This window comes from Rhizobium sp. BK650, assembly GCF_014195325.1.
Classification (GTDB): Bacteria; Pseudomonadota; Alphaproteobacteria; order Rhizobiales; family Rhizobiaceae; genus Rhizobium.
Genome location: NZ_JACIBK010000007.1, coordinates 54,115 through 167,641 on the forward strand (window position 1 = coordinate 54,115; position 113,527 = coordinate 167,641).

Genomic DNA, 113,527 nt, shown 5'->3' on the forward strand with positions numbered 1-113,527 from the left:
GAGGTCGGCTCGATCACCATCGCCGAGACGTTCAGCATCTTCCGCGAGGTTCCACCACTTGCGGCAATCGCATGGATGGCCTTGCATCGTTTCGTCTCCATCGATCTGGACGAGGGCCTTATCGGTCCGAATACTGTGATCCGTCGCGCGGAGGCGTCGAGATGAGACTCCGTAAGCAGCCGAGCCTGGCCAACAGGACATACGGACAGGTACTGAAATCGGCCATCCGCCGCAGTGGCCTCTTTCTCAAGCGATCTAAGCTCCAACAACTCCTCATCGTCCTCAAGCTGCCGTTCGCCGCAGACGAGAAGGCGTATTTGGAAGCCGCGCGGGTTCTCGTTAAAGATGTTGCTGAACTCGCGTCCTTTCACGTTCACGCGCCCGCCAGCCGTCGCCTGTCAGTCGTCGGTGTCGATGCGATCGAGGCAGATATCGAAGCTGGCAATCCCATCATCGTGTTGTGGCCGTACGACATCCAAGTGGCCGCAACGCTGTTTGCAGCAGCCGATCGGATCGTCGACGTCGGGCCGGTCCGGCCGGCTCATCTTGCCGCATCGTTTCGTCAGGTGCGTGGAGAATCGATGACTACCGCCGAAGCAGCATGCCTGCTTCAATATCCGCTGAAGCACGTGTTCGTTTCACTACGGGCAGGTCGGCCAATCCCCGTAGCCATCGAGGGTCTCCGGCTGGCGGCCGGCGAACCCGTTAGGCAGGCGCCGAAACCTGGACTTCTGGATCTGGAGGGTTTCGGAACAGCTAGAAAATGGGGCCTCGCCCTCGCCAGCGACATTGCAGAATGGAGGCGGGGCAAGATCGGATGGTCGGACGTCGACAAGGGAATTCTGATCAGCGGGCCACCGGGCTGTGGGAAGACGCTATTTGCATCTGCGCTCGCGCGCACGTGCGAGATCGAGATTGTGGCGACGTCGGTGGGGCAGTGGCTTTCCGCGGGTCATCTGGACAAGGTTCTCGCCGCGATGCGAAAGAGCTTCCAGCAAGCGGTGTCCCGTAAGCCCTGCGTCCTTTTCCTGGACGAGCTAGACGGGATCGGGGACAGGTCGACCCTTACCGGCGACCATGTCGAGTACTGGATGCAGGTCGTGAACTCCCTGCTTGAATTGATCGACGGGTTCGAAAGGCTCGAAGGCGTGGTGCTCGTCGGCGCGACGAACTTTCCGGAAAAGATCGACGCGGCGCTTCGGCGCGCTGGTCGGCTGGATCGTCATGTTGCGATCCCGCTTCCGGATGCACAAACGCGACGATCGTTGTGCCGACGCTATATTCGAAGCGATTTCACCGATGCAGAGTTCGACGGCATCGTGGCGTCGACGAAAGGACTGACAGGAGCCGATTTCGAGCAGATGGGCCGCGACGTCCGTAGGTGTGCGAGGCGAGAAGGCACCAGCATCTCCGCGGACATGGTCATGAGGTTGCTTCCACCGTCGCTGAAGATCACCGGCGAAAGACGTCGTACGGTAGCGGTGCACGAAGCGGGACATGCGGTTGTGGGAATCCACCTGGACGTCGGCGAGTTAAAGGAGATCGTGGTCCTCGACGAAGTACGGCAAAGCGGCACCGCAGCCGGCTTCACTCACTTCGCCCTTGAGGATATGGAACGAGATCGTCAGGCGCTACTGTCACAGATCGCCATGCTGATGGGCGGGCGTCTCGCGGAGGAAGTCATCCTGGGTTCTGCCTTCGAAGGGGCGGGTGGGGAAGGGTCCGATCTGCAGAAGGCCACCGACCTCGCGACATTGATGGAAGTGCGGTTCGGCATGGGCGAGGTACTGGGGTACTTCTCGGCCCGCTCGTCGTCCGAGCTGGAAGGGATCCGGAGACAAGTACCAAGCGTTCGAGAGCGGGTCGAAAAGACCTTGTTGAAGGAATGGAAACGAGCACGAGCGATCGTCGAAAAGCATGAAGACATCATCGGGCTGTTGGCATCGAGACTCGAGGCGGTCGGACGTGTGGACGGCCGAGAAGTGGAATCGATGCTTCGGGGGGAGGGCCAAAAATGAGCCCGTCGCTCGATCCTTCCTGGAAGCTGGTGATTAAGGGATTGAAAAACAAAGTGACGACAGATCGAAAGGTTTCGATCGCCGCCATCCTGAAAGACGTCGCCGGGGATGCCGTTCCCCTCCGGACCGCGAGGAGGTTTCTCCTGACGATGTCGATGGACGCGTTGTCAGGCACACCGAGGCTCATCGACGTTCACGGAGAGGGCGCAGTTTTTATGCTGTCGCTTGAGGATCTGTTGGAGATCCTCGCGGATCCGCCGCCGACGTTGGGGGAAGTGATGGAGCGCGCGCGCCGGTAGCGTCACGCGCCTCCGGACAAGCCGGCACGCTCCTGTAGCTTGATCATCCATTGTCTATGGACAGATGTCGGGCCTGTAGCTCAATTGGTTAGAGCCGACCGCTCATAACGGTCTGGTTGCAGGTTCAAGTCCTGCCGGGCCCACCACCGGACCTCGTGGAGCGCGAGTTTTAACCACATTTCACCGAAGATGCCTGAAATTCATCCGTTCAAAAGACTGCGATCATGGACGATCCGTGCCGCGGGAGATCAGGGACAGATAATCCGGTTAACGTGCAACCTTTGCAGGATCACGCACAACTACCTTTCGGACGACCTTGAGAAGCTGAGCGGCAATATCTCGCTCGATCGTCTCCTCATGAAGTTCAGGTGCGCCGGTTGCGGGAAGAGGGACTATCTGCAGATGAAGCTTACACTTCCCCTGTGGAACGGAGTACGGAAACCTGAAGATCCGGCGTCCGGAGCGCATCCGCACCGTTACCATTCCGGTCTAGTCAGACGACGTTCTTCGCTAGTCGGTAGACGGATCGGAGCTGTTTGAGCCCGCGTGAGCGGCGACGAGGAGGCCCCAGCGACGGCGATAGGCGAGGCGCGGCTCCTCCAGTCTAAGAATTGGTTCCAGAAGCTGAAGTTCTGAAGCGTACTCACGCAGATGGGACTGGGAACTCATCTCGCAGAGTTCTTGAGATTACTGGATAGGCGGTGGCGCGAAGCTGGTTGTAGTCACGCGCGGCCGACGGGGCGACAGCCCACTCTTCGCACCACAAGGTCGCCGTTCCCAGCGAAAAGGTGGCAGTTGTGGATACCATGGGCGCAGGGGAAAATCCTCCCCAGGTGGATCGCAGCAGTGGCGTCCTAGGTGAATTCCGCAAGCCACCAAAGTTCCTCAAAGCTCCCCACAGTAGTCCGCCTCATGGTTTAAAATCGTCGTCGTCCTGATCGTTATGGGCTTGGCTATGGAAGGCGAAGCTCTCGGCTGCAATCGCACTGCGCGGCTCGCGGCGCCACGTGATCGCCTTGAAGACTTCTCTGACGTTCTCCAGCGGCAGGTTCAAAAGCATTTCTCGCTCGTCCGCTGAAAGGATCGGTTGACCCTTTTCCGCAAGATATTCCTCAATCATCTGAATATGATCGCCGATAATTGCAAAGGCCGTTGCGCGGGCCGTCAGTGGCGTTTCCGCGAGGGCTTCGTAAAGTCCCATGTCGCTTAAAGCTTGCTGGATCATGTCGGATTTATCCCTTAGCTGCGAAATCTGGAGGAGGTAGAACAACCCCTCCATTTTCTCTGCCTCGTTATGCATGTTACAAATGACGTCGAGAACAGACTTCCAATTTTGATCGGGTTGCTCCGAGAGAAGCAGCGCGATAATCCGGTCACCGAAAAATGGCGAGTTCGCCAACTTGGCCGACATCTTCATCTTGTGCAGGTTCAAGACTTTGAAGGAATATGGATCACCAAATTTGGGATGATCACTCTTCATCGGGCTTTCTTCGCTGCCGATGTAGATCAGGTATTGATGCACATCAAAGTCGTCTGCCGACCACTGATGGAGGCGGTGGTGTAGAAGCGAGAAATAGTTGGCCATACGCCATTTCATCGTCCTATCTACGCGAGTCTGCACTTCAATGTGGACGAACTGCTTCTCGCCAACCTTTGCGAAATAATCTACTGCACGACCGGTGTACCAACCCGCGTGGGTAGGCAAGGATCGCAATCGCCGCATTTTTGTAAGCATCGGGACAAAGACGCTGCGCGAGTCGTTCATCAAATGTTTGAATATCGCGTCGTAGTGGCTCATGCGGGGTCTCGAAGCAGCTTGGCCTCGTCAGCGACAATGCCAGTTAGAATCGGTGTTGCACGGTTGTCCTGCAGGAGAGGCGGCTCGCTATGAAGGCGTTCGCGATTCTCTGTCTTCATCCTCAACGTGAATGAATAGTCGAAGTTGTTGCCGGTCAATGCAGACCTGACCGCTAGTCCGATCGCTTTTCCGATCACGGGAGGAACGGCATTGCCGACCTGACGAGCTTTCGAGTCCTTCCCACCCGCGAAATCCCACCAGTCCGGAAATCCTTGCAGCCTAGCGCGCATACGAAGAGTAAGTCGGGGAAGGAATCCGGGGCCCGCCTTATCTGCCTGCGCCTGTGTCGGTGCGGCGTCGGCGACCGTGGCAATGTCGACACCTTTCTTCGCCCAGCGCGCCGCCTCCTTTTCGCGCGATCCGCCCTTGCGGCCGACCACCGTGGAGGCGAGTGCCCCTCGCTTCTCGACGCCGTTGCGAACAACGACGAAACTGCGCCGGGCGTCCGCCCATTCCTTCGCACCGGCCCATCCGTTTGCAGCCATCAAGTCCTCAAGGACGTCGCCCATGTTTGTCCGCCATTCGGGAAAAGCCGGCGGCGCGCGGAACGAGGCCATGTGTTTCTGCCGCATTCCAACGAAGAGAATGCGGGTTCTTTCCTGCGCTATGCCGAGATCCTCCGCTTCCATTCGAACCATATGAACAAGATAACCGCACTTCTTCAACTGCCTTAGAAAGTTGCCGAGGTGATCTGCATGCCGCGCGTTCAACAAACCCGTGACGTTCTCGAAGATGAACGCGCTTGGTCTGATTTCGCGGACGGCACGGGCGCCCTCCAGGAGCAGATCCCTCGGGTCATCCTTACCCAGACCTTTTCCGTCGATGGAATAGGGCTGGCACGGCAGGCCTCCCACAAGCAGATCGACGCTCATCGAAGCATGTTTCTTGAAGTCTACCTGTCGAACATCGCCCTCCACCACGTTCCAGAAGGGTCTGTTCAACCGGAGCGTCGCGGCGGCATGTCTGTCGAACTCGTACAGGGCGAGGGGAACAAAGCCGGCCTCTTCGAGCCCGAGCGACATCCCACCTGCTCCTGCGCACAATTCCACGACGGTCAGCTTCTGTGTGGGAAGCTTGATGAGGGGCGGCTTTTCTTGCACTACCGTGTCGAAGTTGATCGGCGCGATCGTTGAGGTCACTGGTTGGAGGCACTCCTGGAAGTGGGTGACCCATTGGGTCTCCAAGCTAGCGTTGTCCAGAGCGAACCGATATTCCCCACCGAACCGGCCCGCGGCGAGCGCTTCAATGGCGGCGTAGGCGAGTGCGAGATTGCGTTCGCTCGCATGCGACGGCATCGCCAGGACGCGCTCGAGCGGAATTTCGTGCTTGCCGTATGTCGCCACAAAGACCGGAAGAAGAGACGTCGCAGCGCTCTGAATCGCAGCGTGCGTTTCCAGTTGGCTGTGTTCCGTCGTTGTATCCGGCCGATATGAATTCAACAACGACAGGAGCGCGGCTACGCGGGAATCGATCTCCCTGACTGCTTCGGCAGCTCTGCGACGTGCCGACCGAAGGGAGCTATTGAAGCCGTCTCTGGTGATCTGTTCGGCGTAAGTCTCGGTCTTGCGACGTAGGCTCGTTCGCACTGCGGCGACGTCCCGGATTCCGACGGTCGCGCCCTCGGCGATCCTTGCCAGAACTTCCTGCCGTGTTTCCGGAGCTGAAGCGGCAAGGGCTTTTAGAACGGGGAACTGGACGCGAGCATCGCGAAGGACCTCGTTCGAGTCCTTCAAAGTCCCTGCGATCTTTACGTAGGCGCGGGCGTCTGCAAGGTCCATCTCGCAGCCGGCGTGAAGGAAATGGATAACTTCCTTAGGCGAAAGATGTTGCGACAACTGGTCGACCTTTTCGGTGATCTTGAACAGGCGATCGGAGATTTGCTCCTGGAGATCCCTAATGGCCTTCTTTGTTTTACCAAGCGCGTCGTTCTTCAAGTCCGTCATGACCAACATCTCTTATCGTGAAGTCGGACGTTTCATATCGGGACAATCCTTGCGGGACCGGGAAGGCAAACGCTAAAATTGTTTGCAACCTGAAATTTACGAAACGACATGTCGATTTTGCAAGCTGACTGTATTGCTTGTGCTTTTTTCGGCGCCTACAAAGTTGCGCGAAATGGGGGATGCGGAACGTGTACAACCTTTTGATGGCGGGGAGTGACGGTGACTGGGACATCGCTGCGGGATCCGATCACGAAGCTACATTCCCGCTCTCCCGATATCTCGAGTACACGGAAGACGAACTGGAGCAGAGGCTGAAGCCGATCAATTCTGCCGTAGTCGCTTTTCTGTCGGGGCTTCCGACGTTGTTCATGAGCGAGCTTCAGACCACCAAGCAGAAGCGGCAGTTCGTTACCGTCCGCGTTGGCGCCGTCTGGGACATCCGGATCGAGGGAAGGGACATCGTCTACAAGTTCCGCGTCGATCGCGACTTAGGAGAGATCGATGTCGTAGACCGCGTAATGTTCGAAAAGGTATTCGATCTTGGCAAGTGGGAGCTCTCGCGCACGCACTGGGCCGTCAAGACGGCCGATCTTGGCCTATCGCTTCGCAGTCTGGGGTTACAGCAGGAGCCTTTAGAGGACGGTGAGCCGCTGCAGCCACCTCCGCCGCCGGCAACGCCCGACCTACCGCAGGACGAGCCTGCGCTTCCGATCATCACTAGCCTGATCGAGTTCATGGAACACGTACTCGGACTTCATGGAGAAGCCGACGAAGAGGTATTCTACCGAGGTCATTCGGACCGACGATACAAGCTGATCCCGTCTCTTTTCAGGAAGAACGACGCTGGCGACTGGCGCTACCTCCGGAAGGAGGAGACAATTGTCCGCGAACTCCTTACCGCCCAAGCGCCCGCCTTCGCGAGCGACGAGTACATGCTCGACAAGCTCGTCAGGATGCAGCACTACGGGCTTCCGACGCGGTTGCTCGACGTGACGTCGAATCCATTGGTCGCCCTCTATTTCTGCTGCTCCGACACACGGCTTGATGCTAACGGGAACGAGATCGACGGAGAGGTCATTGTTCTTTCAACGAAGTCTTCGGAGGTCCACTTCTTCGACTCGGACACGGTGAGTTGCGTTGCGAATCTTGCCCTGATGACGGATACGGAAAAGGACGCCCTCGATACAGGTACGACATTGAAGGCATTCAACAAGACCGACGAATGCAAGAAGCTGCTCCACTTCATTCGTCGAGAGAAGCCGTATTTCGAGGCTCGTATCGATCCGCTGGACCTCGAGCAGATCATGTTCGTGCGCGGGCGCAGCACCAACGAGCGCATCACGTCTCAGTCCGGCGCCTTCTTGCTCTTCGGCAAGGATTCGGTTCTACCGGAGACCGGCTACAGCTCGCTGAACATTCACCGCATGACCATCAGAAACAAGGCCACGATCCTGCAGGATCTGGCGAAGCTCAACATCAAGTCGAGCACGATCTATCCCGGCATCGAAAAAGCCACCGTGGAAATCGCAAAGAAGCACGAGCTGTCAGTTCACTGATCACTGGATTTCGCCCTTCCACGGCGGCGAGCTGACTTTTCGTCGTGGGCTCCAGGAAGGGAACCGCGTAGGACTCAGAGGTCTCGCAGTCCCTCACGGAGGAACTCGAGAAACCGCTGACTCTTTGCTGGGATGAGATGTGTTCCTCCTCGGCCAGATCGTCATTGGCTTCTTCCTTTCGAATTTCTTGAGCGCAAACAACGAGCCGGGGCATCTGTTCATATCGGACGTTGTTCGGCGACCGGCCTTACGCCTGCTGAAGGGAGGCCGCGAGGTTGCCGAGCACGCCGAGCTGTCCAAGGAGATGGTCGCCGCCGTGTAGCAGTGGAACGACGTCACCTTGCCGTCCTTCAGATGAAAGACGTCGCAGCACGGTGCATGCATCTCATTCCCTGTCGGCACTATCGTTCCGGCTGGCATGGCAAGCGGTCCTGCCTGCGTGCCATTGAGGGTGAGCTCCACGATCACTACGTCGCCCGAGACGTAGAAGTTGTCCTGCTCGCGGTGCATGTCATGGAAAGCCATGACCATTGACAGCGCGTGCTGCTACCCGCAGCCTTCAAATAGCGATTTTTGTTAGGAAAGCCTATGACCGATAGTCACGCCGCTGCCGAAGCCGTACCCTGCTGTTCCTCCAATACGGCGCACCTCGATATGCTTGAGGCTATCAGTCGTCGCCGTGGCGAACTGGCCGATGAGATGGACGGTACCGGCGATGTTGCGAAGCTGTCGCTAAAGTCGTCACTCGACGCTCTTCTCATCCTGACGTTCGACGAAGCGTGCACAGGTCGCTTCGCTACAAGCTCGTTTTGGGGTTGTAAGGACGAGTTAAGCAGAAAAATGCTTTTGGCGGTTATTGAGCGTCTCCAGAAGGAGTTCCTTGTAAATCAAGGCATTGTGAGGGCGATGGGCAGGGGGACCATGGCGGCCCATGGTCAACTGGACGTCAACAAGCTTTGGTGCTGACCGAAGATGTCTCTAACACCGCCTGGCTCCGCAGGGTGAGCATGTAACCGATCGCAACGAGAGTTCCGCCGTGACCGAGACGACCGCATGGTATCCCGTAAGGCATTCGAAAAGCGAACCGTTGGCAAAACACATGTTGTTCCTAGACGACGAGCCCGCTCCCGGAAGCCACTTTCGTACCTAGGGTTTCAGTCGCCGATGGATGCTCGGGAGGGGCCGTCGCAACCGCATCAATCGATCCTGTCCCAGCGCGGCCGGTCCCGATCCACCGGCTCGCCGGCTGAGATCGTGATGGTCAAGGTCGCGGCGGGCAGCAACACGCCGTCCCAGGTTCGCTCCGACAGCTTTTCGGAAATGATCCCGACGACTTCCTCGTCACCTCGCACGATCCTTGAAACGAGATCGTCAGTTTCCCTCTGCAGGTGGCGATCGGGAAAGCTTCCCCGCGGGTGAGGCCTGGCGCCGGGGATGTGCTGAACGATGAACCAGGAGAACGGCGTGGCGGATGTCAAAAGACCTTCGTGTACCGCTCCCAATGTCTTTGGACATCCTTCCACGTCCGCGAAGAATATGCCTGCGGCGAGCGTGGGAAAGCCGTTGAGGACATCGTCCCTGACCTGGAGTCCGCTGGCGAAATCGAAGATGTCCGACCCTACTGCCCTGGAGCGGAAATAGGACAGTTCCGTTTTAGTCCGTTGGTCGAGTGCTTCGGGCCGCGGGCAATAGAGAAGGTAGCGGAAGAAGTCGTCGTCGATGAACCGGACAAGCTCCCGGATGCGGGCGTCCTGTTCTGAGTCGAAGGCGCCGAACGTCGCTCTCGGCTCGTAGCGTCGGCTCGGATCGTACTTTGTCTCGTAGACGCGCTTCGCCTGCAGAAGCCACGATCTCTGGCCCGACAGCTCGGGCTCGTAGTGATTTTCGTATTTGACTACCAGCCCAAGATCGGCTTGCGAAACCCGGTTCTCGAAATCTTTACGGTATCTGTGAGTTTCGAGGGTGAATGCGACCGACGTCGGATCCGAAACAGCGGCAAGGTCGTCGCGTAGGTTCCGGATATCGTAGGCGATTCCTTCCTGGACCTGAACGTCTTCGTCAAGCAGGTCGACGAGCATCGCGGTCATCGATTCCTCGTCCCGAGGCCGGGGGTACGTCATATACCGGGTCACGTGCCGGTCAATGGCGTCGAAATACTTCAGGAGCTTGTCGATAGCATATGGCGATAGCATGAATTCTTCCCTCCGGCCGTGGATGGATTAAGTCGCGTATCGGTGGTTGTCCAGCCCAGCTCAGGCGTCGCCGTCCACGCGCGTGATCTCGCAACCAGTATCGAGCCCAGTCTTCGGTGCAAAAATCGGCATCATGCGGGTGGCTTCCTCACGGCCGACATTCGCTGTCGAAACTCCCTGATCAGGCTGAAGGGCAATATTCTCGGATTGCTGCAGATAACTGGATACCGGCTGACGACCACGTGCTGTATTTCGCCGGAGACACTGCGCCCGGCCAGCACGTGCTCTCGACGTCTATCCTTCTCCAAGGCGCGTTCGTAGGAGCGTACGAGGCGATGGTTGTACCGAGCAAATCGCGCTGGACTTGCCTCGACGTAAGCAAGATCAAGGAAGTTGTTCTTGCACTGCACGTTCCAGACGACGCCGTCGCCTACCGCGATGACATCGAATTCGTGCCGATCGATGCGCTTAATGTCTTTTATTTCGAATCCTTGATCACGTAGTTCATTCGCCACGGCTTTCTCGAAGATGAAGCCTGACCTGATCTGAAAACGCTTGATCTTGTCCAAGGTCTTCGCGCGCCAGTAATAGGCGAAACGGCTGAGAAGCGTGACGGTAGAGTAGAAGACGCCGTCGACATGGATGAGCGGCGCGTAGGTGTCGATGCTTTCCGAATAGCTGGTACCGCGGAACACCAACGCCTCCTGAAGGTCCGGACTGATTTCCATTCGCCTGACGAGTTTGTTCAGGTCCATAGCGGGGATCTTCACCCAGAAGTCTCGATCGACAAAGTTGCGGGAGATATTGCGTATGATTGCCGCGGCTCGTCCGAACTTCGTCCTGGAAAGATCGAATTCCGAGTACGCAGCCTCGAGGAGAAGCATATCGTTACGGAGCTCGGCTGCGGAAAAGAGGCAATCCGGCCTTAGTTTCTCAGCCTGTGCAAGCATCGAAAGACCCTTCTGGTCCAGGTCCATTTCCGTGATTCTTGATCGTTCAGGTTCCAGGAACAGATCGTCAAGGCTCGCGTATTCGACGGTGTTTCGATCTTCGATTGCGAGCCGGTCGGTCGCCGTTCTGATCAGCAGCGCGTTGCGTGCGGCTGTCAAGGGGTTGGCGTGGAACTCGATGACCGGGAAGAACACGACGACCGGGTCCAGGGTGCCTACTGCGACGTCGCCGATGCAGGCGTCCGGAAGACGGTGAAGGAGAGCTACGCAGGCGCGACGTCTGGATTGAAGGTAGCCGATCAGGGTCCCCAACGTAGTGAACGACGAGGCCAATTGCGGCTGTCCCTGTTGCTGGAGGGATGTCCCTAGCGCGCTGAACTGCAGCATCAGGCTGACGAAGCGGGCGACGAATTTGTCGTCGAATCTTTTCGCTAGACCGGCCCTAATCCTTTGCAGATGTGCTGCCGATGACACTAGCTGAAGAATTGGAAACGCGAAAAGCGTCGCGGCGAACTCTTCTTCCCAATCAACGGTGATCAGGTTCACCGTTTCCTCGATCGCCCGGATCGTTTCGAGCCACGCGAATGTCGCCGATCTTCTGTCGAATTTGGACAGCATGCCGGTAATGATCTGTTCTTGGAGAGCAATACGCTCGTGCAGCGCGTACGGCGGTGAATCAGGGCCCAGAATGTTCAAGCAGCGCCTCTCTCGGTCTCGCCAATCAATCGCATAACGCATTCAGGTGGGATGGGATTTATACTGAAACTACATCCAATCCGGACCCGCAAGAAGATCTTGCCGCAATGGGGGAGGAAACACCGACAAACCTCTAAGATTTATGTGAAATAGTATTTTTCGTTCTTGATTTGTTCCGCAAGTGATTTCAAATCGAGATTACGAATCTACGGAGCCACCGAATGAGCAATTTGGAGTTACGCGAGTTTCATTCTTTTCTCGAAGCGCTGATCGAAGAATCATCGCGGGATCAACGTTTCTCGATAGAGCAGGTCGTAGGAAACATCCTCTCCAGACACCCGCAACGCCTGGAACGGATCAAGGACGAGGTGATGGCCCTCGGTCTTCGAGCGCTCATCAGAAACAACTGCCGTGCAAAAGTGAGTTCGACCAACAATGGGCCCGACATGTTCGGGCACTACCATGTCGGAAAGCGCGTCTCGGTGCCGTACAAGGATGAGAAGGGCAAGCTACGCTGGGATAAGAAGCGCCGTACGGAGCTTTCCTTCGAGGATCTTGACGAGATCATCGCCCGGTGGGACGACCGACCATCGGAGCAGTCACGCGACCGGAAGGACTTCGACGACATTTCTCGTCGGACGGCGCCCTATCGCGACGTCGCCCGAACGGTCGGCGAGGCTCTCGAAATGGCGGAACGGGACGGGCGATAGAAGACGGCGATCGGCCGATCCTGGCTTCAAAACCCATTTGCTAAGGCTGCCGACGACGGATTTCCCAAGCCGGCGGCATCCTTACGCGACGAAATGGTTTTAGCAGCCAATTTAGAACGAGCATGCCGACGACTTCGGTCCGTGTAGTTTCATCAGATGGATTGCCGAAGGCTCTTCGAGTAGTTCGTTGGAACGAAGGTCCTCTGGTACCACATCACCGATTTCGATCGCTTCCGATAGTGATACCGAAGTGCGGATGAAGGATTGAACCGTGTCATCCTCGATGACAACTGCCGTCAGATGCCCCGTTTCCTCGGCCCCCGTGTCGAGAGCGATGCGGTAGTTGTGAATTTCTGGTCGCCGAGAGCTTGTCACGGTGTGGCCATGCACGACAGGAAGACCGAAGTCGTAGTTCGATTCCAGGAAGTCCGAGCGTATCGTCATCATGTCGTGCAGTGACTGCCGCTTTAGACTCACCTCCGGACGGAGCCCAGCATGTACGAAAACGTGGCCCTGATCCACGATAAGATGGTCCGCATTGCGCATGGCCGCGACGTGAGACGGGTACGCCTCAAGCGCCGCCAGCATCTCCGGAATCATTTGCTTCAGTCCGTGCCAATCTGTCGCCGGCGTCACGCCGTAGGAGAGGGCGGTTGCGACACCGCCGTTGCACATCCAGTTCATCAGGTCGTAGTCCCGATTGAACGGGTTGTCGATGAACTGCAGTACGAAGTCTTCATGGTTGCCACGAAGGAGCTTACTGCCAGGAACGTCGCGGAGAGTTTTGATCACCAAGTCCATGGCTTCGAGGCTTCGAAGGCCCCGGTCGATGATGTCCCCGAGGAAGATGACCCGATACGGCTTCGACGTCGAAGACGAACCATTCCGGAAATGTGCAAGAAGAGCGTCGAGGAGATCGGCGCGGCCGTGTACGTCGCCAATGGCATAGATTTTCATCGATCCGTTTTCCTACCCACGGTCCAATCCTTATCTAAGCTGCAGAGCTTTCCCGGCGATCAAAGGATTCGATAGAAGTTGACACAAGGGCTTGTAAGAATACCGACGAGGATGTCAGGGCATGGCGGATAGAAACCAGACAGAGCGCCTGGGTGTGAACGCCGTAGAAGCGATCTTCTTACAGATGGGATGGATATTTCGCGAACAGACGGTTAGCGACTACGGTATCGATGCCCACGCCGAGCCGAGGGAAGAAGGAGCGCCGACCGGCCAGTTGATTGCGCTGCAAATCAAGACAGGGGAATCCTACTTCCGAAAGCGCGGTAACAATTTCGTCTTCTACGGCGAGCGGAAGCATCTCGACTATTGGCGACGTCATGTCTTGCCGGTCTTCATCATTCTCCACAACCCAGCTACGGGACAGACCGTCTGGCAACGAGTGGAGCCCGACCTTGTCAAGGAACGTGGCGAAGGCAGATGGTCCATCGAGATTCCGACCGATCAGGTCTTGAACGACGCGGCCGGCGACTATCTACGGCGAGGTATTTCCTCAGATCCTAGATCCGTTCGGCGAGTGCGCATGCTTCTGGACCTTCCGCTGATGCGAGAGATTATGGAGAAGCAGGAGGAAGACTCCGTTTTCCTCACGGTTGACGAGTGGGTCAACAAGACCCTCAACTTTCGGAAAAGCGCGCTGTTCTATGGCGATCCGCACGGGGAAGCCGTTTATGAGTTCGACAGATGGGTGCCGTTCAGCAATCTCGGTCACTTCATGAACGAGAGCTTTCCGTGGCTGGACTTCGAGTATGCTGAACCGATCGACGAGGGTTCAATCGAAGTCGAAGGTCACATCCTTGAGGTCAAGGTGAACTCGCTAGGACGAGCGTTCCTTGAAGTTGAAGAATATATGGAGAACGGGAGCGTGCCGCTTGACGTGGAGCGATGGTATGACCGCTCCTCCGACAGCTATGCGGAGGATGACCGAGACTGAGGCGGCAGTTGCTATCTAATTCGGAAAGTTGGAGCTTGAGCTACTCTCATTGAATTCCATCCTCAGCGCCTGGGGAGAAGCTGCTGGTCCCGCCTCAGTTTCCTTGAGAGGTAGGAATCTTCCGTCCGCAAATTGCGAGAGTGTGAGGTTCGTTACCTCGAACCCGTGCTGTGCCAGCAGATCGAATCTTGGCAATTCGATCTTTAGCAGGTCAGTCGGGTAGTACAGACAAGCCGCGCATTGCTCGTCGCTCAGTCCGGGGAGTTCTCCCGCGGTCGGCGTAAATTGCCGAGCTGATGTCCCGATCCGGATGAGGAACCCATCGACCTGCTTGTCGCGGATGGACTTCAAGAGCATTCGCGACCGAAGCGATCTGATCTGATCGCTGGTGATGTCGAAGAGCCGAGGCGCAGCCAGACTACCTTCCCGGAGTGCCCGGAAAAGGCTCTTCGGCTTTGCTAAGGGGCCGGATGCATCGCTACAGATGAGCACGTCACATCCGTCGAGCCCGCTCATCGGCTTGTACAATTGCTCCAACGCCATGTTCTCGTAGGCGCCGCCATCCCATAGACGGACAACTGAGAACGGTAAGCTTTTCTTTCGCAATGGCCTCTTGGTTTCCGGATCCGTCTCCCACCAACCGTCAGTCGGCAACTCGAGCCGAAGTGCTCCGATTGCATACGGTACCGCCGCCGACGCCGCGATCGCATCAGCGACAGTGATGTTAGGGCTGTAGTGTCGGCCAAACTGCCAGTCACCCATCGAGTCGCGTGTGAAGCGCCAGTTCTTCCCTGTCTCGTAGCATGTGGTGTTGATGTGCCAGATGGGGGAGGCGGGGAGATCCGAAAGCTTCAGGCGAATTCCCCATCTCGTCCACAGAAGCTCCGAAAGGATGTTTGCGCGACGACAGAGGATCCGCACATTCTTCCTCAGCAGGCCTGCGAAGCCGAGCGCCTTGAAGCTGAAGAGATCGCCCTTGGTGAGGAGCGTCCGTAGGCGCGGATAGATCTCTGCCAGGAAACGCTCCGAGGAGGGCCATTGACCATCAGCTTCAGAAAAGATCGCGCCGGTCACAAGACTGCCTCCGGAAACCGTCGAAATCTGGACGACTTGTTCCAGCATTCCTGCTTCGGCCAGGCGGCGGAGTACACCGAGATGGAACACGGCCGCGCGGATCCCGCCGCCCGAGAGCGCAAGCCCGATGCGAAGGCCCTGCAAGTTAGTGTCCATCATTGGACGCTCCCGACCAATATGCCGATCTCTTTTTCTGAAACGATAAGCGATATCGCCGGAAGCCCGTCGATATCGGAAATCAAGGAAAGGTCATAAATCTGATCGACGTCGACCGAACTCGGCGCGGACGATGTGCCGCGGGGATGCGAATGCCATTCGCCCATATAGCGAACTTGCCCTCCGGATCGCCGTTCCGCGGTCTGGATTATCTTGCGGAGACCGATCGTTCCTCGAACGAAACTGGCTGGCTTCCCGACACTGTCCGAGGGCGGCGTCGGGGCATGAACGACGCTGATTATCTTCGCTTCAAAGTCGATCAAGCCGAGGAGGGGGCCTCCAGTTTCGTTCGGCAAAGCTGCTGCTCTGCGGCTCACAAGCTCAAACCTCAGCTCTTCCGGAATGAGGACTTTCCATTCTCCCATGCTGCGCGTCGAGACCGCCGGAACCAAACGAATGGCCTCAACGGCGTCGTCTTCGTCCGCCGACCAGATCCGCAATGACGGCTGAGGGGAGCCTATCCCCTTCGAGATCCCCGAAGCGATGAGGGCGGTGAGAACCCCGATGCGCGATGTCGGGATCTTGCTCGTTAGAGCTCGGCATGCGCCGGTGTAGCGCATCTGCTGGCCGGCGGCGAAATGTGCGTCCAATGACGGCCTAGTCAGCACCTCCCGGAGATAGACCGCTTCGATATCGCGCAACGTCGTGGTTCGGTCGACCGCTTCCATCATCAGAACGGCCGAACCTCCGTCAGGGGTGAAGAACGCGCAGACGCGCCGAGCGCTACCGTCCCGGTCCGACAAGAACCTGGAGACGGGGACGGATGCAGACGCGTCCAGGATGAGCTCGGCACTATCGATGGCATTCGCCAGCTCGTCAGAAATCGTTTCCCGAAGTACGTTCTCCACGATTGCCTTCGGTGCGACGTCTGACCGAATCGAAAGCAGGCGCTCGGCAACACTAGGAGCCTTGAGCCTGCCGAAATGGCGACGTTCAAGAATATGTCGTGAGAGATTGTGCGGCAGCAAAGCGTCGTCGTCGACGATCGTCCATTCGAAAAAGCCCTCGCGCACGAGCAGCTCCGCCATCGTGGAACCGAGAGACCCGGCGCCGATTAGCACGGCACGCCTTTTGTCCGCAGCGTTGTGGCCGGTAATGCGTGCGGCTGCGTCGGCGTCCAATTCCATATGAACCGGTGCCACCTGGACGTTGTATTGCGAAAGGCGGTCGATGTCGACTGTTGGAAATAGGCTTCTCAGATACCTGACGTCGGTGCTATGGGGGGTATTGTTGCGGTCGAGCACTCCAATCGCTACGCCGATTTGACCAGGGCTGACCTCCGCCAGGAACGCCATCGGCTTGGTCGCGCCGACGACCCCGGTGCGAGGATGAATTTGAGGAAAGCGAGCAAGTACGCAGAAAATCCACTTCGCGTCGTCGTCGCGTTTGCCACCCTCGAACCAATCCTCGACTGACTTCTTCAACCTATCGATAAATGTCGGGTCGCGATCCATGAGCAGAGCCACGAGGCCGGGCAAGGTGCGGGGCGCGCGGCGGATCCTCTTCATCTGCTGTGGTTTGACATCGACCTGGACGACGTGAATATTCGTGACCTGTCGATGGAAGCCGTTGGCCTCCGACGAAGTCACCAACAGAAACCTGCCGGTCTCGTCCGTCGTCCACACATTTAGCTTCTTGCCGGCATCCATCGCCGCCATGCCGTCCGCAGACAGGATGACCTGATGGGGGCTGTTGTACCCAAAGAATGGATCGAACGGCTGGTCGTCACCGTGAAGCTCTCCTTGCCCCGCCTTCGCGAACCACTGTGAAATGCGGGTCACCAGTTCTGAAGCGGTATAGCCGCTCCGGACGTCTTGCCAAGGGCGATCATCGATGCAAAGCATCGAGGGGAAGCCTTCTGGGACGATGTTCTGATGCGGAGTATCTGGAAAGTCTTCGCGCGTAACGACTACGCCGGGTGCGCTCTCACGTCCTGCTACAAAGCAGACCGACACTGTTTCCCTAGCACGGACATCGTAGACCGGACGCTGCGGGACTTCGACCCGCAGTTCGAAGGTGATGATCTCCATCTTGCCATCCTGAAAACGGCGGCACTCCAGGATCTCGGCGAAGTCCTGGCACGAGTCTCTCAAGTACCGAACAGTCGCTGCCGCCAATGGAATGGCGGCAGCGGACGGATCGATCGCCTCGCTTCCATCCGGCTGCCACATGGTTCAGCCGGCGCGCGTCGTTGTCGAAGATGCTGCAGCGGCGACAGTCGGGATTGCCGCCGCCAGCATGACTGCAACGCCCGTCCACGAGATCTTGAGCTTGATCGGCTTCGGGGCCGATTGACGTGGCGTCTCCATGGTCACCAGGAATTCCCCTTCGGAATCCTTGATGATCTCCTTGTAGTAGTTCGCTGCTTGACGGTGAGGGGGCTGAGCATCCTTGTCCTCAACAGATCCTTTCAGCGGGATCGGCCAGCTCGGCGAGATGATCTTTTCCTTCTTGTGAGCGAGTTCCTCGAAGAGCCACTTCACTTCCTCGACTGGCTCGGTCTTGTCCTCGCCCTTGTCGGGAGAAAGGCTCTTATAGGAGCAGTGATGGAAGAGCTTCAGGATGTCCCACTCCAGGCGGTGGGTGTTGTTATGCTTCTTCGTTGTCTTGATCATCAACGACAGGGTCTCGTAATTGATGTCCGAGCCAAGCAGGGCATAGCTCTCGATGCCGTTCTCTAGGAAGGTCACCTGCACGACGATCGAGCCCTCGTTGCGGTCCTCAAGGCCCTCGTCGGTCCGCCATGCAAATGGCGAGTGGACGAAGAATTCGACGCCATCGGCAGCCTTGTCGAAGCTGGGAACGAGCTCACCAGCGTCAACGATGCAATCCCGGCGGTCTTCCACGGACAGTCCCCATTCCTCGAGGTATTTCGCAAGCTTCGCCGGACGGGAAAAGACCTTGATGCCGTAGCCTTCCTTCAGACGATGCCGCGCTTCCGCGCGGATCGTCCAGGCGTCGCCCTCGAGATTGGTTTCGGTGATCGCGTCGGCAGGTACCCACATCTCGCCGATCTTTGGCCGGCCTTCGCTTTGGAGAAGGGTCGCATGATCGAACCAGAAGAAGTCGCGAGCGCCGCAGATGTGGTCGTTGTCAAGATGGGTGAAGGCGACGACGCGGAACGAATCTCGGTCGGCTTCCTCCATGTCGTCCTTAACGGCTTTGGGTAGATCGATCCGCTTGTCATATGGATCGTTAGCGTCTCGCATGTTTGCGAAGTCGAAGAGAACGAGATCGTCGTTGGCCAGTCGGATCAGTGTCGTATCGGCATTGCCGATAGGGTAGAACGTCATGAAGGCAGGCATTCGGATAATCCTTTATAAGCAAATCGCAAAGCGGATCTTGGACTTGGTTTGTTCTCATCAATACATTTCGAGCATTAAATGCTCGCACGAAGTCAACCCCTGATTCCATAATCGCCAAATGAGTAACGATCCTCGGCGACTGCTGTGCTTGCCCTCCTCAAGTTATCCTTTTCCTGTGCTTAACCTTCCTTTCGACCTAATCGATCTTTTGCGTTGACCAAAGGGGCGGGTGGATCCGCCCCTCTATGTATTTTTTACTAGGTCAGATCAGCGTTTTGAGCCTAATTGCTTGATTCCTAGAAGCGTATACTGCGACAGATTAGTGGCCGTGCGACAAAATCACTGGCCGCCTACAGCCAAGATTTCAGAGGAATTCAGCTGCACCCACTGGTCGCACCGCACGTGTCGCACTTCTCGCAGGTGCCGTTGCGCACCATGGTGAAGTTCTGGCACTCGCTGCACATATTGCCCGTGTAGCCTTGCATGATCGAGCGGGCGCGGCGTTCGGCTTCCATCTTCTTGGCTTCCGTCTTGGCCGAGGCAGCGTCGGCTGCGGCCTTGTCGGAGAAGAGGGCGGTTGCGTCGCTGCCGGCTTCTTCGAGCACTTCTTCGGCGATCTCTTCCGCCAATTCCTTGGCGCGCTCTTCGTAATCGCGCTTGAAGGCGACGATTTCGGACGTGGAGATGGCCATTACCGGCTCCAGCTTGCGGACTGCTGCACCTGCAAACGAGGTCACCGAGCCGGTCGAGGAGGCACGGGCTGGGGCGGCGGTTGCGGCACCCTTCGGTTCGCCGAGTTGACGGTCGCTGCCGGTGTTCGAGACCAGCGTCGGCTTGTAGCCGCGGGTCCAGCCGGTGGAGACGAGGTTGGTCTTGCCTTCCTGGATGCCCTTGCCGAGCGCCGTGTTGGAGAAGTCGGACGTATCGACATGCGCGAGATCGTGACGGCCGAGGTAGGAAACGGCGAGTTCGCGGAACACGTAGTCGAGGATCGACGTGGCGTTCTTGATCGCGTCGTTGCCGATGACGATGCCGGCCGGCTCGAACTTGGTGAAGGTGAAAGCCTCCACATATTCTTCCAGCGGCACGCCGTATTGCAGGCCAAGCGAAATCGCGATGGCGAAATTATTCATCATCGCACGGAAGGCAGCACCTTCCTTGTGCATGTCGATGAAGATTTCGCCCAGACGACCGTCACCGAATTCGCCTGTGCGGAGGTAAACCTTGTGACCACCGACTGCAGCCTTCTGGGTATAGCCCTGGCGGCGGTTCGGCAGCTTCTCGCGTTCGCGGGAAACGCGTTCGATCACTTTCTCGATGATCTTTTCGGTAACCGTCACGGCCTGGGCGGCTGTCGGCTGCTGGATCAGATCTTCCAGCGCATCTTCGTCACTGTCGTCTTCGATCAGCGAGGCGTTGAGCGGCTGCGACAGCTTGGAACCGTCGCGGTAAAGCGCGTTCGCCTTCAGGCCGAGCTTCCAGGAAAGCATATAAGCGTTCTTGCAATCCTCGACGGTCGCCTCGTTCGGCATGTTGATCGTCTTGGAGATCGCACCCGAGATGAAGGGCTGGGCAGCCGCCATCATGCGGATATGGCTTTCAACCGAGAGGTAGCGCTTGCCGATCTTGCCGCACGGATTGGCGCAATCGAAAACCGGCAGGTGTTCCTTCTTCAGGAAGGGCGCGCCTTCCAGCGTCATCGCGCCGCAGACGTGGATGTTGGCGGCTTCAATGTCCTTCTTCGAGAAGCCGATATGCTCGAGCAGGCTGAAGCTCATGTCGCTGAGTTGTTCGTCGGAGACCTTCAGGGTGGTCTTCAGGAAGTCGGCGCCGAGCGTCCACTGGTTGAAGACGAACTTGATGTCGAAGGCGCTCTTCAGAGCCGCATTGACGGCTTCCACCTTCTCGTCGGTGAAGCCCTTGGCCTTCAGCGTCGATGGATTGATGGCCGGCGCCTGGTTCAGGTTGCCGTGGCCGACGGCGTAAGCTTCGATCTCGGCGATCTGGCTCTCGGAATAGCCGAGCGTGCGTAGCGCATCCGGAACGGCACGGTTGATGATCTTGAAATAGCCGCCGCCGGCGAGCTTCTTGAACTTCACCAGCGCGAAGTCAGGTTCGATGCCGGTCGTCTCGCAATCCATGACGAGGCCGATCGTGCCGGTCGGGGCGATGACCGAGACCTGTGCGTTGCGGTAGCCGTGCTTCTCGCCGAGTTCGAGCGCCTTATCCCAGGCCGACATTGCGTGGGCTGCAAGATCCTGGTCCGGGTTTTCCTGGTGGATCAGCGCGACCGGGTTGACCGAGAGAGCTTCGTAACCGGCATTCTCGCCACGGGCGGCACGGCGATGGTTGCGGATGACGCGCAGCATATGCTCGCGATTCGGCTCGTAGTTCGGGAATGGGCCGAGTTCGGCGGCCATTTCGGCCGAGGTTGCATAGCAGATACCGGTCATGATCGCCGTCAGCGAGCCGGCAATGGCGCGCCCTTCGGCGCTGTCATAGGGGATACCTGATGACATCAAGAGGCCGCCGATATTGGCGTAGCCGAGGCCGAGCGTGCGGTATTCGTAGGAGAGTTCGGCAATGCGCTTCGATGGAAACTGCGCCATCATGACCGAGATTTCGAGCACGACGGTCCACAGGCGAACGGCATGTTCGTAATCGCCGATATTGATGCGCTTCGTTGCCTTATCCTTGAACTGCAGAAGGTTCAGCGAAGCAAGGTTGCAGGCCGTGTCGTCGAGGAACATGTATTCCGAACACGGGTTCGAGCCGCGGATCGGGCCGCCGGCCGGCGAGGTGTGCCAGTCGTTCATCGTCGTATTGAAGTGGATGCCCGGATCGGCCGATGCCCAGGCGGCGTAGGAAATGGTTTCCCAGAGGTCGCGAGCCTTCAGCGTCTTCATCACCCTTCCGTCCTTGCGGGCGGTCAGGTTCCAGTCGCCATCTTCCTCGACGGCGCGCAGGAAATCGTCCTTGATGGAAACCGAGTTATTGGAGTTCTGGCCGGAAACGGTGAGATAGGCTTCCGAATCCCAGTCGGTGTCGTAGGTCTTGAACTCCATGTCCTTATAGCCCTGGCGGGCGAACTGGATGACGCGCTGGACATAGTTTTCCGGAACCTGGTCCTTCTTGGCGGCGCGGATTTCGCGCTTCAGCGCCGGATTCTTGGCCGGGTCGAAGCAATCGCCATTATCGGCCTCGCAATTGACGCAGGCCTTCATGATCGCCTTCAGGTGCTTGGCGACGACCTTCGAGCCGGTCACGAGAGCGGCAACCTTCTGCTCTTCCTTGACCTTCCAGTTGATATATTCCTCGATATCGGGATGGTCGATATCGACGACGACCATCTTGGCCGCACGGCGGGTCGTACCGCCAGACTTGATGGCACCGGCAGCGCGGTCGCCGATCTTCAGGAAGCTCATCAGGCCGGAGGAGCGGCCGCCGCCGGAAAGCTTTTCGCCTTCGCCGCGCAGCATCGAGAAGTTGGAGCCGGTGCCGGAACCGTACTTGAAGAGGCGGGCTTCACGAACCCAGAGGTCCATGATGCCGCCTTCGTTGACAAGGTCGTCTTCAACGGACTGGATGAAGCAGGCATGCGGCTGCGGATGTTCGTAGGCCGACTTGGACTTGGTAATCTTGCCGGTAAAAGGATCGACATAGAAATGGCCCTGGCCGGGGCCGTCGATGCCATAGGCCCAGTGCAGGCCGGTGTTGAACCACTGCGGGGAGTTCGGCGCGACGCGCTGCGTGGCGAGCATGTAGGCGAGCTCGTCCTTGAAGGCTGCGGCATCTTCTTCCGAAGAAAAGTATCCGCCCTTCCAGCCCCAGTAAGTCCAGGTGCCGGCGAGACGATCGAAGACCTGGCGGGCGTCGGTTTCCGAGCCGGTCTGTTCGTCCTTCGGTAAGCCCTTCAGCGCCGCGTCGTCGGCTACGGAGCGCCACAGGAAAGAGGGGACATCGTTCTCTTCGACCTTCTTTAGGCGTACAGGGACGCCGGCCTTGCGGAAATACTTCTGCGCCAGAACGTCGGTAGCAACCTGCGAGAACTGCGCGGGCACGTCGATGTTTTCGAGGCGAAAGACGATAGAGCCGTCAGGGTTCTTGATCTCACTCGTCGCCTTGCGGAATTCGATATCCGCATAGGCGCCTTGACCAGCCTTCGTAAACCGACGTTCGATGCGCATGTTCTTAACCTCGTGTTGGCACCCGAAAGGGCGCAAAATTCCATTCCGGCTACACGTTGTCCCTTCGTGCAGCCGGTGCTCGTTCCGTCTTGTGACAGGATGTCATCCAGAGATAACATTCCTGTATCTTGTGGTGAGGCTGGCCGCAAACGCTAAATATAGTGTTAACAGCTAATTTTTTCCAGTCCCCGCTGCTGCTTTTTGAGGCGAAAAAGGACACAGAAAATCCCCCGGGCGCCACCGCTTCTGACGGTCCAACGCCCTGATTCCGCGTTCAATTTTCCTTGGGAGAACCGGGCTCGTTACCTCCGGTTCAGTCGCCGCCGCAACATCTGAAACATTAAGTTTGAAACAGCTGATTCCGTCAAGGGGTGGAATGTAACCGAATGCTAACCACAACATCTTGTGGATGCGCCTGTGAAGACTGGGGAAAGTCCCGGTAAGTCAGAAAATACAAGGACTTGCGGCGGCGATTTGCCAAGCCGCAGAGCGGAATGTAAAAAAAATCGGCTGCGGCAAAAGTTGGGATGGCTTTTGCGACGAAAATGCGCATGCCGATTCGTTGAAGGAAATCAGCGTCTTCTAGAGGGCATCGATGGCGATCGTGACGGTCGCCATGCCGATCGGCTCGTCCTTTTCGTCGGTAACGACGAAGCTTGCCTGAGCCTCCAGAAGTTGGGTCGACTCGTCACGCTCCGCCCGGCCGACATAGATATCCTGCGAACCGAGAGCGAAGGTTTTCAGGAACTTGTCTTCGTCGCCTTGCCAGTAGTCCGTCGTAACGATGCTCTGGCCGACGTTCAGCCCGTGGCGGTCGGTAACGAAGAACTCGACGATCGTCCCCTGCGAATCATCCTGCCTCGATTTGAGATAATGCGAGATGGATTTTGCCATCAGTGCCCCGACCATCTGGAAGTCGCCCTGTGCGATCTCCGCCCGATAGGTTTCGTCCAGCACCCGCATGTCCATCTCGCTGACATTGCCGAACTTGGCGTTCTGCTCCTTGATCGCCGTTACGACAACAGGCGTCTCGACCATCGGCCGAACCAGCTTTTCGACATATTCGCGCACAACCCTGACATAGGCCGGCTCAGCTCCGGCAGGCGCGCAAGGAAACAAACAGCCGATCAGCCCGAAGGCCGCTGCCGCTCGAATCTTACCCCAACGTGCCATTGCGCGTCCCCAACCGCATTCAACCACAATTCATGTTCGATCTCTACGACCGGTGGTTGCCTGACGCTATGCTAATAAAATAAAGCGGACGTTACCGGAATGGGGCTGGAATCCGCTATCCGCGGCACAAAAATTGGGACAATTTTCAGTCGTAAATTGAGGTAGCTCGCGCCGGAGGATGCTAACCGCGAGCGCCCTTAGCTATCGGCTCCTGGTAGGTGAAGCCCATATCCCAGGGGAAGTAGATCCAGGTGTCCTGGCTGACTTCTGTGATGAAGGTATCGATGGTCGGCACGCCCTTTGGCTTGGCGTAAACGCAGGCGAAATGCGCCTTCGGCAGCATGGCGCGCACCTGAGCCGCGGTCTTGCCGGTATCCGTGAGATCGTCGACGACGAGCACGCCTTCGCCGCCGTTGTCGGCGAGTTCCACCGCAATGCCTTTCAGAAGCACCATGTCGCCCTGATTGACGTAATCATGATAGGAGGCGATGCAGACTGTCTCGATAAGGCGGATGTTCAATTCGCGCGAAATGATCGCCGCCGGAACAAGGCCGCCGCGGGTGATGCAGACGATCGCCTTGAATTCCTGGTTGAGGCCGGCAAGCCGCCAAGCGAGCGCGCGCGCATCGCGGTGGAACTGATCCCAGGAAACGGGGAAGGCTTTATCGGGAAGGGACATCTGGCTGCTCCGCGGCATGAAAAAAGACACGCCGTTTGCCGGCGACCGTATGAACGTCGACAGGCAGAACGCAAATCGCGCAGACAGAACTGCGCGATGGATGCCGAAGCCAATGTCATCGGTCGCCGCAATTAGCGGAATTTCGAGGCAAAACGCAAGAGCAGCGTTAGCGGGACAGCAAAGTGAGCGCCGTCATCGATTGCAGCAAGGTCTTCGTGGTGCCGCCGAAGATCGTCTGCCAGAGCCAGGAATGCGTATAGGCACCCATGACCAGAAGGTCGATACTGTTGTCCGAGAGCCGGTTTTCGATCACGTGAGAGGCGTTCCTGTCGCCGCTTTCGGCGGTCGCAAGCGTCACGTTGATGCCGTGGCGGGTGAGTGTGGCGGCAAGATCGGCGCCGGCAGTCGTTGCCGAATGCGTTGCCGTCTCGGTTGGATCGACGGAAAAGATTTCCACGGCTTCGGCAGCCTGCAGGATCGGCAGGGCGTCGAAGGTGGCGCGTGCGGCCTCCTTCGAGCCGTTCCAGGCAATCAGCACGCGCCTGATCGGTTTCGGCTCGCGGATAATATAGGGGATCATGAGCACGGGCCTGCCGCTTTCGAAAAGGAAGTCGTCGACATCCACATGGCTGTCGGACGGTCTTGCCGGATCGGCCTGCGAGGCGATCAGCAGGTCGGCACTGCGGGCGGTTTCAATCAGCGGCGCAGAGCCGTAGCCGGTCGACGTGGCAAAGGCGCGCCACTCGAAGGAAGCGCCGGAGGCGCTGGCCCGAGCGCGGAAAATCCGCTCGACCTCGACGGTTTCGGAATGGGCCATATCTTGAAGCGCCTGCACGGCGACCGGATCGGGGATTTCCATCGGTGCTACCAGTGGCACGGCGGAGATGGTTTCAGCATGCAGGCCGATGACGTGGGCGCCGCTTTCTGCGGCAATGGCAAAGGCGAAGTCGGAGACTGCGGCACTATTGTCTGCTGTATCCAGAATGGCGAGAATGGTTTTGTAAGACATATCAGTTCTCCTTTGCAGCTGACGTGATGGTCTCCGCGAGGAAAGGAATGCGCCGGGAGACGCTGGAATTCCTTGACCGCGATCAAGACCGCTCAGGCTTCCGCCTGATCGTTCTCGGCAATATCCTTCCTGCGTCTAATGTCCTCGATCATGGCCCGCACATCCGCACCGGCCGCTTCGACCACGTTCTGCGAGCGACCGCGCACCACGATCTCGGTCGAAAATCTCTGCCCGACATAGCGTGGATAGGAGCCGATGCTGGTTTCCGGATGCGCCTTCTGGATAGCCGTCAGTGGGGTGCCGATCTCGCCTTCGCCATAGGGACAGGCGATGGCAAGGGAGACGACGGGCGTACCGGTCCTCAATGTCGGCAGCACATTATCGACCATCGCCTGGAAGACCTGCGGGACGCCGGCCATCACATAGACATTGCCGATGATAAAGCCGGGCGCCGTCGACACCGGGTTAGCGATATGTGAGGCGCCGCGCGGCATGCGGGCCATACGCTGGCGGGCCTCGGTGAATTCCATTTCCCGGCGCTTGTACATTTCGGCCAGCAGCGCCATCGCCGCCGCATCATGCTCGCAAGGCACGCCGAAAGCCTTCGAGACAGCATCTGCGGTAATATCGTCATGCGTCGGTCCAATACCGCCGGAGGTAAAGACATAGTCATATTTGCCGCGGAGCGCGTTCAGCGCCTCGACGATCGCATCCTCCTCGTCGGCGACGATGCGCACCTCTTTGAGATCGATACCCGAGATGGTCAGCATGTCGGCGAGGTGGCCGATATTCTTGTCCTTGGTGCGGCCGGAAAGAAGCTCGTCGCCGATGGCAAGCATGGCGGCGGTGACGATAGTCTCATTGCTCATGAAGATATTTCCGTGGTGAAACTTGAAAATAGGTAGCGCCGTTTCACCGCTTTGCAAACGGCAAAGCGGCAGGCGCCGCGGGCGAAAATGACGCGCTAAAGTGAATTTTCGTCTACAGCCTGTGAACAGTGAGTTCTCCGGCGCAGGGCTATGTTGAGCCGGATGCGCTGGTAGAACGTTCGTAGTCAGGAATTCAATCATCCGTTGATGGAGATAACAATGGCGAAGATCCTCGTCCTTTACTATTCGGCTTATGGCCACATCGAAACCATGGCTTATGCCGTAGCCGAAGGCGCGAAGTCCGCCGGCGCTGAAGTTGTCGTCAAGCGCGTTCCGGAACTGGTTTCCGAAGAAGTCGCCAAGGCTTCCTACTACAAGCTCGATCAGGCAGCCCCGATCGCCACTGTCGACGAACTGCCGGATTACGATGCGATCATCGTCGGCGCCGGCACGCGTTTCGGCACGGTTGCATCGCAGATGCGCAACTTCTGGGACCAGACGGGCGGCCTGTGGTTCACCGGCAAGCTCGTCGGCAAGGTCGGCTCGATGTTCACGTCCTCTGCAACCCAGCACGGCGGCCAGGAATCGACGATCCTCGGTTTCGTCCCGACCTTCCTGCATCATGGCATGGCCTATGTCGGCCTTCCCTATGCATTCCAGGGTCAGATGGGCACGGAAGAAGTCAAGGGCAGCTCGCCTTATGGCGCGTCCACCATCACCAACGGTGACGGTTCCCGCCAGCCGTCGGCAATCGAACTCGAAGCGGCGAAGTATCAGGGCGCACACGTCGCCAAGATTGCAGCAAAGCTCGGCTGAGCTTAGCAAAAATCACTTTCTGAGCGGCGGTCCTTTGGGCCGCCGTTTTAGTTTGGGACGATGCCGTCTAGGCCGTTCGGCAAAATGCAGGGGATTGTTCTGCAAAACAAAACTTGTAGGAACTGGCGGATGAGCACCGGCTTGCCGAAGACTACTTCTTCCGGATGAAGGCCAAGGAGAAGGGCGGGGGCCTGAAAGCCGAAAAGAATAAAGGGAGCCCGCAACTGGCTCCTGGAAGAGCAAGACGTGATCACCGGAGGTACATGCGATCGGTGCCGTATCGTCGGCATTCGCCGCACCGCCTATAGCTTGCGCCGCACCTCCATCTGCCCACCGCTGATGGAGGGTGCGGATATCTGCCGGATTGCGAAGAATTGCCGGACCAGCGTGGGATGATCGAAAAATATCACGCTTCGCACATTTCAAAGACCATCGGTACGCGGCGGTGAACGTGAAGCCGAACGCCAGAGCAGATTATTGAGCATGCCGAGCGGAACGCGCGTCGGCCAGATCATACGGAGGAGTCATAGGTGAGCATCACGCACTTGGTACTGGACGGCATCGGTAGACTCAACCGCGGGCTAGCACGATGCCGCCAGGGTTATAAACATTCAGCCATCATAATGACCCGAAAATGCTGCATCCGCAGACTTAACGACCACGGCGATATTCACGCCCTTCGTTAAGACTGTCCCGGTCGTGCGAAGATCGGTGACAACTTTCAGGTCGCCCGATGTGGGCGGCGGAAGCGGCACGACGGTTTTGGCGTCCAAATCTACAACCCAGAGCCCGTCCTGACCTTCAACACTAATAACAACAACTGTAGCCATGCTTTTCCCTCCAACGATTGATGTTTAAAATCCAGCTTTCTTTAGGCCTTCCCGATAAAGATCTTTATGCCATTGCTCTTTACTTGGTACCGCAGACAACCATTTGTCCACGTCGAAGTCGGGGTTGCCTTCGCGAAACCTCCGTACGAAGACCTTCGCCTTGTCCTGACGGCCCAACATGGCCCAGTTCGCTGCCGACAATCTGTCCGCTAAATGGGGATCAGCCATCTGCCCGATGTAGTCCAGCGAAGCTTCGAATTCACCGAGGGCGTAGTTTGCTCCCGCGGCAGTCCAAAAGTAAGTATCGGGACCGAGCGGGTTCAACTCGATGGCCCGCTCGATCTTTCGCAAGGCCATGGCGGGAAGCGAGCAATGAACCAAAGTATCGGCGTAGTCGGCGATCACGTCGGCGTAGTGCGGAGCAAGGCTCTCTGCCACCTCCATCGCCTCGGCGCTTTCGTCGAACGCCCCCTGCAACAGTTTGGCGACGCCGCACTCGCGATACCCGTCCGCAAAGTCCGGACGCGTCTCTGTGGCCTTTTTTGCCAAAGTCTCCGCCGATTGCAAAAGCTCGATATCACCTCGAGCAGTCAACAACCATTCCTTCGAATAGGTCCGCGCCATCGAGCTCAGTGCCGGCGCGAAATCGGGGCTTACGGCGAGCGCGGCTTTCATTTCCTTGCGCGCGCGCCGCAGGTTCGGAAGCGTTAATCGCACTAGGTGCCGCCTGCCGACAAGATATCGATGGTAAGCAATCGGGTTTAGATCTTCGCGCAAAGCCTCATGACGCTCGATTTCGCTGGACACGGAAAGAGCGATTTGCCTGGCGACAGCTCGTCTGTCCTTGACCAGATCCAGGTGATCGAGGCTGAATCTTTCCGCCCAAACGATCTGGTTTTGGTCGAAAAAGATCAGTTGGGCGAACAGGGTGACTTCATCGCCCGTATTGCTGATCCGGGTATCGAGGATGTAATTAACGCGATGTCGTTCGAAGAAGGCCTTCTGCGTCTCCAGGTGGTGGCCGATTTGAACCGCTGAATACGGGGCAATGACCTCCAGGCTGTTAAAGGCGCAAAATCCGATAGTGATATCTTCCACCAAGGATGCGGCCAGAAAACCGGCTTGAGGTTTGACAGACTGGTTCTTGGGCGGGAGCAGTACCAGGCGGGGTATAGCAATCCGCACGTCCTGAGGATCGAGGGGAAGAGCGGTCTCAAGTTTCGGCTTTGAAGGCGCGGATATCGGACCGAGCGATATTGGGTTGCCGTCATCGGATCTGGTGCGCGCGGCGATCCCTCGTAAAATCGAATTCCGCCTCTGTTCAAAATGGTTCCGAAAGGACGTGACCTCCTCTTCCGCCTCAAATATCCGTATGAGCAATTGCAGCGTTTCCGGATCCTTTGGCTCCGTCCTGAAGAGGATGACCGCAGCCTTCCTCAGGAGTTCGGTTTCCTTCTGCGACCGCGCCTCTCGGGATGCCGTTCTCAATGCAGTGCCAAGAAGCTCGATATGGCAAACTTCCCGCTCCGCGAGCCACTGTTGAAACTGACGGCTGTGACTATGGATCGGCCCCAGGAACGGCTGGTTCATGAGCTTCACGAGGTGTTGAAGCCTGGAGAGCGGTTCGACGTTTTCCTCCGCCCCGGAAAGCAGGAGGTCCGAAGACAGAGACTCCCGATCAAAGGTCACTAGGTTGCCTTCGGATGAAATGATGGTTGCCCCAAGCTCTGTTTGTCGGGCCTTCATTCTCGAAATCAACTTGCGCAAAGTCGCAAGCGTACCGTCCCTATTGGCGTCACCCCACAGAAAGCTCGCCAACGCCGTTCGATCCGCGGAACCTTCATCTGTCGTGAGCAAATACGCGAGAAGCAGGAGGCCTTTCTCGGGAAACGTGACTGCGATGCCGTCCTCATCGACGAGCTGCAACCTACCGAAGGTCTTTAGAACAAAAGCCATTTTGCCCTTCAAGCCACGCCACGGCCTGGTGTTTCCATAAAAATGGGTGCCCGTCGCACCGACAAAGTCGTAAATTCAATCCTAGTGCCGGCACTTTGTCCCAATGTGCTAGGAAATTCAACGGGCTTGTACGTGGTAAACGTTATGCTATGTTTTCTAGGCAAACTAACAGAAATGAATTTCGCAATCGAATTATCCCAATTAACTTTAGAGGAGAATTCCATGTCCAAGATGATGATTATGGGCGTGAAGGGCGAAGAAGGACTGTGGCTCGTTGACTTCGACGCCGGCACCGTCACCGCGATGGCGGGAAAACGCGAAGACTACGTGATTTCTGCTACCGGGCCGGCACTCACGGACAACGAAGCGCTCGATTTTGCGGAGTACTTCGAGACTAAGGACCAGGCCTTCTCAGGCCACGTCTGGAGAACCCCGGCGGTTGATCTCGCCGTTGGCTTTGAGCCTAAGGAAGCTGCTTTCTCTGGTCATGTCTACCGAACTCCGCCGATTGACGCTCCCTCTACCAAGACGAACTAAGCGACATTTCCGGCGGGATATCTCTGCGTAGCCTTCAAAGAGGGGTGCGCTTGGATTCCGCCGCATTCGGTTTCGGTGGCGGTATGACTTCTGTTGCACGGTTGACGTCTTATTCCGACCGCAGTTGCTCACCGTATGAGACCCTGGCGCGAATAACACCCTCGCTTTCAAGATATGGCATTACCCGCCTCGCCCGACTGACGGATCTCGATAGGATCGGCATTCCGGTCTGGAATGCCATTACGCCCAACTCCCGTTCGATCGTCATAAATCAAGGCAAAGGCATCGACGATATCGACGCCAGGGTCTCGGCAGCGATGGAAGCACTGGAGCGTGCAGTCGGCGGAAATCCGCAAATCGATGTCCGCCTCACAAGCATCAGACAGCTGGAATCAGAGGGCTGCTTTGCTGAGCCGCTCGACTGTCTGATCTTGGCAGGTCAAGACGATCTGCGCCCCGAGGAAATGCTCCGTTGGGTCCAGGGCTACGATATCATAGCGGATAGACACGTTTGGGTGCCTTATGAGGCGGTCCTGCTCGACGACACAAAATCGAACAGATTCTGGCAGTCGTCGGATGGCCTTGCCTCAGGTAATATTCGCATCGAGGCGACTTTCCACGGGTTGCTGGAACGCATCGAACGTGACGCCGAAGTTCTCTGGCAGTTCGCGTCCGCCGCGGAGAAGAGCAGAAACTGCATCAATATCCACTCTTTTCGCGACCCGGTTCTGAGCGGCCTTGCGCAACTGGTATGCGATGCAGGCTTCAGGCTCCAAATGTTCAATCGGACTACGGATATCGGTGTGCCGTGTTTTGAAGCCTTCATTGCGCCCGACGCGCCATCCGCGGGTGATTTGCGCTATATCGAGGTGACCTATGGCGCGGGCGCGCATCCCAATCCCGGCCGTGCCGCGATCAGAGCCGTCACCGAGGCAGCGCAATCGAGGCTCACCTTCATCAGCGGCGCCAGAGATGACATTCATCCTGAAACCTTTTCGCGTCCGCTTCCCGCGCACCTGCGAGAGGTGCTTTTCATCGAACCGACCCACGAAGCGCACGCCCTTGATACCACGCTCGGAGGCACAATCCAGGACATGCTGCGCAGCGTTATCGGGCGCCTCGTGGCGGTTGGGGTCACGTCGGCGATCGCCGTAGAGATGAACGCAGGGGAGGAAGACTTCAGCGTCGTGAAAATGCTTATTCCCCAGCTCGAAAACCTGGACGGAAGGCGGAAACGACGGTTTGGTCCTCGCGCGCTCAAAAGGATATTGAGATCCAGATGAAAGTGATCTTTGCGGGACCGACACTTCATGGCGCGAACTTGCCGCCAAACGCCGACTACGAGCTTCGCCCCCCTGCGAGGCAGGGCGATTTCTTCCGAGCTATTCAGGATGGCGCCAACGTTATCGGGCTGATTGACGGCCTTTACGAGTATGTTCCCGCCATCTGGCATAAGGAGATTCTCTTCGGACTTTCCCAGGGCGTACATGTCTTCGGCGCCGCGAGCATGGGCGCGTTGAGAGCCGCGGAGTGTTCCGCTTTCGGCATGGTGGGTTTGGGGGAAATCTATGGAGGCTTTGCAAGTGGTGTGCTGGAAAACGATGCGGATGTCGCTCAATCACACGGCCCGGCCGAGATGGGCTTCATTCCTCTGAGCGAACCTCTTGTCAACGTTCGCGCCACGATTTCACAATGTTTGGAGTGCTCGCAGATTACGAGCGTTGAGCATGATCAACTGAGGGACGCCGCAGAAAGAATATTCTTCAAGGATCGGACATACCGCCGCCTTGTCCAGTCGGCGATTCAAGATGCCGATCGCGCAGACGCGGTGCTGGCAGTCCTGCGAGCCAACAATGTCAATTTGAAACTACGCGACGCCCAACTGCTTGTCGAAACAGTGATTAGCACACCCGATCGCCGCTTTGCCCCCGACTTTAGCTGGACGTTCGAAACGACTAGTGTCTGGAACGCCATGTTTGCTGTTGGTTAGGCGGGAGCTGGTTTGGCCGCTCATATTGGCCTTCGGTGAACCGATTTTGGTCCTCCCGGACGGACGGTCTGGACTATCCCTATATGGTTGCCGTGCGGCGACATTGGGTGGTTTGATAAACCACGAAGCGTGGCCGTTCGTGAGTGTTGGGACTTATTCAAAGGATGGTGCGGACGGCGGGGGTCGAACCCGCATGGCCAAGGCCGAGGGATTTTCTTACCAGCTACGGCTTTCGCCGCCGCCGCAAGGGCGTTTGTGGTCTGGACTATACCTTCACCCTAGCTTCCGCCTTAGGTGCTGCCCGTCTAGTCTCTACACCTTCCTCTAGCGAGGCTTGGCTCGGGATTGCCATCTGACAGGTTTCCCCGATTTTGAGCAGTTCTACAGCCAGCGTTTCCACTGGTGCACTCAATTTTGCTTTAAGTCCCTTGTGTCTACCGATTCCACCACGTCCGCTTAAGCCATCCCTGCTAGCAAAGCGAAGCGGTCTTCTCAACCGATATTCACGTGGCTGGGGCGCAATTCCGTTTCTAAGTTGTGACCTGCCATATCCTCCAGAGATCAACCGTCTGACGACAGACCTCGATGAAGTCGGCAACCTGATCGATCCTCAGTAACTCGCGAGACGGCATTGGTATCGCCGCCTCGATCCGTTCAACTGGCTCGACGACTTCCTACATTCATGAAGCCTCCCATTGGTGCCGAATCCCAACGTTGTAGCTCAACCTGCCTTCGAACCGGTCGCTCGCAGCATCTTTATTAACCCGTTCGAATGTGCTTGTATAAAGTGAATAAACCATAGGCAGCGCTTGTCTGTGGCCTGAACGGTCCAAAAAATCTAGGCACTGCGGTGGAGTAAGTATTGTCTTAGTGGGAGTAAGGCGATGGTTTACGACTGGGATGGAGCAAGGACACGGCGCATCAGACTTTTTAAAATGAGCGCCCTCTTGCTATTGGGAACGGTGGCCGCAGCGGTGCCGCTCTTCGTCTGGGCCTTGCAACTGCGCGGGCTTTAGTTTTCCGATCCACTGTTAGCGTCCGGCAAGTCCCGTTGCGGCCGTTGCCGCTTTCACTTCACGCCATTTGTTGAAGACCCATCCGATGACCAGGCCGACTGCTGCACCTGCTGCCTTGACGCCTGCATCGTGAAGGCGCGCGTGCCGCGTCGGCGACAGGTACTGCAGATATTCGATCGCGAACGCGCCAACGATCAGCAGCACGGCAACCGATTTCCATTGTCTCGGATAGGCAAGAGCAAAAGCCAGTCCCGCCGCCAAGTAAGCCGCGGCACGGTCGAAGTCCGGTGTTTCGATCGTGTGGGGCCGCAATTCGATCGGCGAAACGGTGATGAACAGGATGAAGGCGAGAAGAAACCACGCCAGCAGCTTTGTGATCTTGGGTGTCATCTTGCCGTCATATTAGCAATTGTTGCTTGATATCAAGTTAAAAGCCGTCCACGTGATCAGGATCTTGAGCGCGATCGGAAGACGCGCTTAAGAAACGCTTTCATCGAGCGAACCGCAAATGGTCCAAACGGGCTTCTTTCCGCCGACAGCCTGTGTCATAGCGGCGTCTCGATTTTTGAAAATGGACGAACGCCCGTGACAAGACACGATGTCGAAGGCGCCGAAGAGGCAATGCGCAGCCTTTTCCCCGCCACGCCGCTGCAGCTCAATGATCACCTTTCCGCCCGCTATGGCGCCGATATCTGGCTGAAGCGCGAGGATCTTTCGCCGGTACGATCCTATAAGATCCGCGGAGCGTTCAATTTCTTCCGCAAGGCGATCGCCGAGGGAGCAGGCGGCAAAACCTTCGTCTGCGCATCGGCTGGCAATCACGCGCAGGGCTTTGCCTTCATCTGCCGCCATTTCGGCGTGCCGGGCGTCGTTTTCATGCCGGTCACCACGCCGCAGCAGAAGATCGACAAGACCCGCATGTTCGGCGCCGGTTTCATCACCATCGAACTTATCGGCGATTTCTTCGATCAGTGCTATCAGGCCGCCCGCGATCATGTGGATGCGATCGGCGGTGTCATGGTGCCACCCTTCGACCATGCCGATATCATCGAGGGGCAGGCAACGGTTGCCGCCGAAATCATGCAGCAGCTTCCCGAGGGCACGGTGCCGGACATGGTCGTTCTGCCAGTTGGCGGCGGCGGCCTTGCTGCCGGCATCACCGGTTTCCTCGACAGTATTGTTCCGAAGTCCGGTTTCGTCTTTGCCGAACCTGCAGGCGCACCGAGCCTGCGTCGCAGCCTTGAAGCGGGGCAGGTGGTGACATTGTCAAAAGTCGACAATTTTGTCGACGGCGCAGCGGTCGCCCGCATTGGTGACCTGAATTTCGCGGCGTTGAAGGATTTTTCGGTCGAACAGGTCAGGCTGATGCCGGAAAATGCGATCTGCGTCACCATTCAGGAGATGCTGAATGTTGAAGGTGTCGTGCTGGAACCGGCCGGCGCGCTGTCGCTGACGGCGATCGCCGCCATGGATCGCGAAGCCATCAAGGGCAAGACGATCGTTGCCGTCGTCTCCGGCGGCAATTTCGATTTCGAGCGCCTGCCCGATGTCAAGGAACGCGCCATGCGCTACGCCGGTTTAAAAAAATACTTCATCCTGCGTCTTGCCCAGCGCCCCGGCGCGCTGCGCGATTTCCTCAATCTTCTCGGCCCGCATGACGACATTGCCCGCTTCGAATATCTCAAGAAATCGGCGCGCAATTTCGGTTCGATCCTGATCGGCATCGAGACGACGGCTCCGGAGAATTTCGCGACGCTGGTCGCCAATTTCGAGAATGCGGGTATGGGCTTCGAGGACATCACCGAAAATGAGATCCTCGCAAATCTGATCATTTGACTTTGCGTAAACGGCACTGCGTGCTAAAGGCGGATCATGGCTTCGTTCCTCTCAAATATTCTTTCGGTCTTCTCCGGGGGAAGCAAATCTTCCGGTGAGGCGGCCGCAGGTCCTTCCGGCGAGCCTCAGCTTTACGGTGATTGCACCATTTATGCCGAGCCGCAGAAGGAAGGCGGCCAGTATCGTTTGGCTGGCCGCATCGAAAAGAAAGTTGGAGAGGATGTCTTGGTGCGCAAGTTCATTCGTGCCGACCTCTTCTCTTCGTCCGATGACGCGATCGAATGCACGGTACGCAAAGCACAGCAGATCATCGATCAGCACGGCCCCGGACTTTTCAGTGATGGCGAGAAGCTTCGGCAGGTCTGAGCGCCTGTTAGCCGAGCAAGCTCTGGTGAAGCTTATATTTCTCGTTGTTTTTCAAAACTATGACGGCATATCCGTGGCGGAAACTGCTCAGTTGCTCACATAATCTTAAAAGATTGTGGTGAAGGTGGCGCCTGTAGCTTTTGCAGGGCATCGCTTGTGTTTGAGCTTTCCGGACGATTGACCAGAAGATCCACCGAGGAGGCTATAGCCTTTCCGCGCGGTCCTGCTGTTGGCCGAGGGCGGTGATGGAGTTCTTCAACACGGGGCTCTTCATTGTCGAGGCTGTCGGCTATTTCCTGCTGATGGTCAGCCTCCTGCATTTTCGCCAGCGTCTTGGATTGGGCGTTTTCCTGACTGCGCTCGGCGTTATGCATTTTATGGAGACCTACTTGGCAGCGGTCTTCTATGTTTCCCTGCCTTTCGGTAATGTCTCGCCGGGGTCTTCGATTTTCTTTTCCGGCAAGCTGATGATGATCCTCATGCTCTATCTGCAGGAGGATGCGGCGACCGTTCGCCAGCCGATTTACGGTCTGTTTCTTGGCAATCTTCTGACCGTTGCCATCGCCTGGGTGCTGCAGTTTCACCAGCCGCTGGAATTGACGTCCGGCCGCCCCCCCGATGTCAATTTCCTAAAGGACATCGGCTGGCTGATGGTCTGGGGAACGGCAATCCTCTATCTCGACTCGCTTGGCATCATCCTGCTTTACGAGAAGCTCGGAGATTTCATGCGCCGGCGTGTGGTGCTGCGCTTCATGATTTCAGGCCTTGTACTTCTGACGTTCGATCAGATCTGCTTCTTCGGCGGCCTGCATTATTTTCTGGGCGTTCCAATAGACGTCTTCTGGGCGGGCTGGAAAGCGAAGATGCTGGCGGCCTGCCTCTATTCTTTGATGTTTGCAATCTACGAATACCATGTCCGTCGGCACGGCCTTGCCGCCTCAGCCCGCTCGATCGGCGATCTCTTCGGCGATCTGACATTCCGGGAGCGCTACAACGATCTTTTGGAGCGAACCGGCCGCGATATGCTGACCGGCGTCTATGATCGCAGCCGAATGGAACTCGAGGCGCCGGTAATGGTGCAAGAGGCGCTTCGGCAGGGTCAATATGCGACGATCCTCATCATCGATGTCGACCATTTCAAAGACGTCAATGACGGCTTCGGCCATCTTCAAGGAGACGAAATTCTGAGGGTCATTGCCAGCAGGCTTGAAACGACACTCCGCTCCAGTGATCGTATCTTCCGCTTCGGCGGCGAGGAATTCGTCGCTGTTTGTCCCGGCACAAGCCATGAGGAAGCACTGTTGCTTGCCGAACGTCTGCGCTGGACGATCGCAACTAGCGTGACGACCCCAGACGATACGCCGGTCTCTGTGAGCATAGGTGTCGCCACCGCCGACGAAGATGGCACGAGCCTAACAACCGTGCTGACGGTCGCAGATGGCCGCCTCTACGAGGCAAAGAAGAACGGCCGCAACTGTGTCGTCGGCCGCTCCGAAGTGGTCAGGATCAGCTAGCAATTCCAGGAAAAGTGAGACCGATTTTCTGCCGCGAATTACGAAAACAATAAGATAGAGCGCTTCCGCCGATACCGCTCAGGCGGAAGCGCTCTAGCCCAATCAGCTCAGGCGGCGCGGAAGATCTTGGCGCCGGAGGGCGCGCTTGTCATGCCGCCATCGACAGTGATCTCGATCCCGGTGACATTGCTGGAATCGTCGGAGGCGAGATAAAGCGCAGCCTTTGCAATCTCGTCCGCTTCACTCATGCGGCCGAGCGCACTCATGTTCCCGAGCCTTTCTTCGAGCGCTGCCAGCGCGTCTTCCGTCTGCGCATAGGGCGACCAGATCGGCGTGCGCGTGCCGCCGGGTGTCACCTGATTGACGCGGATGCCGCGCGGCGCAAGCTCGGAGGCGAGGTTACGGGTCATCGAACGCACGGCGCCCTTTGTCGCGGCATAGGCCGACCAGCCCGGCGCACCGAGAACGGCGTGGACGGAGCCATTCAGGATGATGGAAGCTCCGTCGTTCAGATGTGGCAGCGCGGATTGGACCGTGAAGAAGACGGAGGTCAGGTTGGTGCTGATGATCTTCTCGAACTGTTCCAGCGAGGTCTGGCCAAGCGGCGTGGCACCGCCGATGCCGGCATTGGCAAAGACGATATCGAATTTACCGACTGTCGAAGCTGCCTCGGCGAAGACCTTCTCCGCAGCCGCAACGTCGGTGAGGTCGATCTTCAGCGCCAGCACATCCCCGCCAAGCGCTTTCTTGGCCGCTGCGAGCGTTTCTGGGTTGCGGCCGGTGATGATGACTTTGGCGCCTTCGGCAACGAAGACCTTGGCGGTGGCAAGCCCGATGCCGCTGTTGCCGCCGGTAATGAGTGCGACTTTGTTCTTGAGACGCATGGGAATGGCTCCTATTGGAAAATACCTCGATCTGGATTATGGTCGATATCTAGAAGGATTATGACCATAATCCATATAAGTCAAGTCCGCATGTCGGGAGATTCCAATGGGCCATTCGCAACTGGAAAAACAGAAGACGCACGACAGGATCGTCGAGATCGCGTCCAGGCGCCTGCGGGAGAGGGGGCTTGAGGGTATCGGCGTTGCTGATCTGATGAAGGAGGCCGGGCTGACAGTCGGCGGCTTCTACAAGCATTTTGCGTCACGTGATGAGATGGTGGCAGAAGCCATGAAGCTGGCTTTCGGATCCTGGGAAGCAGCGGTGCGTTCGCGGGGCAAGGAGCCGGCAGACATTTCGATCGCGGAATATTCCGCCAGCTATCTGAGCGATGTTCATCGTGATGACGTAAGCGGCGGCTGCCCTTTTGCTGCGCTGACGGCCGATCTCGCTCGCAGCGACGAGAAATGCCGGTCGCTTGCGACCGATCAGCTAAAGACGAATCTGGAAAACATGACAGACCGTATGAGCACGGCCGACGAGGCTGAGGCGCGCCGCAAGGCAATCATCGTCTCGTGCCTGATGACTGGCGCGCTCGGCCTTGCGCGTATCGCGGACGATGAAAAACTCTCCGACGAAATTCTAGAAACGGCCCGCTCTTTCGTCAATGATTTCTCGGCAAAATGAAAGGGCCGGCTTGCGCCGGCCCTCGAGTGGAACTTTGAATTTGCAGGTCAGGCAGCGAGAGCAAGCTCGTCGACGCGCGACTTTGCGGCGCCGATAGCCTTTTCTGCAGCTTCCGGGCCGAAAGCGAGGCCTTCGACATAGATGGTCTCAATGTCGGTAATGCCGAGGAAGCCGAGAACTGACTTCAGGTAGGGGACCGCATGATTCATGCCGGCAGCCGGACCCTGGGAATACACGCCGCCCGAAGCAAGGACGACATAGACCTTCTTGCCGGTGGCGAGGCCGACCGGGCCGCTTTCGGTATACTTGAAGGTCAGGCCGGCGCGGGCCACATTATCGATCCAGGTCTTCAGCGAGGAATAGATGTTGAAATTGATAAGGCCGGTGCCGATGACGATGCTGTCGGCTGCGAGCAGTTCATTGACCAACTCGTCAGACGTTTTTACGGCAGCAGCTTCCTGAGCCGTGCGGGCTTCCGGCGGCTTGCGGATAGCGGCCGTGAATAGGTCGTCGATGTGCGGAAGCGGGTTGGCGGCGAGATCGCGGCGAACGACAACACTACCGGGGTTCTGAGCCTTGAGCTTGTCGGCGAGTTCAACAGCAATCGACGTGGAAAGCGACTCGGAACGCGGGCTGGACGTCAAAAGAAGGATGGATGACATGGTTGAATTTCCTCTCGAAATGAGTTTCAGCGGCGGTTGGGAGCGGCAAACCGCTGTGTTCGAGAGAAGAGATAAGGCTGGCCTGCTATCGAAAAAACTGGGATAATGTGGATGAAAATTATCGATGGATTGGATGGATGATGCTTCCCAACCCGACACTGGATCAATTGCAGGTTTTTCTGACGGTCGCAGAAACCGGCAGCTTTTCGGCAGCATCGCGTGTGCTGAACCGCGCGCAGTCGGTCATCAGCTATACGATCGCCAATCTGGAAGCCCAGCTTGAAGTGCCGCTCTTCGAGCGGTCCGGCGCTCGCCAACCGAAACTGACGGATGCCGGCAAGGCGATGCTCGAGGATGCCCGCCGGCTGATGGCTGACCTCGAAGTCATGCGCGCCCGCGTGAAGAGCATGAAGCAGGGACTGGAGGCGGAGCTTTCCCTGGCTATCAGCGTCATGGTGCCCGCCACTGCCGTCATGATGGTGTTGCGCGAATTTCGCGAGAAATTTCCCGGCGTTGCGCTCAATCTCAATGTCGGCGAACTCGGCATGGTCATGGACATGGTGATGAACGCCAAGGCTGATATCGGGGTTGGCGGGGCGCTTGTGAGGCAGGACGATTCGCTTGTAGCCGAAAAGATCGGCTACTCGTTCATGGTGCCTGTGGTCGCGCCCGATCATCCGCTGGCGAGCATCGGCCGGCCGCTGACGCTCGCCGATGTGCGCGAAGAGATCCAGCTTGTGGTTTCGGATGCTTCAGGCCTGACCAAAGGGCGGGATTTCAACGTCCTGTCTTACCGGACATGGCGCGTCAGCGACATAGCGACCAAACATCAGCTCATCAAGGGCGGTCTCGGCTGGGGCGGCCTGCCGGTTTCGGTCGTCGGGGACGACATCATGAACGGCAACCTTGTGGCCATCAAGCTGGAGGCCTACGAGCAGGGAGAATATCCGATCTACGCCATGCGCAAGGCAGCCAACCCGCCGGGCCCAGCCGGTCAGTGGCTGATCGAGGCTTTCCGCCGCCAGCTCTCCATCTGTCCGAGCCACGGCGAAATGATCGAGATGCTCGGCATTGACGGACTGCACGCTATTCCGGAAGCTGCCGAATAGCCGCAAGGTTGACGGATTTCCGGCCTTTGCTATAACGGCGTCACGGTCTGCAGTTCACCGAGGCGTCGCCGTCCCGCAAGGGAAGCTAAACCTGCTCGAAGAAGATCATCAGCACTTGTCCTGTGCCGAAGTCGAAAGCCGGCGACCACCGACACCTTTTCGAGGGAACGGCGCGTTGAGGATAAGACGTGACCAGATCTATCTTTGCCATGGAAATCGCCGATCTTTCGGCTTTCGCCAAATCTCTTCGCAAGCAAATCGATGCGCTCGCTAATAAGCCGAGCCATGCCGAGATGCTCAATCTGCTGGCCCGCGCGGCAGGTTATCGCAACTACCAGCATTTCCGCAGTGCGGCGCAGTCAGCCAAGGTTCTGAACGACTGGAACCTGAAGCTGGATCCGGAGCCTTTGCCGGACGAAGTCCGCGTGCTGAAGGCATTGCGCCATTTCGATGAGCGTGGTCGACTGATACGTTGGCCGGGCAGGAGGGGGCTGCAAGAGCTTTGCTTGTGGTTCCTCTGGTCGAAAATACCGGCGACTACCGAACTGACGGAGCGTGAAATCGGCGATGTGCTGAACCGCCTGCATCTCTTCAGCGATGCGGCTCTGCTGCGTCGAGAGCTTTTCGATTTCGGGCTGGTCCACCGCACTCGGGACGGGCGGCAATATCGCCGGCTCGAGAAGAAGCCGCCAGCTGAACTCGGCCTGCTTCTTCGCCGCATGGAAATTGCGGCAGAAACTGCCTGAGCGGGGAGGGCGCGGTTGAAGAAACCGCGCCCTGCAGGGGTTAGAGAATTAGCCTGAACTTCGCAAAACCTTCAGCACCTTCGCCGGCATCCTCGATTTTCACGCTCTTGACGTCGGCGAGATACTGCTTGGCCTTCGGGCCGCTTTCGAACACGACGGTCGTGCCGGGCAGGGGCTTGAAGGTCCAGTTGCCATCGGCGGAGGGATTGATCGTGCCTTGGTCATGGACATAGCGGACGATGACGTCGCGGTTGGTATCCGGCGCCTGGAAGATCACCTTGTCGGAGGCGATTTCCGGGAAGTTGCCGCCGCCGCCGGCGCGGTAATTGTTGGAGACGACGACGAATTTCTGCGCCGGATCGATCGGCTTGCCCTCAAAGGCAAGGTTCTGGATGCGGTTCGAACCCGGATTGACGGCCTTGCCGGACGAATCATATTTCGCCGGCTGCGACAGGTCGATCTGGTAGGTTACGCCATCGATCACGTCGAAATTATAGGACGGGAAGTCCTTGTTGAGCAGGTCCGCGTCTTTCGCGCCGGGTTCGATGTGATTGAACATGCCGGCCGACATTTCCAACCACTCCTTCACCTGCGCACCGGTAATGGCGACGGCTTGAACCGTGTTCGGATAGAGATAGAGATCCGCAACATTCTTGATGGCGATATTGCCCGAGGGAACGTCGGTATAATAATCCGCGCCGCCGCGCCCTCCAGCCTTGAACGGGGCTGCGGCAGAGAGAACCGGCAAATCCTTGAACTTCGTGTCGGCGAGCATCTGCTTGATGTACCAGGTCTGCGCCTGACTGACGATCTGCACGGAGGGATCATCGGCCACCAGCGCAAAATAGGAATAGAGCGGCGCTGAGGTCTTTCCAACAGGCGTACGGACATAGGCAAGCGTTGCTTCATGTTCCGCCTTGGCGGCTTCGACGACTTCCTTCTTGTCGGCGACGTCGGCGACGACCTTCTTCTTGTCGTCGCGATGGTAGATCGGCCGGGCTTCCGACGTAAAGTCGACGATCTTCCAGCTATTGCCGTCTTTCTCCAGCAGGAGATCGATCAGGCCGAGATGCGAGCCCCAGAAGCCGGCCATGACGGCAGGCTTGCCATGCAGCGTGCCCTTGACCGGATCGGCATTGGCAATGCCGTCCCAGGTCTTCGGGCTGGGGAAGACGAGATGCTGGTGCCCGGTGAAGATCGCGTCGATGCCCTCGACGGCGGCGAGATGCAGCGAGGCGTTTTCCATCTTCTCGGACGGACCAGAGCCGTCGATGCCGGAATGGGAAAGGGCGATGACGATATCGGCGCCGGCTTCCTTCATGGCTGGTACCCAGGCCTTGGCGGCCTGAACGATATCGCGTGTTTGCGCCTTGCCTTCGAGGTTCTTGATGTCCCACAGCATGATCTGCGGCGGTACGAAGCCGATGAAGCCGATTCTGACCGGGCTTTCATTGCCCGCGCCGTCCTTGATCTGCTTTTCGACGACGATGTAGGGCTTGAAGAACAGATCGTCCTGTTTCGGATCGGAGGCGAGCTGGCCCTTGGTCAGATTGGCGCAGACGAACGGGAAGTTCGCACCGTTCAGCACCTTGAACATGAAATCCAGGCCGTAGTTGAATTCGTGGTTCCCGAGCGTGCCGACGGTGTAGCCGAGCGTGTTCATCGCCTTGATGACCGGATGGACGTCGCCTTCCTTCATGCCGTGCTGATAGGCCATGTAATCGCCCATCGGATTGCCCTGTAGCACGTCGCCATTATCGATCAGCAGCGAATTGACGGCTTCCGCACGGATCGTGTCGATGATCGTTGCCGTGCGCGCCAGGCCCATCGTGTCGTTCGGCTTGTCAGCATAATAGTCATAGGGGAAGACGTTGACGTGGATGTCGGTCGTTTCCATGAACCGCAGATGTGCCTGGTTCGCGGCCGCGCGGGCGCTGAACGGGTGCAGCAGAACAAGAGCGGAAGTAGCCGCGAGACCGCCGAGCAAAGAGCGGCGGCTCATCGCCGGCACATCGAAAATCGAAGACATGGAAACACTCCTTTTGACATCATGCATCATTCGGTTCGACGAACTTAGAATGATTGGCAAAGGAGTACATGGTGAAAATGACAGAACGGCAACGGTGCCGCCAAAGCAAGCACGGTTTGAACACCTTAGCGGACGCGCGGCACGTCGCGGTGGAAGAAGCGGAAATAGGAGGCTATGAGCGCGCGGGCATTGGAATTCGCATCAAACTGGATGCCGACGCGGCCATTATGCGTCCAGCGGATGACGCCTTCGAGCAGACCGAGATTTTCCGCCTCAATACGCACCTTGCTGCCTGAGGCAGCATAAAGCGGTGCTTTGACTTCGAGAGCTGCACCTGTCGCAGAAATATCGAGTATGCGGGCATCCACTTGGTTGTTCAGATAGCGGATCTTACCAAAGACGCGGCAGTTCTTGCGGTCCGCCTTGCGGGCGGTGATCTTCAGATTGCGTATCATGCTTATCCTCGTGAAGAATTCGGGAGAAGCATAAGGCCGGAAGATTGAAATGCCTTTAGGCGCTTATTTAAAATTGCTGCAAAAGTCTCAATTCGGTACGGCTGCACGCCGCGCCACGATATGTTCGCGCCAGACGGTGAAGATGCCCGCCGCAACCACGATAAGCGAACCGACGATCATGTTCAGCGTCAGCCTTTCCCCGTAGATGAGCACCCCGAGGATCGAGGCGTAGACGAGTTGGATATAGGTGAGCGGCTGCACGGCGGCTGCATCGAGACTATCATAGGCGCGGATCAGGAAATAATGGCTCGATGTTCCGGTCAGGCAGACGGCGAGCATCCACAGCCAGTCCCACCCCTGGATCGGCGTCCAGTAAAAGGGGCCGGCAAGCGTCATGACGAGAGCCCCGATGACGCCGGTATAGAAGAAGCTCGTCATCGCCGAATCCTGCCGGCTCACGTAACGGGTGGCGATCACATAAAGCGCGAAGTTGAAGCAGGAGACGACGGCAAGAAGTAGGTTCACGTCGAAGAACCCGCCTTCCGGCTTGAGGATGAGCAGCACGCCGCAGAGTCCGACACCGATCGCCGTCCAGCGGCGCCACCCAACCCTTTCGCCAAGGAGCGGAATGGCAAGCAGCGCGACGATGATAGGGGTGGCGGCAAAGATCGCTTGCGAATGCGCAAGGCCGATCAGCGCAAAACAGGTGATTGCCAGCACCACCTGCGTAGCAAGCAGAATGCCGCGTGAGACCTGCAGAAAGGGGTGGTTCGTACGGGCGGTGGCGCCGATGCCGCCGCGCATTTTTGCAGCCAGGACCACAGTGAACAGGCCGAAGGCCCAATAGCGCACCATCGTCACGAAAATGGGCGAATAGGCGGAACCGAGATGCTTCGAGATTGCGTCCTGCGCCGAAAAGATCGTCAGCGCGAGAAGCAGGAAGATGTAGCCGTGGGTCTTGGATTTCATGTCTTGCCGTCAAAGCGGGAGATACCCGCAGCGCCAAGCTAGGACAGGATTTCAGGCACTTTGCAAGGCTTCAGAGGCCGACATTCGGCCTGTCGATGATTTCGCGCAGCGCAAAGCTCGAATTGATCTTTACGACATGCGGCAGCGCCGAAAGCCAGTCTCGATGGATGCGCTCGTAATCCTCCAGGTCACGGGCCGCGACGCGCAGGATATAGTCGTACTCGCCCGACATCAGATAGCAGACGAGCACGTTAGGGCAGCGTTTCACGGCCGCCTCGAATTCCGACAGCGTCTTGGCGAACTGGCCGGACAGCGAGATGTGCACGATGGCGATCATCTTGTATTCGAGCGCCTTGTGCGAAAGCCGCGCATGATAGCCGCTGATGACGCCGCTTTTTTCGAGAATATCCAGCCGCCGCGAACAGGCAGAAGGTGACAGTCCGACCTTGTCGGCGAGCTCAGCATTGGTGATGCGAGCGTTGATCTGCAATGCCTTCAGAATCGCAAGATCGATATTGTCGAGGTCGGACATTCGAAGAACCTTCGAAAACGGAGTTATTAACGCAATAATCTTCGAAACTTCCCACCTATGCAAATGCTCTTTGCAAGGACATTTCGCGGTTAGGGTGTTTGGATTTAGCGGCAAGAAAACGCTCCGCGGATGCGGATAAAATGAGAGGAACGCGAATGCGTGTCGGTTGCCCGAAGGAAATCAAGAACCATGAATATCGCGTCGGTCTGACGCCGGCTTCGGTGAGAGAATATATCGCCCATGGTCATGAGGTCTGGGTGGAAACGAAGGCGGGTGCTGGCATTGGTGCCGATGATGCCGCCTATGCGGCTGCCGGCGCGAAGATCGCTGCTTCCGCCAAGGACATTTTTGAAAAGTGCGATATGGTCGTCAAAGTCAAGGAGCCCCAGCCTTCGGAATGGGCGCAGCTTCGCGAAGGCCAGCTCCTCTATACCTACCTGCATCTCGCCCCCGATCCGGAACAGACCAAGGGCCTGCTCGCTTCCGGCGTCACGGCCATCGCCTACGAGACCGTGACTGACGAGCGCGGGGGCCTGCCGCTTTTGGCACCGATGTCCGAGGTCGCTGGCCGTCTTTCGATCCAGGCAGGCGCAACCGCGCTGCAGAAGGCAAATGGTGGTCTCGGCATCCTGCTCGGCGGCGTTCCCGGCGTCCTCCCTGCCAAAGTCGCCATCATCGGCGGCGGCGTCGTCGGTCTGCATGCGGCCAAGATGGCTGCCGGGCTCGGCGCCGATGTCAGCATCCTCGACAAGTCGCTGCCGCGCCTGCGCCAGCTCGACGACATCTTCAATGGCCGGATCCACACACGCTATTCCAGTATTCAGGCGTTGGAAGAGGAAGTCTTTTCCGCCGATCTCGTCATCGGGGCCGTGCTGATCCCCGGTGCTGCCGCGCCGAAGCTCGTCACCCGCGAAATGCTCTCGGGCATGAAGAAGGGCTCTGTTATCGTCGATGTGGCGATCGACCAGGGCGGCTGCTTCGAAACCTCGCATGCGACGACGCATTCCGAGCCGACCTTTGTCGTGGAAGGCGTCGTGCATTATTGCGTCGCCAACATGCCGGGTGCGGTTCCTGTCACATCAGCCCATGCGCTGAACAACGCGACGCTCGTCCATGGCCTGGCGCTCGCCGATCGCGGCCTGCGCGCCATCGCCGAGGACAAGCACCTGCGCAACGGCCTGAACGTCCACCGGGGACGTATCACCAACAAGCCCGTCGCTGACGCGCTCGGTTACGAGGCTGTCGCCGCGGAAAGCGCTCTGAACGTAGCGTAAAGCAACTGACTCAAGGTCAGATGAGGGCGCCGGCTTCCGCAAGGGCTGGCGCCTTTACTTTGTCGATGCGGCATTGATAGCAATTATTGCGCGCCGAGCGCACATGCACATAGGCGATACCGGGCCGGCCGAGCAGGTCGGCCGCATAGGCGGGAATTCTCTCGATCGGCGTGACTGCTCCGGTGCCGTAAACGATCCTGTCGCCCTCGCTATAGCCGCGGACGATGAAGTCCGGGCTCGTGGTCAGGACGGGAGGTAGAACTTCGTCAGCGGAATAGCGGTGGCAGGGCTGCTTGTGCAGGAAGATCGGTCCGGTCTCTGCATAGGGTTGCAGTTCCGGAAAGGGCCGATAGGCGAAGACGAGCAGTTCCTCTCCGGCGCCGATATTCCGGAGGCAATGACGGCAGGGATAGCCAGGACCATCGGAGATCATCGTCTCCGGCAAGCAATGGTAGGCGTCGCGGCCGCCGCTCCAGAGCGCTTCAGCATCTGCTGTCGGCATGGCGGAAAACTGAATGCTGGTCATGGCAAATCTCCTCTTGAGCTTTGCCATAGTGTCAGCGGTGAAGCTCACCGAAGCCACCCGATTCTTGCGTAAAATCGCAACAGCTTGGGGGCGACGCGATCAACCTTTCCGGGCTAGTTCCAGCAATTCCTTGTCGCTCAGCGGGCGGACGATCCCAGTTCCCGTGGAAACGGGAGAGAAGCCGAACATCTGATAAAGCTGCAATGCGCGCGGATGATCGAGATTATTGGTCGTCGTCGTGACCGTCTTCGGGTTCAGCGTCCAGATGGCGTAGAGCGCCTGAAGCAGGAACCACTTGCCGATGCCGAGGCCGAGCGCGTGCTCGATAAGCCCGAAATGGGAAAGCTCGATTGTATCTTCGTCCTCGCAAAGATATTCGTAGAAGCCCGCGGGAGCGCCGTTGACGTAAAGAACACTGATATTGTTGCGCTTGTCATGCAGCGTGGCGGCCAGCTCCTCGTCGCTCAACCGCAGCCTGTCGACCCACTGCCAGCGCGCGCCAACCTGCCGGTAGAGATAGCGATAAAAGGCGAGAGGAATGCCGGGCGCGCGCATGATCGCCGTCTGGATATTGACGGGCACAGGCAGGCTTGCCTTTGGTGGCGCAACCATTTCAAGCCGCGTGATATGGGCCTTGAGCGAGGCGGGGGTCTTTCCCATGGCGTCAGGCTTTGACCGGTTCTGGCGGGCCGGTGACGACGGGTGTATCTTCACGGCTGCCCCACTCGCTCCAGGAGCCGTCGTAGAGTTTGTTGTCGGTATGCCCCAGTGATTCCAGCGCAAGCGTGATGATGGCGGCGGTAATGCCCGATCCGCAGGAGGTGACGACCGGCTTGGAAAGATCGATACCGGCGTCCTCGATCGTCTGCTTCAGTTCCGGCAACGATTTGAAGCGACCCTGATTGGCAAAGACGCCTGATGGCAGGCTGCGGGCGCCGGGCATATGACCGGAGCGCATTCCGGCTCGCGGTTCCGGCTCGCTGGCGGCAAAACGGCCGGCGCTGCGGGCATCGGCGATCTGCAGGGCCGCGCTGGAAACGATATCGCGCATCTGCTCGAGATTGACGACGCGGCTTGCATCGTAATTCGTCTTGAAATTCGTCGGCGGATAGTACGGCACTTCTGTTTCGAGTGGTCGTCCCTCAGCTTTCCAGCCGTCGAGGCCGCCATCGAGCACAAAGACATCTTTTGCGCCCATCACCCGGAACAGCCACCAGACGCGCGGTGAGGCGAACATGCCGATGCCGTCATAGACGACGATCCGGTCGTTCTCGCTGATGCCGAGCTTGCCGACTTCGGCGGCGAAATAATCGGGCGAGGGGATCGTATGCGGCAGGTTTGTCGACTGATCGGCGATCTTGTCCTGATCGAAACGGATCGCGCCTGGAACATGCCCGGCGGCATATTCGGCATCGGCATCGCGTTTCTGCGCTGGAAGATAGAAGGACGCGTCGAGCACGCGCAGGTCCGGCTTGCCGAGTTCAGCCTGCAGCCAGTCGGCCGAGACGACGAAACGGCTCTTGGTGTCGCTCATAATGATCTCCCCAAAATATCAGGCCCCAATATCAGGCATCATCAATCAGGCTTCGTCGCCGGGCGTGCCGAAGCGAATGCGGAAGCGCCGGTTTTCTTTGCCCTTCTTCTCGATCTTGGCAATATGAATCTGGCCGACTTCCTGTGTTTCCGAAACATGCGTGCCGCCGCAGGGCTGGCTGTCAACAGCGGAATTCTTGCCGATGCAGACGAGGCTGACACGGCCGAGGCCGACAGGAGGGCGCACATTCTTCGATTTGACGATGCCGGGATTGGCGGCAAGCTCCTCATCCGTAATCCACTGAACATAGACCGGATGGTTCTGGTTGACGAGGTCCATCAGCCTGGCGGTCACTTCGTCTTTGTCTATCGTTTCGGTCATATCGAAATCGACGCGGCTTTCATCCTCTCCAACGGCAGCGCCGGTGATCGGATAGGAGCAGACGACCGAAAGGAGATGGCAGGCCGTGTGCATGCGCATCAGTTTGTAGCGGCGCGGCCAGTCGATATGCAGCACCAATTTTTCGCCGATCTCCGGCCGCGCCTGGCCGTCCAGCGGCACATGGACGACAATGTCCTTGGTCGCGCCGTGTTTTGCCTGAGCAAGTTCTATCTTTGAGCCGTCGGGCCGTTCGAAGAAGCCGGTATCGCCCGGCTGGCCGCCTGATGCTGCATAAAAACAAGTCTGATCCAGCTCGATGCCGCCGTCCTCGTGAACGGCCGTGACAACCGCTTCGCATGTGGAGAGATAGAAGTCGTCACGGTAGAGGGCATTGACTGGCATTGGGGCTCACGCGGCGGGTTCGTAGGGTATCTTAATATCCGTCGAGCCTAGCATCCATTCGGGAATGGGAAGCCCCTTGGATGACAGGAAATCCGGATTGAAGAGCTTGGACTGATAGCGATTACCATAGTCGCAGAGGATCGTCACAATCGTATGGCCGGGGCCGAGATCCTGGGCGAGGCGCACTGCGCCGGCAATGTTAATGGCCGTGGAGCCGCCAAGGCAAAGTCCCTCATGCTCTACCAGGTCGAAGAGGTAGGGAAGCGACTCGGCATCGGTGACGTGATAGGAAAAATCGGGCGTGAAGCCCTCGAGATTGGCGGTGATACGTCCCTGACCGATTCCTTCGGTGATCGACGAGCCCTCGGACTTCAAGGCGCCATTCTTGTAGAACTCGTAGAGCGCCGCACCCTCGGGATCGGCAATGCCGATCTTGATGTCCTTGTTGAAGCTCTTGAGACCTGCGGCGACACCGGCAAGCGTACCGCCCGAGCCGACCGAGCAGACAAAGCCGTCGACCTTGCCGTCCGTATCCTTCCAGATCTCGGGTGCGGTGGTTTCGATATGCGCCTGCCGGTTCGCGACATTGTCGAATTGGTTGGCCCAGATCGCGCCGTTCGGCTCGCTCTTGGCAAGCTGCTCGGCAAGACGGCCCGAAACCTTCACGTAGTTGTTCGGGTTCTTGTAGGGAACGGCTGGAACTTCCACGAGCTCGGCACCGAGCAGCCGCAGCGCATCTTTCTTTTCCTGGCTCTGCGTTTCCGGGATGACGATCACGGTGCGATAGCCGAGCGCCTTGGCCACGACCGTCAGGCCGATGCCGGTATTGCCCGCCGTGCCCTCGACGATGACGCCACCGGGCTTGAGCAGCCCCTTCTTCTCGGCATCACGGATGATGTAGAGCGCCGCTCGGTCCTTCACCGATTGTCCGGGGTTCAGGAACTCGGCCTTGCCGAGAATGGTGCAGCCGGTCGCCTCGGACACACCCTTGAGCTTGATGAGGGGCGTATTGCCGATAGCCTCGATTACGGAGGGGTGGAAGGTCATGGAATCTGCCTCGTTTACGCATAGTTTAAGAACGGTCTTTTCCGTTCACAAGGCGGCGTTGGCAAGAAATCCTATTCCATGCCTCTGGAGGCCACGATAAAATTAGACTTCGATTTTCTGCCGTTCGTTGTCCACGCAAGCAGTGATCCGAAGGTTGACTTTTGGCGTATGGATGACGACAAAGCGAGCGCGGGCGCAGGACAAGGCGTGACCGAAACCGACATGGTTCACGAGCATATCGATACGATCGATGCATTGATGGCGCATTATGTTGCCGGCTCCCTTCCGGAGCCGGTCCGCGCGCTCGTGGAATCCCATCTGGAGATGAAGCCGGACAATCGTGGCCTGGTGGCCGACCTCGAACGGCTGGCGGGAGAGGCCCTGGAAGGCACGCCGGCAAACCCGATCAGCGACCGCGAAGCCAAGCTTGCGGCAATCTTCGGCTCAAAGGCTCCGGCGTCATTGCCGAAGCCCCCATTGCGCCCGCGGGGAGCTCTTTTTCCGCGCGCCTTGCGCAATCTCGTCGGTTTCGAGGTCGACCACGTGCCGTGGCGCAAGCGTCTTCCCGGCTTCAAGGAATATGCGACCGATATCGACGGCTGCGAGGTCAGCCTGATGTGGATACGGCCGGGCCGCGCGCTGCCTGCCCACACGCATCACGGCATGGAATTGATCCTCATCCTCGATGGAGCTTTCCGCGACCAGCGCGGCCGTTTCGGGCCGGGAGATATCTCGATTGCGGATGCTACGGTCGACCATCGCCCCGTCGCCGAGAAGGACCGACCCTGCATCGCTTTTGCCGTTTCGGACGGCCCGGTCAAGCTTACAGGCTCCTTTCGGCAGATCATTGGCGACCTCATCGGCTGAAAGCAGCCACAATGCTGTGATAGAGCCATTGTCCCGGGAGAGATGGGTGCCTTCCGGGCTGTGTTCGTATCAAATTGGCAGACCGGAGGAAGTGTCATGCGTAATTTCATCGCCCGCCCGGAGCATGGTATCGTCTGGATTTCCGGCGCGAGTTCTGGAATAGGCCGAGCGCTGGCGCTGAAGCTCGCAGGCGAGGGATACGGGGTCGCCGTCACCGCCCGCAATCACGAAAAACTGGTGGAACTGCAGGTCGAGGCATCAGAATTGCCCGGCAGCATCATCGTGCTCGATGGCGATGTGACTGATGCCGAAGACATGGAACATGTCATGGCTTCGATCGAATACGAGCATGGGGCGCTTGCCATGGCGATCCTGTGCGCAGGCGTCTATCAGCCCGTCCACTGCGAGAATCTGAACCGAGCCGATTTCGAGAAGACTTTTGCCGTCAACCTGTCAGGCGTCGTCAATTGCCTCCTGCCGGCAATCCGCCACATGAAGGCGAAGGGTCAGGGACAGGTTGCCATCGTTTCCTCGGTAACCGGCTACACGGGATTGCCGACCAGCGCCGCCTACGGCGCGACCAAGGCTGCCCTGATCAATATGGCCGAAAGCCTGAAATTCGATCTCGACAAGATCGGCATCCGCATCCAGCTCATCAATCCGGGCTTCGTCGATACGCCAGCAACGCGCAAGAATACCTTTCCCATGCCGGCGCTGGTTTCGCCCGAGACGGCGGCCGAGCGCATTGCGGCGGGCCTCAAGTCTCAGGCTTTTGAGATCACCTTCCCAAAGCGCTTCACTTATGTGCTGAAGTTCCTGCGGCTGTTGCCTTATGGTCTCTATTTCGCGTTGATGAACCGCTTTACCGGCTGGCACGAGCGGCCTCTCGACACAGGTCACCGGTCGGCGACTCCGCACCCGGCTGAATGATCAGCTGCGCGAAAAGACCACCTGCCGCACATCAATATTGCGGGCGCGGAAGCCTGCTTCGCAATAGAACAAATAGAATTCCCAGAGCCGTTTGAACCGGTCGTCGAAACCCATCGGCTTGATCTTGTGCCACACGGACCAGAAGCGTTCGCGCCATTCCGCGAGCGTCCGTGCATAGTCGAGTCCGAAGCCGAAGTCCCTGACCAGTGACAGGTCCATCTTCTTGCCGAGCTCGGCAAGGTGATGACGCGTCGGCAGCATACCGCCGGGGAAGACATATTTCTGAATGAAATCCGGATTGCTGCGATATTGCTCGAAGGCCTCGGGACGAATGGTGATGATCTGCAGCCCTGCCTTGCCGCCGGGCTTCAGGCATTGTTTGAGCTTGGAGAAATAGGCCGGCCAGTATTTCTCGCCCACGGCCTCGAACATCTCGATGGAAACGATGCGATCATAGACCCCGGTCTCGTCGCGATAGTCCTGGAACCGGAAGTCGACCTTGTCGCCAAGCCCCGCCTTGCTGATGCGCTCCTGCGCGAAAGTAAGCTGTTCGCGGCTGATCGTGAGCCCTGTCACTCGGCAATTCAGCTGGCTTGCCGCAAACTCGGCGAAGCCGCCCCAGCCGCAGCCGATTTCCAGAACATGGTCGCCGGGCTTGATGCCGGTCGCTTCGGCCAATGTGCGATATTTGGCGTTCTGCGCCGACAGAAGATCATTGGCGCCGGTTGAATAAAGCGCCGAAGAATAGGTCATGCTCGGATCGAGCCATTGCCTGTAGAAGTCGTTGCCGAGGTCGTAATGCGCCGAGATATTGCGCCTGGACCCGGCCTTGGTGTTGGCATTCATCCAATGGCGGATGCGCTCGACGAAGCGGCCGACACCACCGGTGCCGTGCGAATAGCTGTGCACGGCCTCACCATTGACGAGGAAAAACTCAAGGAAGGCTGTGATATCAGGACTATCCCAGTCCCCATCCATATAGGTTTCGGCGACACCGATCGTGCCGCTGGTCAGAGCCCGGCCGGGAAGGTTCCAGTTCCGGAGCGTAAGCGCTGCGTTGGGCCCGACAGTCTTTCCTTTGACGAGCACCCTGCGCCCATCGGGTAGCGTGACGGCGAGCGATCCATGCTGCATGCGCAGCAGCCCCCGAAACGCAAGCTTTGCCTTAAAAGGCAGGCCTTTGACGATGCGTGAGACGTTCTCTGCCGTCAAAGTCACGACATCCCTGGCAGGCTGATTCCAGTCCTGGGTTTTGGTCATCCTCCTCCTCCCGTATTTTCTGGCCGGCCGGGACGCCTGCGCCTCTTCTCCGGCAATTGGGGCGAACGCTAGATTCGTTCCGCAGCTTCTGCAAGCTGGCTTGCCGGCTTCACGCTGACGGGCGGCGGAGGCGCTGGCCGGCGAAAATAGACAGCGCCTTTCAGCCACAGGTTCAGTGCCTCCCAATGAATTCCAGCCATGATCTTGATGGTCAGGAAGGGAATGGCCGCAAGAAGATATCCCAGCGTCCGGCTTGTCAGCGGCTTTTGCTGCCCGCAGAACGTCGCTGCAAGAAGAGGGCCTTCTAAATCGGTCTCCAGTATGCGCCAGCGGATTTCGCGCCCTGGCGGCAGCATGCGGAAATGATAGCGCATGCCCGTGCCGATGAAGGGAGAGACATAAAGGAGCTTGTCGCAGGTCTGGCGAATGCCGCTTTCTGAGATTTCATCACGCTCGACGGGGCAGACATAACTATGCCGCTCACCGAAAGTGTTGCGCACCTCATAGATGAGCGCGGTCAGCACATCCCTGTTGTCGTAGGCATAATAGACCGAAAGCGGATTGAAGACGTAACCAAAGATACGCGGATAACAGACGAGCAGGACCTTTGCCGGTCTCTCGACGCAGGCCTCGGCGAGGAGGCGGTCGGCATGGGAACGCAGGCTCTCGCCTTCCGCGTGATCCTTCTCATGGAAAGAGACGAGGTTGCCCCTGTTGACCGAAAACAGCGCCGACAGTCTGCCTGCCTCATCAAGCCGGTCGAGATCGATAGACATTGAAAAGACCCGATACCGGAAGCGATGGCCGAACGGCTTCATGCGCTGATGCATCACATTGCCCAGATAAAGCACGGCCGGCGCGTTTGGCGGAGGGCCGTTTTGCGTCAAGCCGACGCCGTGCCTTGCGAGGAAAACTGTCATGCCACCGGTCCCAGTATGGTTTCAGGGGAGGAGGGCGGGGCGGTCCGCCAGGGCGCGATGCCGCCCAGAGCCTCTGCCGCCGCAAGACCGGAGACGAGTCCATCCTCGTGGAATCCATATCCGGTCCAGGCGCCTGCGAAATAGCAATTGTTTCTTCCTTGGATGGCAGCGATTGCGCGCTGCGCAGCCATGGAATCCGTCGAAAACTGTGGATGTTCGTAGGTGAATTCCGCAAACACCTTGCGGCTCTCCGGTTCGCGATCCGGGTTCAGCGTCACGAAAAGCGGGAAGTTCGCATTTATGCCCTGCAGCCTGTTCATCCAGTAGGTCACCGCCACACCGGCCTTGCCGTCAGCATGGCTGGAGCGCAGATAGTTCCAAGATGCCCATACCTTGCGCCGCCTCGGCATCAGGCCGGCGTCACGATGCAGCACCACGCGGTTAGGCTGGTAAGGGACGGCAGCAAGCAATCGCTTTTCCTGATCGGTCGCGTCGATCAGTAGTCGTGCTGCCTGATCGCTGTGGCAGGCGAAGATCGCCTTATCGAAGAAAGCCTCGCCGCCGGCTTCGTCGATGAGGGTGACGCCGAGCTCCTTACGGACCACTCCGCGCACTCCGCAGCCAAGTCTCACCTTGTCGCCCAGCGGTGACAGAAGCCGTTTCAGATAGTTGCGGCTGCCGCCGGTGACGGTGCGCCACTGATGCTGGCGACGGTAGATCAGCCGGTGATTGTCGAAGAAATTGACGAAATGATCGGCGGGAAATTGCAGCATGCGTGCTGATGGCGTCGACCAGATCGCCGCTGCCATCGGCACCAGATAGTTGTTGGTGAAACCGGGCGAGAAGCCGCGCCAGTCGAGATAATCGCCGATCGAGCGCGAGGCGAGATGCCCAGCTGCCCGATCTTCCAGACAAGTCCGGTTGAAGCGCAGGATCTCCCGGATCATCCAGAGAAAGGAGGGGCTCAGCAGATTGCGCTTCTGCGCGAATATCGATGACAGTCCGCCGCCGCTCCACTCCAGCCTGCCCTGATCGAGCGACAGGGAAAAGCTCATGTCGCTGGCATGCGTGGCAACGCCCAGGCCCGTAAAGAGGGCGGTCAGATTGGGATAATTGTGCTCGTTATAGACGATGAAACCGGTGTCGACTGGAATGCTCAATCCGTCGTAATCGACATCGACCGTTGCCGTATGGCCGCCCGGCCGGACATCCTTCTCGTAGAGCGTCACGTCGTGGACAGGGTTGAGCGCCCAGGCGGCGGATGCACCCGATATGCCCGACCCTATGACGGCGACCTTGAGGCGGCGCGGCAGCGGAGGAACGTGTGCGTTCATGCTGCATCCTTTATGGCATTATAGACCTTCAGCGCCCGCCGGCGCGCCGTGGCATGATCGACGATGGGTTGGGGATAGGTTTCGCCAAGCGTGATACCGGCTTTTTCAAGCACGCTCGCGGGTGCCTCGAATGGCCGGTGGATATATTTGTCCTCCAGCTTTTCGAGCTCGGGCACGAACTGCCTGATATAGCTGCCGTCCGCATCGAATTTTTCGCCCTGCAGAACCGGGTTGAAGATGCGGAAGAAGGGAGAGGCATCGGCGCCTGAACCTGCTACCCATTGCCAGCTGGCCGCATTGTTGGCCGGGTCCGCATCGACGAGCGTGTCGCGGAACCAGGCTTCGCCTCGACGCCAGTCAACCAGAAGGTCCTTGATGAGAAACGAAGCTGTGATCATCCGGACGCGGTTATGCATCCAGCCATGGCGCCAAAGCTGGCGCATACCTGCGTCGATGATGGGATAGCCCGTCTGGCCGTTGCACCAGGCATGGAATCCATCCTCATCCTGTCGCCAGCAGAAACCGTCGAAACTGTCGTTCCAGTTGGCGCTTGCAAGTTTGGGAAAATGGAAGAGCAGGTGGTAGGAAAACTCCCGCCATGCCAGTTCCTTGCGAAAGCGTCCGATATCGTCGGATGGGATGCTGCGGGAAAGACCCTTTGTCGCCTCCCAGATACGCGCTGGCGAAATCTCGCCGAGTGCCAGATGCGGAGAGAGCAGGGACGTTCCTGCCCTGCCGGGGAAATCTCGATCAGCCGAATAACCTGAAAGACCGTTTTCGATGAACTCCTGGAGCTTTTGCTGGGCAGCCGCTTCGCCTGGCGTCCACATCTCGGGGAAGGACTTCGCCCAGTTCGGCTTGTATGGGAGAAACTTGAATGAGGCGAGTGTTTCCGACACGGGAACCTCTTTGGGGAAGCGGAAATGTTGAGGCATGTCGACAGGCGCTTCGGGCTCTCCATTTTGTTCGAGTGCCTGCCAAAACGGCGTATAGACGCGATAGGGCGTGCCGCCTGATGTCTTGAGTTTCGTCGGTTCATGCAGGAGCTGGCCGCCGAAGCTGCGCACCTCGATTGCGTGCTTTTCGAGTTCATGCTTGAGGCGCGCGTCGGTTGCTACGCCGGGCGGATCGTAACGACGGTTCCAGAATACCGTTTCCGCACAGCTTCTCCTGATAATGTCGCCCAGCGCGTTTCGGGCATGGCCGCTGGCTAGGACGAGCTTGCCGCCACGTTGTCTGAGGGCGCCATCGAGCGCATGCAGCGAATGGTGCAGCCACCAGGCCTGCGCAGAGCCGAGCGGACAGTTGCCGTCTTCGCCATGTTCGTGAATATAAAGCGGAATGATCGGCCGCCCCGATGCGCACGCCGCATGAAGAGCCCTGTTGTCGTCAAGGCGTAGATCCTTGCGAAACCAGATGATTACCGGCCTTGTACCAATATCCCGTACCAATGGTTACTCCCTGTCCTGCCTCTCCAGTCTGTTACGGAACTACGAGGCAATCGGATCAGGAGTTTCACGAGGCACGCATGAAAAAGGCCGGTCAAACCGGCCTCTCTCGATGACCAGGTCTTTGCCCGATCAGTTGTCGTGTTCGCGGCACGCCTCGCTGATGGAAGCACCGCTTTCACCGCCGCGGGTATCAACGCCGGTGTTCTGCTGCGGCATTCCGGGGCAATCGATGGCCTGACCGCCAATGCTCTGTGTCGTAGTCGGGTCTACAGGGCTTACAGGTACCGGATGAATACCATTGCTGTCACTCGTATAATCCGACGAGTAATTGCCCGAGCCTGCGTCCGTGGAGCCGCCATTGGTCGGGCCGACAGTATCGGGATTGGACTGGGCAAATGCCGCCGACGCCATGCCGATGGCAAGCAAGGAAGCGGCGATGAGGGATTTACGCATGGGAGCTATCCTCCTTCGATTTTCATCTTTGGTGACATTCCCCTAACCCACGAGGCGATTGCTTGTTCCGAAATTTAATCGGAGCGGTTGAGACAACGAGCATGTCCTCCGCTACACTCACCTATTCGGTGAGTGGCTACTTCTGATCCCGCGATGGATTTTCCAGCTTTCTCTGGGCTTTTGGAGCTTCATTTCTTTAGTCCATAATATTTATGGATAATTCTGACGCAGATGCATCGCGGCAGGTTGCCGCGCATCCGCCAGGAGATAGCCAGGAGATAACAGTGACAAAAATCCTGATCGTGCCGGGCCTGTTCGGTTCCAACGAGGGGCATTGGCAGCGTTATTGGCTTGATGATGTGCCCCAGAGCCGGCTGATAGAGCAGGGCGATTGGAACCATGCCCGTCTCGATCACTGGATGGAGCGGCTGGAACAGGCGCTGCTGGAAGCTGGAGACGCTTACATCGTTGCCCATAGCCTCGGCTGTATTCTCACAGCCAGGCTCGCCGACCGGCCACTGGCTCGCAGGGTCAAGGGAGCGCTTTTGGTTGCCCCTTGTGATCTCCCCGCGACGGAGCGATTGCATCCCGGTTCGCTCGCCTTCGGCCCTATGCCGACAAACCCGCTTCCTTTTCCGAGCCTCACCGTCGGCAGCCTCGATGACAAGTACATGTCGCTCGACCGTCTGAGCTTCTACACCCGCCTCTGGAAAACCGAGGTCCGCAACATTGGTCTCGCAGGTCATATCAATATTGCCAGCGGTTTCGGCCGCTGGACCGGCGGCTATGCATTGTTCGATGTGGTGAAAGGCAAGGCGAAGGCAAAAAGACCGCAGATATCCATGCTCGCTGAGACTGCCGCATCGGCATGACGCTTTATCGGGACGTGCGCAAGAAACGGGTTGAACTTAAGCTTCCATGGTACGATTCTAATGCCTGACGGAATATGAGGGCTTCACCATGGCTCAGAAAGTGCACCAGTACCTGATCTTCGAAACTGCCGGCGGCTTTTGCGGCATTGCCTGGAGCGATGCCGGCGTGACGCGATTCCAGCTGCCGACGAAAAGTGCCGAGTCGACTGAACGCCTGCTGTTGCGTCGCCTGCCGGCCGCAGAACCAGGCACGCCGACATCGCAAATTCTGGAAGCGGTTGCTGCGGTAAAGCGCTACTTCGAAGGCGAAGAAATCGATTTTTCCACAGTAGCCGTCGACCTTGACGGTCAGGACGCATTTTTCCGGGATATCTATGCAGCCGCACGCCGCGTCGGCTGGGGTCGTACGACGACTTATGGGACGCTGGCGAAGGAGCTCGGCGCCGGGCCGGAAGCCGCACGAGATGTGGGCCAGGCGATGGCGAAGAATCCAGTTGCGCTCATCATTCCCTGCCATCGGGTGCTTGCCGCAGGCGGCAAGATCGGCGGCTTTTCGGCGCCCGGCGGTTCAACCTCCAAGCTTCGCATGCTGGAGCTGGAAGGCGTTCATGTCGGCCCGCCGCCGCCTGCCCAGCAATCCCTCGATTTTTGAGGGCGCACAGCAAGCGAGTACTTGGAATCTGCAGAAATAGCTCGCTATAAATCTTTGTCTGTAGCGAGGTTTTTCATGAAGAAGATTTTTAACCCGCCATCTGTCCGTCGGCCCTTCGGAAATTACAATCACGGCCTTCTCGTGCCGCCGGGCGCGTCCTTGCTGGTCACGTCAGGTCAGCTCGGCATCGGCCTCGATGAAAAGATTCCCGAGGATGTGACGGGCCAGGCCGAGCTCTGCTTCGAGGCGATCAAGGCGATCCTTGCCGAGGCCGAGATGAGCTTTGCCGATGTCATCCGCATTTCCGGCTTCGTGACGAAGCGGGAAGATTTCCCAGCCTATATGGCAGTGCGCGACCGGTTCACGCTCGACCCGAAACCTGCCTCGACCCTCATCATCATCAACGGCTTTACCCGGCCGGAATTCCTGGTCGAAGTGGAAGTAACGGCTGCGAAGGTTTTCTAAGGTTCGATCGCAAGCATCGCCGCGATACGGCCGCGCCGCTCAATGGCGTGGCAGCATGCATGCAAGCCGCTTCCTAAACGTCGCAATCTTCAGATTCGCTTGCCAGCGTTTCAGCGCTTGTTTTCGCATCTCGCTGTTGCAGACGGCTGCGCATTTTTGCACGACTTTAGAAGCGCTCCATCGCGCTCTTCACCTTCGCGAGAAATGCTGCCCGCGTCTCCGGGGTGCAATTGTTCATGTCGTAATGGGCGAGAAAGGTGACTGGCTTGAGCGGATTGATCTGCGCCCGCAGAACCCGCTTGACGATCTTTTTCGGTGGATTGCCGGCAACGAAGGCGCGGAAAGGCGTCGCGCCATAGGTCAGCACCGCCCCAAGCTTCTTGATATGCCGCAGGCGGGATTCGACCTTGCCGTCCACGAGCGCGAAGGAAACGCCGGGAAGCCAGACCCGGTCGAAATAGCCTTTCAGGATCGCCGGGAAACCGAAATTCCAAACCGGTGTGCAGATGACCAGCGCCTCGGCCTGTTTCAGCCTCTCGACATAGGGTTTTACCAGCGAAATATTGTCGGGATAGTCATGATAGACGAGCCGGTCGTGCCTCGAGAGAACGGGGTCGAAATTTTCCGCATAGAGGTCGCACGCATCCACCTCATGTCCGGCTTTGGCGAGGCTCTCCAGCGTCTGTCTGTAGAGCGCCTTGCCGTAGCTTTCCTCGACCGGGTGCGAGTGGACAACCAGAACCCTCATGAGGCCTCCATGACGGCCGCAAGACCGGGGAAGAGATAGTTCTTGCCGGCGTTGAAATCGAAATTGGGGTTCTCCCAGGCGATCATCTTGCCGGGGTTCAGCAGCCCCTTCGGATCGGTCTCGTGCTTGAAGGCGAGCTGCACCTTGTCGGTACGCTTCATGCCGCCTTCTTCCAGTGTATAGCGGTGTGGGTTGAAGATCGGGCAGCCATGGTCCTGATGGATCTGGATGATCTCTTCCAGCCGCTCCTCTGTCGTGTAGCGCACCAGCGGCAGGCCCGAGCACTGGATCTGCCCGTCGAACTTGATGAATTCGAGATGGCCCGGCACCTCGTCGCCGAAAATCTCCACCATCTTCTGTACCTTGGCGACATGGTCCGGCCCCGGATACTGCACCTGCAGATAGGTGAAGGTTGGATCGACCTTGAGCGCACGCAGCGTCGTATGGTTCCAGGCAAGCTCATAGGCGTGCGGAATGCCGCGCATGCTTTCGACCTTGTCGGAGCGGAATATGATCTCGCCCCTCTGCGCCGCCGTGAAGGCCAAAAAGGCATCCATTGAATGCGGCGCGATCATCAGCACGACGACCGACTGTCCCTGGCGGATATAGGGCTTGTGGCGGGTGAAATAGTCATACGGGATGGGTGCCGCAATCGGCGCGATTTCCTTGACGAGAATGCCGTTGCATTTTGCCAGCGCGTCGGAGAAGCGCACCGCGTCCATGAAGTCGTCGTAGCCGACCAGAACATCCACCCAGTCATAGGCGGGCGCGAGCGGCATCTCGATTTCCGTGATGATGCCGTTGGTGCCATAGGCATGGCTGACCTTCTGCAGGTCCCAGCCGGTAAGATCGAGCACCCGCGGCTCCGCCTCCATGGTCACGACCCGCAGGCGCAGGATATTGCCGAGGTCGCGCAATCCGCCCCAGGTGATCGAACCGACGCCGCCCGAGCCGCCGGCAATGAAGCCGCCGACCGTCGCCGTCTGCGCGGTTGATGGATGAAAGCGCAGCTCCTGGCCGGAATGCGCCTTGGTCTGCTTGTCGAGCTGGGCAATCACGATACCGGGTTCGCAGATGATACGGCCCGGATGGATTTCCTTGATCTTGTCCATGGCCGCAAGGTTGAGCACGATACCGCCAGACAGCGGCATGGCTTGGCCGTAATTGCCCGTACCGGCGCCACGTGGGGTGACGGGGACGCCATGGGCGAAGGCGACTTTCAGCGTCTGGATGACTTCGGCCTCGTTCTTCGGCGTGACGATGATATCGGCCGTCACATTGTCGAGCTGCGCTTTCAGGATCGGCGAATACCAGTAGAAATCGCGGCTCTTCTGGCGGACGAGCGCCGGATTATCCTCGATCGCGATGCCTTCGAGTTCTTTTTTGATTTTCTGATAATCGGCCATCTCAGCCTCCAACGACGCTATCGAGTTCACGGTAATCCGGCAGGCTGCGGTCGATCACCTTGCCGCGGCGAAGCACGACGCGGTCAGACTGCGGACGGGAAAGGAATTCGCTCCAGCGCCTTGCGCTGAAGAGCACGAGATCGGCAGGGCCGCCGACCGCAATACGGCCCATCTGCGGCCTGCCGACGATCCTGGCCGGTGACGTCGTGACGATACGCGCTGCGCTATCGAGCGGATGATCAAGATGCAGGATGCGCACCGCCTCGCGGAACACTTCCACCGGATCGAGATCGCCATAGGCATAAAAGGGATCGCGCGTATTGTCGGAGGAAACGGCTGTCTCAACGCCGGCAGCTGCCAGCTCCTTGAAAAGCGTGACGCCACGCCAGCGCGGTGTCCGCCCAGAGTACCGGTCCTGCAGGTACATGTTGCACATCGGCAGCGAGATGATCGAGATCCCCGCTTTGTAAACCAGTTCCACCGTCCGTTGGGCAGTATCGTCATCCTGCCGGGCAAGCGAGCAGCAATGACCTGCCGTCACCTTGCCTTCGAAGCGGTTGCGCAGAACGGCTTCGGCAATCACCCTCAATGTCTCCGCGCTCGGATCATCCGTCTCGTCGACATGCAGATCGACATCGAGACCATTCTCCGCCGCTGCCCGCAAAAGCGTATCGAGCTGCCAGTCGAGCGTTGGTCCCATCCTGGTGACACCGCCCAGCAGCCCGCCCCTGTCCTTCACGACAGCAACGAGATCAGCGAAAAATACCTCATCGACCATGTTGTCCAGCGGGAAGAGAGCGACCGCCTGCAAGGCAATCTTGTCTTTCCATTCCTCCCGGATATCAGCAAACACCTCGAAGGAAATACGGTGCTGGGGAGCCAGCGAATCCAGATGTGTCCGGATGAGGCTGGTGCCGTGCGCAAAGGCCGAGCGCAGCGAGAATTCCATACGCTTTCGCACATCGGCGGCCGACCAATTGGCTTCGCGGTCTCTGCCGACCGCCTCCAGTGCGCCGATGAAGGTCCCATCGGGATTGGGCTTGCGCGGCCAAATATGGCCCTTGTCCAGATGCGTATGCACATCGGCAAAGCAGGGCCAGACCATGCCTTCTTTCATGTCGGACTTGGCAAATTCCACCGGCGCCGTGCCTGGTGGCAGGATTGCCGCGATGAGACCATCCGCAATCACGATATCGGCTTTAACGAGCCCCTCGGTTGCGGCAGCCGTATAGCCGGCGGTGGAGACCGCCGGAAGCGTCGCATTAGCGAGCACGAAGCGGCCTGCATTGGGGGGAGACATGAAGGAATAGGTCATCAGTTCTCCCGCTTCAGGCTGCTTTCATGCCAGCGATGCAGGCTGAGCCATGAAATGAAGGAGGTAATGGCGAAGATCGCGACGCCGAGCATGGAGAGCATGAAGAGCGCGGCGAAAAGGCGGGGAATGTTCATGCGGTATTGCGATTCCAGCAGACGGAAGGCGAGGCCGGAGCCGGCTCCTGCCGACCCTGCAGCGAACTCCGCAACCACGGCCGCGATCAGCGCGAGACCGCCGCCGATACGAAGCCCGGTCATGAAATAGGGTTGGGCCGCCGGGATCTTCAGATAGATCAGCGTCTGCCAACGTGAGGCGCCGTAGAGTTCGAAAAGGTTGATCAAATTGTGATCGACGCTCTTCAGGCCCTGCACCATGTTCGAGAGAATCGGAAAGAAGGCGACGAGGAAAGCGCAGATCAGAAGCGCCACCTGGGTCGAAGGCGCATAGATGAGGATCAGCGGCGAGATTGCCACGATCGGTGTCACCTGCAGAATGACGGCGAGCGGATAGAAGGCGATTTCGATCCAGCGCGATTGCACCAGGAAGATCGCAAACCCGACGCCGCCAATCAGCGCCAGGACAAGCGATATGAGGGTGATCTGCGTGGTCACCCAAAGGGCAGGGGCAAGCGTATCCCAGTCGCTGATGAAAGCTGCGGCCACGGCGCCGGGACCTGGCAGGATATAGGGCGGAACGCCCGACAGCACGACGTAGATCTCCCAGATGAGGATAAGTACGCCGATCACCAGAAAGGGCACGGCGATGCGCAGTGCCAATTCACGCCTCTTTGCGTTGATCGGAGCGGGAACGGACAGGGGCACGGTCTCGCTTGTTTCGATGCTCTCGACGCTCATCAATGTTCCTCCGCTCCGCCTATCGCCTCGATCAGCGAACGCGATGCAGTCTCGCAGGCCAGACGGTATTCTTCAGAGGTTCGGTAATGGGAATCCCGCTCGAGGCTTGTCGTTAGCGGAAAATCCGCATGAACACGGCCCGGCCGCGCCTTCATCACCACGATCCGGTTGGAGAGGTAGGCGGACTCGAAGACGGAATGCGTCACGAAAATCACCGTAATGCCCGTCGTTTTCCAGAGCCGCAAAACGTCGTCGTTGAGCTTCTGGCGGGTGATTTCGTCGAGCGCTGCAAAGGGCTCGTCCATCAGCAGCAGTTTCGGGTTGGTCACCAACGCACGAGCGATGGACACGCGCATCTTCATGCCGCCGGAGAGTTCCCGTGGATAGGCATCGGCGAAATCCTGCAGGCCGACGGTCGCGAGGACTTCCATGATCCGATCCTTGGCTTCCGCCTTGGAAACGCCGCGCAGTTTCAGCGGCAGGAAGACATTGCCGAAAACAGTCTTCCAGGGCATCAGCGTCGGCTCCTGGAAAACGAAGCCGATATCGCCTTCCGGCAGGCCCTTCGAATTGATGCGCGAACTTGGCCAGTCGATCTTGCCGGACGTGGCGCCGCCAAGACCGGCGATGATGCGCAGGGCGGTGGATTTGCCGCAGCCGGAAGGGCCGAGAAGGCTGATGAACTCGCCGCTTTCGACTGTCAGCGACATGCCCGAAAGCGCGATCGTGCCGCTGGAAAAGACCTTGGAGACAGACTGCATGACGACCAGCGGCCGCTTGCGAATTTCCCTCGAAGGTGCCGCCTTGGTTTCGGCTAGGGACATTCTCTCGCTCTTTTATCGAAGGGGATGCAGCCCGCCGCCGTCAAGCGACGGGCCTGCCTTGGGGGGCTTATTTCTTCAGCGATGCGCCCACGTTCTTGCAGACGAATTTCGTTGTGAAGGCCTTGGTGTAGTCGGTGTCAGCCTTGACGACCTTGATCGCCACCATCTCGTCAAAGAATTTCTTGTAGTGAGCGTCGGTGATGCAGCCGATGCCTTTGTCCAGGCCTTCACCGGATTCGACAATTCCGTATTCCTTCAGCTTGGCGATCGAATAAGCGATCTGGCCATCCGTCATTTCCGGATTGTCTTTCTTGATCAGCGCATTGGCCTTGCTGTTGTCGCCATAGAGGTAGTTGTACCAGCCCTCGATCGAGGCATCGACGAAACGCTGCACGACATCAGGCTTGGTTTCGACCATCTGCTGCGTCGTTGTGATCATCGTCGAATAGGGCGAGTAGCCGTTATCGGCGAGCAGAAAGACCTTTGGCTCCCAACCGGTCTGCTTCTGGATTTCATAGGGCTCCGAAGTCAGATAGCCCTGCTGGGCCGATTGCTTGTCGGCAAGGAAAGGACCCGGGTTGAAGTTGTAGGGCTTGAACTGTTCGTCCTTGAAGCCTTTAAAATTGGCCTTCATCCATTCGAAATAGGTAAGGTAGCCGTCCTTGCTGAGGAACAGGGTCTTCAGCTTGGCGAGATCCTCGAACTTGTCGATGCCGGCATCGGGATGAGCGATCAGGATCTGCGGATCCTTCTGGAAGATCGCAGCGACATCGACGAGCGGAATGCCTTGCTCGATGGCTGAGAGTTCACCCTGCGGTCCACCCATGTAGAAATCGATCTTGCCAGAGATCAGCAGCGCATTGTTGGCGGCATTCGGGCCACCCTGAACGATGGAAACGTCGAGGCCATATTTGGCATAGGTTCCGTCAGCAACCGCCTGATAGAAGCCGCCATGTTCGGCCTGCGCCAGCCAGTTGGTGCCATAGCTGACCTTGTCGAGCGCATAGCCGGGCATGCTGGCGGCAAGCATGCCGCCAAGCCCAAGAACTGCAGAAAATACGGATGTTTTCAAACTGTTGGACATGGCGACGTTCCCCTTCTGGTGCCTTGGAAGCTCGTTTTCGGCTTCCGATTTTCTTCATTTGAACGATTGCGTCGCTCTTTGAAAAGCAGCAAAATTCGTGCGCAGTGATGCCTTTTTGGCATCTCAAAATATTCTGTGCCTAAATCAGGCGCTGTGCCCAAAAATGGTGCAATGAGGTCGCAATGCTGCACTCTAGAAAGCTTCTTTACATTAACGAGATCGCCCGCACCGGCTCAATTCGCAAGGCAGCAGCGCGTCTCAACGTGGCTTCTTCGGCCATTAACCGGCAGATTCTGGCATTAGAGGAGGAAATGGGCGCACCGCTCTTCGAGCGCCTGCCACGCGGCCTTCGCCTGACCGCCGCTGGTGAACTCTGCATCGAGCATATTCGCGAGGTTCTGAAAAACTATGAGCGGCTGGAAGGGCGCATCAAAAGCCTCAAGATGCAGCAGGCCGGCAAGGTGCGGCTAGTAACGACGGTCGGTCTCGCCTCAGGGCCGTTGCCTGAAATCATCGCCCGGTTCCAGTCCGAGCATCCGCGTGTCTTCATCCAACTGCGCAACGATGCCGGGACGATGACAGTCAATCCGGTGCTGTCTGGTGAGGTCGATATCGGCCTCGGCTTTAATATTCCCGCCACACCCGGTATCCGCACGCTCGGTAATTTCGATATCCCGATCGGAGTCATTCTGCCGCCCGGTCATCCCCTGATCGGACCAGGTCCAATCAGCCTTGCCGATGTGGTGCAGGAGCGGCTGGTGCTCGCACAGCAGGGCACCAGTCTGCGTGAGGTCATCAATCTCGCGATGGCAAGGCTTGACATCCCTGTCGAACCGGTTCTGGAGACAAACGCTTCGGAAATGCTGAAGAAACTGGTCAAATGCGGCGCAGGGCTATCCATGCTGAACCCGCTCGACGTCATCACCGAATGTCGTCAGGGTGAGTTGGTATTCCGTCCGATTGCCGAGCCGCACAGCCGCCATCAGCCGATGAAGCTTTTTGCCCGCGCCCGCGCGCCGCTCGATTCCGCAACCAGCCTTTTCGCCGAATACCTGCTGGCCGAACTTGCAGGCCTCGTGCAGGAACTGCAGACCAAGGGGCACATCCCGCTCGAGCGGCCAGTTGTCGCGTGATTACTGCGAATAAAGGTTGGAGAGCGGATAGCGCTTCAGGTCATGGAGAAGCTCGATAAAGCCCTTAACCTGGTGGCGGCAGATCGCTTCACCCTTTTGCGCCGTTCCCTTCGAGGCATCGCCAACGACGCCGTTCGGATTGAGATCGTGAGCGATCCAGGCTAGCGAATGCGGCGGAAGCGGCTGGATATAGCGGGATTGCTCGCGCATCCATTCGGCCTTCGACGCGAAATTCTGAGCCTTGTCCATCCGCACCAGCTCCGGCCGGAAATATAGCATCAGCGATGTCTCCACTTCGCCGCCATGAATGCCGTAGCGCGTCTCGTGTTCACTGATCATACCGTCAGGATTGCCGAACCGGCCCCACTGGGTAGAAACGACCGCCATCTGGTAGCGTACGCGCAATTCGCGGGCGACGATGCTCATGATATCGACATTGCCGCCATGCGAATTGACGATGACGAGCTTGCGCACACCGGCCTCCGCTACCTTCGCACCGATCGCGGTCCAGACCGGGATCAGCAGTTCGGCGCTGAGGGAGAGCGTACCTGGACCATAGACATGTTCGTTGGCCTTGCCGATCTCCTGGGTCGGCAGAACGAGGATGTCCAGCTCGTCGGGCCGTTGTCTGCGCAGTTCCGCCAGCATTCCATTGGCGATCGCCACATCGGTTGCGATCGGCAGATGTGGGCCGTGTTGCTCGGTCGATGCGATCGGCAGGATAGCGATAGTCGTGTCGGTTGAAAGCGCGGCAAAATCATAAGTGTTCAGTTCATTCCAGTAGAATGGTGTCGCCATCGCCGCTTCCCTCTTTGCTAATTGTCATCAGTGAGTAGGGAATAATGCGGCATGCGAAAAGCATCGATTTGTGCGCGCGCCGCTGCCTTTTTGAGCGCATCATATCCGAGCTCTATGTCACGCCATCGTTCCCTGCGGGAAATAATATTCCGCCGCCGCCCATTTCCTGGAAGGCTTTGGTTTGACCGCGCTCGGCACAAGTCTGTAGATAGTCACCAGCATGCGGCACGTCTGCAAGTATTCAAGATAAACGATTGGCAACAGGAGGGCCGACTATGAGCTTGCGCATCAACGATATCGCTCCCGATTTCACCGCCGACACCACCCAGGGCCCCATCCAGTTCCATGACTGGATCGGCAATGGCTGGGCCGTCCTCTTCTCGCATCCCAAGAATTTCACGCCAGTCTGCACGACCGAGCTTGGCACGATGGCCGGCCTCGAAGGCGAGTTCAAGAAGCGCGGCGTCAAGATCATCGGCATTTCCGTCGACCCGGTCGAAAGCCACGCCAAATGGAAAAATGACATCAGGACGGCGACCGGCTTCGATGTCGAATATCCGCTGATCGGCGACAAGGACCTCAAGATCGCCAAGCTCTATGACATGCTCCCCGCCGGAGCCGGCGACAGCTCCGAAGGCCGCACGCCGGCCGACAATGCCACCGTGCGCTCGGTCTTCGTCATCGGCCCGGATAAGAAGATCAAGCTGATCCTAACCTACCCGATGACGACGGGCCGCAATTTCAACGAGATCCTTCGCGCCATCGATTCCATCCAGCTGACCGCCAAGCACCAGGTCGCGACGCCGGCCAACTGGAACCAGGGCGACGACGTCATCATCACCGCCGCTGTTTCTAACGAAGACGCTATCGCTCGCTTCGGCTCTTTCGATACGGTTCTCCCCTATCTCAGAAAGACCAGGCAGCCGTCTGCGTGAATGCGCTTCCGCGCGCTGACATTGCAGTGGAAATCAAAAGACGCCCCTGTTTTGGGGCGTCTTTCTCCAGCTTGGCGTAAAATAGGTGTCCTAGCCGGATGGGCTTTTTTCATTCCCTATTTGCTGGAAGTGATGCTCGCGTAGGCGAGACCGGCTGCGAAAAACGCGAATGCTGCGACAACGCCGGCCACAATGATAATGGTATCTGTTGGCATAGTAATCTCCGTTGCTTTCTACGGGAGATTACGTCGCTTTCAGCTCTGATCGTTTGAGCGAGATCAACTCCTGCCGGGCTATTCAAGGCGACGTCACGCGGGCCAGAAGTCGTTGAATACGACTGAATCGAAGAAGGCCGAGGCACGAACGATGCGGTCGTCGCGCATGTCGAAGAACCAGGATAGGTATTGGCGAATGCTTGCCGTCGCCGGCGACCGCGAGCGTCGAAAAACACGATTACTAACAACGATTATAACGGTGCCGCCGGCACGAGTGCCGAAAGCATGTTTCAAGTCTCCTCAATGTCGTGGTGTGGCCTGGTGGGCCAAAGTGGAAGCTATTGACTTTCGAGATCGGTCAAGTGCGGTTGAGCGTCATGAATACGCGCCAAAGGCCAAGAGAAGTGCGCCGACTGCGATAAGGGCAAGGGCTTGCCAGTTTTGCGATATTCCGAGAAACCTGATGCCTTGGTGTTGTGGTTCTAGCGTGGGCCCGCCTCGGGGCATTTGATGCGGATCGCTCGATCTTCGACGAAGCGTCGATGAAAAGAAAAAAAGTAGTCCGCCGATTATAAGAGCGGCACCGATCAAGATAGCCCACATTGTAGCCTCCGCTAGTGACAAATGTCTCAGAAACCAAACTCGGACCTGATAGTTCCGCCTTAGCTGGGGCGCGAGGTTGGAAAGTGAGAATGTCGCGTCAACCCAATAGGTACCGTTTTCTGCCGCTCGATAAGCAGACCTTATCGTCGACGATTATGGACAGCGACTAGCCACCGGCGCCGGGCGGTGCGTCATTGGTCAAGTGTTCCTCATACTGCACGGTCTGTGACTCGTCGACGTCGATCGATGAGACGACTGGCGAGGAAAGGCGAACGCCAGGACCGCCGGATCCGGAATAGTTGCCGTCAAGGAATCGGACGCCGGCCGCTTCGAGTGTTGTCTTAATGTCCATTACCGTTCGCTCTTTCAGCTTCTCGCCGGCCTCTAGGCGCGAAATCGTCGCTGGAGCAACCTTCGCCAAGGCGGCCAGCTCCCGAACTCCCAAGCCGAGAGCAACGCGCGCCATCTGACACTGCACCGGATACATTGTATTACCTCGTTATTAAAACGTGAGCTATTGGCACAGCGTACTCAAATTAGAGCAAATTATCCAACGAGGAACCCCGCATGCATCTTTGATTACGAGATTGGGCAGACATTTTTTAGCCTGCACTGGAGAAGACGGATCGTTTCTGGCCGCACGCAGATAATAGATGTAAAGACGAATATTGCGTCCAGATCATCGGTTCCGGCTGCAAGCCGTTGCGCGTATTCGCGCAGGAGATCAGCGCTGACGCCACGCGCACCCTATAGTTTCGATCCCGTCGCCTCTGAGCAGGTCGGGCAAGCGGCGGAGCTCAGAAGTTCGCATGTCAGCCGGCGTCCTCGTGGCGCCGGTTCCTTCAGCCGGTGGCGGCCGGCTGCCTGCGCGTCGTCGAGCCGCATCTGCTGGCACCCCCATATCATGCCACCACCAGCGCGCCCGTCCGCCTCACCAGCTGGCGGGTAGATTTTTTCGGCAGCAGGTTACCAACAGGAGTCGAACCGCAAAAATGCGTTCCAAAAATGGGAAGGGGAAGTGGGGGAAGAAAGCGCCTGCTTCGGATTATTCAACGAAAACAGGTGCTTATCTCTGAAGCTGGCCCCCCCGGGGCCGGAGGGAAGCTAGGTTTCGAACCGCATGAAAATAGACAAATATAACAGATACTTAGAAGATATATTCGCCTTGTGTGACGGGCGCGTTTAGGACTTCGCGTGTCTAGAATTTAGTACCCTAAGTACTATCCCCTCAGTTCCTTTAGGAAGTTCGAGCAAAAGGGCAAAACAAGAGGGTATCTCGACGCTGTTAAATCCAAAACGCTTGTTACTCAAATGCATAGCCATCCCCATGGTTCGCGAAGCTCGCCAAACGCAAGACACGCAAAGAGAGTCAATACAAATTAATACAACTGCCATTGATAATTGCAGTGAAACATGCAATCCTAATTTAGAACAATAAAAGTAATTGGGAGGGCGCCGTGCAATATCCCCGGTGTACGGTTGGTTTTGTTTACAATGAACCGTGTCCGCTGAAGTGTGATTTCTGCTGTCACACTGCGGAAAATGTCGGATCCGGTCGCCTTACACCAGCGAATGTTGCGCCGATACTCATCGCGTATGCCAAAGATACTCGTGTGACGAGGTTCGCCTTCACCGGGGGAGATCCCTTTGTTTATGTGAAGGAAATCACGGAAATCATGGGGCAGGCTCGAGCGGCGGGGGTTCGCCAACCATTTCATATTGTAACTTCCGGCTACTGGGCAAAAAACGATGAAGTAGTCGAACGCCTTTTGAGCGAGTTAGCAGCGCTACAAATGGACATGCTTTACGTAAGTTATGATCTTGAGCATCAAAAATGGGTCGCACCCGAACATGTATACCGTATCGAACGGGCGTGCGAGAGGCATGGTATCTTGTTGTCCGTCTACGGGGTTTTCTGGGCTCCAGGAACAAGTGTAAGAGATTTGTTGCCAGAGCTTCGCACCAACCATGTCAATGAAAACTACGTCGCCCCGATCGGGCGTGCGAAGCCCCAACACGACCGAATTTATCGAGGCTCCGATGAGAGCACAAAATATTCATGCGGTCGACCACAAGACTATGACATAACTATTTACCCCAACGGTGACACGTATCCGTGCTGCTCCGGAGGGTTTAACAAAGAAGCTGGACTGCTCCTTGGAAATTCGTTCGCGGATGATCCGGAGGACATAATTAGGCGTTGTTTTAGCCACTTCTTCGTTACTGTTGCGAAGGAGATTGGTTTCAATAAACTCTATGCTCGCCTGGAAGCTGATGGGCGTCAGATCAAAGGACTTCCCGCCTTCAAAGACGTCGCGTCCGTCTGCGAGATATGTTCGTTACTGCACTCTAACAACGAAATCATGAATGACATTGAACCAACGCTACAAGCGATGGAGGTCGAATACTGCCTGCAGCGGTTCGCAGCAATTTCCGAGTTAGCCGCCGGTGAAGAGCCGCCCCGGCCAAAAGTGGAGGTGGAGCGTGCAAATTAACGTTACTAACCCAGAAGTTATCGAAAAGTTGATGAACGACCAGAACTTTCGCAAGAGTTTTTTGGCCGACACAAAGAAACTTTTAGATGATGTTGGCTACACGGTTGACGAGCGAACGTTAACGTCAGCAATCGAAAAGCAGGTGGGTGGTGTGAAGGCATTGGGTGGAGTCAAGGCCGCCTCTACCTTTGCGATAATCACCATTTTCTGAAGCACTAACTCGACGGTCGACGTGCGATCAATCGGGCGTCGACCCACTGGAGAAGTTCCCATGGCGACAGAGCTTACTGACGAACAAGCGAAACAGTTGAAGAAGGAATTCGAGTCTTGGGACACCAAGGTCACTCCAAGTGCCCCATCTAAAACCAATCTAACCTCAGCCTCCTTTTGCAGCGATTGGGCTGTTGCAAAAGGCGTCTTGGAATTCATCGCTTCTCTGAGTTTGGTCCCCAAGTCCGTTAAAGATGCCATCGGTATCGTCATCCGAGCAGGTGATACGGTCGCAGGTATAATCTGTCCATAGCGGAGTTTGTGATGTGGCACCTCATAATTACGGTATTGTTTTACGGAGATCCTTCGACGGCGACCTTTAATGCAGCCTTGGAGAGTGTCGCATTCAGCAGTAAAGCGAAGTGCGAGGCCGCTCGGGTAGGCTATCGCAAGGAACTAGGACCGATCGCAAAAGCGGTTGAGCAGGAAGTCGAAGCCGAGAAACAAGTCGGCCAGATCAAAGGAGCCACAGGACTTCTAGTGTCAGCGATTTGCGTAGCTCAATAGGCGCAGTATTCGCCCTCATCGGTTTAGCCGAGCTTTTTGGGGGCAACATGCCCCGACAAAGGCCCGAGAAAGATTCCCGAAAAAGATCTGTTTGTCGCGCTCGGCGCAGCGACGGCCCGAGGTATTCCCATCAATCCTTTGAAGCAAACATGGGGTTGAAATCGTCGGCCGTTTTATACTCCCCGCGAAGCTCGCTCTTCACGGCTTCAAGATTATAGCCAGCCAATTTTGGATCCAAGGTATAGCTAGGCTCGTCGACGTAGGTCTTTTTGGCGATCGCCTCGATATCAGAGATAGGTGCTTTCTCAATGAGACCGGCTGCACGAAGTATCTCTGTGTGGAACAGGCCGCGAATGAAATCTTGGTTTGCGAGCCGGTTAAACGCATGCTGCCAAAAGCCGCTCTGGTCACGCAGGCGTGCCTGCTCCAGCTCCTCAACTCTCCCTTTCAGGGCATCGATATCTTCAAGGGCTGTTGCCAGCGCCTGCTCGGTGTTGATCATGCGAATCTCCTCTTTGGTGGTCGAGTGTCGTCAAACGTGAAGCCGGTTATCCAGCGCGGCCAATAACAACCCACAAAGAAAACTAGAACTTCCAGTCGCGATAGGTGTCGATCCGCTTAACCTCGGCCCGGCCCCTCGTCGGTAATGAACCACTCGCGCTTGCCAGTGGCATCTTTGGCGCCTGGCCGCACCACGCCCACCTTAGACAAAGCCTCCATCGTCTTCTCGCCTGCTTCAGGGATGGTGTCGGTGGTCCAGCAGTCAGGATGGCCAATCATGAAGCGAAGGATTCGTTGTTCGCGGGCGTCTAACTTGTGCAGCGGTGCATGCTTCTCGCGCTCCCTCTGCTGAGCCTGCCAGTATTCGAGCCCGCGATCCTCGTTCTGCTTGTTCGCTCCGCGTTTCAGCTTGAGCTCGTTTCCTCTTATGTCCTCGTCATAAACCTTGCTGAAAATATCGAAGAGATCGTCTTGCTCTTTTAGCTCCACGGCTTCGACAACTACAAACCAAGCATACCATTGAGAGCCTGCATTGTCGTCGATGTGCCGCAGGAAGTATCGACCGACCACCTCGGCGATTGCCGTTCCGCTTTTGCGGATTGCGAGTGCGTAGCGATCGCCAAAGCCAGGAATGGTGCCGCCGAGATCGGATAGTGAGAACGTGGCATCGAGCCAATACGCGCCAGTTTTCTGCCGCTCAATGAAGTAGACCTTATCGTCGACGATAATCGACACCGACTAACCACCCGCACCGGGCGGCGCGTCGTTAGTCAGGTGTTCCTCGTATTGAACGGTCTGCCTCTCGTCGACATCGATCAATGCGCCAACCGGCGAAGCAAGTCGGACGCCGGGGCCGCCGGCGCCTGAATAATTGCCGTCGAGGAAGCGGACGCCGGCCGCTTCTAGAGCGCCGACGACTGCTGCGACATTGTTCTTCATGCCTTCGACGGCGCCATCGCTCGCTTCCATGCGCTTCAGCGTGGGGACTGAAATATTGGCTGCCGCGGCTAGCTCTGCCTGAGTAAGATCTGCGAGAGCACGCGCCGCCGCGAGCTGTTTTCCGATTATCATGACTGATCCATAAGTATCAAGATTATCTATAGGTGTTGATGCGCGTCGTGAAGTGAGCTAAAAGTATCACATCGATACATTCGATGCAACGAACGAGGAGCTTCACTATGCTTGCCACGCCAATCGACAGAACTGCGTTGTCACGTTCCCTAATCGGAAGAAGACGATGCCCCATCAACCCCGAATACCAGTTCGAGTATGAAATCGGCCAGGTGGTCGTTCTGGAGTGCACCGGAGAGACAGCCGTTATTGCTGGCCGCATCCAGATTATGGGATGCGTCGACGAATATATAGTCGAGGTTGTCGGCGCGAAATGTGATCCGCTGCGCGTCATGGATTTTCAAATAAGCCGAGACGCTGCGCGATCCTAAAGTTTCAATCCCCTCGCCTCTGCGTAGGGGCGGGTAGGCGGCAACAGCTTGAACACTGTTGTGCGCTGGCCGGGCAGGGAGCCTTCCGTCACAAGTGGGCTCCTCCGGTTCCTTCAGCCGGTGGCGGCCGGCTGTTCTGCCCGTCGTCGAGCCGCATCGGCGGCGGGCATCCCATACCATGCCACCACAAGCGCGCCCGTCGGCCTCACCAGCTGGCGGGCAAATCTTCTCGGCGATGGAGCCAATAGCGGAGTCGAACCGATATCCACAGAAACGGGATTAGGAGAAAAATTAGGAGCCGGTTCATCTAGAACCGACTCCTTCAATATAATCAGCTAGTTAGCTGAAGAAACTGGCTCCCCGGGCCGGATTCGAACCGGCGACCTGTCGATTAACAGTCGAATGCTCTACCGCTGAGCTACCAGGGATCACCGCTTGGCCGCGGCGTGAGCGGGGTAATACAAATGCTTTCCCAATTTGCCAAGCGGTTTTTTCAAAAAAATGAAATCAGCTTGTATTTGCAGCGCTTGCGCCCATCTCTTGTGGATGACTAGCAGGAAAAATGGGCCGAAAAAGGCCGGAGAAGTGCGTTTCGGGATAGATCACAAGGATGGCAAGCTGGTTCTTGGCTCGGTCAGGCTGCCTATGCCGCGCTCGCGCATCGCACGGATGGCAACCGGAACGCTACTTATTTTAGGGGGCATTCTGGGCTTTTTGCCGGTTCTCGGCTTCTGGATGTTGCCGCTGGGCTTTCTTGTGTTGTCCCACGACCTGCCGATCGCACGCAGATGGCGGCGACGTGCGGCCGTCTGGTGGCATCGTCGAAAGCGCACGGCCTGAATCTTCACGGAAGGTCGCCGGCGCCAAAGCCGACGGCGGACTTTGATTGGACTTTCGGCCTGAAGAATCGCAGCGCTCAGTACGGTATGGTGGTTCGTCACCGCTGGGAGGCGACAGAGCTCTCAATAGAGGCTGGAGCGATCGTTCCCGATCCTGTGATCTCAGAGAGGTGGATTGGCAGCTCGCCATTTTCCTCGAGCGCCGTCGCCGTGATCACGAGTGCGCCGATGAAAAATATCAGGAGCTTTGCCGCATAGGAGCCGAGTTTGGCTTTGTGTTGCCAGCCGGCTTCTACACGCGACGGTTCCAGATAATATTTATAGTAAAATTCCGGATCGTCTGTTTCGACGAGATTATCGTAGACATGGGGAAGAACCCCATGGTGCCGCACTGAGCGGCCATGGGCAAATCTGATATGAAGGATTTGGGCTTCCGGATCATAGGATGCAGCCCGAATCTCCTTGGACTTCAACGGCACCCAGTTCATTTCTGCTCCTATCTCTCCCAGGCGAAGGATGGGATAGCAAAGCTGAAAGTCAAGTTAAGAATTTTTTGTTCTTTCCATAGAAGAACTTATGGAATTACTAATATAATGCAAATGAAAGTACGGTCCTCATCTAAGATGAGGGCCTCGCGTATAAATATAGGAAATAGGATGAAGCTGTCTTGAGTTTCACCTATTGCACAATTTGGGCCGCCCGGGAGGGCCTATTCGAGCACATTTAGCCTAAATGTTGTTCAAGTAAGCCCGAATTCTCGACGGAATCACCTCTTATCGTCAGATATGATAACGACCGCGTCGCTGGCTTCCGGCGCGTGATCTACCCGCATTCTGTACGGCGCCGATGTGGCCAGAGTTTGAAATCGCGGGAAATGTTTTTGGAAAGCCCTCTTGCGATTTCCTTACGATCATTCTAAACGCTCGCCACGGCTAAGTTGACAGCCTGTGAGGCCTCGTGGCGGAGTGGTGACGCAGAGGACTGCAAATCCTTGTACCCCGGTTCAATTCCGGGCGAGGCCTCCAAAAATTTTCACCGATATATAATTCCGATCCGCTTCATACATCGGCACGGCATCGGTTCGGCGGTCTCGCATCACCAGATGCTGGGAACTTGGGCGAAATCGAATTGGGCTGGTTTGATACCGGTGAGGAAATAAAGCGCCCGCAATCCGCCGCTGCGCAGGCCCGCCAGATAGCCGGCATCGTCCTCTGAGATTGGGTTCTCTATATGCACATCGGGGCCGAGCAGCCGTTGCAGCGCCTGCGCCGAAATCCGTGTGAAATTGCAGACAGCGCCGCTTCTGAACTTCACAAGCAGCAGCCGCGCTTCCGGATTGTAATGAAGCGCTTCGATATCTGGCGATTGGATGGCGAATGTTTGCATGCGGGCAACCTAGCGAAAGCTGCGGTTGGCGCAACAATATGGTTGATATAGAGTTAATGGTGCAATCGACTGTGCCGGATCGATCCGACTGGACGCGGCAAGCTCTTTCGCCGGCGCGTCGAGCAGATGGGCCAGGAAACTTTTACTGGAAGAGGGACGATCTGTTCAGTTCGTCTCGCGGTCCAAGAGCCCGCAGCAGAATATACCGACGAGCGCTGCGCCGATGAAAAAGTCGAACAGCGTAAAATATTCCAGAATGGCAGACATGGCCTGCTCCTCCTCATTTCCTCCGGTTAGAACAATATCATGAAATCGAAATTTGCTCCACGCATAAGTTGCAGCCATCGTCTTTCGCCTGCTGCATTCGGGGAGGGGCGGCGGGATTCTTCAAACGGGTCACCGGCAAGCCTTGAAAGCATTCGTGCCGGAGATTAAGAGACGGAAGACAGAACCGCTTTCATCGGCGAGAGGATATGATGGATTTCGAAGCAGCACGCGCAAAGATGGTCGACAACCAGATCCGTACCACGGACGTTACCTCGCATTCAGTGCTGACGGCCTTCCTCACCGTTCCGCGCGAAGCCTTTGTGCCGGAGAAGGCGAAGGCCTTGGCCTATATCGACAACGATATCGAAATTGCTCCGGCATCTGCCGGCAATCCAGCCCGCTTTCTCATGGAAGCATCGCCGCTCGCCAAGCTGCTGCAGCTTGCCGAGATCACCAAGGACGATGCCGTTCTCGAAGTCGGTGCCGGCACGGGCTATGCCTCCGCGCTGCTGTCGCTGGTCGCGGGTTCCGTCGTGGCACTCGAATCGGACGAAGCCCTCGCTGCGCAGGCCAAGGCAAATCTTGCTGGTTATCCCAATGTGCAGGTCGTGACCGGCCCGCTTGAAAAGGGCAATACCGCCGGCGCTCCTTATGATCTGATTTTCATCAACGGTTCGGTGGAAGAAGTTCCGGCAGCCCTTCTCGGCCAGTTGCAGGATGGCGGTCGCTTGGTCGCTGTGCAGGGATACGGTAATGCGGCCCGCGCCAAGGTCTTCGTCAGCGAGCGCGGCGCCGTTTCTGAAAACGTATTCTTCAATGCTTCGGTCAAGCCGCTGCCCGGTTTTGCCAAGGTTCGCGAATTCGTCTTCTAAGGCATCTCCACGGCAAATTTTTTGAGCGGGTGCCACGGGCGCCCGTTTTTGTTTCAGCCGCTGCAAAGCCTTCACAGACTTCGCTTACACTTGGGTAACAAAACTGTGCATGGCTGCATTTGTTTGATTCGCGATGATTTTTTTCCCTCCTGCGGTATTCTAAGGTCGTGGTGATTCGGATGCATGCTCCACGCCGTCCGGTCGTTGTTTAAGGGATAACGGGGATAGATATGGCTCAGCCAGGTGTAGCGCGTGAACCGTCCATGGAAGAGATTCTGGCCTCCATTCGCCAGATCATCGAAAGCAATGAGCCAGGCGCCGGAAAGGCGATATCTGCCTCGCTTCCGCCCGTTTACGAGACGGAAGAAGAAAACGACTCTGAAATCCATCTGACGGTTGATGACACCTATGCCGGCGTCGAGTTCCCGGAGCCTCCTGCACTGCGTCCAGATCCTCGTTTCGTCGCTGCGAATTCTGCCGGCACGGCACGCGAGCCGGAGATGCCAGCCCGCGCCATGTCGCTAGCTGATGTCGCAGCCCGCGTCCGTGCCGCTTCCGAGCGCAGCGCCGTTCAGGCTGGCCAGGTTCTTCGCGATATGCCTCAGCCATTCCGCGAGCCGCAGTCTGCTTACGAAGCACCGCGCGGGGCTGTCGTTCAGCCGCCCGTCGAGCCGGTTCAGGCTGCGCATATGGCTCCAGTTGCTCATCATGTACCGGAGCCCGCTCCGATCTTTGCTGATCCTCGGCTGGCCGAAATTCCGCAGCCCGCGACAGTGGAGCAGACGCCCGTGCTTCCCGTGATTGAACAGCATTTCGAGCCGGCAGCTTTCCCGGCTGCCGAGCGTAGGCCAGTTCAGGCAGCTGAACCCCCGCGCGCAGCCGAAGAGGTTCAGCCGTCGCTTCTGTCTCAGAACACCGGCCTGCAGGTCGCTCGCTCCTTCGAAGAGCTTGCCGCCGCCATCGATGGGGCCGCCGAGCGCCGCTCGCTCGATGAGATCGCCGAGGACATGCTGCGTCCCATGCTGCGCGAGTGGCTGGACGATAATCTGCCGACGCTCGTCGAACGCCTCGTGCGGGAAGAGATCGAACGTGTGGCGCGCGGCCCGCGGCGCTGATCGGACCGCTTTTTTGAGACAAGAGCCGCTCCGGTCTTCGGGGCGGCTTTTTTATTGACTTGGCCGTAGCCATCCTATTTACAAAACGCCCATCCTCGAACCTCGAAATGGTCAGAAAATGCTCGAAAAGACCTACGATTCCGCTGCCGTCGAACCGAAAATCGCCGCGAAATGGGATGAGGCCGATGCCTTCCGCGCCGGCGCCAATGCAAAGCCGGGTGCCGACAGCTTCACCATTGTCATCCCGCCGCCGAACGTGACCGGTTCGCTGCATATGGGCCATGCACTCAATAATACGCTGCAGGACGTACTGGTGCGGTTCGAGCGCATGCGCGGCAAGGATGTGCTTTGGCAGCCGGGCATGGATCATGCCGGCATCGCCACCCAGATGGTTGTCGAGCGCAAGTTGATGGAACAGCAGCTTCCCAGTCGCCGCGACATGGGCCGCGATGCCTTCATCGAAAAGGTTTGGGAATGGAAGGCTGAATCGGGCGGCCTGATCTTCAATCAGTTGAAGCGTCTCGGCGCTTCCTGCGACTGGTCGCGTGAGCGCTTCACCATGGACGAGGGCCTGTCGCAGGCCGTTCTCGAAGTGTTCGTCACACTGTACAAGGAAGGCTTGATTTACAAGGACAAGCGCCTCGTCAACTGGGATCCGAAGTTGCTGACGGCGATTTCCGACATGGAAGTTGAGCAGATCGAGCTCAAAGGCAATCTCTGGCATCTGCGCTATCCGCTGGAAGAGGGCGTCACCTATCAATACCCAATCGCTTTTGATGAGGAGGGTAAGCCCACCGAATTCGAAACGCGTGATTACCTCGTGGTTGCGACGACGCGACCGGAGACGATGCTTGGCGATACCGGCGTTGCGGTCAATCCCAAGGACGAGCGCTACAAATCGATCGTCGGCAAGCACGTTATCCTGCCGATCGTCGGCCGCCGCATTCCGATCGTCGCTGATAACTACGCCGACCCGACTGCCGGTACCGGTGCCGTCAAGGTCACGCCTGCGCACGACTTCAACGACTTTGAAGTCGGCAAGCGGGCCGGCCTGCGCGCGATCAACATCATGAACATCGACGGCACGATCACCATCAAGGACAACGAGGATTTCCTCGAAGGGCTCGATCATCCGGCCGCCCTGCACGGCGCCTGGGATCGTCTCGAAGGTCAGGATCGTTTCTATGCCCGCAAGATCATCGTCGAGATCTTCGAAGAGGCCGGCCTGCTCGACAAGATCGAGCCGCATAAGCATATGGTTCCGCATGGCGATCGTGGTGGCGTGCCGATCGAGCCGCGTCTGACCGAGCAATGGTGGGTCGATAACAAGACCCTTGCCAAGCCTGCCATTGCGTCCGTTCGCGAAGGCCGGACAAAGTTCGTTCCGAAGAACTGGGAAAACACCTACTTTCAGTGGATGGAGAATATCCAGCCGTGGTGCATCTCCCGTCAGCTGTGGTGGGGTCACCAGATTCCGGCCTGGTACGGTCCGGATGGTCAGGTATTCGTCGAGAAGACCGAAGAAGAGGCGCTGCAGGCCGCCATCCAGCACTACTTGTCGCATGAAGGACCGATGAAGGCCTATGTCGAGGACCTGCTTGAGAATTTCAGGCCGGGCGAGATCCTGACACGTGATGAAGACGTGCTCGACACCTGGTTCTCCTCGGCACTCTGGCCGTTCTCGACGCTTGGCTGGCCCGACAAGACACCAGAACTGGAGCGATATTACCCGACCAGCGTTCTTGTCACCGGTTTCGATATCATCCCGTTTTGGGTTGTTCGCATGATGCAGATGGGCCTGCATTTCATGAAGGACGAGGACGATAACCCGGTCGAGCCGTTCCATACAGTTTATATTCACGCCCTGGTGCGGGATAAGAACGGTCAGAAGATGTCGAAGTCCAAGGGCAACGTCATCGACCCGCTCGAACTGATGGATGAATATGGTGCGGATGCGCTGCGGTTCACGCTGGCGATCATGGCGGCCCAGGGCCGCGACGTGAAGCTCGACCCGGCCCGCATCGCCGGCTACCGCAATTTCGGCACCAAGCTCTGGAACGCCACGCGCTTTGCCGAAATGAACGGTGCTAAGAGCGATCCGCATTTCGTGCCGGAAGCGGCCGAACTCACGATCAATCGCTGGATCCTGACCGAGCTTGCCCGCGCGGAACGTGACGTAACGGAAGCCCTTGAAGCCTACCGTTTCAACGATGCCGCCGGCGCACTCTACCGCTTCGTCTGGAATCAGTTCTGCGACTGGTATCTCGAACTTCTGAAGCCAGTCTTCGGCGGTGAGGACGCGGCCGCCAAGGCCGAAGCCCAGGCCTGCAGCGCCTATGTTCTGGAAGAGATCTACAAGCTGTTGCACCCCTTTATGCCCTTCATGACCGAAGAGCTGTGGGCGCATACTGCGGGTGAGGGTCGGGAACGTGACGGATTGCTCTGCCACGCCGAATGGCCATCGCCGTCCTACACCGACAATGCTGCCGCCGATGAGATCAACTGGCTGATCGACCTCGTTTCCGGCATCCGCTCCGTCCGCTCGGAAATGAACGTGCCGCCGTCGGCCACCGCGCCGCTCGTCGTCGTCGGTGCCAACAGCCTGACGCGGGAGCGGCTGTTCCGTCACGACGCGGCCATCAAGCGCCTGGCGCGTACCGAGGCGATCTCGCTTGCGGACTCTGCACCGAAGGGTGCGGCTCAGATAGTCGTCGCAGAAGCGACCGCTTGCCTGCCGCTTGGCAATCTGATCGATCTCGCGGCGGAAAAGAGCCGTCTTGAAAAGGCGATCGCGAAGGCCGATGGCGAAATCGCGCGCATCGATGGCAAGCTGTCGAATGAGAAGTTCGTCGCCAACGCCAATCCGGAAGTGGTAGAGGCCGAGCGCGAACGCCACGCTGAGCTGACGGGCCAGATCGAAAGCCTGAGAACTGCTTTGGCGCGAGTTAGTGAAGCGGGATAATCGCGGAAAACGAGTAAATTATTCCTGGAGGCGCGTTCCGCTGGAGCGCGCCTTTTGCGTTTCCAAAAATACGATGATTCGCAAAAATGAGCTCTTTCGACCCTCGACCTGTAAATATAACCCGTCTGGGGGATCTCCTGCGCGAAAACTGCCACTGTTGTCAGTTTGATACAGCCTCCACCGTTGGTGGAATGAGAATCTAATACACCCCTGAAAACTGATAGGTAGAAGAATAGAATTTTATCTATCTAATTTTTTGACGTGCCCGTCAAATATTTACGTAAATTAGCCATAACGCAACTTCCTGACGCACGCGGCGGCCTCGTTGCGATTTATTAAGTTCACTAGCACAGTGTGATTACATCAATTGCTTGAGTGGGGGAGACACAATGGCATCGCGTATGTTTTCCAGGGGCGTAACATCGCTCATCATTGCTTCGGCACTCGCCTCGCCGTCCTTTGCAGGCGGTCTGGAGCGCGGAGGCTATAATATCGATCAGCTGTTCGATACGTCGCCTTTTTCGTTTCAGTCGGGCATCATTTACGTGTCACCGCAGCGCAAGCTGAAGGACGCTCGTGACACGAATACCTCGCCATCAGGAGGTGGCAATCTGAACAACCGTTCCAGCACCGCCGACGATACCGCGAACTACACCGTTCCCTATATCGGCTTCAAGGCAGGTTTCGGCGATGCAATCGACTGCCTTGTTGACTATTCCGAGCCCTTCGGCGGGCATTCCAATCCCGGTTTGAACTGGGCTGGCGCCAACAACAATATCGAAACGGAGATCAAAACCCGCAACTATGGTGGCACCTGCTCCTATCGCTTCGATGTCGGCCCGGGGCAGTTGCGTTTCATCGGTGGCGGCTTCTATCAGGAAGTTGAAGGTTTCAAGGAGCGCCTTGTTGCTCCAATCGGACCGCCGGCCTCTGCAATCTATAGCGGCGTCGGCCGGCTGGATCTTAGCGATGAGGCATGGGGATGGCGTGCGGGTCTTGCCTACGAAATACCTGAATATGGTTTTCGAGCCAGCCTAGTTTACAACAGCAAGGTCAAATACGACAATTTGACCGGTACGGTCGACCTGACCCAAGTGCCCAAGGCCCTAAATCCGGCCAATCCTGCCCTTGGTGTTGTCACGCCAGTATTCGGTTCCGCCGAAGCGCCGGATTCACTCGAACTGAAGTTGCAGAGCGGTATTGCTCCGGATTGGCTGGCTTTCGGCTCGGTCAAGTGGACGAACTGGAGTGTGCTGCAGTCGGTGCCTTTCTGCCCGACATCGACGAAAGGCCTTGCCGCCTGCACCTCCGGCGGGGCGACGGAACTGACCTCGCTCGACCTTCTCTATCGTGACGGCTGGACGATCACTGGTGGTGTCGGCCACAAGTTCAGCGATCAGTGGGCTGGCGCACTCAGCCTGACGTGGGATCGCGGCACCAGCCAGGGTTATGGGTCGCAGACCGACAGCTGGACGCTTGGTGTCGGCGCTGCCTTCACGCCGACCGAGCACATCGAATGGCGCGTTGCTGGTGCCGTCGGCGTGTTGACGAGCGGTTCATCAGGTGTCGTCACCCAGGACGGCGTAACCTTTGGAAATGATGTCTCCTATTCTTTCGGCAACGATTTGGTTGCCGCGTTGTCAACCAGCCTAAAGGTCAAGTTCTAATTTTCTAATTGGAAGAATTGAGGAGCCCGGCAGCGTCGGGCTCTTCTTGTTTTGCCACCATTAATCATCCCATCTTCTCGTCTCGTTTTGTGACGATTCAGCAACACTTTTTTACGATGGTTCGAGTATGGTGGTTGCGGGGCGAATTTGTCCATTTCCCGCCACAAAGAGGGCGCAGCGCTATTAGCGGGCGAGGAGATGACAAGCGTAGAGTATGCGTAGCAGTAGCATGGGTCGAATTTTTTCCGGTAACGCCAGATATTGCGATAGCAGAGGTGAGAAGCCAGCGGCAGCAACCGTTTTGCTTTCCGCCAAAGGCATTTCCGGCCGGGAATCCGTCTCTCCGATAGTGTTGCACATTTACGCGCTTCCGTCATTTTCAGTCCCCCGGCATGAAGCTTCGTGCACGACAAACGGTTGCGATACCGGTTTGGTCACATTTGCTGTTTACGAAGACGATAAAGGCGGCCGGGTGGTGACTGGGGTCGCAAGGAGAATACCGCGGACATCACATGCGGGCCGCGCCGGAAGCCGGGTGGTTCGCAGGGATGTGCAGGTTTTGAATGAGGGGCTTGGGGCTGGAAGCGACGCGGGTAAAGGGGCCTTGGAGCTCGCCGCGGGATCGCTCGCCTGGAAGGAATGCATCCGCGCGGGCAGAACGGCAAAAAAAGCCGCCGCCAAGCGTCTAGGGTGAACGAAAGAAACCGTTAGAGATGGTAACGTCTGAGTTGAGATTGTTCAAATTCACGCTAGTCAGCGTGTCGATGGCCATTTCCCTGGCTTTGGCCTGTCCGGTTCTGGCATTCGACATCAAGACGGGCGTTACGAAGGAATCGGGGCCTTTCGATCTCTTCAAATTCGGTTTCAAGGCATACAAGAACGGGCAGAAGGAAGAAGCTGTAGAGGCTTATAAATACGCCGCGGAAAAGGGCCACACCGGTTCGCGTTGGGCGCTCGCCAATATGTATGCTGACGGCGACGGCGTGGCGCAGGATGATTTCGAGGCCTTCAAGATCTACAGCGAGATCGCCCAGCAAGGCGTGGAGCCTGGCTCGGAAGATACCGGCTTCTTCATCAATGCGTTGCTGTCGCTTGCAAACTATTACAAGCACGGCATTGCCGGCAGTCCGGTGAAGATGGATCTCAACCAGGCCCGACAGCTCTATTTCCAGGTTGCTTCTACCTTCGGCGTTCCCGAGGCGCAGTTCCAGCTTGCCCAGATGATGCTTGCAGGCGAGGGCGGCAGCGCCAATATCAACCAGGCCAAGAAATGGCTCAACCAGGCTCGCAAGAGCGGCCACCCCGGCGCCATGGCGGTATTCGGCAATATCCTCTTCGACGAAGGCCAGTCTGCTCGCGGTCTGGCGCTGATGACGGCGGCTCTCGACCGCTGCAAACCGAAGGATTGCAGCTGGATGCAATCGCTGCAGGAGGATGCCTTCTCGGTCGCAAGCGAATCGGATCGCCGCACGGCCATATCCTTGTCGCACTCGATCGCGGCCGGCTCGGACGACTGAATTTTGCGAGCAATTCCGGCAAAACTGCGTAGCGGTTTTGCGTCCGGAATTGCGAAAGATTGATCTCAGGCAGCGAAATCGAAGTAGGCCACGACAGGCACGTGGTCGGACGGCTTTTCCCAGGCCCGCACATGCTTTTCGATCGCCGCTGACGTCAAGCGGTCCGCAGCTTCCGGCGACAGCATCAGATGATCGATGCGGATGCCGTTGTTCTTCTGCCAGGCGCCGGCTTGATAATCCCAGAAAGAATAGAGCGCCGTCGCATCGGTTGTTGAACGCACCGCATCGACGAACCCGAGATTTTCGAGCCGCCGGAAAGATTCGCGCGTCTGCGGCAGGAAGAGAGCGTCGCTTGCCCAGACCTTCGGGTCGAAGCAATCATGCGGCTCGGGAATGACGTTGTAGTCGCCGGCGAGAATGAAAATTTCCTCGAATTCGAGACGCTCTGCCGCGAATTTGCGCAGGCGCTCCATCCAGGCGAGCTTGTACGGGTACTTTTCCGTTTCCGGTGGGTTGCCGTTTGGCAGATAGAGGCAGCAGACTCGTGCGACCTTATTGCCGGGCAACGAGAACACGGCTTCGAGGAATCGCGCCTGCTCATCGAGCGGATCGCCGGGCAGGCCGCGATTGACCTCGGATGGCGAGCTCTTGGAAAGAATGGCAACGCCGTTGAACCCCTTCTGCCCATGCGTTTCCACATGGTAGCCGAGCGTTTCGATCTCCAGCCGAGGGAAACCTTCGTCGACCGTCTTGATTTCCTGCAGACAAACGATGTCAGGGCTGGAATCCCTCAGCCACTGCGTGAGGTTGTCGATACGCGCCTTGACGCCGTTGATGTTCCAGGTCGCGATCTTCATGGCTGTTACCTTGCTAACTCGGTCGGAGCTCTTTTATCGCGCTCCAGCGCCGGCCGACAAGACGAGAAACCGGCCGGAAGAAAATCTTCGGCCGGTTGGATGTGGAAAGCGGGTGTCGGGTCAGATTGCGAAGCTGGTGCCGCAGCCGCAGCTTGCCACCGCATTCGGATTCTTGATCTGGAAGGACTGGCCGAGCAGGTTGTCGACGAAATCGATCTCGGAACCGGCCATATAAACCAGCGAGAGGCTGTCGATCAGCACCTTGGCATTGTCCTTCTCAACGACGATGTCGTCCTCGTCGGCTGCATCCACGAGATCGAACTTGTAGGAAAAGCCCGAACAGCCGCCGCCTTCGACGGAAACGCGCAAGGCGCTCTTGCCGGGGTCGCTGCCGACGATGGCGGCAATCCGCTTTGCCGCGGCATCGGAAAGAGTTACATTCGCTTCAGTCATTTTTGCTCCTGCCGGGGTCAAGATCCGGAGAGTATCCATTTTAGACGTCCGATGTTCAAACGCATGATATCAAAGAAACTTATCATGTTCCTTCCGTGAAGGACAGGATCTGGCGAAGCGGTCGGTAAAGCGCCTCTTTGCCGTTTCTATGGACTATAGGTATGAAGAGCGGGAAGCGGCGTCAATGGGCAAGGCCGCAACGCGTTAGTGACGGTGAAGAATGACCTTCGACAGGCAGGCATTGGGTTTCGGCTATGGGGAACGGGCGGTCTATTCGGCAGACCCCTGGAACTCGCGTGGGCGCCTCTATCCGGAGAGCGGCAGCCCGACGCGCTCCGATTTCCAGCGTGACCGCGATCGCATCGTCCATACGACGGCCTTCCGCCGGCTGAAGCATAAGACTCAGGTTTTCATCGCCCAGGACGGCGACCACTACCGTACGCGCCTCACGCATACGATCGAGGTGGCACAGATCGCCCGTGCACTTGCCCGGGCCCTGAAGGTCGACGAGGATCTCGCCGAAGGCGTGGCGCTCGTCCACGATTTCGGCCACACGCCTTTCGGCCATACCGGCGAGGATGCGCTGCATGAAGAGTTGCTGCCTTACGGTGGCTTCGACCACAATGCTCAATCCTTGCGCATCGTCACCAAACTCGAGCGGCGTTATGCCGAATTCGATGGCATCAACCTGACTTGGGAAAGCCTCGAAGGCCTCGTCAAGCACAATGGCCCGCTGTTGACGGCCGATGGTGTCGGCACGCGCGGACCGGTGCCGCAGCCGATTCTCGACTATTGCGAGCTGCATGATCTGGAGCTCGCGAGCTATGCAAGCCTTGAGGCCCAGGTGGCGGCGATCGCCGACGACATCGCCTACAATACGCACGATATCGACGACGGCCTGCGCTCAGGTTATTTGAATTTCGAGATGCTGGAGGAAATTCCGTTCCTCGCCGGCCTGATGGCGGAGGTGAGGGAGCGGTACCCGCATCTGGAGCCCAGCCGCTTCACGCATGAAATCATGCGTCGCCAGATCACCCGCATGGTAGAGGACGTCATCGGCGTCGCGCAGAATCGCCTTGCAGAGCTGAAACCGCAGACGGCCGACGACATTCGCAAGGCCGATCATGTGATTGCGACGTTCTCAGCCGAAATGGCCGAAACCGACAGGCAGATCAAGGCGATGCTCTTCAAGCGCATCTATCGAAATCCTGACATCATGCGCATCCGCGCCGGTGCCGCCCAGATCGTCAAGGATCTCTTCGGTGCCTACATGGCCAATCCTCAGGAAATGCAAAGTCATTACTGGGTGGATTACATCGCCGGTCTGTCGGATGCCCCGAAGGCCCGGCATGTCGGCGATTATCTGGCCGGTATGACGGACACTTACGCCATCAGTGCCCACAGGCGATTGTTTGACCATACTCCGGATTTGCGATAGGCAGCGGGCGCCCGGCGGCCGCCGGCTACCCTATTGGCACAGCCTGTGCATGGAAGAGTGCGATGAATCTTTTTACCGATTTTGAAGCCAGGATTAAAAACGCCCTTGAACAGCTCGATCTGGTCAAGGAAAAGCGATCCGAGCTCGATTTCGGCCGCATTGCCGTAGAGCCGCCGCGTGATGCGAGCCATGGCGATGTCGCGACCAACGCCGCCATGGTACTTGCCAAGCCGCTCGGCACCAACCCGCGGGCGCTCGCCGAAATCATCATCGCTAAGCTTCAGGAAGACACCGACGTCGCCGAGGTCTCAGTCGCCGGGCCGGGCTTCATTAACATCAGGCTCTCCGTCAGCTACTGGCAGCGCCTGCTTGCCTCGATGATCGAGTCGGGCACCGGTTATGGCCGCTCCGGGCTGGGACAGGGCAAAAAGGTCAATGTCGAATATGTATCGGCCAATCCGACTGGTCCGATGCATGTCGGCCATTGCCGCGGCGCCGTCGTCGGCGATGCACTGGCAAACCTGCTTGCTTTCGCCGGCTACCATGTCGTCAAGGAATATTATATCAACGACGCCGGTTCGCAGATCGATGTGCTCGCGCGCTCGGTCTTCTTGCGTTACCGTGAGGCACTCGGCGAGAAGATCGGCGAGATCCCGTCCGGCCTCTATCCGGGCGACTACTTGGTCCCAGTTGGCGAATCCCTCGCATCAGAATATGGCGTGCGCCTGCACAACATGCCGGAAGAACAGTGGATGCCGATCGTCAAGGATCGGGCGATCGAGATGATGATGGCGATGATCCGCGAGGATCTTGCGGCCCTCAACGTTCACCACGACATCTTCTTCTCGGAGCGCGCGCTGCATGCCAATGGGGCTGCCGCGATCCGCACCGCCATCAACGACCTGACCTTCAAGGGTTATGTCTACAAGGGCGCGCTGCCGCCGCCGAAGGGCCAGTTGCCCGAGGACTGGGAAGACCGCGAGCAGACTCTTTTCCGTTCGACCGAGGTCGGTGACGATATCGATCGCCCGCTCATCAAATCGGATGGCTCCTATACCTATTTCGCTGCCGACGTCGCTTACTTCAAGAACAAGTTCGACCGCGGCTTCGACGAGATGATCTATGTGCTCGGCGCCGACCATGGCGGCTACGTGAAGCGCCTCGAGGCGGTGGCGCGTGCCGTTTCAGAAGGTAAGGCGAAGTTGACGGTGCTGCTCTGCCAGCTCGTCAAGCTGTTCCGCAACGGCGAGCCGGTCAAGATGTCGAAGCGTTCAGGCGATTTTGTCACATTGCGCGAGGTGGTCGAGGAAGTCGGACGTGATTCGGTCCGCTTCATGATGCTCTATCGCAAAAATTCTGAGCCGCTTGACTTCGATTTTGCCAAAGTAACGGAACAGTCCAAAGATAATCCGGTCTTTTACGTGCAGTATGCGCATGCCCGCTGCATGTCCGTCTTCCGGCAGGCGAAGGAAGCCTTCCCGGATCTTTCGCCGACGCCGGGACTGTTGGCGCAATCCGTTGCAGGCATTACGGATTCGGCCGAATTGCAGCTGATTGCCAAGGCTGCAGAATTCCCGCGTATTGTCGAAAGTGCAGCCCAGTCTCAAGAGCCGCATCGTATCGCTTTTTACCTCTATGATCTTGCCAGCACCTTCCATGCGCACTGGAACAAAGGTAAAGATCAGACCGAATTACGATTTGTTAACGATAAGAACCGAGAATCGAGTATTGCCAGACTTGGGCTGGTGTACGCCGTCGCGTCGGTTTTGAAGTCGGGACTTGCCATTACTGGCACTGCCGCACCGGACGAAATGCGATAACGTCACCATTTCCCCACAATGCGCTGGCATCCGAGTGTTTGCGTTTTTGAGTGGGATGGGCATGGCTGATAAACGACTTGCGTATGATACGCGTGGAAAAGACGATATGTTTGCCGACGATGATCCGTTGGCAGAACTCGCTCGAATCGTTGGCTTTGAACCCCGCGTCGCGGCCAATACCGTAAACGAACCCGTACGGCAGGAGCCGGCTCTCAATCTCGAAGACGAGCTTCTCCGCGAGTTTGAGCGTTATGATACGCCACGCCCGCTGGCTGCTCTCGACCATCCGGCCGATCCGGCTGCTCAGGAAGTCGAAGCTTACGACTATGTCGAGCCCGTCCAGGACGAGATACCCTCGATCGGCGAGGAGCTGATTGGAGGCGATTTCGAGGCGCCCGTCGTCGAGTCGGAACTTCCGGAGGCGGTCGCTGTCGCTCCTGAGGTGGATGCTCCCGAACCTCTCGCCCCCGCCTGGGAAGCGCCTGTCGCAACCGATCGGACGCCGGCCCCGTCCAAGCCTGTCGCCGTGGAGCCTCCCGCTACTTTCACGGCCTATGGCGGCGCTCGCGATCTGATTGAGGAGCTGGAGCTTTCCATCGGTGGTGCTCTTCCTTCGGCGCCCGCCGCTCAGCCACCGACGAAGGCGCCGCAGTGGTCGGCTGCCAGTATTCGTCTGCCGCTCGCCAACTTCCATGCGCCGCGCCGTGAGGAGCCAGTTGTCGAGACACCGATTGTCGAGCCGGCTCCGGTTGAAGCCTTTGCCGCCGAACCTGCATTTGTGACCGAGGCGGAGTTCACGGTCGAACCTGAAGTGGCTGTGCCCGGTGTCCCTGAGGAGCCCCTGCCGGTCGCTGCAGTCGAAGCTGCGGATTTCGAGCCAGTTGCCGCATCCTTCGGCTTTCCGGCCGAAATCGATCGCCACGAGGAAGTCGCTCTTCCCGAAGAACCTGTTGCATCCTTCGAGGACGTTTCTGCCTTCGAGGAGGCGGTTGAGCCTGCCAGTTCCGGTTTCGACCTAATTGCGGCGGCAGCCGAAGGTGATGTTCATCCGGATGCTGCGCTCACCGAAGCACTGCCTGAGCCTGCTTTTGACGCCGACGCTTTTGATCTTGACGATCTTTTGGCGGATGTCTCCCGTTACCCGGTGCCGCAGCGCGCCTCATCGTCCGTTGCGCATGAATCTGTTGCCACTGCATCTGAGCCCGTCGTCGCGCCGGCATCGCAGCCCGCGCCAATTTCCGCTGCTCCCGCTTTCCAGGCTGCCGTCTTCGAAGCACCAGTATTCGAGGCCCCTGTAACCGACGCCCCCGTAATCGAGGCCCCGGTAATCGGGGCACCGGTCTTTGAGGCGCCCGTCGCTCGCGCACCCGTGCAGCCGACGGTCATTGCGCCTGTGCCGATGAGCCGCGCGACGCCCGTTCTTCGCCAGTCCGAAACGACGAAGCCGGTCGCTCGGGAACCGGTCGAGCCGGTCCCGCAGCCAATCGCGCCTGCGCCGGTCGTCGCCCGCCAGCCGGAACCGGAAGCGGAAGAACCCTTTGCCGGTCACGACTTCGAGCTCGATCTTGCTGGTATCGAACTGGAGCTTGCCGATCTCGATTTTTCCGAGCCACCTGCTCCGCAGCCGAAGCCAGAACCGGTGCGTGCAGCGCCCGTGACCGCGGCACAGCCTGTGCCGCGTCCGCAGCCGGCACCGGTATTTGTGCCGGAACCGCAGCCTGCTCCGGCGAGTTACGCCAAGCCTGCAGCGGCAAGCGAATCGACGGAAGATCTGCCCTTCGATCCGTCGATGATCTCTGATCCGGAAGATCGTCCGGAGACGGTCGAAGACATGCATGTTCCGTCGTTGCCGCCTGTCGAGCACCCGGAACCGGTTGCCAAGACTGCCGACTTCGATTTCGATCTCGATGCCGAGATCGCAAGCTTCTTCGAGCCCGCCAAACGGCAGGAGAAGGCCTCGGCCGCCCCCGCCTGGGCACCTCCGGCTGCTGCTGCGGCCGCCGCCGCTGTGGTTAAACCGGCAAGCACCGCCTTCTCTGACGGTCTTGATGATTTCGAACGCGCGTTGGAAGAAGACTTCCGCCGCAGCGTACGCGAACCGGTAGAGCGCCGCGAGAACGTTTCCGAAGTCCATATCGAATCCGCAGGCCAGACCGCGGATTTCAATCGCGCCCGCTCTATGCGCCGGCTGCTGGCCGCAGCCGCCGTGCTCGTCGTTTTTGCCGGTGGCGCATATGGTGTCTATAGTTGGGTTTCAAATGGTCCTGGCCTCAGCATCGTCAGCTCCGGCGAACCGCGCGTCATTGCGGCCGACAAGGATCCTGTAAAGGTCGTTCCTGAGAATCCCGGCGGCAAGACCGTGCCCAACCAGGATAAAGCCGTCTATGATCGGGTTGCAGGTGCTGCCGAACAGCCAAAACAGAAAGCACTCGTCTCCTCCGACGAGGCGCCGGTCGATGTCGTCCAGCGCACGCTGACGCCGGAAGTCTCGCCCGAAGATGATGAAGGCAGTGCTGATCCGGTCATGCCGACCGCAGTCGGCGAAACGCAGGATCCGCGCCTCTTGCCCGATCGCAACGCGGCTTCGGACGCCGCCGCTGCCGGCGACGATGCGGCACCGTCCGTTTCGCCTCGCAAGGTCCGTACGATGATCGTCAAGCCCGACGGTACGCTGGTCGCCCGCGAAGAGCCGGCGCCCGCCGAGAAATCCGCACCGGCCAACGAAGTGGCATCGGCAACCCCGGGACCCCAGCCGGCGGCGACGCCTTCTGCAGCAAGCTTCCCTGCAAGCACTGGCAATCACGCGGCTTCCAGCGCGGTTCCGCCTGTCGGGGCGCAGCCTGCAAGCCAGCCGGCTCAGACGACGGCCAAGGTGTCAGAGGCGAATGTCGCCAATGCAAACCAGGCCAATCCGCCGGTTCGCGCCGTGAAAACGACGCCGGTCGCTGACGCGGCTTCCGCCGCGACGACCGATACGGCGCCTGTCCCGACCGCTCGCCCAGCCGATCAGTCTGTCAACGTCGTTGGCACGGTAACCGAGAATGGCAATGTTCGCCCGACGCCTCCGCAGAAGCCGACGCAGGTCGCTTCTGTAGCACCGGCAGCCGCCGCTGCGCAGCCGGCTTCTGTCGCCGCAGCCGGCGGCTATGGCATCCAGATTGCATCGCTGCCATCGGAAGATGAGGCGAAGAAATCCTATGCCGGCCTGTTGAAAAAGTTCGCAGGCGTACTCAGTGGCCGCGCTTATGAGATCCGCAAGGCAGATATCGCCGGCAAGGGCACGTTCTATCGCGTCCGAATCCCTGCGGGTTCCAAGGACGAAGCTGCCGCCCTTTGCGAGCAGTATCGTTCCGCCGGCGGAAGCTGCCTGATCTCCAAATAAGCTCTTTGGCTTCTCCTATTAGAACGGCGGGCTGGTCCCGCCGTTTTTTTGTGGGGTCGCGCTTGACCTCGCTCGCATTTCGCCTCGCGCCCTTTATGATTCGGGTATGACCGAATCAAAAGCAATGATCCTTGGCTGCAGCGGCCTTAAGCTGACCGACGAAGAAAAGGCCTTTTACCGGGCTGAACGCCCGTGGGGCTTCATCCTCTTCGGGCGAAATATCTCAGAAGCGCAGCAGATTGACGATCTCATCGCCGAATTGCGCGACTGTGTCGGCTGGCATGCGCCAGTGCTGATCGATCAGGAAGGAGGGCGCGTCCAGCGCATACGACCACCGATCCTGCAGCACTATCCGCCGGGGCAAGCGCTTGGCGATCTCTATCGCCGCGATCGGGCTCTTGGCTTGCGCGCCGCCTGGCTGATGTCGCGCCTGCATGCCTTCGACCTTCAGAAATTCGGTATCAACGTCGATTGCCTGCCGGTGCTCGACGTGCCGATCGAGGGCAGCAGCAATGTCATCGGCAACAGGGCCTATGGCGGCGATCCCGTGACCGTTACGGAGATGGGCCGATCGGCTGCCGAAGGGCTGAAAGCTGGTGGCTTGCTGCCGGTCATGAAGCACATGCCGGGCCACGGGCGCGGATTCGCAGATTCGCATCTGGAATTGCCTGTCGTCACTACCTCCCGCGAGGAACTGGAAGCCCATGACTTCCCGCCCTTCGTCGCCATGAAAGACGAATTGATGGCAATGACCTGCCATGTCGTCTTCACGGCAATCGATCCGGATAATCCGGCGACCACCTCGCGCAAGGTGATCGATCAGGTGATCCGCGGTGAGATCGGCTTCAAGGGGCTGTTGCTCTCTGACGATACTTCGATGAATGCGCTTTCAGGCACGATCGGCGAACGTGCGGCGAATATCATTGCCGGCGGGTGTGATATCGTGCTGCACTGCAATGGTCATATGGACGAGATGCGCGAGGTCGTGGCAAATGTTCCGCCGCTGGCGGGGCTTGCTCGCGAGCGGGCGCAGGCGGTCGAGGAAGGCTTCCCGACACCGGACGCAACGGATGAGGCGACGGTAAGGGCAGAATTCGACGCCATGTTTGCGTCAGCTTAGGCAGAGGCCGGAGAGGCAGGGTAAAGTGAACACGATCAAGGGCACGGAGCGGTCTCAGGCGGCGTCAACGCCGATGGACAGGCTATGGCAGGAGAACGGTTCAGAGCGCGCCAGCCACGAGCCGGCGCTGGTGATCGACGTTGCCGGCTTCGAAGGTCCGCTCGACCTGCTGCTTTATCTCGCCCGCAACCAGAAGGTCGATCTGTCGCGCATTTCGGTCCTGGCCCTTGCCGAGCAATATCTGCAGTTTATTGAAAGCGCCCGGCGCATTCGTATCGAGCTTGCCGCCGATTATCTCGTCATGGCGGCCTGGCTCGCCTACCTGAAATCTCGGTTGCTCATCCCGCAGCAGATCAAGGACGACGGTCCCTCGGGTGAGGAGATGGCCGCAACGCTTGCCTTCCGTCTGAAGCGGCTGGAAGCGATGCGTCAGGTTGCTGATGGTCTCGTCAATCGCAACAGGCTCGGTCGCGACATCTTTGCCCGCGGCGCGCCTGAGCACATTCCGGACCGCCAGCAATCTGCCTACGACGCCAATCTCTATGACCTTTTGAGCGCCTATGCGGCCTTGCGTCAGCGTCACGCGATCACCCAGGTAACGATCGAGCGGCGCAATGTCTGGTCGCTCACCGATGCCCGTGAGCTGCTGACCCAAATGATCGGCGATGTCGTCGACTGGACGGCGCTTGAACAATATTTGCTGCGCTACCTTGCAAGTCCCGAGGAGCGCGTCACTGCCATTGCCAGTGCCTTTGCTGCTTCGTTGGAACTCGTGCGCGAAGGTAAGCTCGAAATACGCCAGGATGGCGCCTTCCAGCCAATCTATATGCGCCGAGGCCCGAAACATGCCACGCTGCAGGTGGTCGAACAGGAGCAGTCGGATTGATCGACGTGCAAGACGAGGATTTCGAGGGCGACGACGGGGAAGGCGAAGGCACTGCCCGGGATCTGCAGGCCGAGATCGAAGCGGAGCGCATTGCCGAAGCGCTGGTTTTCGCCTCCGCTCAGCCGGTGTCCGAAGGGTTCATTACCGAACGTCTGCCGAGAGGATTTAATACGCATGAGATCATGCTGCGTCTGAAGGAGCAGTATGCGCCGCGAGGCGTCAATCTCGTGCAGGTCGACGGTGCCTGGGCCTTTCGAACTGCCGCCGATCTCTCCTTCGTCATTCGTCGCGACGAAAATGAGGTGAAGAGGCTCTCGCGCGCTGCGCTGGAAGTGCTGGCTATCATTGCCTATCACCAGCCGGTGACGCGTGCCGAGATCGAGGATATCAGAGGCGTCCAGACCTCCCGCGGCACGCTTGATGTACTAATGGAGGCTGGCTGGGTGCGTTTTCGTGGCCGCCGCCGCACGCCGGGCCGGCCGGTCACACTCGGTACGACACGTGACTTTCTTGACCATTTTGGCCTGGAGGAATTGCGCGACCTGCCGGGCCTGGAAGAGCTGAAGGGTGCCGGCCTGCTGTCTGGCCGAATCCCCGCCAATTTCAACATTCCTTCGCCGCTCATGAACGACGAACTGACCGAGGACGAAGATCCGATCACCCAGATGGATCTTGAGGAACTCGGGCTGCTTGCGCCCGGTGGCGCCACCGAGGAATGACCAGGATTGGTCTTGCTTTTGCCACGCCCGGGCAAAACAATGTCAATCACTACTTTTCGCTGGATGAATGGCTTGTCACAAAGGCCGATACCGTGACATTAAGCTCAATCCAGAAGGATTGATGTTGGAAACCGGCACGGAAATTCTTACATCGAGGGAATACCGCAACAGGGAGTATGCGTAATGGGTTCTTTTAGCATGTGGCACTGGTTGATCGTTCTGGTCATCGTGCTGTTGTTGTTCGGTCGCGGCAAGATCCCGGAACTGATGGGCGACGTTGCCAAGGGCATCAAGAGCTTCAAGAAGGGCATGACGGACGAAGACGCGCCGGAAACTGCAAAGACCGTCGATCACAAGGCCGACGAAACGAAGTAACCACGTACGGGAAAGGGCGCAGCCCCCGCGCCGCCCGTTCAGGAGCCTTGCATGTTCGATATTGGCTGGACCGAACTTTTGGTTATTGCGGTCGTGTTGATCGTGGTTGTCGGTCCGAAGGATCTGCCGCCGATGCTGCGCGCTTTCGGCAAAATGACGGCGCGTGCCCGCAAGGTAGCGGGTGAGTTTCGCGCTCAATTCGACGAAGCGCTGCGCGAAGCCGAGCTTGACGACGTGCGCCGCACGATCAGCGACGCCCAGAAGCTCAATCCGGTCAACAGTCTGCGCGAGGCGATGAACCCGCTGCGGCAGATGGGTAACGAGATCAAGGCCGACCTGCAGAACGCGACCAAGGTCGACCAGCCGATCGAGCAGGGCAGTGAGAACAAGACGGATGTGTCGCCCGCAGACGGGTCTGCGCCGGTGGCGTCGCTCAATCTGCCGGAAATGAGCTTGCCGGAAACGCCGCCGGTCGTCCCAGTGCCGCAGCCAGTCGCTGCTGCAGCCGCTGCGCCGGTTACCGTGGCTGAAAAGCCGAAGGTTGTGCGCAAGCCGCGGGTGAAGGCGGCGGATAAGGCCGACGCAAATGCATTGGTTGCCGCGCCGGTCGCGAAGCCGAAGCGGGTCGCTGCAGCAAAGAAGCCGACCGAAGTCAAAAAGCCGGCCGCCAGAAAGAAGAAGGATGAGGCATGAGCGGTGATATCGAAGACAAGCCGCAGCCGTTGATCGAGCACCTGATGGAGCTGCGCACGCGGCTCATCTGGTCGATTGCGGCATTCTTCATCGCCTTCATCGTGTGCTTCATTTTCGCCAAGCACATTTTCAACTACCTCGTCTACCCCTACAAGCTCGCCGTCAGCTGGGCTCATCTCGATGTCGAGAAGGCGCAGCTCATCTACACCGCGCCGCAGGAATTCTTCTTCACGCAGGTCAAGGTTGCCATGTTCGGTGGCCTTGTGATCGCTTTCCCGATCATTGCCGCGCAGATCTACAAGTTCGTGGCCCCGGGCCTGTACAAGAACGAGCGTCAGGCCTTCCTGCCGTTCCTGATCGCTTCGCCGATCCTGTTCCTGATGGGGGGCGCGCTGGTCTATTTCTTCTTCACGCCGATGGTCATGTGGTTCTTCCTGTCGATGCAGCAAGCGCCGGGCCACGATGAAGTGGCGATCTCGCTCTTGCCGAAGGTCTCGGAATATCTGAGCCTCATCATGACGCTGGTCTTCTCCTTCGGCCTCGTCTTTCAGCTGCCGGTCATCACCACGCTCCTCGCCCGTGTCGGCCTTCTGACGTCGCAATGGCTCGCCGAAAAGCGCAAGTTCGCGATCGTGCTCGCCTTCGTGGTGGCTGCTGTCCTGACACCGCCTGATCCGATGTCCCAGATCGGTCTTGCGCTGCCGACGATCCTTCTCTACGAGATTTCCATCTACGCGGCACGACTCGTGGAGCGTCAGCGTTCCCAGCAGGCGCTTGAAGAGGCTAGCGAATCCTCTGAGGTCGCTAAGACGGACAGCGTCTGAGCGGTTCGCGATACTTCCTTGAGTTCTGCCGTTTGCCATCCGGTCGGGGTTTCTCCGACCGGTTCATGTCTGTTGAAACGATCTGGAACGACGATGCTCGATATCAAATGGATCCGTGAGAATCCCGAGGCTCTCGATGCCGCCCTTGCCAAGCGCGGCGCGGAACCTCTGTCGCAATCTCTCATCGCCCTTGACGAGAAGCGCCGCTCCGCCGTGCAGAAGGCGCAGGACCTGCTCTCCCGCCGCAACGCCGCCTCCAAGGAGATCGGTGCTGCCATGGCGCAGAAGAATGCTGAGCTTGCCGACAAGCTGAAGGCCGAGGTCGCCGAGATCAAGGAAACGCTGCCGGCTGCCGAAGAGGAAGAGCGTGTGTTTTCTGCCGAACTCAACGATCAGCTCTCGCGTATTCCGAACGTACCGTTTGACGACGTACCTGTCGGCAAGGACGAACACGACAATGTCGTCACCCGCATCGTCGGCGAAAAGCCGCGTTGGAACCACACGCCGAAGGAGCATTTCGAAATCGGCGAGGCGCTCGGCTATATGGATTTCGACCGTGCTGCCAAGCTCTCCGGTTCGCGCTTCACGGTTCTGACCGGGCCGCTCGCGAGACTTGAACGGGCGCTCGGCCAGTTCATGATCGACCTTCACACAAGCGAGCACGGCTATACCGAAGTCAGCTCGCCGCTGATGGTGCGCGCCGAAGCCGTGTTCGGCACCGGCAGCCTGCCGAAGTTCGAAGAGGATCTGTTCAAGACGACGGACGGTCGCTATCTCATCCCGACGGCTGAGGTGACGCTGACCAATCTAGTGCGCGAGGAAATCCTCGACCAGGAAAAGCTGCCGCTGCGCTTCACCGCCTTGACCCCGTCCTTCCGCTCGGAAGCGGGTTCGGCCGGCCGCGACACGCGCGGCATGCTGCGCCAGCATCAGTTCTGGAAGTGCGAGCTGGTCTCGATCACGGATGCCGAAAGCTCGATTGCCGAGCATGAGCGCATGACTGCCTGTGCTGAAGAAGTGCTGAAGCGCCTCGGACTGCATTTCCGCACCATGACGCTCTGCACCGGCGATATGGGTTTCGGTTCGCGCAAGACCTACGACCTCGAAGTCTGGCTGCCGGGACAGAACACGTTCCGTGAAATCTCGTCCTGCTCGGTTTGCGGCGATTTCCAGGCGCGGCGTATGAACGCCCGCTATCGTGGCAAAGACGATAAAGCGACGAAATTCGTTCACACGCTGAACGGCTCCGGCACGGCGGTCGGCCGCTGCCTAATCGCGGTTCTCGAAAATTATCTGAACGAGGATGGTTCCGTCACGATTCCGGACGTTTTGCTGCCCTATATGGGCGGTTTGACCAAGATCGAACGGGCGGTCTGAGCCAATGCGCATCCTGCTGACGAATGACGACGGTATCCATGCCGAAGGCCTGGGTGCGCTTGAGCGGATAGCGAGAGCGCTGTCCGACGATGTCTGGATCGTCGCCCCCGAGACGGACCAGAGCGGCCTTGCTCATTCGCTCAGCCTTTCGGAGCCGCTGCGGCTCCGGAAGATATCCGACAAGCACTATGCGTTGCGCGGGACGCCAACCGATTGCGTCATCATGGGTATCAAGCAGGTGCTCGATATTAAGCCGGACCTTGTCCTGTCGGGCGTCAATTCCGGCTCCAACGTTGCCGACGACGTAACCTATTCCGGTACGGTTGCAGGCGCGATCGAAGGCACGATGCAGGGCGTTCGCTCCTTCGCGCTCAGTCAGGCCTATATCTATGATAACGGTGCCCGCATCCTGCCCTGGGAGGTTTGCGAGGCACACGCGCCGGCGCTGCTCGAAAAGCTGATGGCAGTCGATATGCCGGAAAGCACGTTCCTGAACCTCAACTTCCCGAATTGCCGCCCTGATGAAGTCGAGGGCGTGGAAGTGACGGCGCAGGGCAAGCTTGCCTTCAATCTGCAGGTCGATGCGCGCACGGACGGCCGCGGCTTTCCCTATTACTGGCTGAAATTCGGCGAACGCGCCGGTGCCTTTACCGAAGGGAGCGATATTCACGCCCTCAGGCATAACAGGATTTCGGTAACACCTTTGAAACTGGATCTGACCGATTATTCCGTGACGGACCGCATAGCACGGGCCCTCGGACACGGAGTAAAGGGTTGACGGCAAAATTGGCCGAGAAGGAAGGCTTCGCAGCGCTGGTCTTGAGGTTGCGCGCAGAGGGCATTTCCGACATCGATCTGCTGACAGCTGTCGAGCAGACGCCGCGCTCGCTTTTCGTGCCCCCGCAATTTGTCGAGAACGCCTATTCCAGCCGCACGATCCCCATCGAATGCGGCTCCTTTCTGGAAGGCGTCGATTTCGCCGTCCGTCTCCTGCATCATCTGAAGGTCCGCCCCGGCCAGCGTGTGCTCGAAATCGGCACAGGCAGCGGCTTCACCGCGGCCGTTATCGGTCGCATAGCAGAGCGTGTGCTGACGGTCGATCGCTACAAGACGCTGACGCTCTCGGCCCAGCGCCGGATGGAGGCGCTCAGCCTGCGCAGCGTCATTATCCGCCAGGCCGACGGCAGCAACGGAATGCAGGGAGAGGGCACGTTCGACCGCATCCTGGTTACGGCCGCCTTCAATTCCATGCCCCGCTTCTATGCCGATCAACTGGTGTCCGGCGGGTCCATGATTGCGCCGCTGATGATCTCCGAAGATGAATGTCGCATGGTGCGGCTGACAAAGACGGGCAGCCGCTTTGAGCGAGAAGAGCTCTTCGCTGCTCCCTATCTGCCGATCGTTCCCAGGCTCGCTTCCCAGCTTTAAACCGGCGGGCCGTGATACCCGGCGGGTTATGATTTTTTGCCCGCAAACTTATGGTTATCAAGTTCTCAAAAATATAGCACTGATTCCAGCGCCTTAACCGCATGGTAACACTAACGCGCTTTAATAGATTCACAAATGGTTGCGTTCTAAGTGGGTCGAGTCATGCGTTTCAGTCTTTCGCCGAAGTTCGGAAAAACGGCCGGCAATTTTCTGGTCGTCGCCTTGCTGGCGAGTGCAGCGACGGGCTGCAGCTCCGATGTAACACGTTTCGGCAGTCTGTTTTCCTCCTCCGGGCAGGATCAGATAACGACGAATTCGATCCCGCGCAGGAGCTTCAACGGGCCTCAGGGCGACCCGGTGCCGCGCGCCGATCTTGGGGGTTCGGCCATGCAGCCCTCTTATGCTCAAAATAATGGCGTTAACCAGCCTTATCCGGGGCGTCCGAGCTACAGTCCGGTTGCGACATCCAGCTCCAACGCACGCATGGCAGCTGCACCGGTTTCCGTTCAGCGCACCGAACTCGCGCCGCCGAGCGCAGGGTCTGTTTCTCCGCGTCAGCGGGAACGGGAGGTCGCTCTTGCCCAGCCGTTCCCCGCCGCTCCGAAACCCGATCGTATCGCCCCGGCGGGCGCAAATGCACCGAGAGTTGCTCCCGATACGCTGACGACGGGTACGACGCCGAAGGTTTCCGGCTGGTCCGCAACCAACGCCCCCTCGGTCACGCTGCGTCCCGGTGAAAACATCGCTGTCCTTTCCCGCCGTTATGGCGTTCCGGAAAAGGAAATCCTGCGAGTCAACAATCTGAAGACGGCCTCCGCGGCCCAACCTGGCCAGGCGATCCTCATCCCGACCTTCAACGGCGGCAACAACGCTGCCAAGGCCGCATCCCAGTCCGCCGATCTTTCCAAGCCCGGCAATCTGCCGCAGCCGACGAAGGGCCAGGAGCAGAAGGTCGCCGTCGTTCCTGGCGCGAACTCTGCCCGCGACAAGACCGTCGCAAGCGCAGATCCGACAGGCAAGGCTCCTGCGGGCGGCGGCAAGAACCCGAATGGCGCTGTCGGTACCTATACGGTCAAGCAGGGTGACTCGCTTGCCAAGATCGCCAAGGCGACAGGCGTCAATATTGACGATATCAAGGCTGCGAACAATCTGTCGGCAAGCTCGATCCGCATTGGCCAGGAACTGAAGATCCCGAACGGCGCGGCATCTGCCGACGCGATCAAGACCGCTTCCATTCCGGCGCAGAAGGTAGAGCAGGCGAAGCCCGCTCAGCCGGCCGCCGCTCCGGTTCAGACGGCCTCCGTACAGCCGGCGCCTTACAAGGCTCCTGCCGCGACACAGACGGTCGATGATGTCGAGAAGAAGTCCGATGTCAGCGCTGCCGCTCCGGAAGCCACCGGCATCGGCAAATATCGCTGGCCGGTTCGCGGCCAAGTGATCGCCGCCTATGGCGCCAACGTCAACGGCAGCCGCAACGACGGTATCGACATCTCGGTTCCGCAGGGCACGCCGATCAAGGCTGCTGAAAACGGCGTCGTTATCTATGCTGGAAATGGCTTGAAAGAGCTCGGCAACACCGTTCTCGTCCGTCACGACGACGGCACGGTCACCGTCTACGGCAATGCCGATACGCTGAGCGTTACCCGAGGCCAGAAGATCCAGCGCGGCCAGACGGTTGCCGTGTCGGGCATGAGCGGCAACGTCAAGCAACCGCAGGTCCACTTCGAGGTCCGCAAGGATGCGTCCCCGGTCAACCCTATGACATTCCTTGAGTAGGGATATTTCTCGAACAGCGAGATTTTCTGAGCAGGTAGAGCGTCTCAGGAAGTTGCAAAAGCCCGGTCAGCAGCCGGGCTTTTGTAGTTTCAAAACGTGTTGCGTAAATCTAGGAGATTCTTCACGCGCGATCGAGGTGGATGCGCAGGCGACCAGCCAGATCCTGGATATATTGCCAGGCGACGCGGCCGGAGCGGGCGCCGCGTGTCGTCGCCCATTCCAGTGCCTCGGCATGCATTTTTTCGCGCTCGAGGTTGAGCTCGAAGTGGTCGGCATAACCGTCGACCATCGTCAGATAATCTTCCTGGCTGCATTTGTGGAAGCCGAGCCACAGCCCGAAGCGATCGGAGAGCGAGACCTTCTCCTCGACGGCTTCGGACGGATTGATCGCCGTTGACTGCTCGTTCTCCATCATGTGCCGCGGCAGCAGGTGGCGCCGGTTGGACGTGGCATAGAAAAGCACATTGTCCGGACGGCCTTCGACGCCGCCGTCGAGCGCCGCTTTGAGGGACTTATACGCGGTATCGTCGTGATCGAAGGAGAGGTCGTCGCAGAAAACGATGACCCGGTGCGGCGTATCCTTGAGCAGATCGAGAAGCGTCGGCAGGCTGGCAATATCCTCGCGATGCACCTCGATGAGCTTCAGCGACACGCCGCTTTCACGGCGAACGTCTTCGTGCACGGCCTTGACGAGAGAGGATTTGCCCATGCCGCGCGCGCCCCAGAGAAGGACGTTGTTGGCCGCAAAGCCCTCGGCAAAACGCACGGTATTCTCATGCAGTATATCGCGCACATGATCGACGCCGCGGATGAGTTTCAGTGCCACGCGGTTGGGTCGCTTGACGGGCTGCAGATATTGGCGGGCAGGGGACCAGACGAAACAGTCTGCGGCATTCCAGTCGTTGGTCGCAGGCGCGGGTCCGGCCAGCCGTTCGACCGCATCTGCAAGCCTCTTCAGCTCCTGAAGCAGAACGCTATTGATTTCCTCGGCCATCGGGTGCCTCCTTCATAGATTGCAGCGATAATCCGCTTTCATTTTTTGATGCGAGGTAGCATGGCCTTTCCACAGCGGAAAGGTTATGAGGCAGCGGAATTGGTACGGTTTCCGGCTGTTTTTGTTGCATTCATCAAGGCTGCAACTATAGTCCGGCGACTTGAAAAGAGAGGCGGGAGTCCGCCGCCCACAGCCTGAGGAGCTTAGCATGTTTATCACCCCGGCATTTGCCCAGAGCGCAACCGACGCCACGAGCGCTTTCGGCGGCTCAGGTTTCGAAATGATCATCCTATTCGTGCCGCTGATGGTGGTCTGGTATTTCCTGCTCATCCGTCCGCAGCGTGCGCAGGCGAAGAAGCGTGAGGAAACCCTGAAGGCGATCCGTCGCGGCGACCAGATCGTCACCGGTGGCGGTCTCGTCGGCAAGGTCACGAAGGTCGTCGACGAAAAGGAAGTGGAAGTAGAAATCGCCGAAGGCGTGCGTGTGCGCATCGTCCGTACCGGTATTTCCGAAGTCCGCGTAAAGGGCGAGCCGGTCAAAGCCGACGCCGCATAATATGCGATAGCAATCCCCGCCGGATCGGAAGATAGTCGAGAGAATGCACCATTTTTCCCGCTTGAAAACACTTCTGATCTGGCTGGCCGCGATTGCCGCTATCGTCGTCGCTGCGCCCAATCTTCTGAGCCCGGCACAGCTTTCCTCCCTGCCAGGCTGGCTCCGCTACGACCGCATCACCCTCGGTCTCGATCTGCAGGGTGGCTCGCATATCGTACTGCGCCTCGAACGTTCCGATATTGTCAAGGACCGGCTCGAGGCAACGGTTGCCAGCGTCCGGGACAAGCTCCGAGGTGCCGGCATCCGTTATACGGGTCTGACCGGCAATGGGCAGACGGTCATGGTTAAGGTTTCCGACGCGGCTCAGCTCCCGGCCGCAGCCGATCTTTTGAAACCGCTGACATCGGCAAATGTCTCGCTCCAGCAGAGCGATGACGGCCTATTGACGTTGCAGATATCCGACAAGGCGATCGGTGCCGATACGGTTGCTGCACAGACCCGCTCGCTGGATGTGGTTGCCCGCCGTATTGCCGGTTTTGGCAGGGAGAACTTCACCGTTCGTCCCGACGGGAACGACCGTATCGTCGTTCAGGTGTTGGGGGCCGTCGACGCCGAGCGATTGAAAAACCTGCTGAATGAGCCGGCCGCACTTTCCTTCCACCTGATCGATGAAAGCATGACCGGCCAGCAGGCGCTTGCCGGCCGCTGGCCTGCGACGTCGCAGGTGCTCTATTCGCTGGACGATCCGCCGGTCCCTTATCTGGTCGATCGCACGGTGATTGCTACAGGTGGGGATTTTGCCGAGGTCGATACGAAGACCGATCCGCAGACTCAAGACAGCGCGATCGTCTACCGGTTGAATGCCGAGGCAACGAAACGCCTGGCACAGGTGACCGCGGCCAATATCGGAAAACACCTTGCCATCGTCTTCGACGATCAGGTCATGGCAAACCCGGTCATCGAAGCGCCGATCACGGATGGAAGCGGTAAGATATCGGCGAACTTCTCCGAGGAGGGCGTTCAAGATCTGGCCGTGATGCTGCGAGCCGGCGCGCTGCCGGCGACACTGACATCAGTGGAAGAACGGACCATTAGTCCGGTCTTCGGCTCCGAATCGGTTTTTTCCGGTCTTATTGCCGGCATTGTCGCTGTCGTGCTGGTCGCGGCGCTGATGATCGCGCTCTACCGCATGCTGGGCATCATCGCCGTCGTGTCGCTCGCCTTCAATCTGATGCTGATCGTCGCAGTTCTCAGCGTTGCCGGCGCGATACTGACGCTTCCAGGCATTGCTGGTCTCGTCCTGATCGTCGGCATGGCGGTGGATTCCAACGTGCTGATCTATGAGCGCATCCGCGAAGAGGAGAGGGTGCCGCATACGACCTTCGCTCAGGCTGTAGAGCGCGGCTTTTCACGCGCCTTCGCCACCATTGTCGATGCCAATGTCACGATCTTCATTGCCGCTGTCATTCTGTTTTTCGTCGGTAGCGAATCCATCCGCGGCTTTGCCGTGACGCTGGCCGTCGGCATTCTGACGACGATCCTGACTGCCTTCACGCTGACGCGCAGCTTCGTCGCCACCTGGCTGGCAAAGCGCCATCCGCGCCACCTGCCTAAAAGCGCGTTCACCAGTCTGTTCGAACATGCCAATATCCGGTTCATGGGCATTCGCCGTTATGTCTTCACGGTATCGGCCGTGCTTTCCATTGCCGCCATGCTCGCCTTCGCAACGGTGGGGCTGCAACTCGGCATCGACTTCACCGGCGGTTCGGTGATTGAGGTCAAGGCGAAGCAGGGCAATGCCGACATTGCCGGTCTCAGCGCCCGCCTGAACGAATTGAATCTTGGAACGGTGCGCGTCGAGCGCATCGGCGATGCCGCCAACGCCCTTATCCGCGTCGGCTCGCAGGATGGCGGCGAAAATGCCGAGCAATCGGTAGCGACGTTCATTCGCGGCGAACTGGCCGAAGATTACGATTTCCTCCGCGTGGAAGTTGTCGGCCCAGCTGTCTCTGGCGAGCTGACGATGCTGGCAACGATCGGCATCCTGGCCTCGCTGTTTGCCATCCTTGTCTATATCTGGATCCGCTTCGAATGGCAGTTTGCGGTCGGGGCGATTGTCGCGACACTGCACGACGTCATTATCATGCTCGGCCTCCTCGTACTGATGGGCATGGAATTCAATCTGACAAGCGTCGCAGCTCTTCTGACCGTCGTCGGATATTCTCTGAACGACACAGTCGTCGTCTATGATCGAATGCGTGAGAACCTGAAGCGCTACAGGAAGATGCCGCTGCCGATCCTGATCGATGCCGCGATCAACCAGACGCTTTCACGCACCATTCTGACGGCCGCCACGACACTGCTCGCGCTGCTTGCGCTTTACATCTTCGGCGGCGCCGTCATCCGCTCCTTCACATTCACCATGCTCTTCGGCGTTGCGCTCGGAACATTCTCCTCCATCTATATAGCAGCGCCTGTTCTCATCATCTTCCGGCTTCGTCGGAATACGAACGATGAGAACGAGGGCGATATCAGCATGAAATCCGGCAAGCCGGCGGTATAGATATATGGCAAAAGGCATTGAAATCCGCGACGCCCATTTCCCGGGCCGCGCTCCGATCGACACCTATGGCAATGGCGGCTTTCGCTTTGCGGATATGTCGCATCGAGGCTCTATCCTGTGCCTGCCCTCCGGCATTCACAGTTGGGACATGGACGCGACGAAATTGCTGTCGGTTGAAAGTTTCCGACGTGTGCTTGATGAAGCCACTGAAATCGAAGTGCTGCTCGTCGGCACCGGCACGGAGCTTCGCCGCTTGCCCCCAGAATTGCGCGCTGCTTTGAAAGCGCGCGGTATCTCTTCCGATCCGATGAGCACCGGTGCTGCCGTGCGCACGTTCAACATCATGCTCTCTGAACAGCGCGCCGTCGCAGCCGCCCTGATCGCGGTCTGAAGATGACCGATGCAAAGACGAACCAGGACATCAGCCTGGCGATGCTGCGAGACACTGATCGCGACCGCTATCTTGCGTGCCTGTTGTCGCCGGAGGACAAACGCGGCGCGCTTGCCGCACTGTATGCCTTCAATGCCGAGATCGCGCGCATCCGCGATCTCGTGCACGAGCCGCTGCCAGGCGAAATCCGCATGCAGTACTGGCGCGACCTTCTGGAGGGCAATGCGCATGGCTCGACCGAGGCCAACCCGCTCGCGGCAGCCCTTCTTTCGGCCGTCGAGATTTACCGGCTTCCGCGCCAGACGCTCGTCAACATGATCGAGGCGCGGATCTTCGATCTCTATGACGATCCGATGGAAAGCCGCACGTCGTTGGAAGGTTATGCGGGCGAAACAGCCTCGGCACTCATCCAGCTGGCAGGCCTTATCCTTTCCCCGGAAGAGGCGATGAAATCTGCTACCGTTGCGGGCCACGCCGGCGTAGCGCAGGCCATTTCCGGTATGCTTCTTCTGATGCCGCTCCATCGACGTCGCGGCCAAGTCTACATCCCGCTCGAAATCCTCTCGGCGACAGGCCTCGATCGGGAAGCCTTCCTGGCCGGTTCCGATAAGCCGCGTATTTCAGCAGCCATCGAAGCCTTTGCCGGGCTCGGCCGGGATCACCTCGCAAAGGCGAGGGCATCTGCGCTACCTCCATCGGTGCTGTTTGCCTTCCTCCCGGTTACGCTTGCGGAACCGGTGCTAGTGAAGGCGCAGAAGCGCGGTGCAGCCGCTCTTGAGGCATCGCTGCAGGAGCCGCAATGGCGCCGTCAGATGCGTATGGCATTTGCCGGCATCCGCAAGAAAATCTGACAACAGTCAAACTCGCGCAAGCCTCGCGCGTTATGTCAGGCATGATCTCATTTTAAACGGAGAATCCGCGTGGGCATTATCGTCTGGTGCGTTCTTTTCGCCATCGTCATCTTCTTCGCTTTCGTGGCGACGCGCATGGCTGCCCAGAACAAGGAAGATGGCCTGCACGACACGGGCCTTGCCATTATCGAGTTCGGCCGCGCATTTCCCAATGAAGCAATCCGCCAGCTTCAGGCGACCGTTGACGGCCAGGCTGTCTTCGTGCGTCTGCACGACAACAAGGCAGGCTTCATGCGCAACATGTCGCGCCACTTCTCCTGCCATCTGATCGAGCCGGGAACGGTACGGGTTGCTGCTTCTGAAACGGGCAGGGGACTGAGTATCGATTTCGTCAACGCGCCCCATCACAATGGCACTTACGAGTTTGCTTCTGCGAAGGAAGCGTCCGAAGTGTCGCTGTGGCTGCTCGGCAACTATATTGCCGAGCCGGATAAGCAATTGCCTGCGCCGGACACCTCCGCTGCGAAGGGCCATTGATCTCAGGCACTTGCGGCGAAGGCGACTTCCTGACCCAGCCACGCGCCGCAATCTGCAAGCGCCCGCTTGGCAATCAGCTGCCGCTTCATGATCGTCTTGTCCTTGCCGCGGAAGCGCTTGACGCCTTCTGGCCTGACGATCGAACCCGGCTGCAATTCCGGAAACAGGCCGAAATTGATGTTCATCGGCTGGAACGAGCGCTTGCCTGGTTCCTCGTCGGTGACGAGATGGCCGCCGGTGATGTGGCCGAGCAGCGAGCCGAGCGCCGTCGTTGCGGGCGGAAGTGAAATCGTCTCGCCCTTGCGCTCAGCGGCAGCAAAACGACCGGCCAGCAAACCCACGCTTGCGCTTTCCACATAACCTTCGCAGCCGGTGATCTGACCGGCAAAGCGCAGGCCCGGTCGCGACTTCAGCATCAGGGATGGATCGAGCAGGGTAGGCGAATTTATATAGGTGTTGCGGTGCAGGCCGCCGAGCCGGGCAAATTCGGCATTCTCCAGACCTGGGATCAAGCGGAAGATCTCCGCTTGCGCTCCATATTTCAACTTCGTTTGAAAACCGACCATGTTGTAGAGCGTGCCGAGTGCATTGTCCTGGCGGAGTTGCACGACGGCGTAGGCCTTCACGGCAGGGTTATGCGCGTTCGTGAGGCCCATCGGCTTCATCGGCCCGTGGCGCAGCGTTTCGCGCCCACGCTCGGCCATGACTTCGATCGGCAGGCAGCCGTCGAAATAGGGCGTGCCTTCCCATTCCTTGAAGCCGACCGTATCGCCGGCGATCAACGCATCGACGAAACGATTGTACTGCTCTTCGGTCATCGGGCAGTTGATATAGTCTTTGCCCGTGCCGCCGGGACCGACCTTGTCGTAGCGCGACTGATACCAGCAGACATTCATGTCGATGCTGTCGCGATAGACGATCGGGGCAATGGCATCGAAGAAGGCGAGGGAATCTTCACCGGTTTCGGCCTGGATGGCGCTCGCCAGCGACGGCGCGGTCAGCGGTCCGGTGGCGATGATCGCCTGATCCCATTCTTTCGGCGGCAGGCCGGAAATCTCCTCACGGACGACCGTGATCAGCGGATGGTCGTGGATAGCTTTCGTCACTGCGTCGGAGAAACCATCGCGGTCAACGGCAAGGGCGCCGCCGGCAGGGACCTGATGCTTGTCGGCGGACGCCATGATCAACGAGCCTGCCATACGCATTTCCGCATGGATCACACCGACGGCATTGCTGGTCGCGTCGTCGGAACGGAAGGAGTTGGAGCAAACGAGCTCGGCAAGTCCGTCTGTCTTGTGCGCATCCGTGCCGCGTACGCCGCGCATTTCATGCAGGATGACGGGCACGCCGGCATTGGCGATCTGCCATGCGGCTTCCGAGCCGGCAAGTCCGCCGCCAATGACGTGAATAGGAAAATAGGAAGAACTCTGGGTCATTGGCGGCTGATACCATGCCGGGGAATACGATCCAACCGCATAATCAGAAACGGTGCCTGCCGACGCCGCAATGTGATCAGCTCTGTTCGCGTGTTCCCGGGGACGCTTCGCGCTGATCCGCATCTTCCAGATCGGCGTCAACGACATAGGAATCGCTGTGTTCTCGCGCCGCCTCGCGCTGTGCTGCAAGATTCGGAAGATCGTCCGGAGCCGTCTCTTCCGAATGTTCGTTGAAGGTGTCGATCTCACCTTTTGTAGTTGGAGCTCCGTTGCGCCTTGCGTTCAAACCTCGGGCGGCTTCCAGACCTCGGGCGGCTTCATCCGCTATTTCGCGCCGACGCGCATCCGCAATCGGGCTGTCTTCCGCCCGTGCATCGTCAGTTGCGCTTTCGAAAACAGTTTTGACCATGATGTCACCTCCAGAAACGGTTCGTCTCGACAGATTGGCGGCCGAGCAGATAGCCGATGCTGAAAGCGAGCATGCCGATGCCGACAACGAGGGAGCTTGCCGTATGGGGATGATCGGCAGCACCCGTCGCAACGGCCTGCACCTCGCGTTTGACCGCAGAGGCGGTATTCGACGCAGCCTTCCGGATGCCTTCGGGCCCATTGGAGGGACGACCGGTAAAACCGGCATTGAGTTCGTTAGCCATGCTGGTCTCCTTTCGTGAAGGAGAACTGCCGGAAGGCGGTAGGGTTCCGATGAGGACGCAAGCAAAGCTTAAAAACGAAAACGGCGCCCGATGGCGCCGTCCTGGAATTTTTTTCGCTCGCTATATTAGCGGAACGAGCGGGATGCGATGTTGCGGATGTCGTAACGGCTGACGCCGATATCGGCGAGCGTCTGATTCGACAGGCTGCCGAGTTCGGTGAGCGTGCGGCGGTAGCTAATCCAGCTCTTTGCAATGCGGATCGGGTTCATGGTCTCTTCCTCAGATATCTTGTGCAGGCGGCAGGATCGCCGTCTCTGCGATTGATATGTATATAATTGAGGAGCCTCGGATTGTGCAGTGCAAATAAAAGGCGTCTGCTATGCAAATGTGCAATCTGATGCCTGAGAATTAGGCGGCGCGCGATTTTTAAGCGGGCCAACCATTAACGCTTTCGCAACCTTTGCGGCAGTCTGCCGCCGCGGCAAAAAGAAAACGCCCGCTGCAAGGGCAGCAGGCGTTTTGGGAAGGCAATCTGCTTGGGAGGAGCAGCGATTACCTGGACTTAGCGAGCGGCAGCTTCGCGAGCAACGCGATGAATGTCCGAGCGATCAATGCCCAGGTCATGCAATTCGCGGTTGGTCATACGGCCGAGTTCAGTAACGGTCTGACGATACTTGCGCCAGTTATTGAAAGAGCGAGTGAAGTTCATGTTAGTCCCCTTTCTTAGGGTTTGATCCTGCCAGCAGCCAACCTTTCGGCGCTGACTTCTATTTGATGACTGGAATATATGTTGCGGCGCGAAAAACGAACAGAGCCAAGATTTCAAGTCACCTATGCATGATTCGCAAAGCTCTGGCCTGTATTTGCACCTTTCAGCCATTTTCTGGTCAATGAATAGGCAGAATGATTTTTCGCAGCCTCGTCGTTTGATAGATGGATCTTTGGCCGACCGCCACGCTCGCGTTCGGCCTTTTCTTCAATAAGCGCCTTTCCTAGCGCGCATCGACGAACGATAGCTCGCGCAGGCTCCAAAGTTGTACTGCGGCACCATGATGCGGCTTAACAATTGTTTCACCTTCATGTCCGCGAAAGCCCCGAAAGGCAGGGTGCTAAACGTTTAACCGTCCATTAAGCAAAACGCCCACCGGGGGAGGATCCGGTGGGCGTCATGATGGTGACTGGCAACTGGGAGGAGGAGTGTTGCCAGTCTATCGCAGGGCGCTGGGAGGAGGAGTGCGCTTCTGCGAATCTCGTCACGGATATATCATCCGCGGGCATCCGGAAAACCGCCCGGGACGCCATCCCCGTGCTTCGATATGCAGGTAAATAGTATGACTTTTGATTGTTTTGCAGTGCAATATAATCATGAGGGCTATGCGATTCATGCATGCCTAACCTGCAATGATCATATATTAGCAATGGCGCGGTTAGCGTTTGGTTAATGGCTGGTCCAATTTAGACCGGTGAGGAATCTGCATATTTCAAAAGCCGGCGTTTCCGATCGCCAATCATGCGCTATAAATGCGTGAGCCGAAGACGGTGGATCGTTGCGGGGTTGGGCATGTATCGCGGCAGGTTGGAGCGGGACCTCTTGTTCTGGGTGGAGAAAGGGCTTCTGCAGGAAAACACGGCGGAGACGCTGCTGGCCGAATATGATGCGCGTCCTGCAAGTTTCAGCCTCGGGCGCGTGCTGATGGGGCTATCAGCCGTGCTGCTCGGCGCTGCCGTCTTGCTGCTTGTCGCTTCAAACTGGGAGTACATTCCACGCCTTGTCCGCGTCGCCCTTATGCTGGCGCTGATCTGGTCAGTCCATGTCGGTGCTGCACTTCTTCTTATGCGCGGTGCGCTCGCCACTGCCAACGGTCTGCTCATTATCGGTACGTTGAGCTTCGGCGGCGCCATTTCCCTTATCGGCCAAATGTATCATCTTTCGGGCGACGAACAGACGGTCATGTATCTCTGGTTTGCCGTGGCGACCGTTTCAGCGATCCTGTTCCGCTCGGCTGCGGTGACGGTTGTCGCCGGCTTCCTCTCATGGGCCTCCTTTGCAGTCTATCTCCAGAATTACGATACGCGCTGGTATGGTTTTGGCCCCTATGCGCCGCTGGTGATGGCCGCCGTCGTGATCGGGCTTGTACGCTATACCGGCGCCGACAGGGCGCGCCATCTCGCTTATCTGCTGGTAGTCGGCTGGCTCGCCTGGCTTTATGTGGCGACTGACGAGGTTTCCGTTGCGATCACTTTCGCGGCTCTCGGCATGATGGCCTTCCTGCTGACCGCCTTGCCCCTCCGCCCGATTTCAACACTGGTGCGAACGGCGGGTGCTGCGCCGGCGTTCTATAGCTTTCTTGTCGCCATCATGGGATTGTTACTGCTGCATGCTGAAATGGACGAGGGCGGTCGTATGGTCGTGATCGGTCTGCTGACGCTTGCTGCCGCTGTGGTGGCGATCGTCGTGCATGGCCGAAACAATGGGGCGGTCCGCTACCTGGCATACGGCGCCTTTGCCGGCGAGATGCTCTATCTGGCCTCAGTGACGGTCGGCACGATCCTTGGCACGTCCAGCCTCTTCCTATGCTCGGGCCTTGTGGTCGCGGCCGTCGCCTGGGTCGTCATACGCCTTGAAAAACGCTTTGCAGCGGGCCGCGTGGAGGAACGCGC

At 58.2% G+C, this 113,527-nt stretch carries 107 protein-coding genes, 3 tRNA genes and 4 pseudogenes (2 of these 114 running past the window's edge); 57 read left to right on the forward strand and 57 right to left on the reverse strand.

Going from position 1 to position 113,527, the window contains the following annotated elements; translation table 11 throughout:
- The 4 genes from FHX15_RS17815 to FHX15_RS17830 all read left to right on the forward strand — a co-directional run.
- A protein-coding gene (locus FHX15_RS17815; protein WP_184399386.1) for a hypothetical protein crosses the window boundary here: on the forward strand, window positions 1–165 show its 3' portion. 456 nt of this gene lie to the left of the window's left edge; the window shows 165 of its 621 coding nt (coding positions 457–621); its start codon lies beyond the left edge, outside the window; it ends in the stop codon at window positions 163–165.
- Complete coding sequence (locus tag FHX15_RS17820) at window positions 162–2,018, forward strand: AAA family ATPase (protein WP_184399389.1); 1,857 nt, start codon at window positions 162–164, stop codon at window positions 2,016–2,018. The genes FHX15_RS17815 and FHX15_RS17820 overlap by 4 nt, the downstream gene beginning before the upstream one ends.
- Window positions 2,015–2,317, forward strand: a complete 303-nt coding sequence (locus FHX15_RS17825) for a hypothetical protein (RefSeq protein ID WP_184399391.1) — start codon at window positions 2,015–2,017, stop codon at window positions 2,315–2,317. Before FHX15_RS17820 ends, FHX15_RS17825 begins: the two co-directional genes overlap by 4 nt.
- A 69-nt stretch (window positions 2,318–2,386) precedes the next feature.
- A tRNA-Ile gene (locus FHX15_RS17830) sits at window positions 2,387–2,463 on the forward strand.
- 764 nt (window positions 2,464–3,227) lie between these two features.
- Here FHX15_RS17830 and FHX15_RS17835 read toward each other — a convergent pair.
- Both FHX15_RS17835 and FHX15_RS17840 read right to left on the reverse strand, forming a co-directional pair.
- Window positions 3,228–4,115 (reverse strand): hypothetical protein, encoded by an 888-nt coding sequence (locus FHX15_RS17835; protein ID WP_184399394.1) that lies wholly within the window; start codon window positions 4,113–4,115, stop codon window positions 3,228–3,230.
- Window positions 4,112–6,118, reverse strand: coding sequence for a DNA cytosine methyltransferase (locus FHX15_RS17840; RefSeq protein WP_184399396.1), 2,007 nt, complete (start codon window positions 6,116–6,118; stop codon window positions 4,112–4,114). The genes FHX15_RS17835 and FHX15_RS17840 overlap by 4 nt, the downstream gene beginning before the upstream one ends.
- A gap of 179 nt (window positions 6,119–6,297) precedes the next feature.
- Here FHX15_RS17840 and FHX15_RS17845 point away from each other — a divergent pair, with 179 nt between their 5' ends.
- A complete protein-coding gene (locus FHX15_RS17845; RefSeq protein WP_246778988.1) occupies window positions 6,298–7,674 on the forward strand; it encodes an FRG domain-containing protein in 1,377 nt (458 codons plus the stop codon).
- A 139-nt stretch (window positions 7,675–7,813) separates the two neighbouring features.
- A complete protein-coding gene (locus FHX15_RS31570; protein WP_312861861.1) occupies window positions 7,814–7,996 on the forward strand; it encodes a hypothetical protein in 183 nt (60 codons plus the stop codon).
- A gap of 68 nt (window positions 7,997–8,064) precedes the next feature.
- On the opposite strand, the pseudogene FHX15_RS31575 reads toward FHX15_RS31570, so the two are convergent.
- A pseudogene (locus FHX15_RS31575) lies at window positions 8,065–8,205 on the reverse strand (ketosteroid isomerase); the annotation flags it as partial.
- Window positions 8,206–8,262: 57 nt separating this feature from the next.
- Between FHX15_RS31575 and FHX15_RS17855 the strand changes: the two are divergent.
- Entirely contained in the window at window positions 8,263–8,640 is a 378-nt protein-coding gene (locus FHX15_RS17855; protein ID WP_184399399.1) for a hypothetical protein, read from the forward strand.
- Between the two features lie 230 nt (window positions 8,641–8,870).
- Here FHX15_RS17855 and FHX15_RS17860 read toward each other — a convergent pair whose 3' ends face one another.
- Window positions 8,871–9,761 (reverse strand): hypothetical protein, encoded by an 891-nt coding sequence (locus tag FHX15_RS17860; RefSeq protein WP_184399401.1) that lies wholly within the window; start codon window positions 9,759–9,761, stop codon window positions 8,871–8,873.
- 236 nt (window positions 9,762–9,997) lie between these two features.
- Complete coding sequence (locus FHX15_RS17865) at window positions 9,998–11,512, reverse strand: hypothetical protein (RefSeq protein WP_184399403.1); 1,515 nt, start codon at window positions 11,510–11,512, stop codon at window positions 9,998–10,000.
- Window positions 11,513–11,733: 221 nt separating this feature from the next.
- On the opposite strand from FHX15_RS17865, the gene FHX15_RS17870 reads away from it, so the two are divergent.
- The gene (locus FHX15_RS17870; protein WP_184399405.1) at window positions 11,734–12,222 is read left to right on the forward strand and encodes a hypothetical protein; all 489 of its coding nucleotides are present in this window, start codon (window positions 11,734–11,736) and stop codon (window positions 12,220–12,222) included.
- A 111-nt stretch (window positions 12,223–12,333) separates the two neighbouring features.
- Here FHX15_RS17870 and FHX15_RS17875 read toward each other — a convergent pair whose 3' ends face one another.
- Entirely contained in the window at window positions 12,334–13,179 is an 846-nt protein-coding gene (locus FHX15_RS17875) for a metallophosphoesterase (protein WP_184399407.1), read from the reverse strand.
- Window positions 13,180–13,300: 121 nt separating this feature from the next.
- Here FHX15_RS17875 and FHX15_RS17880 point away from each other — a divergent pair, with 121 nt between their 5' ends.
- Window positions 13,301–14,170, forward strand: a complete 870-nt coding sequence (locus FHX15_RS17880) for a DUF4365 domain-containing protein (protein WP_184399408.1) — start codon at window positions 13,301–13,303, stop codon at window positions 14,168–14,170.
- A 15-nt stretch (window positions 14,171–14,185) separates the two neighbouring features.
- Here the strand turns inward: FHX15_RS17880 and FHX15_RS17885 are convergent, their stop codons facing one another.
- From FHX15_RS17885 to FHX15_RS17920, 8 genes are all read right to left on the reverse strand, one after another.
- The gene (locus tag FHX15_RS17885; RefSeq protein WP_184399409.1) at window positions 14,186–15,403 is read right to left on the reverse strand and encodes a patatin-like phospholipase family protein; all 1,218 of its coding nucleotides are present in this window, start codon (window positions 15,401–15,403) and stop codon (window positions 14,186–14,188) included.
- Complete coding sequence (locus FHX15_RS17890; protein WP_184399410.1) at window positions 15,400–17,631, reverse strand: ThiF family adenylyltransferase; 2,232 nt, start codon at window positions 17,629–17,631, stop codon at window positions 15,400–15,402. The genes FHX15_RS17885 and FHX15_RS17890 overlap by 4 nt, the downstream gene beginning before the upstream one ends.
- 3 nt (window positions 17,632–17,634) lie before the next feature.
- Window positions 17,635–18,765 carry a hypothetical protein gene (locus FHX15_RS17895; protein WP_184399411.1) on the reverse strand — a complete coding sequence of 377 codons (1,131 nt, stop codon included), beginning with the start codon at window positions 18,763–18,765 and terminating at the stop codon, window positions 17,635–17,637.
- A 374-nt stretch (window positions 18,766–19,139) separates the two neighbouring features.
- The gene (locus tag FHX15_RS17900; protein ID WP_184399412.1) at window positions 19,140–22,952 is read right to left on the reverse strand and encodes a vitamin B12-dependent ribonucleotide reductase; all 3,813 of its coding nucleotides are present in this window, start codon (window positions 22,950–22,952) and stop codon (window positions 19,140–19,142) included.
- A gap of 582 nt (window positions 22,953–23,534) precedes the next feature.
- The gene (locus FHX15_RS17905; protein WP_184399415.1) at window positions 23,535–24,125 is read right to left on the reverse strand and encodes a hypothetical protein; all 591 of its coding nucleotides are present in this window, start codon (window positions 24,123–24,125) and stop codon (window positions 23,535–23,537) included.
- A gap of 181 nt (window positions 24,126–24,306) precedes the next feature.
- The gene (gene gpt / locus FHX15_RS17910; RefSeq protein ID WP_184399417.1) at window positions 24,307–24,804 is read right to left on the reverse strand and encodes a xanthine phosphoribosyltransferase; all 498 of its coding nucleotides are present in this window, start codon (window positions 24,802–24,804) and stop codon (window positions 24,307–24,309) included.
- Between the two features lie 166 nt (window positions 24,805–24,970).
- Complete coding sequence (locus tag FHX15_RS17915; RefSeq protein WP_184399419.1) at window positions 24,971–25,813, reverse strand: universal stress protein; 843 nt, start codon at window positions 25,811–25,813, stop codon at window positions 24,971–24,973.
- Window positions 25,814–25,905: 92 nt separating this feature from the next.
- The gene (locus FHX15_RS17920) at window positions 25,906–26,682 is read right to left on the reverse strand and encodes a competence/damage-inducible protein A (RefSeq protein WP_184399421.1); all 777 of its coding nucleotides are present in this window, start codon (window positions 26,680–26,682) and stop codon (window positions 25,906–25,908) included.
- A 219-nt stretch (window positions 26,683–26,901) separates the two neighbouring features.
- Here FHX15_RS17920 and wrbA point away from each other — a divergent pair, with 219 nt between their 5' ends.
- On the forward strand, window positions 26,902–27,498 hold the full coding sequence (gene wrbA, locus FHX15_RS17925) for an NAD(P)H:quinone oxidoreductase type IV (protein ID WP_184399423.1): 597 nt from the start codon (window positions 26,902–26,904) through the stop codon (window positions 27,496–27,498).
- Window positions 27,499–28,109: 611 nt separating this feature from the next.
- Here wrbA and FHX15_RS17930 read toward each other — a convergent pair.
- Together FHX15_RS17930 and FHX15_RS17935 are read right to left on the reverse strand one after the other, a co-directional pair.
- On the reverse strand, window positions 28,110–28,328 hold the full coding sequence (locus FHX15_RS17930) for a hypothetical protein (RefSeq protein WP_184399425.1): 219 nt from the start codon (window positions 28,326–28,328) through the stop codon (window positions 28,110–28,112).
- Window positions 28,329–28,352: 24 nt separating this feature from the next.
- Window positions 28,353–30,284 carry a hypothetical protein gene (locus FHX15_RS17935; protein ID WP_184399427.1) on the reverse strand — a complete coding sequence of 644 codons (1,932 nt, stop codon included), beginning with the start codon at window positions 30,282–30,284 and terminating at the stop codon, window positions 28,353–28,355.
- A gap of 222 nt (window positions 30,285–30,506) precedes the next feature.
- On the opposite strand from FHX15_RS17935, the gene FHX15_RS17940 reads away from it, so the two are divergent.
- The 3 genes from FHX15_RS17940 (at window position 30,507) to FHX15_RS17950 (ending at window position 32,811) form a co-directional block, all read left to right on the forward strand.
- Window positions 30,507–30,821, forward strand: coding sequence for a hypothetical protein (locus tag FHX15_RS17940; RefSeq protein WP_184399429.1), 315 nt, complete (start codon window positions 30,507–30,509; stop codon window positions 30,819–30,821).
- 83 nt (window positions 30,822–30,904) lie between these two features.
- On the forward strand, window positions 30,905–32,104 hold the full coding sequence (locus tag FHX15_RS17945) for a YcaO-like family protein (RefSeq protein WP_184399920.1): 1,200 nt from the start codon (window positions 30,905–30,907) through the stop codon (window positions 32,102–32,104).
- Window positions 32,101–32,811, forward strand: a complete 711-nt coding sequence (locus tag FHX15_RS17950; protein ID WP_184399431.1) for a TfuA-like protein — start codon at window positions 32,101–32,103, stop codon at window positions 32,809–32,811. Before FHX15_RS17945 ends, FHX15_RS17950 begins: the two co-directional genes overlap by 4 nt.
- Window positions 32,812–33,842: 1,031 nt before the next feature.
- Here the strand turns inward: FHX15_RS17950 and FHX15_RS17955 are convergent.
- Window positions 33,843–34,217 carry a VanZ family protein gene (locus FHX15_RS17955; RefSeq protein ID WP_184399433.1) on the reverse strand — a complete coding sequence of 125 codons (375 nt, stop codon included), beginning with the start codon at window positions 34,215–34,217 and terminating at the stop codon, window positions 33,843–33,845.
- A 195-nt stretch (window positions 34,218–34,412) separates the two neighbouring features.
- On the opposite strand from FHX15_RS17955, the gene ilvA reads away from it, so the two are divergent.
- The 3 genes from ilvA (at window position 34,413) to FHX15_RS17970 (ending at window position 37,543) form a co-directional block, all read left to right on the forward strand.
- Window positions 34,413–35,663, forward strand: a complete 1,251-nt coding sequence (ilvA, locus tag FHX15_RS17960; RefSeq protein WP_184399435.1) for a threonine ammonia-lyase — start codon at window positions 34,413–34,415, stop codon at window positions 35,661–35,663.
- 36 nt (window positions 35,664–35,699) lie between these two features.
- The gene (locus FHX15_RS17965; RefSeq protein ID WP_184399438.1) at window positions 35,700–36,029 is read left to right on the forward strand and encodes an HlyU family transcriptional regulator; all 330 of its coding nucleotides are present in this window, start codon (window positions 35,700–35,702) and stop codon (window positions 36,027–36,029) included.
- Between the two features lie 242 nt (window positions 36,030–36,271).
- A complete protein-coding gene (locus tag FHX15_RS17970) occupies window positions 36,272–37,543 on the forward strand; it encodes a sensor domain-containing diguanylate cyclase (protein WP_184399440.1) in 1,272 nt (423 codons plus the stop codon).
- A gap of 107 nt (window positions 37,544–37,650) precedes the next feature.
- Here the strand turns inward: FHX15_RS17970 and FHX15_RS17975 are convergent, their stop codons facing one another.
- A complete protein-coding gene (locus FHX15_RS17975) occupies window positions 37,651–38,427 on the reverse strand; it encodes an SDR family oxidoreductase (protein ID WP_184399442.1) in 777 nt (258 codons plus the stop codon).
- 106 nt (window positions 38,428–38,533) lie between these two features.
- On the opposite strand from FHX15_RS17975, the gene FHX15_RS17980 reads away from it, so the two are divergent.
- Window positions 38,534–39,112: a TetR/AcrR family transcriptional regulator gene (locus tag FHX15_RS17980; RefSeq protein WP_184399444.1), complete on the forward strand. Its 579-nt coding sequence runs from the start codon at window positions 38,534–38,536 to the stop codon at window positions 39,110–39,112.
- A gap of 47 nt (window positions 39,113–39,159) precedes the next feature.
- Here the strand turns inward: FHX15_RS17980 and FHX15_RS17985 are convergent, their stop codons facing one another.
- Entirely contained in the window at window positions 39,160–39,774 is a 615-nt protein-coding gene (locus tag FHX15_RS17985) for an FMN-dependent NADH-azoreductase (protein ID WP_184399446.1), read from the reverse strand.
- Between the two features lie 140 nt (window positions 39,775–39,914).
- On the opposite strand from FHX15_RS17985, the gene FHX15_RS17990 reads away from it, so the two are divergent.
- Both FHX15_RS17990 and FHX15_RS17995 read left to right on the forward strand, forming a co-directional pair.
- Entirely contained in the window at window positions 39,915–40,883 is a 969-nt protein-coding gene (locus FHX15_RS17990) for a LysR family transcriptional regulator (protein ID WP_184399921.1), read from the forward strand.
- Window positions 40,884–41,071: 188 nt separating this feature from the next.
- Complete coding sequence (locus FHX15_RS17995) at window positions 41,072–41,629, forward strand: DUF2087 domain-containing protein (protein ID WP_184399448.1); 558 nt, start codon at window positions 41,072–41,074, stop codon at window positions 41,627–41,629.
- 40 nt (window positions 41,630–41,669) lie between these two features.
- Here FHX15_RS17995 and FHX15_RS18000 read toward each other — a convergent pair whose 3' ends face one another.
- The 4 genes and pseudogenes from FHX15_RS18000 to FHX15_RS18015 all read right to left on the reverse strand — a co-directional run bounded on the left by FHX15_RS18000 (window position 41,670) and on the right by FHX15_RS18015 (window position 45,614).
- Window positions 41,670–43,658 carry a bifunctional 2',3'-cyclic-nucleotide 2'-phosphodiesterase/3'-nucleotidase gene (locus FHX15_RS18000; RefSeq protein ID WP_184399464.1) on the reverse strand — a complete coding sequence of 663 codons (1,989 nt, stop codon included), beginning with the start codon at window positions 43,656–43,658 and terminating at the stop codon, window positions 41,670–41,672.
- A 140-nt stretch (window positions 43,659–43,798) separates the two neighbouring features.
- Window positions 43,799–44,113, reverse strand: a pseudogene (locus FHX15_RS18005) (PilZ domain-containing protein); the annotation flags it as partial.
- Between the two features lie 87 nt (window positions 44,114–44,200).
- A complete protein-coding gene (locus FHX15_RS18010) occupies window positions 44,201–45,082 on the reverse strand; it encodes a DMT family transporter (RefSeq protein ID WP_184399469.1) in 882 nt (293 codons plus the stop codon).
- A gap of 70 nt (window positions 45,083–45,152) precedes the next feature.
- On the reverse strand, window positions 45,153–45,614 hold the full coding sequence (locus tag FHX15_RS18015; RefSeq protein ID WP_184399471.1) for an Lrp/AsnC family transcriptional regulator: 462 nt from the start codon (window positions 45,612–45,614) through the stop codon (window positions 45,153–45,155).
- A gap of 155 nt (window positions 45,615–45,769) precedes the next feature.
- On the opposite strand from FHX15_RS18015, the gene ald reads away from it, so the two are divergent.
- The gene (gene ald / locus FHX15_RS18020) at window positions 45,770–46,888 is read left to right on the forward strand and encodes an alanine dehydrogenase (protein ID WP_184399473.1); all 1,119 of its coding nucleotides are present in this window, start codon (window positions 45,770–45,772) and stop codon (window positions 46,886–46,888) included.
- 16 nt (window positions 46,889–46,904) lie between these two features.
- On the opposite strand, the gene FHX15_RS18025 is transcribed toward ald, so the two are convergent.
- The 5 genes from FHX15_RS18025 to FHX15_RS18045 form a co-directional block, all read right to left on the reverse strand.
- The gene (locus FHX15_RS18025) at window positions 46,905–47,414 is read right to left on the reverse strand and encodes a DUF1203 domain-containing protein (protein ID WP_184399475.1); all 510 of its coding nucleotides are present in this window, start codon (window positions 47,412–47,414) and stop codon (window positions 46,905–46,907) included.
- Window positions 47,415–47,513: 99 nt separating this feature from the next.
- Window positions 47,514–48,074 carry a GNAT family N-acetyltransferase gene (locus tag FHX15_RS18030; RefSeq protein ID WP_184399477.1) on the reverse strand — a complete coding sequence of 187 codons (561 nt, stop codon included), beginning with the start codon at window positions 48,072–48,074 and terminating at the stop codon, window positions 47,514–47,516.
- A gap of 4 nt (window positions 48,075–48,078) precedes the next feature.
- Window positions 48,079–48,948 carry a 3-mercaptopyruvate sulfurtransferase gene (gene sseA / locus FHX15_RS18035; RefSeq protein WP_184399479.1) on the reverse strand — a complete coding sequence of 290 codons (870 nt, stop codon included), beginning with the start codon at window positions 48,946–48,948 and terminating at the stop codon, window positions 48,079–48,081.
- A gap of 45 nt (window positions 48,949–48,993) precedes the next feature.
- On the reverse strand, window positions 48,994–49,731 hold the full coding sequence (locus FHX15_RS18040) for an alanyl-tRNA editing protein (RefSeq protein ID WP_184399481.1): 738 nt from the start codon (window positions 49,729–49,731) through the stop codon (window positions 48,994–48,996).
- A gap of 6 nt (window positions 49,732–49,737) precedes the next feature.
- Window positions 49,738–50,778, reverse strand: a complete 1,041-nt coding sequence (locus tag FHX15_RS18045) for a cysteine synthase A (RefSeq protein ID WP_184399483.1) — start codon at window positions 50,776–50,778, stop codon at window positions 49,738–49,740.
- Window positions 50,779–50,985: 207 nt separating this feature from the next.
- Between FHX15_RS18045 and FHX15_RS18050 the strand changes: the two genes are divergently transcribed.
- Window positions 50,986–51,645: a ChrR family anti-sigma-E factor gene (locus FHX15_RS18050; protein ID WP_184399484.1), complete on the forward strand. Its 660-nt coding sequence runs from the start codon at window positions 50,986–50,988 to the stop codon at window positions 51,643–51,645.
- 96 nt (window positions 51,646–51,741) lie between these two features.
- A complete protein-coding gene (locus FHX15_RS18055) occupies window positions 51,742–52,575 on the forward strand; it encodes an SDR family NAD(P)-dependent oxidoreductase (protein ID WP_184399486.1) in 834 nt (277 codons plus the stop codon).
- Here the strand turns inward: FHX15_RS18055 and FHX15_RS18060 are convergent, their stop codons facing one another.
- From FHX15_RS18060 to FHX15_RS18080, 5 genes are all read right to left on the reverse strand, one after another.
- Window positions 52,576–53,835 (reverse strand): SAM-dependent methyltransferase, encoded by a 1,260-nt coding sequence (locus tag FHX15_RS18060; protein WP_184399487.1) that lies wholly within the window; start codon window positions 53,833–53,835, stop codon window positions 52,576–52,578. It lies immediately after the preceding gene.
- Window positions 53,836–53,903: 68 nt separating this feature from the next.
- Window positions 53,904–54,755 carry a DUF1365 domain-containing protein gene (locus FHX15_RS18065; protein WP_184399489.1) on the reverse strand — a complete coding sequence of 284 codons (852 nt, stop codon included), beginning with the start codon at window positions 54,753–54,755 and terminating at the stop codon, window positions 53,904–53,906.
- Window positions 54,752–56,089, reverse strand: a complete 1,338-nt coding sequence (locus FHX15_RS18070; RefSeq protein WP_184399491.1) for an NAD(P)/FAD-dependent oxidoreductase — start codon at window positions 56,087–56,089, stop codon at window positions 54,752–54,754. The genes FHX15_RS18065 and FHX15_RS18070 overlap by 4 nt, the downstream gene beginning before the upstream one ends.
- A complete protein-coding gene (locus FHX15_RS18075; RefSeq protein WP_210290762.1) occupies window positions 56,086–57,540 on the reverse strand; it encodes a deoxyribodipyrimidine photo-lyase in 1,455 nt (484 codons plus the stop codon). The genes FHX15_RS18070 and FHX15_RS18075 overlap by 4 nt, the downstream gene beginning before the upstream one ends.
- Window positions 57,541–57,669: 129 nt before the next feature.
- Window positions 57,670–57,993: a hypothetical protein gene (locus FHX15_RS18080; RefSeq protein WP_184399493.1), complete on the reverse strand. Its 324-nt coding sequence runs from the start codon at window positions 57,991–57,993 to the stop codon at window positions 57,670–57,672.
- Window positions 57,994–58,277: 284 nt separating this feature from the next.
- Here FHX15_RS18080 and FHX15_RS18085 point away from each other — a divergent pair, with 284 nt between their 5' ends.
- From FHX15_RS18085 to FHX15_RS18095, 3 genes are all read left to right on the forward strand, one after another.
- Window positions 58,278–58,865, forward strand: a complete 588-nt coding sequence (locus FHX15_RS18085) for an RBBP9/YdeN family alpha/beta hydrolase (protein ID WP_184399494.1) — start codon at window positions 58,278–58,280, stop codon at window positions 58,863–58,865.
- An 88-nt stretch (window positions 58,866–58,953) separates the two neighbouring features.
- Window positions 58,954–59,517 (forward strand): methylated-DNA--[protein]-cysteine S-methyltransferase, encoded by a 564-nt coding sequence (locus FHX15_RS18090; protein ID WP_184399496.1) that lies wholly within the window; start codon window positions 58,954–58,956, stop codon window positions 59,515–59,517.
- 75 nt (window positions 59,518–59,592) lie between these two features.
- Window positions 59,593–59,982: a RidA family protein gene (locus FHX15_RS18095; RefSeq protein ID WP_184399498.1), complete on the forward strand. Its 390-nt coding sequence runs from the start codon at window positions 59,593–59,595 to the stop codon at window positions 59,980–59,982.
- Between the two features lie 166 nt (window positions 59,983–60,148).
- Here FHX15_RS18095 and FHX15_RS18100 read toward each other — a convergent pair whose 3' ends face one another.
- The 6 genes from FHX15_RS18100 to FHX15_RS18125 form a co-directional block, all read right to left on the reverse strand.
- A complete protein-coding gene (locus tag FHX15_RS18100; protein WP_184399500.1) occupies window positions 60,149–60,730 on the reverse strand; it encodes an NAD(P)H-dependent oxidoreductase in 582 nt (193 codons plus the stop codon).
- Window positions 60,727–62,136: an FAD-binding oxidoreductase gene (locus FHX15_RS18105; protein ID WP_184399501.1), complete on the reverse strand. Its 1,410-nt coding sequence runs from the start codon at window positions 62,134–62,136 to the stop codon at window positions 60,727–60,729. The genes FHX15_RS18100 and FHX15_RS18105 overlap by 4 nt, the downstream gene beginning before the upstream one ends.
- Window position 62,137: 1 nt before the next feature.
- Window positions 62,138–63,451 carry a cytosine deaminase gene (locus FHX15_RS18110; protein WP_184399503.1) on the reverse strand — a complete coding sequence of 438 codons (1,314 nt, stop codon included), beginning with the start codon at window positions 63,449–63,451 and terminating at the stop codon, window positions 62,138–62,140.
- Entirely contained in the window at window positions 63,451–64,305 is an 855-nt protein-coding gene (locus FHX15_RS18115) for an ABC transporter permease (RefSeq protein WP_184399505.1), read from the reverse strand. Before FHX15_RS18115 ends, FHX15_RS18110 begins: the two co-directional genes overlap by 1 nt.
- Window positions 64,305–65,129 (reverse strand): ABC transporter ATP-binding protein, encoded by an 825-nt coding sequence (locus tag FHX15_RS18120; protein WP_184399507.1) that lies wholly within the window; start codon window positions 65,127–65,129, stop codon window positions 64,305–64,307. The genes FHX15_RS18115 and FHX15_RS18120 overlap by 1 nt, the downstream gene beginning before the upstream one ends.
- Window positions 65,130–65,196: 67 nt before the next feature.
- A complete protein-coding gene (locus FHX15_RS18125; protein ID WP_184399508.1) occupies window positions 65,197–66,213 on the reverse strand; it encodes an ABC transporter substrate-binding protein in 1,017 nt (338 codons plus the stop codon).
- Between the two features lie 182 nt (window positions 66,214–66,395).
- On the opposite strand from FHX15_RS18125, the gene FHX15_RS18130 reads away from it, so the two are divergent.
- Entirely contained in the window at window positions 66,396–67,346 is a 951-nt protein-coding gene (locus FHX15_RS18130; RefSeq protein WP_184399510.1) for a LysR family transcriptional regulator, read from the forward strand.
- Here FHX15_RS18130 and FHX15_RS18135 read toward each other — a convergent pair whose 3' ends face one another.
- A complete protein-coding gene (locus FHX15_RS18135; protein WP_184399512.1) occupies window positions 67,347–68,144 on the reverse strand; it encodes a creatininase family protein in 798 nt (265 codons plus the stop codon). It lies immediately after the preceding gene.
- 275 nt (window positions 68,145–68,419) lie between these two features.
- Here FHX15_RS18135 and FHX15_RS18140 point away from each other — a divergent pair, with 275 nt between their 5' ends.
- Complete coding sequence (locus FHX15_RS18140; RefSeq protein WP_184399514.1) at window positions 68,420–69,079, forward strand: peroxiredoxin; 660 nt, start codon at window positions 68,420–68,422, stop codon at window positions 69,077–69,079.
- A gap of 308 nt (window positions 69,080–69,387) precedes the next feature.
- Here the strand turns inward: FHX15_RS18140 and FHX15_RS31785 are convergent.
- The 3 genes and pseudogenes from FHX15_RS31785 to FHX15_RS18145 form a co-directional block, all read right to left on the reverse strand.
- Window positions 69,388–69,536, reverse strand: a pseudogene (locus FHX15_RS31785) (nuclear transport factor 2 family protein); the annotation flags it as partial.
- Window positions 69,537–69,669: 133 nt separating this feature from the next.
- The gene (locus tag FHX15_RS31030) at window positions 69,670–69,897 is read right to left on the reverse strand and encodes a hypothetical protein (protein ID WP_246778989.1); all 228 of its coding nucleotides are present in this window, start codon (window positions 69,895–69,897) and stop codon (window positions 69,670–69,672) included.
- A gap of 166 nt (window positions 69,898–70,063) precedes the next feature.
- Window positions 70,064–70,384: a helix-turn-helix transcriptional regulator gene (locus FHX15_RS18145; protein ID WP_184399515.1), complete on the reverse strand. Its 321-nt coding sequence runs from the start codon at window positions 70,382–70,384 to the stop codon at window positions 70,064–70,066.
- A 970-nt stretch (window positions 70,385–71,354) separates the two neighbouring features.
- Here FHX15_RS18145 and FHX15_RS18150 point away from each other — a divergent pair.
- Genes FHX15_RS18150 through FHX15_RS18160 form a run of 3 tightly spaced genes read left to right on the forward strand, consistent with a single transcriptional unit; the run spans window position 71,355 to window position 72,915 of the window.
- Window positions 71,355–72,392 carry a radical SAM protein gene (locus FHX15_RS18150; RefSeq protein WP_184399518.1) on the forward strand — a complete coding sequence of 346 codons (1,038 nt, stop codon included), beginning with the start codon at window positions 71,355–71,357 and terminating at the stop codon, window positions 72,390–72,392.
- A complete protein-coding gene (locus FHX15_RS18155) occupies window positions 72,382–72,603 on the forward strand; it encodes a hypothetical protein (RefSeq protein ID WP_184399520.1) in 222 nt (73 codons plus the stop codon). The genes FHX15_RS18150 and FHX15_RS18155 overlap by 11 nt, the downstream gene beginning before the upstream one ends.
- A gap of 60 nt (window positions 72,604–72,663) precedes the next feature.
- Window positions 72,664–72,915, forward strand: a complete 252-nt coding sequence (locus FHX15_RS18160) for a hypothetical protein (protein ID WP_184399522.1) — start codon at window positions 72,664–72,666, stop codon at window positions 72,913–72,915.
- A 384-nt stretch (window positions 72,916–73,299) separates the two neighbouring features.
- On the opposite strand, the gene FHX15_RS18165 is transcribed toward FHX15_RS18160, so the two are convergent.
- The 3 genes and pseudogenes from FHX15_RS18165 to FHX15_RS31580 all read right to left on the reverse strand — a co-directional run.
- Window positions 73,300–73,671 carry a hypothetical protein gene (locus FHX15_RS18165; RefSeq protein WP_184399524.1) on the reverse strand — a complete coding sequence of 124 codons (372 nt, stop codon included), beginning with the start codon at window positions 73,669–73,671 and terminating at the stop codon, window positions 73,300–73,302.
- Between the two features lie 116 nt (window positions 73,672–73,787).
- On the reverse strand, window positions 73,788–74,405 hold the full coding sequence (locus tag FHX15_RS18170; RefSeq protein WP_184399526.1) for a hypothetical protein: 618 nt from the start codon (window positions 74,403–74,405) through the stop codon (window positions 73,788–73,790).
- A 96-nt stretch (window positions 74,406–74,501) separates the two neighbouring features.
- A pseudogene (locus FHX15_RS31580) lies at window positions 74,502–74,741 on the reverse strand (helix-turn-helix domain-containing protein); the annotation flags it as partial.
- Between the two features lie 107 nt (window positions 74,742–74,848).
- Between FHX15_RS31580 and FHX15_RS18180 the strand changes: the two are divergent.
- A complete protein-coding gene (locus tag FHX15_RS18180) occupies window positions 74,849–75,112 on the forward strand; it encodes a hypothetical protein (RefSeq protein WP_184399530.1) in 264 nt (87 codons plus the stop codon).
- 353 nt (window positions 75,113–75,465) lie between these two features.
- On the opposite strand, the gene FHX15_RS18185 is transcribed toward FHX15_RS18180, so the two are convergent.
- Window positions 75,466–75,540: transfer RNA gene (locus FHX15_RS18185), tRNA-Asn, on the reverse strand.
- 118 nt (window positions 75,541–75,658) lie between these two features.
- Here FHX15_RS18185 and FHX15_RS31035 point away from each other — a divergent pair.
- Window positions 75,659–75,952, forward strand: coding sequence for a hypothetical protein (locus FHX15_RS31035; protein ID WP_246779000.1), 294 nt, complete (start codon window positions 75,659–75,661; stop codon window positions 75,950–75,952).
- 97 nt (window positions 75,953–76,049) lie between these two features.
- Here FHX15_RS31035 and FHX15_RS18190 read toward each other — a convergent pair whose 3' ends face one another.
- Window positions 76,050–76,439 (reverse strand): KTSC domain-containing protein, encoded by a 390-nt coding sequence (locus FHX15_RS18190; protein ID WP_184399532.1) that lies wholly within the window; start codon window positions 76,437–76,439, stop codon window positions 76,050–76,052.
- Window positions 76,440–76,902: 463 nt separating this feature from the next.
- Here FHX15_RS18190 and FHX15_RS18195 point away from each other — a divergent pair.
- Window positions 76,903–76,976: transfer RNA gene (locus FHX15_RS18195), tRNA-Cys, on the forward strand.
- Window positions 76,977–77,046: 70 nt separating this feature from the next.
- On the opposite strand, the gene FHX15_RS18200 is transcribed toward FHX15_RS18195, so the two are convergent.
- The gene (locus tag FHX15_RS18200) at window positions 77,047–77,337 is read right to left on the reverse strand and encodes a hypothetical protein (RefSeq protein WP_184399534.1); all 291 of its coding nucleotides are present in this window, start codon (window positions 77,335–77,337) and stop codon (window positions 77,047–77,049) included.
- A gap of 473 nt (window positions 77,338–77,810) precedes the next feature.
- Between FHX15_RS18200 and FHX15_RS18205 the strand changes: the two genes are divergently transcribed.
- The 5 genes from FHX15_RS18205 to exoR all read left to right on the forward strand — a co-directional run bounded on the left by FHX15_RS18205 (window position 77,811) and on the right by exoR (window position 85,737).
- Entirely contained in the window at window positions 77,811–78,476 is a 666-nt protein-coding gene (locus FHX15_RS18205) for a protein-L-isoaspartate O-methyltransferase (protein WP_184399536.1), read from the forward strand.
- A 230-nt stretch (window positions 78,477–78,706) separates the two neighbouring features.
- Window positions 78,707–79,591 carry a PopZ family protein gene (locus FHX15_RS18210; RefSeq protein ID WP_184399538.1) on the forward strand — a complete coding sequence of 295 codons (885 nt, stop codon included), beginning with the start codon at window positions 78,707–78,709 and terminating at the stop codon, window positions 79,589–79,591.
- Window positions 79,592–79,709: 118 nt separating this feature from the next.
- Window positions 79,710–82,553 carry a valine--tRNA ligase gene (locus FHX15_RS18215; protein WP_184399549.1) on the forward strand — a complete coding sequence of 948 codons (2,844 nt, stop codon included), beginning with the start codon at window positions 79,710–79,712 and terminating at the stop codon, window positions 82,551–82,553.
- A 389-nt stretch (window positions 82,554–82,942) separates the two neighbouring features.
- Window positions 82,943–84,220: an OmpP1/FadL family transporter gene (locus FHX15_RS18220; RefSeq protein WP_184399551.1), complete on the forward strand. Its 1,278-nt coding sequence runs from the start codon at window positions 82,943–82,945 to the stop codon at window positions 84,218–84,220.
- Window positions 84,221–84,933: 713 nt separating this feature from the next.
- Entirely contained in the window at window positions 84,934–85,737 is an 804-nt protein-coding gene (gene exoR, locus FHX15_RS18225; RefSeq protein WP_184399553.1) for an exopolysaccharide production regulator ExoR, read from the forward strand.
- A gap of 65 nt (window positions 85,738–85,802) precedes the next feature.
- Here exoR and xth read toward each other — a convergent pair whose 3' ends face one another.
- Together xth and erpA are read right to left on the reverse strand one after the other, a co-directional pair.
- Window positions 85,803–86,594 carry an exodeoxyribonuclease III gene (xth, locus tag FHX15_RS18230; protein ID WP_184399555.1) on the reverse strand — a complete coding sequence of 264 codons (792 nt, stop codon included), beginning with the start codon at window positions 86,592–86,594 and terminating at the stop codon, window positions 85,803–85,805.
- Between the two features lie 120 nt (window positions 86,595–86,714).
- Window positions 86,715–87,047 (reverse strand): iron-sulfur cluster insertion protein ErpA, encoded by a 333-nt coding sequence (gene erpA, locus FHX15_RS18235; RefSeq protein WP_184399557.1) that lies wholly within the window; start codon window positions 87,045–87,047, stop codon window positions 86,715–86,717.
- A 220-nt stretch (window positions 87,048–87,267) separates the two neighbouring features.
- Here erpA and FHX15_RS18240 point away from each other — a divergent pair, with 220 nt between their 5' ends.
- The 13 genes from FHX15_RS18240 to FHX15_RS18300 all read left to right on the forward strand — a co-directional run bounded on the left by FHX15_RS18240 (window position 87,268) and on the right by FHX15_RS18300 (window position 102,885).
- Complete coding sequence (locus FHX15_RS18240; RefSeq protein ID WP_184399559.1) at window positions 87,268–88,485, forward strand: deoxyguanosinetriphosphate triphosphohydrolase; 1,218 nt, start codon at window positions 87,268–87,270, stop codon at window positions 88,483–88,485.
- Between the two features lie 62 nt (window positions 88,486–88,547).
- A complete protein-coding gene (argS, locus tag FHX15_RS18245) occupies window positions 88,548–90,305 on the forward strand; it encodes an arginine--tRNA ligase (RefSeq protein WP_184399561.1) in 1,758 nt (585 codons plus the stop codon).
- A gap of 61 nt (window positions 90,306–90,366) precedes the next feature.
- Window positions 90,367–93,687 carry an SPOR domain-containing protein gene (locus FHX15_RS18250; protein ID WP_184399563.1) on the forward strand — a complete coding sequence of 1,107 codons (3,321 nt, stop codon included), beginning with the start codon at window positions 90,367–90,369 and terminating at the stop codon, window positions 93,685–93,687.
- A gap of 106 nt (window positions 93,688–93,793) precedes the next feature.
- A complete protein-coding gene (gene nagZ / locus FHX15_RS18255; RefSeq protein WP_184399565.1) occupies window positions 93,794–94,807 on the forward strand; it encodes a beta-N-acetylhexosaminidase in 1,014 nt (337 codons plus the stop codon).
- Window positions 94,808–94,832: 25 nt separating this feature from the next.
- Entirely contained in the window at window positions 94,833–95,693 is an 861-nt protein-coding gene (locus FHX15_RS18260) for a ScpA family protein (protein ID WP_184399567.1), read from the forward strand.
- Window positions 95,690–96,412 carry an SMC-Scp complex subunit ScpB gene (scpB, locus tag FHX15_RS18265; protein ID WP_184399569.1) on the forward strand — a complete coding sequence of 241 codons (723 nt, stop codon included), beginning with the start codon at window positions 95,690–95,692 and terminating at the stop codon, window positions 96,410–96,412. Before FHX15_RS18260 ends, scpB begins: the two co-directional genes overlap by 4 nt.
- Before the next feature lie 183 nt (window positions 96,413–96,595).
- Window positions 96,596–96,787, forward strand: coding sequence for a twin-arginine translocase TatA/TatE family subunit (locus FHX15_RS18270; RefSeq protein ID WP_064709192.1), 192 nt, complete (start codon window positions 96,596–96,598; stop codon window positions 96,785–96,787).
- Between the two features lie 51 nt (window positions 96,788–96,838).
- Window positions 96,839–97,480, forward strand: coding sequence for a Sec-independent protein translocase protein TatB (gene tatB / locus FHX15_RS18275; RefSeq protein WP_184399571.1), 642 nt, complete (start codon window positions 96,839–96,841; stop codon window positions 97,478–97,480).
- Entirely contained in the window at window positions 97,477–98,304 is an 828-nt protein-coding gene (tatC, locus tag FHX15_RS18280) for a twin-arginine translocase subunit TatC (protein ID WP_184399573.1), read from the forward strand. The genes tatB and tatC overlap by 4 nt, the downstream gene beginning before the upstream one ends.
- Window positions 98,305–98,397: 93 nt before the next feature.
- On the forward strand, window positions 98,398–99,681 hold the full coding sequence (serS, locus tag FHX15_RS18285; RefSeq protein WP_184399574.1) for a serine--tRNA ligase: 1,284 nt from the start codon (window positions 98,398–98,400) through the stop codon (window positions 99,679–99,681).
- Window positions 99,682–99,685: 4 nt separating this feature from the next.
- Window positions 99,686–100,459: a 5'/3'-nucleotidase SurE gene (gene surE / locus FHX15_RS18290; RefSeq protein ID WP_184399576.1), complete on the forward strand. Its 774-nt coding sequence runs from the start codon at window positions 99,686–99,688 to the stop codon at window positions 100,457–100,459.
- Complete coding sequence (locus FHX15_RS18295; RefSeq protein ID WP_184399578.1) at window positions 100,456–101,109, forward strand: protein-L-isoaspartate(D-aspartate) O-methyltransferase; 654 nt, start codon at window positions 100,456–100,458, stop codon at window positions 101,107–101,109. Before surE ends, FHX15_RS18295 begins: the two co-directional genes overlap by 4 nt.
- 162 nt (window positions 101,110–101,271) lie before the next feature.
- Window positions 101,272–102,885: a peptidoglycan DD-metalloendopeptidase family protein gene (locus FHX15_RS18300; protein WP_184399580.1), complete on the forward strand. Its 1,614-nt coding sequence runs from the start codon at window positions 101,272–101,274 to the stop codon at window positions 102,883–102,885.
- Window positions 102,886–103,006: 121 nt separating this feature from the next.
- On the opposite strand, the gene FHX15_RS18305 is transcribed toward FHX15_RS18300, so the two are convergent.
- Complete coding sequence (locus FHX15_RS18305) at window positions 103,007–103,879, reverse strand: ATP-binding protein (protein WP_184399582.1); 873 nt, start codon at window positions 103,877–103,879, stop codon at window positions 103,007–103,009.
- 208 nt (window positions 103,880–104,087) lie between these two features.
- On the opposite strand from FHX15_RS18305, the gene yajC reads away from it, so the two are divergent.
- From yajC to FHX15_RS18330, 5 genes are all read left to right on the forward strand, one after another.
- A complete protein-coding gene (gene yajC / locus FHX15_RS18310) occupies window positions 104,088–104,435 on the forward strand; it encodes a preprotein translocase subunit YajC (RefSeq protein ID WP_184399584.1) in 348 nt (115 codons plus the stop codon).
- A gap of 43 nt (window positions 104,436–104,478) precedes the next feature.
- Entirely contained in the window at window positions 104,479–106,998 is a 2,520-nt protein-coding gene (gene secDF, locus FHX15_RS18315; RefSeq protein WP_184399586.1) for a protein translocase subunit SecDF, read from the forward strand.
- 4 nt (window positions 106,999–107,002) lie between these two features.
- The gene (locus tag FHX15_RS18320) at window positions 107,003–107,389 is read left to right on the forward strand and encodes an Mth938-like domain-containing protein (protein WP_184399587.1); all 387 of its coding nucleotides are present in this window, start codon (window positions 107,003–107,005) and stop codon (window positions 107,387–107,389) included.
- Between the two features lie 2 nt (window positions 107,390–107,391).
- Window positions 107,392–108,240 (forward strand): phytoene/squalene synthase family protein, encoded by an 849-nt coding sequence (locus FHX15_RS18325; RefSeq protein WP_184399589.1) that lies wholly within the window; start codon window positions 107,392–107,394, stop codon window positions 108,238–108,240.
- Between the two features lie 69 nt (window positions 108,241–108,309).
- Window positions 108,310–108,777, forward strand: a complete 468-nt coding sequence (locus FHX15_RS18330; protein ID WP_184399591.1) for a hypothetical protein — start codon at window positions 108,310–108,312, stop codon at window positions 108,775–108,777.
- Between the two features lie 2 nt (window positions 108,778–108,779).
- Here FHX15_RS18330 and trmFO read toward each other — a convergent pair whose 3' ends face one another.
- From trmFO to FHX15_RS18355, 5 genes are all read right to left on the reverse strand, one after another.
- Window positions 108,780–110,213: a methylenetetrahydrofolate--tRNA-(uracil(54)-C(5))-methyltransferase (FADH(2)-oxidizing) TrmFO gene (gene trmFO, locus FHX15_RS18335; RefSeq protein WP_184399593.1), complete on the reverse strand. Its 1,434-nt coding sequence runs from the start codon at window positions 110,211–110,213 to the stop codon at window positions 108,780–108,782.
- 76 nt (window positions 110,214–110,289) lie between these two features.
- Window positions 110,290–110,622: a hypothetical protein gene (locus FHX15_RS18340; RefSeq protein WP_184399595.1), complete on the reverse strand. Its 333-nt coding sequence runs from the start codon at window positions 110,620–110,622 to the stop codon at window positions 110,290–110,292.
- Window positions 110,623–110,626: 4 nt separating this feature from the next.
- Window positions 110,627–110,866, reverse strand: coding sequence for a hypothetical protein (locus tag FHX15_RS18345; protein ID WP_184399597.1), 240 nt, complete (start codon window positions 110,864–110,866; stop codon window positions 110,627–110,629).
- A 125-nt stretch (window positions 110,867–110,991) separates the two neighbouring features.
- Complete coding sequence (locus FHX15_RS31790) at window positions 110,992–111,135, reverse strand: DUF1127 domain-containing protein (RefSeq protein ID WP_184399599.1); 144 nt, start codon at window positions 111,133–111,135, stop codon at window positions 110,992–110,994.
- Between the two features lie 293 nt (window positions 111,136–111,428).
- Window positions 111,429–111,575 (reverse strand): DUF1127 domain-containing protein, encoded by a 147-nt coding sequence (locus tag FHX15_RS18355; RefSeq protein WP_132651329.1) that lies wholly within the window; start codon window positions 111,573–111,575, stop codon window positions 111,429–111,431.
- An 852-nt stretch (window positions 111,576–112,427) separates the two neighbouring features.
- Between FHX15_RS18355 and FHX15_RS18360 the strand changes: the two genes are divergently transcribed.
- Window positions 112,428–113,527 carry the 5' portion of a DUF2157 domain-containing protein gene (locus FHX15_RS18360; RefSeq protein WP_184399600.1) on the forward strand. Its footprint extends 4 nt past the window's final position, so only the first 1,100 of its 1,104 coding nucleotides appear in the window; the start codon lies at window positions 112,428–112,430; its stop codon lies off the right edge, out of view.

Coding starts and splice junctions, on each gene's coding strand:
- FHX15_RS18325 (WP_184399589.1), top strand. CDS start 107,392: ATGACCGATGCAAAGACGAACCAGGACATCAGCCTGGCGATGCTGCGA.
- FHX15_RS17930 (WP_184399425.1), bottom strand. CDS start 28,328: ATGGCTACAGTTGTTGTTATTAGTGTTGAAGGTCAGGACGGGCTCTGG.
- serS (WP_184399574.1), top strand. CDS start 98,398: ATGCTCGATATCAAATGGATCCGTGAGAATCCCGAGGCTCTCGATGCC.
- FHX15_RS18040 (WP_184399481.1), bottom strand. CDS start 49,731: ATGCCAGTCAATGCCCTCTACCGTGACGACTTCTATCTCTCCACATGC.
- FHX15_RS18355 (WP_132651329.1), bottom strand. CDS start 111,575: ATGAACTTCACTCGCTCTTTCAATAACTGGCGCAAGTATCGTCAGACC.
- FHX15_RS18240 (WP_184399559.1), top strand. CDS start 87,268: ATGACCTTCGACAGGCAGGCATTGGGTTTCGGCTATGGGGAACGGGCG.
- FHX15_RS31790 (WP_184399599.1), bottom strand. CDS start 111,135: ATGAACCCGATCCGCATTGCAAAGAGCTGGATTAGCTACCGCCGCACG.
- FHX15_RS17905 (WP_184399415.1), bottom strand. CDS start 24,125: ATGGCACGTTGGGGTAAGATTCGAGCGGCAGCGGCCTTCGGGCTGATC.
- FHX15_RS18205 (WP_184399536.1), top strand. CDS start 77,811: ATGATGGATTTCGAAGCAGCACGCGCAAAGATGGTCGACAACCAGATC.
- FHX15_RS18070 (WP_184399491.1), bottom strand. CDS start 56,089: ATGAACGCACACGTTCCTCCGCTGCCGCGCCGCCTCAAGGTCGCCGTC.
- exoR (WP_184399553.1), top strand. CDS start 84,934: ATGGTAACGTCTGAGTTGAGATTGTTCAAATTCACGCTAGTCAGCGTG.
- FHX15_RS17920 (WP_184399421.1), bottom strand. CDS start 26,682: ATGAGCAATGAGACTATCGTCACCGCCGCCATGCTTGCCATCGGCGAC.
- FHX15_RS17975 (WP_184399442.1), bottom strand. CDS start 38,427: ATGCGTCTCAAGAACAAAGTCGCACTCATTACCGGCGGCAACAGCGGC.
- FHX15_RS17855 (WP_184399399.1), top strand. CDS start 8,263: ATGACCGATAGTCACGCCGCTGCCGAAGCCGTACCCTGCTGTTCCTCC.
- FHX15_RS18135 (WP_184399512.1), bottom strand. CDS start 68,144: ATGGCGACACCATTCTACTGGAATGAACTGAACACTTATGATTTTGCC.
- FHX15_RS17875 (WP_184399407.1), bottom strand. CDS start 13,179: ATGAAAATCTATGCCATTGGCGACGTACACGGCCGCGCCGATCTCCTC.
- FHX15_RS18340 (WP_184399595.1), bottom strand. CDS start 110,622: ATGGTCAAAACTGTTTTCGAAAGCGCAACTGACGATGCACGGGCGGAA.
- FHX15_RS18250 (WP_184399563.1), top strand. CDS start 90,367: ATGGCTGATAAACGACTTGCGTATGATACGCGTGGAAAAGACGATATG.
- gpt (WP_184399417.1), bottom strand. CDS start 24,804: ATGTCCCTTCCCGATAAAGCCTTCCCCGTTTCCTGGGATCAGTTCCAC.
- FHX15_RS18270 (WP_064709192.1), top strand. CDS start 96,596: ATGGGTTCTTTTAGCATGTGGCACTGGTTGATCGTTCTGGTCATCGTG.
- FHX15_RS17965 (WP_184399438.1), top strand. CDS start 35,700: ATGGCTTCGTTCCTCTCAAATATTCTTTCGGTCTTCTCCGGGGGAAGC.
- erpA (WP_184399557.1), bottom strand. CDS start 87,047: ATGACTGAAGCGAATGTAACTCTTTCCGATGCCGCGGCAAAGCGGATT.
- FHX15_RS18100 (WP_184399500.1), bottom strand. CDS start 60,730: ATGAGGGTTCTGGTTGTCCACTCGCACCCGGTCGAGGAAAGCTACGGC.
- trmFO (WP_184399593.1), bottom strand. CDS start 110,213: ATGACCCAGAGTTCTTCCTATTTTCCTATTCACGTCATTGGCGGCGGA.
- FHX15_RS17990 (WP_184399921.1), top strand. CDS start 39,915: ATGCTTCCCAACCCGACACTGGATCAATTGCAGGTTTTTCTGACGGTC.
- FHX15_RS18010 (WP_184399469.1), bottom strand. CDS start 45,082: ATGAAATCCAAGACCCACGGCTACATCTTCCTGCTTCTCGCGCTGACG.
- FHX15_RS17935 (WP_184399427.1), bottom strand. CDS start 30,284: ATGGCTTTTGTTCTAAAGACCTTCGGTAGGTTGCAGCTCGTCGATGAG.
- wrbA (WP_184399423.1), top strand. CDS start 26,902: ATGGCGAAGATCCTCGTCCTTTACTATTCGGCTTATGGCCACATCGAA.
- FHX15_RS18130 (WP_184399510.1), top strand. CDS start 66,396: ATGCTGCACTCTAGAAAGCTTCTTTACATTAACGAGATCGCCCGCACC.
- FHX15_RS18210 (WP_184399538.1), top strand. CDS start 78,707: ATGGCTCAGCCAGGTGTAGCGCGTGAACCGTCCATGGAAGAGATTCTG.
- FHX15_RS17840 (WP_184399396.1), bottom strand. CDS start 6,118: ATGACGGACTTGAAGAACGACGCGCTTGGTAAAACAAAGAAGGCCATT.
- nagZ (WP_184399565.1), top strand. CDS start 93,794: ATGACCGAATCAAAAGCAATGATCCTTGGCTGCAGCGGCCTTAAGCTG.
- FHX15_RS18145 (WP_184399515.1), bottom strand. CDS start 70,384: ATGTATCCGGTGCAGTGTCAGATGGCGCGCGTTGCTCTCGGCTTGGGA.
- FHX15_RS18215 (WP_184399549.1), top strand. CDS start 79,710: ATGCTCGAAAAGACCTACGATTCCGCTGCCGTCGAACCGAAAATCGCC.
- FHX15_RS18345 (WP_184399597.1), bottom strand. CDS start 110,866: ATGGCTAACGAACTCAATGCCGGTTTTACCGGTCGTCCCTCCAATGGG.
- xth (WP_184399555.1), bottom strand. CDS start 86,594: ATGAAGATCGCGACCTGGAACATCAACGGCGTCAAGGCGCGTATCGAC.
- FHX15_RS18220 (WP_184399551.1), top strand. CDS start 82,943: ATGGCATCGCGTATGTTTTCCAGGGGCGTAACATCGCTCATCATTGCT.
- argS (WP_184399561.1), top strand. CDS start 88,548: ATGAATCTTTTTACCGATTTTGAAGCCAGGATTAAAAACGCCCTTGAA.
- FHX15_RS17820 (WP_184399389.1), top strand. CDS start 162: ATGAGACTCCGTAAGCAGCCGAGCCTGGCCAACAGGACATACGGACAG.
- FHX15_RS17985 (WP_184399446.1), bottom strand. CDS start 39,774: ATGTCATCCATCCTTCTTTTGACGTCCAGCCCGCGTTCCGAGTCGCTT.
- FHX15_RS18025 (WP_184399475.1), bottom strand. CDS start 47,414: ATGACCAGCATTCAGTTTTCCGCCATGCCGACAGCAGATGCTGAAGCG.
- FHX15_RS31035 (WP_246779000.1), top strand. CDS start 75,659: ATGACTAGCAGGAAAAATGGGCCGAAAAAGGCCGGAGAAGTGCGTTTC.
- FHX15_RS17880 (WP_184399408.1), top strand. CDS start 13,301: ATGGCGGATAGAAACCAGACAGAGCGCCTGGGTGTGAACGCCGTAGAA.
- FHX15_RS17835 (WP_184399394.1), bottom strand. CDS start 4,115: ATGAGCCACTACGACGCGATATTCAAACATTTGATGAACGACTCGCGC.
- FHX15_RS18200 (WP_184399534.1), bottom strand. CDS start 77,337: ATGCAAACATTCGCCATCCAATCGCCAGATATCGAAGCGCTTCATTAC.
- FHX15_RS17890 (WP_184399410.1), bottom strand. CDS start 17,631: ATGTGGCAGCCGGATGGAAGCGAGGCGATCGATCCGTCCGCTGCCGCC.
- FHX15_RS18320 (WP_184399587.1), top strand. CDS start 107,003: ATGGCAAAAGGCATTGAAATCCGCGACGCCCATTTCCCGGGCCGCGCT.
- FHX15_RS18080 (WP_184399493.1), bottom strand. CDS start 57,993: ATGCGTAAATCCCTCATCGCCGCTTCCTTGCTTGCCATCGGCATGGCG.
- FHX15_RS18140 (WP_184399514.1), top strand. CDS start 68,420: ATGAGCTTGCGCATCAACGATATCGCTCCCGATTTCACCGCCGACACC.
- FHX15_RS18090 (WP_184399496.1), top strand. CDS start 58,954: ATGGCTCAGAAAGTGCACCAGTACCTGATCTTCGAAACTGCCGGCGGC.
- tatC (WP_184399573.1), top strand. CDS start 97,477: ATGAGCGGTGATATCGAAGACAAGCCGCAGCCGTTGATCGAGCACCTG.
- FHX15_RS17900 (WP_184399412.1), bottom strand. CDS start 22,952: ATGCGCATCGAACGTCGGTTTACGAAGGCTGGTCAAGGCGCCTATGCG.
- FHX15_RS17940 (WP_184399429.1), top strand. CDS start 30,507: ATGTCCAAGATGATGATTATGGGCGTGAAGGGCGAAGAAGGACTGTGG.
- FHX15_RS18305 (WP_184399582.1), bottom strand. CDS start 103,879: ATGGCCGAGGAAATCAATAGCGTTCTGCTTCAGGAGCTGAAGAGGCTT.
- FHX15_RS18110 (WP_184399503.1), bottom strand. CDS start 63,451: ATGACCTATTCCTTCATGTCTCCCCCCAATGCAGGCCGCTTCGTGCTC.
- ald (WP_184399473.1), top strand. CDS start 45,770: ATGCGTGTCGGTTGCCCGAAGGAAATCAAGAACCATGAATATCGCGTC.
- FHX15_RS18190 (WP_184399532.1), bottom strand. CDS start 76,439: ATGAACTGGGTGCCGTTGAAGTCCAAGGAGATTCGGGCTGCATCCTAT.
- FHX15_RS18115 (WP_184399505.1), bottom strand. CDS start 64,305: ATGAGCGTCGAGAGCATCGAAACAAGCGAGACCGTGCCCCTGTCCGTT.
- surE (WP_184399576.1), top strand. CDS start 99,686: ATGCGCATCCTGCTGACGAATGACGACGGTATCCATGCCGAAGGCCTG.
- FHX15_RS18000 (WP_184399464.1), bottom strand. CDS start 43,658: ATGTCTTCGATTTTCGATGTGCCGGCGATGAGCCGCCGCTCTTTGCTC.
- FHX15_RS18030 (WP_184399477.1), bottom strand. CDS start 48,074: ATGGGAAAGACCCCCGCCTCGCTCAAGGCCCATATCACGCGGCTTGAA.
- FHX15_RS17980 (WP_184399444.1), top strand. CDS start 38,534: ATGGGCCATTCGCAACTGGAAAAACAGAAGACGCACGACAGGATCGTC.
- FHX15_RS18300 (WP_184399580.1), top strand. CDS start 101,272: ATGCGTTTCAGTCTTTCGCCGAAGTTCGGAAAAACGGCCGGCAATTTT.
- FHX15_RS18180 (WP_184399530.1), top strand. CDS start 74,849: ATGCTTGCCACGCCAATCGACAGAACTGCGTTGTCACGTTCCCTAATC.
- FHX15_RS31030 (WP_246778989.1), bottom strand. CDS start 69,897: ATGTGGGCTATCTTGATCGGTGCCGCTCTTATAATCGGCGGACTACTT.
- FHX15_RS18120 (WP_184399507.1), bottom strand. CDS start 65,129: ATGTCCCTAGCCGAAACCAAGGCGGCACCTTCGAGGGAAATTCGCAAG.
- sseA (WP_184399479.1), bottom strand. CDS start 48,948: ATGAGCGACACCAAGAGCCGTTTCGTCGTCTCGGCCGACTGGCTGCAG.
- secDF (WP_184399586.1), top strand. CDS start 104,479: ATGCACCATTTTTCCCGCTTGAAAACACTTCTGATCTGGCTGGCCGCG.
- FHX15_RS17895 (WP_184399411.1), bottom strand. CDS start 18,765: ATGCCTGCCTTCATGACGTTCTACCCTATCGGCAATGCCGATACGACA.
- FHX15_RS18165 (WP_184399524.1), bottom strand. CDS start 73,671: ATGATCAACACCGAGCAGGCGCTGGCAACAGCCCTTGAAGATATCGAT.
- FHX15_RS17945 (WP_184399920.1), top strand. CDS start 30,905: ATGACTTCTGTTGCACGGTTGACGTCTTATTCCGACCGCAGTTGCTCA.
- FHX15_RS17845 (WP_246778988.1), top strand. CDS start 6,298: ATGCGGAACGTGTACAACCTTTTGATGGCGGGGAGTGACGGTGACTGG.
- FHX15_RS18065 (WP_184399489.1), bottom strand. CDS start 54,755: ATGACAGTTTTCCTCGCAAGGCACGGCGTCGGCTTGACGCAAAACGGC.
- tatB (WP_184399571.1), top strand. CDS start 96,839: ATGTTCGATATTGGCTGGACCGAACTTTTGGTTATTGCGGTCGTGTTG.
- FHX15_RS18055 (WP_184399486.1), top strand. CDS start 51,742: ATGCGTAATTTCATCGCCCGCCCGGAGCATGGTATCGTCTGGATTTCC.
- FHX15_RS18015 (WP_184399471.1), bottom strand. CDS start 45,614: ATGTCCGACCTCGACAATATCGATCTTGCGATTCTGAAGGCATTGCAG.
- FHX15_RS18060 (WP_184399487.1), bottom strand. CDS start 53,835: ATGACCAAAACCCAGGACTGGAATCAGCCTGCCAGGGATGTCGTGACT.
- FHX15_RS18095 (WP_184399498.1), top strand. CDS start 59,593: ATGAAGAAGATTTTTAACCCGCCATCTGTCCGTCGGCCCTTCGGAAAT.
- FHX15_RS17860 (WP_184399401.1), bottom strand. CDS start 9,761: ATGACCGCGATGCTCGTCGACCTGCTTGACGAAGACGTTCAGGTCCAG.
- FHX15_RS17915 (WP_184399419.1), bottom strand. CDS start 25,813: ATGTCTTACAAAACCATTCTCGCCATTCTGGATACAGCAGACAATAGT.
- FHX15_RS17955 (WP_184399433.1), bottom strand. CDS start 34,217: ATGACACCCAAGATCACAAAGCTGCTGGCGTGGTTTCTTCTCGCCTTC.
- FHX15_RS18105 (WP_184399501.1), bottom strand. CDS start 62,136: ATGGCCGATTATCAGAAAATCAAAAAAGAACTCGAAGGCATCGCGATC.
- FHX15_RS18160 (WP_184399522.1), top strand. CDS start 72,664: ATGGCGACAGAGCTTACTGACGAACAAGCGAAACAGTTGAAGAAGGAA.
- yajC (WP_184399584.1), top strand. CDS start 104,088: ATGTTTATCACCCCGGCATTTGCCCAGAGCGCAACCGACGCCACGAGC.
- FHX15_RS17870 (WP_184399405.1), top strand. CDS start 11,734: ATGAGCAATTTGGAGTTACGCGAGTTTCATTCTTTTCTCGAAGCGCTG.
- FHX15_RS17950 (WP_184399431.1), top strand. CDS start 32,101: ATGAAAGTGATCTTTGCGGGACCGACACTTCATGGCGCGAACTTGCCG.
- FHX15_RS17885 (WP_184399409.1), bottom strand. CDS start 15,403: ATGATGGACACTAACTTGCAGGGCCTTCGCATCGGGCTTGCGCTCTCG.
- FHX15_RS17825 (WP_184399391.1), top strand. CDS start 2,015: ATGAGCCCGTCGCTCGATCCTTCCTGGAAGCTGGTGATTAAGGGATTG.
- FHX15_RS18045 (WP_184399483.1), bottom strand. CDS start 50,778: ATGACCTTCCACCCCTCCGTAATCGAGGCTATCGGCAATACGCCCCTC.
- FHX15_RS18125 (WP_184399508.1), bottom strand. CDS start 66,213: ATGTCCAACAGTTTGAAAACATCCGTATTTTCTGCAGTTCTTGGGCTT.